The sequence below is a fragment of the Mesorhizobium sp. M0590 genome (assembly GCF_040320905.1).
GTDB lineage: Bacteria > Pseudomonadota > Alphaproteobacteria > Rhizobiales > Rhizobiaceae > Mesorhizobium.
The window spans coordinates 1-115,343 of the sequence record NZ_JAMYQN010000002.1; the positions used below are offsets into that span (position 1 = coordinate 1).

General features: G+C 63.4%; 92 protein-coding genes, 1 tRNA gene and 3 pseudogenes (1 of these 96 running past the window's edge). 46 read left to right on the forward strand and 50 right to left on the reverse strand.

Translation table 11 applies throughout. The annotated features are described in order from the left end of the window. Positions 1-178 precede the first annotated feature (178 nt). Entirely contained in the window at positions 179-1,453 is a 1,275-nt protein-coding gene (locus tag NKI52_RS03785; protein ID WP_352469954.1) for an amidohydrolase family protein, read from the forward strand. 219 nt (positions 1,454-1,672) lie between these two features. Next, positions 1,673-2,593: a DMT family transporter gene (locus NKI52_RS03790; protein WP_023676358.1), complete on the forward strand. Its 921-nt coding sequence runs from the start codon at positions 1,673-1,675 to the stop codon at positions 2,591-2,593. Here the strand turns inward: NKI52_RS03790 and NKI52_RS03795 are convergent. Then, complete coding sequence (locus tag NKI52_RS03795; protein WP_352697091.1) at positions 2,590-3,492, reverse strand: phosphotransferase; 903 nt, start codon at positions 3,490-3,492, stop codon at positions 2,590-2,592. The two genes, NKI52_RS03790 and NKI52_RS03795, sit on opposite strands and share 4 nt — an antisense overlap. 103 nt (positions 3,493-3,595) lie before the next feature. Between NKI52_RS03795 and NKI52_RS03800 the strand changes: the two genes are divergently transcribed. Continuing rightward, complete coding sequence (locus NKI52_RS03800; protein ID WP_352697093.1) at positions 3,596-4,228, forward strand: class I SAM-dependent DNA methyltransferase; 633 nt, start codon at positions 3,596-3,598, stop codon at positions 4,226-4,228. 18 nt (positions 4,229-4,246) lie between these two features. On the opposite strand, the gene NKI52_RS03805 is transcribed toward NKI52_RS03800, so the two are convergent. Next, complete coding sequence (locus NKI52_RS03805; RefSeq protein WP_352697095.1) at positions 4,247-6,700, reverse strand: GcvT family protein; 2,454 nt, start codon at positions 6,698-6,700, stop codon at positions 4,247-4,249. Further along, on the reverse strand, positions 6,697-7,581 hold the full coding sequence (locus NKI52_RS03810; protein WP_023676353.1) for a phosphotransferase family protein: 885 nt from the start codon (positions 7,579-7,581) through the stop codon (positions 6,697-6,699). The genes NKI52_RS03805 and NKI52_RS03810 overlap by 4 nt, the downstream gene beginning before the upstream one ends. A gap of 435 nt (positions 7,582-8,016) precedes the next feature. Here NKI52_RS03810 and NKI52_RS03815 point away from each other — a divergent pair, with 435 nt between their 5' ends. From NKI52_RS03815 to NKI52_RS03845, 7 genes are all read left to right on the forward strand, one after another. Beyond that, entirely contained in the window at positions 8,017-8,793 is a 777-nt protein-coding gene (locus tag NKI52_RS03815) for a DeoR/GlpR family DNA-binding transcription regulator (RefSeq protein ID WP_352568329.1), read from the forward strand. A 78-nt stretch (positions 8,794-8,871) separates the two neighbouring features. Further along, the gene (locus tag NKI52_RS03820) at positions 8,872-9,798 is read left to right on the forward strand and encodes a LysR family transcriptional regulator (RefSeq protein ID WP_023676350.1); all 927 of its coding nucleotides are present in this window, start codon (positions 8,872-8,874) and stop codon (positions 9,796-9,798) included. Positions 9,799-10,102: 304 nt separating this feature from the next. Beyond that, positions 10,103-11,257, forward strand: a complete 1,155-nt coding sequence (locus NKI52_RS03825) for an ABC transporter substrate-binding protein (RefSeq protein ID WP_023676348.1) — start codon at positions 10,103-10,105, stop codon at positions 11,255-11,257. Positions 11,258-11,445: 188 nt separating this feature from the next. Next, a complete protein-coding gene (locus NKI52_RS03830) occupies positions 11,446-12,441 on the forward strand; it encodes an ABC transporter ATP-binding protein (protein WP_352568330.1) in 996 nt (331 codons plus the stop codon). 14 nt (positions 12,442-12,455) lie between these two features. Next, a complete protein-coding gene (locus NKI52_RS03835; protein ID WP_023676346.1) occupies positions 12,456-13,406 on the forward strand; it encodes an ABC transporter permease in 951 nt (316 codons plus the stop codon). After that, positions 13,396-14,211, forward strand: a complete 816-nt coding sequence (locus NKI52_RS03840) for an ABC transporter permease (RefSeq protein ID WP_023676345.1) — start codon at positions 13,396-13,398, stop codon at positions 14,209-14,211. The genes NKI52_RS03835 and NKI52_RS03840 overlap by 11 nt, the downstream gene beginning before the upstream one ends. Positions 14,212-14,236: 25 nt before the next feature. Beyond that, a complete protein-coding gene (locus NKI52_RS03845) occupies positions 14,237-15,664 on the forward strand; it encodes a gamma-aminobutyraldehyde dehydrogenase (RefSeq protein ID WP_352568331.1) in 1,428 nt (475 codons plus the stop codon). Between the two features lie 17 nt (positions 15,665-15,681). Here the strand turns inward: NKI52_RS03845 and nhaA are convergent, their stop codons facing one another. From nhaA to NKI52_RS03870, 5 genes are all read right to left on the reverse strand, one after another. After that, positions 15,682-16,875, reverse strand: coding sequence for a Na+/H+ antiporter NhaA (nhaA, locus tag NKI52_RS03850; RefSeq protein WP_352568332.1), 1,194 nt, complete (start codon positions 16,873-16,875; stop codon positions 15,682-15,684). 91 nt (positions 16,876-16,966) lie between these two features. After that, on the reverse strand, positions 16,967-17,530 hold the full coding sequence (locus tag NKI52_RS03855) for an ActR/PrrA/RegA family redox response regulator transcription factor (protein ID WP_023676342.1): 564 nt from the start codon (positions 17,528-17,530) through the stop codon (positions 16,967-16,969). Positions 17,531-17,593: 63 nt separating this feature from the next. Next, positions 17,594-18,919: an ActS/PrrB/RegB family redox-sensitive histidine kinase gene (locus tag NKI52_RS03860; RefSeq protein ID WP_352448476.1), complete on the reverse strand. Its 1,326-nt coding sequence runs from the start codon at positions 18,917-18,919 to the stop codon at positions 17,594-17,596. Between the two features lie 89 nt (positions 18,920-19,008). Then, positions 19,009-21,627: an ATP-dependent helicase HrpB gene (hrpB, locus tag NKI52_RS03865; RefSeq protein WP_352697097.1), complete on the reverse strand. Its 2,619-nt coding sequence runs from the start codon at positions 21,625-21,627 to the stop codon at positions 19,009-19,011. 75 nt (positions 21,628-21,702) lie between these two features. Continuing rightward, entirely contained in the window at positions 21,703-22,593 is an 891-nt protein-coding gene (locus NKI52_RS03870) for a DMT family transporter (RefSeq protein ID WP_352681360.1), read from the reverse strand. Positions 22,594-22,620: 27 nt separating this feature from the next. On the opposite strand from NKI52_RS03870, the gene NKI52_RS03875 reads away from it, so the two are divergent. From NKI52_RS03875 to dhaK, 14 genes are all read left to right on the forward strand, one after another. Beyond that, positions 22,621-23,310 carry a PIG-L deacetylase family protein gene (locus tag NKI52_RS03875; protein WP_352697099.1) on the forward strand — a complete coding sequence of 230 codons (690 nt, stop codon included), beginning with the start codon at positions 22,621-22,623 and terminating at the stop codon, positions 23,308-23,310. Positions 23,311-23,522: 212 nt separating this feature from the next. Then, positions 23,523-24,854: an ABC transporter substrate-binding protein gene (locus NKI52_RS03880; RefSeq protein ID WP_352697101.1), complete on the forward strand. Its 1,332-nt coding sequence runs from the start codon at positions 23,523-23,525 to the stop codon at positions 24,852-24,854. A gap of 112 nt (positions 24,855-24,966) precedes the next feature. After that, positions 24,967-25,914, forward strand: coding sequence for a carbohydrate ABC transporter permease (locus tag NKI52_RS03885; RefSeq protein WP_352697423.1), 948 nt, complete (start codon positions 24,967-24,969; stop codon positions 25,912-25,914). After that, entirely contained in the window at positions 25,911-26,861 is a 951-nt protein-coding gene (locus NKI52_RS03890) for a carbohydrate ABC transporter permease (protein WP_352522595.1), read from the forward strand. Before NKI52_RS03885 ends, NKI52_RS03890 begins: the two co-directional genes overlap by 4 nt. Further along, complete coding sequence (locus tag NKI52_RS03895) at positions 26,858-27,058, forward strand: hypothetical protein (RefSeq protein WP_352697102.1); 201 nt, start codon at positions 26,858-26,860, stop codon at positions 27,056-27,058. The genes NKI52_RS03890 and NKI52_RS03895 overlap by 4 nt, the downstream gene beginning before the upstream one ends. Positions 27,059-27,061: 3 nt before the next feature. Further along, positions 27,062-28,174, forward strand: a complete 1,113-nt coding sequence (locus tag NKI52_RS03900; protein ID WP_352697103.1) for an ABC transporter ATP-binding protein — start codon at positions 27,062-27,064, stop codon at positions 28,172-28,174. Further along, positions 28,167-29,180 (forward strand): ABC transporter ATP-binding protein, encoded by a 1,014-nt coding sequence (locus tag NKI52_RS03905; RefSeq protein WP_352697105.1) that lies wholly within the window; start codon positions 28,167-28,169, stop codon positions 29,178-29,180. Before NKI52_RS03900 ends, NKI52_RS03905 begins: the two co-directional genes overlap by 8 nt. A gap of 66 nt (positions 29,181-29,246) precedes the next feature. After that, positions 29,247-30,890: a dihydroxyacetone kinase subunit DhaK gene (locus tag NKI52_RS03910; protein ID WP_352697107.1), complete on the forward strand. Its 1,644-nt coding sequence runs from the start codon at positions 29,247-29,249 to the stop codon at positions 30,888-30,890. A gap of 81 nt (positions 30,891-30,971) precedes the next feature. Beyond that, positions 30,972-31,574 (forward strand): dihydroxyacetone kinase subunit DhaL, encoded by a 603-nt coding sequence (gene dhaL / locus NKI52_RS03915; RefSeq protein ID WP_352623304.1) that lies wholly within the window; start codon positions 30,972-30,974, stop codon positions 31,572-31,574. Then, positions 31,571-31,960: a dihydroxyacetone kinase phosphoryl donor subunit DhaM gene (dhaM, locus tag NKI52_RS03920; RefSeq protein WP_352448466.1), complete on the forward strand. Its 390-nt coding sequence runs from the start codon at positions 31,571-31,573 to the stop codon at positions 31,958-31,960. The genes dhaL and dhaM overlap by 4 nt, the downstream gene beginning before the upstream one ends. Positions 31,961-31,982: 22 nt before the next feature. Continuing rightward, positions 31,983-32,285 (forward strand): HPr family phosphocarrier protein, encoded by a 303-nt coding sequence (locus tag NKI52_RS03925; protein ID WP_023676329.1) that lies wholly within the window; start codon positions 31,983-31,985, stop codon positions 32,283-32,285. Beyond that, entirely contained in the window at positions 32,269-33,885 is a 1,617-nt protein-coding gene (gene ptsP / locus NKI52_RS03930; RefSeq protein WP_023676328.1) for a phosphoenolpyruvate--protein phosphotransferase, read from the forward strand. Before NKI52_RS03925 ends, ptsP begins: the two co-directional genes overlap by 17 nt. Before the next feature lie 8 nt (positions 33,886-33,893). Next, positions 33,894-34,316, forward strand: a complete 423-nt coding sequence (locus tag NKI52_RS03935) for a hypothetical protein (RefSeq protein ID WP_023676327.1) — start codon at positions 33,894-33,896, stop codon at positions 34,314-34,316. Between the two features lie 26 nt (positions 34,317-34,342). Beyond that, positions 34,343-35,329, forward strand: coding sequence for a dihydroxyacetone kinase subunit DhaK (dhaK, locus tag NKI52_RS03940; protein WP_023676326.1), 987 nt, complete (start codon positions 34,343-34,345; stop codon positions 35,327-35,329). Between the two features lie 284 nt (positions 35,330-35,613). On the opposite strand, the gene NKI52_RS03945 is transcribed toward dhaK, so the two are convergent. Beyond that, a complete protein-coding gene (locus tag NKI52_RS03945; protein ID WP_352697109.1) occupies positions 35,614-36,405 on the reverse strand; it encodes a DUF2259 domain-containing protein in 792 nt (263 codons plus the stop codon). A gap of 170 nt (positions 36,406-36,575) precedes the next feature. On the opposite strand from NKI52_RS03945, the gene NKI52_RS03950 reads away from it, so the two are divergent. Continuing rightward, positions 36,576-38,483 (forward strand): propionyl-CoA synthetase, encoded by a 1,908-nt coding sequence (locus tag NKI52_RS03950; RefSeq protein ID WP_352568341.1) that lies wholly within the window; start codon positions 36,576-36,578, stop codon positions 38,481-38,483. 193 nt (positions 38,484-38,676) lie between these two features. Next, complete coding sequence (locus NKI52_RS03955) at positions 38,677-39,378, forward strand: metallophosphoesterase family protein (protein WP_352697111.1); 702 nt, start codon at positions 38,677-38,679, stop codon at positions 39,376-39,378. A 15-nt stretch (positions 39,379-39,393) separates the two neighbouring features. On the opposite strand, the gene NKI52_RS03960 is transcribed toward NKI52_RS03955, so the two are convergent. The 6 genes from NKI52_RS03960 to NKI52_RS03985 all read right to left on the reverse strand — a co-directional run bounded on the left by NKI52_RS03960 (position 39,394) and on the right by NKI52_RS03985 (position 47,002). Then, on the reverse strand, positions 39,394-41,814 hold the full coding sequence (locus NKI52_RS03960; protein WP_352697113.1) for a polysaccharide biosynthesis tyrosine autokinase: 2,421 nt from the start codon (positions 41,812-41,814) through the stop codon (positions 39,394-39,396). 149 nt (positions 41,815-41,963) lie between these two features. After that, positions 41,964-42,860 (reverse strand): UTP--glucose-1-phosphate uridylyltransferase GalU, encoded by an 897-nt coding sequence (gene galU, locus NKI52_RS03965; protein ID WP_352568344.1) that lies wholly within the window; start codon positions 42,858-42,860, stop codon positions 41,964-41,966. A 75-nt stretch (positions 42,861-42,935) separates the two neighbouring features. After that, positions 42,936-43,886: a glycosyltransferase family 2 protein gene (locus NKI52_RS03970; protein WP_352681431.1), complete on the reverse strand. Its 951-nt coding sequence runs from the start codon at positions 43,884-43,886 to the stop codon at positions 42,936-42,938. Further along, positions 43,876-44,826, reverse strand: coding sequence for a glycosyltransferase family 2 protein (locus NKI52_RS03975; protein WP_352577813.1), 951 nt, complete (start codon positions 44,824-44,826; stop codon positions 43,876-43,878). The genes NKI52_RS03970 and NKI52_RS03975 overlap by 11 nt, the downstream gene beginning before the upstream one ends. After that, entirely contained in the window at positions 44,826-45,818 is a 993-nt protein-coding gene (locus tag NKI52_RS03980; RefSeq protein WP_023676317.1) for a glycosyltransferase family 2 protein, read from the reverse strand. Before NKI52_RS03980 ends, NKI52_RS03975 begins: the two co-directional genes overlap by 1 nt. Positions 45,819-45,829: 11 nt before the next feature. Then, entirely contained in the window at positions 45,830-47,002 is a 1,173-nt protein-coding gene (locus NKI52_RS03985; protein WP_352645380.1) for a glycosyltransferase family protein, read from the reverse strand. A 301-nt stretch (positions 47,003-47,303) separates the two neighbouring features. Here NKI52_RS03985 and NKI52_RS03990 point away from each other — a divergent pair. Next, positions 47,304-48,356 (forward strand): annotated as a pseudogene (locus NKI52_RS03990) (polysaccharide pyruvyl transferase family protein); the annotation flags it as partial. Positions 48,357-48,578: 222 nt separating this feature from the next. Here the strand turns inward: NKI52_RS03990 and NKI52_RS03995 are convergent. The 8 genes from NKI52_RS03995 to NKI52_RS04030 form a co-directional block, all read right to left on the reverse strand. Then, positions 48,579-50,042, reverse strand: coding sequence for a lipopolysaccharide biosynthesis protein (locus tag NKI52_RS03995; protein ID WP_352697114.1), 1,464 nt, complete (start codon positions 50,040-50,042; stop codon positions 48,579-48,581). Then, positions 50,039-51,325: a glycosyltransferase gene (locus NKI52_RS04000; protein WP_352634978.1), complete on the reverse strand. Its 1,287-nt coding sequence runs from the start codon at positions 51,323-51,325 to the stop codon at positions 50,039-50,041. Before NKI52_RS04000 ends, NKI52_RS03995 begins: the two co-directional genes overlap by 4 nt. A 70-nt stretch (positions 51,326-51,395) precedes the next feature. After that, positions 51,396-52,475 carry a glycosyltransferase gene (locus NKI52_RS04005; protein WP_352697115.1) on the reverse strand — a complete coding sequence of 360 codons (1,080 nt, stop codon included), beginning with the start codon at positions 52,473-52,475 and terminating at the stop codon, positions 51,396-51,398. A gap of 31 nt (positions 52,476-52,506) precedes the next feature. Next, positions 52,507-53,838 carry a UDP-glucose dehydrogenase family protein gene (locus NKI52_RS04010; protein ID WP_023676312.1) on the reverse strand — a complete coding sequence of 444 codons (1,332 nt, stop codon included), beginning with the start codon at positions 53,836-53,838 and terminating at the stop codon, positions 52,507-52,509. Between the two features lie 85 nt (positions 53,839-53,923). Further along, positions 53,924-54,790, reverse strand: a complete 867-nt coding sequence (exoK, locus tag NKI52_RS04015) for an endo-1,3-1,4-beta-glycanase ExoK (protein ID WP_502897739.1) — start codon at positions 54,788-54,790, stop codon at positions 53,924-53,926. 132 nt (positions 54,791-54,922) lie between these two features. Then, positions 54,923-55,324: a hypothetical protein gene (locus NKI52_RS04020; RefSeq protein ID WP_023676310.1), complete on the reverse strand. Its 402-nt coding sequence runs from the start codon at positions 55,322-55,324 to the stop codon at positions 54,923-54,925. Between the two features lie 270 nt (positions 55,325-55,594). Then, the gene (locus NKI52_RS04025) at positions 55,595-56,617 is read right to left on the reverse strand and encodes a glycosyltransferase family 2 protein (protein ID WP_023676309.1); all 1,023 of its coding nucleotides are present in this window, start codon (positions 56,615-56,617) and stop codon (positions 55,595-55,597) included. 455 nt (positions 56,618-57,072) lie between these two features. Then, positions 57,073-57,393, reverse strand: coding sequence for an exopolysaccharide production repressor protein (locus tag NKI52_RS04030; RefSeq protein ID WP_352454700.1), 321 nt, complete (start codon positions 57,391-57,393; stop codon positions 57,073-57,075). A gap of 558 nt (positions 57,394-57,951) precedes the next feature. Here NKI52_RS04030 and NKI52_RS04035 point away from each other — a divergent pair. Then, positions 57,952-58,629 (forward strand): sugar transferase, encoded by a 678-nt coding sequence (locus tag NKI52_RS04035; protein WP_023676307.1) that lies wholly within the window; start codon positions 57,952-57,954, stop codon positions 58,627-58,629. 171 nt (positions 58,630-58,800) lie between these two features. Next, positions 58,801-60,048 (forward strand): polysaccharide biosynthesis/export family protein, encoded by a 1,248-nt coding sequence (locus NKI52_RS04040; RefSeq protein WP_502897741.1) that lies wholly within the window; start codon positions 58,801-58,803, stop codon positions 60,046-60,048. Between the two features lie 125 nt (positions 60,049-60,173). On the opposite strand, the gene NKI52_RS04045 is transcribed toward NKI52_RS04040, so the two are convergent. Next, positions 60,174-61,445: an O-antigen ligase family protein gene (locus tag NKI52_RS04045; protein ID WP_352697117.1), complete on the reverse strand. Its 1,272-nt coding sequence runs from the start codon at positions 61,443-61,445 to the stop codon at positions 60,174-60,176. Positions 61,446-61,773: 328 nt separating this feature from the next. On the opposite strand from NKI52_RS04045, the gene NKI52_RS04050 reads away from it, so the two are divergent. After that, positions 61,774-62,526, forward strand: a complete 753-nt coding sequence (locus tag NKI52_RS04050; protein WP_023676304.1) for an SDR family NAD(P)-dependent oxidoreductase — start codon at positions 61,774-61,776, stop codon at positions 62,524-62,526. 41 nt (positions 62,527-62,567) lie between these two features. Here the strand turns inward: NKI52_RS04050 and NKI52_RS04055 are convergent, their stop codons facing one another. Continuing rightward, a complete protein-coding gene (locus NKI52_RS04055) occupies positions 62,568-63,149 on the reverse strand; it encodes a DUF1349 domain-containing protein (protein ID WP_023676303.1) in 582 nt (193 codons plus the stop codon). Between the two features lie 37 nt (positions 63,150-63,186). Further along, positions 63,187-64,623 carry an aldehyde dehydrogenase family protein gene (locus NKI52_RS04060; RefSeq protein WP_031211677.1) on the reverse strand — a complete coding sequence of 479 codons (1,437 nt, stop codon included), beginning with the start codon at positions 64,621-64,623 and terminating at the stop codon, positions 63,187-63,189. A gap of 177 nt (positions 64,624-64,800) precedes the next feature. Between NKI52_RS04060 and NKI52_RS04065 the strand changes: the two genes are divergently transcribed. Continuing rightward, positions 64,801-65,832: a hydroxyacid dehydrogenase gene (locus NKI52_RS04065; RefSeq protein ID WP_352623309.1), complete on the forward strand. Its 1,032-nt coding sequence runs from the start codon at positions 64,801-64,803 to the stop codon at positions 65,830-65,832. 25 nt (positions 65,833-65,857) lie between these two features. On the opposite strand, the gene NKI52_RS04070 is transcribed toward NKI52_RS04065, so the two are convergent. The 11 genes from NKI52_RS04070 to NKI52_RS04120 all read right to left on the reverse strand — a co-directional run bounded on the left by NKI52_RS04070 (position 65,858) and on the right by NKI52_RS04120 (position 79,403). Continuing rightward, on the reverse strand, positions 65,858-66,343 hold the full coding sequence (locus NKI52_RS04070; RefSeq protein ID WP_023676299.1) for a hypothetical protein: 486 nt from the start codon (positions 66,341-66,343) through the stop codon (positions 65,858-65,860). A gap of 103 nt (positions 66,344-66,446) precedes the next feature. After that, positions 66,447-69,278, reverse strand: coding sequence for a nitrate reductase (locus NKI52_RS04075; RefSeq protein WP_352697119.1), 2,832 nt, complete (start codon positions 69,276-69,278; stop codon positions 66,447-66,449). A gap of 3 nt (positions 69,279-69,281) precedes the next feature. Beyond that, a complete protein-coding gene (nirD, locus tag NKI52_RS04080; protein ID WP_023676297.1) occupies positions 69,282-69,611 on the reverse strand; it encodes a nitrite reductase small subunit NirD in 330 nt (109 codons plus the stop codon). 65 nt (positions 69,612-69,676) lie between these two features. Beyond that, positions 69,677-72,127, reverse strand: a complete 2,451-nt coding sequence (gene nirB / locus NKI52_RS04085; protein ID WP_023676296.1) for a nitrite reductase large subunit NirB — start codon at positions 72,125-72,127, stop codon at positions 69,677-69,679. A 19-nt stretch (positions 72,128-72,146) separates the two neighbouring features. Further along, the gene (locus NKI52_RS04090; RefSeq protein WP_352568357.1) at positions 72,147-73,448 is read right to left on the reverse strand and encodes an MFS transporter; all 1,302 of its coding nucleotides are present in this window, start codon (positions 73,446-73,448) and stop codon (positions 72,147-72,149) included. A 58-nt stretch (positions 73,449-73,506) separates the two neighbouring features. Next, a complete protein-coding gene (locus tag NKI52_RS04095) occupies positions 73,507-73,845 on the reverse strand; it encodes a hypothetical protein (protein ID WP_352568359.1) in 339 nt (112 codons plus the stop codon). A gap of 252 nt (positions 73,846-74,097) precedes the next feature. After that, complete coding sequence (locus NKI52_RS04100; RefSeq protein ID WP_352577823.1) at positions 74,098-74,895, reverse strand: ABC transporter ATP-binding protein; 798 nt, start codon at positions 74,893-74,895, stop codon at positions 74,098-74,100. 11 nt (positions 74,896-74,906) lie between these two features. Then, complete coding sequence (ntrB, locus tag NKI52_RS04105; protein ID WP_352577824.1) at positions 74,907-75,803, reverse strand: nitrate ABC transporter permease; 897 nt, start codon at positions 75,801-75,803, stop codon at positions 74,907-74,909. Positions 75,804-75,887: 84 nt separating this feature from the next. Beyond that, positions 75,888-77,204, reverse strand: a complete 1,317-nt coding sequence (locus NKI52_RS04110) for a CmpA/NrtA family ABC transporter substrate-binding protein (protein ID WP_352623312.1) — start codon at positions 77,202-77,204, stop codon at positions 75,888-75,890. Between the two features lie 358 nt (positions 77,205-77,562). Next, positions 77,563-78,801, reverse strand: a complete 1,239-nt coding sequence (locus tag NKI52_RS04115; RefSeq protein ID WP_352591068.1) for a CmpA/NrtA family ABC transporter substrate-binding protein — start codon at positions 78,799-78,801, stop codon at positions 77,563-77,565. A 2-nt stretch (positions 78,802-78,803) separates the two neighbouring features. After that, positions 78,804-79,403, reverse strand: coding sequence for an ANTAR domain-containing response regulator (locus tag NKI52_RS04120; RefSeq protein ID WP_023676288.1), 600 nt, complete (start codon positions 79,401-79,403; stop codon positions 78,804-78,806). A gap of 117 nt (positions 79,404-79,520) precedes the next feature. Here NKI52_RS04120 and NKI52_RS04125 point away from each other — a divergent pair. From NKI52_RS04125 to NKI52_RS04135, 3 genes and pseudogenes are all read left to right on the forward strand, one after another. Further along, positions 79,521-79,826 (forward strand): annotated as a pseudogene (locus NKI52_RS04125) (ABC transporter permease); the annotation flags it as partial. Between the two features lie 294 nt (positions 79,827-80,120). After that, complete coding sequence (locus NKI52_RS04130) at positions 80,121-81,215, forward strand: branched-chain amino acid ABC transporter substrate-binding protein (RefSeq protein WP_352697121.1); 1,095 nt, start codon at positions 80,121-80,123, stop codon at positions 81,213-81,215. Positions 81,216-81,257: 42 nt separating this feature from the next. Beyond that, the gene (locus NKI52_RS04135) at positions 81,258-83,762 is read left to right on the forward strand and encodes an adenylate/guanylate cyclase domain-containing protein (protein WP_352454712.1); all 2,505 of its coding nucleotides are present in this window, start codon (positions 81,258-81,260) and stop codon (positions 83,760-83,762) included. A 247-nt stretch (positions 83,763-84,009) separates the two neighbouring features. On the opposite strand, the pseudogene NKI52_RS04140 reads toward NKI52_RS04135, so the two are convergent. The 6 genes and pseudogenes from NKI52_RS04140 to NKI52_RS04165 all read right to left on the reverse strand — a co-directional run. Further along, positions 84,010-84,902: pseudogene (locus NKI52_RS04140) on the reverse strand (ATP-binding protein); the annotation flags it as partial. 143 nt (positions 84,903-85,045) lie between these two features. Beyond that, positions 85,046-85,348, reverse strand: coding sequence for a hypothetical protein (locus NKI52_RS04145; RefSeq protein ID WP_156937525.1), 303 nt, complete (start codon positions 85,346-85,348; stop codon positions 85,046-85,048). Between the two features lie 191 nt (positions 85,349-85,539). Next, complete coding sequence (locus tag NKI52_RS04150) at positions 85,540-86,166, reverse strand: hypothetical protein (protein WP_352645387.1); 627 nt, start codon at positions 86,164-86,166, stop codon at positions 85,540-85,542. A gap of 239 nt (positions 86,167-86,405) precedes the next feature. After that, positions 86,406-87,905 carry a helicase HerA domain-containing protein gene (locus NKI52_RS04155; RefSeq protein ID WP_352697123.1) on the reverse strand — a complete coding sequence of 500 codons (1,500 nt, stop codon included), beginning with the start codon at positions 87,903-87,905 and terminating at the stop codon, positions 86,406-86,408. A gap of 150 nt (positions 87,906-88,055) precedes the next feature. Beyond that, complete coding sequence (locus NKI52_RS04160; protein ID WP_502896637.1) at positions 88,056-90,164, reverse strand: PAS domain-containing hybrid sensor histidine kinase/response regulator; 2,109 nt, start codon at positions 90,162-90,164, stop codon at positions 88,056-88,058. 10 nt (positions 90,165-90,174) lie between these two features. Beyond that, positions 90,175-95,886, reverse strand: coding sequence for a HAMP domain-containing protein (locus tag NKI52_RS04165; protein WP_352697427.1), 5,712 nt, complete (start codon positions 95,884-95,886; stop codon positions 90,175-90,177). Positions 95,887-96,173: 287 nt separating this feature from the next. On the opposite strand from NKI52_RS04165, the gene NKI52_RS04170 reads away from it, so the two are divergent. Continuing rightward, on the forward strand, positions 96,174-96,479 hold the full coding sequence (locus NKI52_RS04170) for a hypothetical protein (RefSeq protein ID WP_352697124.1): 306 nt from the start codon (positions 96,174-96,176) through the stop codon (positions 96,477-96,479). A gap of 223 nt (positions 96,480-96,702) precedes the next feature. Here NKI52_RS04170 and NKI52_RS04175 read toward each other — a convergent pair. Both NKI52_RS04175 and NKI52_RS04180 read right to left on the reverse strand, forming a co-directional pair. Then, a tRNA-Ala gene (locus NKI52_RS04175) sits at positions 96,703-96,778 on the reverse strand. Positions 96,779-96,941: 163 nt separating this feature from the next. Next, on the reverse strand, positions 96,942-97,331 hold the full coding sequence (locus tag NKI52_RS04180; protein ID WP_023676282.1) for a TIGR02300 family protein: 390 nt from the start codon (positions 97,329-97,331) through the stop codon (positions 96,942-96,944). A gap of 194 nt (positions 97,332-97,525) precedes the next feature. On the opposite strand from NKI52_RS04180, the gene aroA reads away from it, so the two are divergent. From aroA to rpsA, 3 genes are all read left to right on the forward strand, one after another. Beyond that, on the forward strand, positions 97,526-98,884 hold the full coding sequence (gene aroA / locus NKI52_RS04185; protein ID WP_352578583.1) for a 3-phosphoshikimate 1-carboxyvinyltransferase: 1,359 nt from the start codon (positions 97,526-97,528) through the stop codon (positions 98,882-98,884). A gap of 273 nt (positions 98,885-99,157) precedes the next feature. After that, positions 99,158-99,808 carry a (d)CMP kinase gene (cmk, locus tag NKI52_RS04190; RefSeq protein ID WP_352578582.1) on the forward strand — a complete coding sequence of 217 codons (651 nt, stop codon included), beginning with the start codon at positions 99,158-99,160 and terminating at the stop codon, positions 99,806-99,808. Between the two features lie 205 nt (positions 99,809-100,013). Next, positions 100,014-101,711: a 30S ribosomal protein S1 gene (rpsA, locus tag NKI52_RS04195; RefSeq protein ID WP_023676278.1), complete on the forward strand. Its 1,698-nt coding sequence runs from the start codon at positions 100,014-100,016 to the stop codon at positions 101,709-101,711. A 107-nt stretch (positions 101,712-101,818) separates the two neighbouring features. On the opposite strand, the gene NKI52_RS04200 is transcribed toward rpsA, so the two are convergent. From NKI52_RS04200 to NKI52_RS04210, 3 genes are read right to left on the reverse strand one after another with little or no spacing between them, the layout of a single operon-like run. Further along, positions 101,819-102,526 carry an SDR family NAD(P)-dependent oxidoreductase gene (locus NKI52_RS04200; RefSeq protein WP_023676277.1) on the reverse strand — a complete coding sequence of 236 codons (708 nt, stop codon included), beginning with the start codon at positions 102,524-102,526 and terminating at the stop codon, positions 101,819-101,821. A gap of 57 nt (positions 102,527-102,583) precedes the next feature. After that, on the reverse strand, positions 102,584-104,164 hold the full coding sequence (locus NKI52_RS04205) for a 5-guanidino-2-oxopentanoate decarboxylase (protein ID WP_352578581.1): 1,581 nt from the start codon (positions 104,162-104,164) through the stop codon (positions 102,584-102,586). Beyond that, positions 104,161-105,009, reverse strand: a complete 849-nt coding sequence (locus tag NKI52_RS04210) for a dimethylarginine dimethylaminohydrolase family protein (RefSeq protein WP_352697428.1) — start codon at positions 105,007-105,009, stop codon at positions 104,161-104,163. The genes NKI52_RS04205 and NKI52_RS04210 overlap by 4 nt, the downstream gene beginning before the upstream one ends. 217 nt (positions 105,010-105,226) lie before the next feature. Here NKI52_RS04210 and NKI52_RS04215 point away from each other — a divergent pair, with 217 nt between their 5' ends. The 5 genes from NKI52_RS04215 to NKI52_RS04235 all read left to right on the forward strand — a co-directional run bounded on the left by NKI52_RS04215 (position 105,227) and on the right by NKI52_RS04235 (position 109,701). Then, on the forward strand, positions 105,227-106,036 hold the full coding sequence (locus NKI52_RS04215) for an ABC transporter ATP-binding protein (protein ID WP_023676274.1): 810 nt from the start codon (positions 105,227-105,229) through the stop codon (positions 106,034-106,036). Positions 106,037-106,087: 51 nt separating this feature from the next. Then, positions 106,088-106,882, forward strand: coding sequence for a transporter substrate-binding domain-containing protein (locus tag NKI52_RS04220; RefSeq protein WP_352568373.1), 795 nt, complete (start codon positions 106,088-106,090; stop codon positions 106,880-106,882). 212 nt (positions 106,883-107,094) lie between these two features. Further along, complete coding sequence (locus NKI52_RS04225) at positions 107,095-107,760, forward strand: ABC transporter permease (protein ID WP_031211669.1); 666 nt, start codon at positions 107,095-107,097, stop codon at positions 107,758-107,760. Between the two features lie 14 nt (positions 107,761-107,774). Continuing rightward, positions 107,775-108,581: an ABC transporter permease gene (locus tag NKI52_RS04230; protein WP_023676271.1), complete on the forward strand. Its 807-nt coding sequence runs from the start codon at positions 107,775-107,777 to the stop codon at positions 108,579-108,581. Between the two features lie 118 nt (positions 108,582-108,699). Then, entirely contained in the window at positions 108,700-109,701 is a 1,002-nt protein-coding gene (locus NKI52_RS04235) for an Ldh family oxidoreductase (protein WP_352568374.1), read from the forward strand. Between the two features lie 57 nt (positions 109,702-109,758). Here the strand turns inward: NKI52_RS04235 and NKI52_RS04240 are convergent, their stop codons facing one another. After that, entirely contained in the window at positions 109,759-110,031 is a 273-nt protein-coding gene (locus NKI52_RS04240) for a hypothetical protein (RefSeq protein ID WP_352454720.1), read from the reverse strand. A 243-nt stretch (positions 110,032-110,274) separates the two neighbouring features. Here NKI52_RS04240 and NKI52_RS04245 point away from each other — a divergent pair, with 243 nt between their 5' ends. Next, positions 110,275-111,249: a complex I NDUFA9 subunit family protein gene (locus tag NKI52_RS04245; protein WP_352501121.1), complete on the forward strand. Its 975-nt coding sequence runs from the start codon at positions 110,275-110,277 to the stop codon at positions 111,247-111,249. A 21-nt stretch (positions 111,250-111,270) separates the two neighbouring features. On the opposite strand, the gene NKI52_RS04250 is transcribed toward NKI52_RS04245, so the two are convergent. Beyond that, on the reverse strand, positions 111,271-112,644 hold the full coding sequence (locus NKI52_RS04250) for a cytochrome P450 (protein ID WP_352697126.1): 1,374 nt from the start codon (positions 112,642-112,644) through the stop codon (positions 111,271-111,273). 184 nt (positions 112,645-112,828) lie between these two features. Here NKI52_RS04250 and NKI52_RS04255 point away from each other — a divergent pair, with 184 nt between their 5' ends. Next, complete coding sequence (locus NKI52_RS04255) at positions 112,829-113,398, forward strand: NADPH-dependent FMN reductase (RefSeq protein ID WP_023676267.1); 570 nt, start codon at positions 112,829-112,831, stop codon at positions 113,396-113,398. Between the two features lie 58 nt (positions 113,399-113,456). Then, positions 113,457-115,343, forward strand: partial view of a caspase family protein gene (locus NKI52_RS04260; protein ID WP_352697128.1) — the 5' portion only. 780 nt of this gene lie beyond the right edge of the window; only the first 1,887 of its 2,667 coding nucleotides appear in the window; the start codon lies at positions 113,457-113,459; its stop codon lies beyond the right edge, outside the window.

Sequence of the window (115,343 nt, forward strand, 5' to 3'; positions counted from 1 at the left end):
TCGACCTCAATGTCCTGGCGCGATAGCATGCAAAACTGTTCGCGATGTCCTCGCACATCTGTTCGCGATGTCCCCAGTCCAAACAAAGGGGAGAAGGGAAGGGCCGCGCCTGAAGGTTCCGCCTTGCGGCAGCACGCTGCATGGAAAGAAACGGCTTTTTTGAACGAGGTGGCGCTAGATGGATTTTGACCTTGTGGTGCGCGGCGGGACGCTGCCCGACGGCAGGATCGCGGATATCGGCATCGTCGGCGAAACGATCGCAGCGATAGAGCCCGAGCTGAACGTCAGCGCCGGCACGGCGATCGATGCCCATGGCAATCTGGTCTCGCCGCCCTTCGTCGATCCGCATTTCCATATGGACGCCACGCTTTCGCTCGGCATTCCGCGCATCAATGTCTCGGGCACGCTGCTCGAAGGCATCTCGCTTTGGGGCGAGTTGAAGCCGCTTCTGACCCACGAAGCGGTGCGCGACCGTGCGCTCGCCTATTGCGACTGGGCGGTGTCGATGGGCCTGCTCGCCATCCGCACCCATGTCGATGTTTGCGACGACCGCCTGCTGGCGGTCGAGGCGCTGCTCGACGTGAAGAAGACGGTTGGCCCCTATATCGACCTGCAGCTGGTCGCCTTCCCGCAAGACGGGTTTTACCGCTCGCCGACGGCGCGCGACAACACCATCCGGGCGCTCGACATAGGCGTCGATGTCGTCGGCGGCATTCCGCATTTCGAGCGCACAATGGCCGACGGCACGCGCTCCGTCACCGAGCTCTGCGAAATCGCGGCGAAGCGCGGCCTGATGGTCGACTTGCATTGCGACGAGACCGACGATCCGCTGTCGCGCCACATCGAGCAGCTTGCCTATGAGACGCAGCGGCTCGGGTTGCAGGGCAGAGTGGCCGGCTCGCACCTGACATCGATGCATTCGATGGATAATTACTACGTTTCGAAGCTATTGCCGCTGATTGCCGAGGCCGGCGTTTCGGCGATCCCCAATCCGCTGATCAACATCATGCTGCAGGGCCGCCACGACACCTTTCCCAAGCGCCGCGGACTGACGCGGGTCAAGGAGATGCTGGCGCAAGGCATCCGCGTCGGCTGGGGCCAGGATTGCGTGCTCGACCCCTGGTATTCGCTGGGCACCGCAGACATGCTCGACGTCGCCTTCATGGGCCTGCATGTCGCGCAGATGTCGAGCCCGGCCGAGATGGCGCGCTGCTTCGACATGGTCACCAACGTCAATGCCGCCATCATGGGCCTCGACCACCTTGGCCTGGCGGTCGGCAAGCGCGCCAGCCTGGTCGTTCTCGATGCCGGCAACCCAGTCGAGGCGCTGCGCCTGCGCCCAGAGCGTCTCTGCGTCATCGCCAGGGGCAAGGTGGTGGCCGAGCGCAGCCGGCAGGACACGCGGCTTTCGATCGCCGGAAGGCCGGGCACGGTGAACCGGCGCCACGCTTAAAGCGCGTCGCGTTTGAACGGACCCACGCGACGCGCTTTAAGGTCTTGTTTTTAAGCGTGTCGTTATCGCAAAACCGCTGCACACTTTTGCGCGACATGCATTAGTCCAGCCGATTTCCGGCGCTGGTCTTACCGAATTCTCGATTTTCGCCTCGTCATGGCCGCAGCTTGCGACTACGACGCGGGTCACCGTACCCCACGGCGAGGAACCGGTAACGGAATGGCGCGGCCCGCAGCCCAGTACTCAACGATCATGAACGTGCTGCTGGCCGGCATCCTGCTGATGCTCGCCGGCGACTTCCTGTTTGCGCTGAACGACGCGATGGGCAAGTGGCTGGTCGCCAGTTTTTCCGTCGGCCAGGTCGTGCTGATCCGCTCGATCGGCGCGTTTTTCATACTCGGGCCGATGATTGCACATCAGGGTGCGGCCAAGCTGTTTCGCATGGAGCGGCCGGAGCTGCAGCTGCTGCGCGTGGTGATGACGACGCTCGACACGGCGCTGTTCTACGCGGCGGTCGTCTATCTGCCGCTCGCCGATGTGATGAGTTTTTACATGGCCGGGCCGATCTATGTCGCGGCGCTGTCGCACTTCCTGCTCGGCGAAAGGGTCGGCTGGCGCCGCTGGGCGGCTATCCTGGTCGGTTTCTGCGGCGTGCTGATCATGCTGAAGCCGTCGTCGGCCGCGTTCTCGCTGTCGTCGATGTTCGCGCTCGCCGGCAGCATTTCATTTGCCTTCGCCATCATCCTCAATCGGCGGCTGCGCGGCACCAGCGACACCTCGCTGGTTACCTGGCAAACCATCGGCACGCTGCTGGTCGGCGCTGCGTTGACCATAGGCAGTTGGAAGACGCCGTCATCGCTCGATTTCGGCGCCATGCTGCTTCTCGGCGTCGTCTCCTGCGGCGCGCACCTGATGATCACCCGGGCGTTGAAGCTTGCCCCTGCCTCGACCTTGGCGCCGCTGCATTACAGCCTGCTGTTGTGGGCAGTGGTCTTCGGCCTGGCCTTCTTCGGCGATGTGCCTGGGCCGCGCATCCTGGTCGGCTCGGCCATCGTCGTGCTGGCCGGCCTGTTCATCTTCCACCGCCAGAAGGTGGTCGACACCGTGCCGCCGGAAAACGTGCCGAAGGGTGTGAATTAACCCCGGCGCACCGCTGCGAGATGCCGCGAAAATTCCGGCATCTCCATCAGTGCCTTGCAGCGCGCAAACCGGCCGTCGGCATAGGCGCGAAAGTCGTCGGCCGGATTTTTGTTGGCAAGCTGGATCAGTCCCCACAGCGTCCACAGCAGGTCGCACATCGCCTTGTAGATGACGACGCGGGCGCGCTCCGCCGGTCTCGGCTCGCCGCCGAAATAGGCCAGCGTCATCTCCTCGTCCTGCGCGGCGTCGAATTGCCCTTCGACGCTGAGGTCGCCGAGATCCCAGAGCGGATCGTTCATGCCGGAATATTCCCAGTCGACGATCCACATCCTGTCGCCCGTATCGAGAAAGTTTTCGCAGAGCGGGTCGCAGTGGCAGGCGACGATCGGCAGAGGTTGAGCCGCAAGTGCTGAGCGCACTGCCTCCGCCTCGCGGACCACATCGTGGTAGCCGGCAGGCAGGGCGACGTCCTTGGTTGACAGCACTTTCAGATAATCGTCGATCATCGCAAACAGCTCGAAGCGGAAGGGGAACACCGCGCCGGATGTGTGCAGTTTGCGAAAGGCCTTGCCGGCGCGTGCCGGGCTGCCCGGCCGAGTCTTGAACTTTTCCGGTGACATCGTCTCGGCACCGGCAACGAAGCGGGTCACCAACACGCCGGTCTCGGCATCGACATGCAGCACTTCGGGACTGACGCCGGCCTTCGCCGCTTCCCGCGCCGCCACTGCCTCGTTGGCGCGGTTGATGTATTCCTCGGTGCCCTTGCCGGGGATACGCAGGCAGAAATCCTTACCCCTAAAGACGAGGTTGGTGAGACCGCCGAGCCGTTCCAGAGGGCCGTCATAGCCGGCCAGCATCGGAATGGCCGCAAGTGCGGCGCGCGCCCGGTCGTCCGCCATGGATTTCGCTCCTTTCCCCGTGTTATTGGGACGACGACGGTTCCACAGTTTTCGCCGTTTGGCTATGATCGCGTTGCGGATCGATACCAGGCGACGGAAAGCGATGACGGACAGCAATCAGCAGAGCGCACTCGCCGCAGCCTATGCGGCGAAGCGGCCGGAAGACGTCGCGGCGCTCTACGACAGTTGGGCAGGCACCTATGACGCCGACATGTCGGCGGCTGGCTATCGCCATCCCACCATCTGCCTTGCCTTACTGGCCCGCCATCTGGCGCGCGGCGCCGCTCCTCTGCTCGATGCCGGCGCCGGCACCGGGCTCATCGGCGAATGGCTTGCCATTACCGGTTATCCGCAGGTCGAGGCGCTCGACATCTCGGAAGGCATGCTGGCGCAAGCCGCGCGCAAGGGCGTCTATTCAGCGCTGCACTGCCTGGCGCTTGGCGGACCGCTGCCCTTCGTGGACGACGCCTATGCCGGGATCATCTCAGCCGGCGTCTTCACGTCCGGCCATGTCGGGGCCGAGGGTCTGGACGAGCTGATCCGCATCTGCCGGCCGGGCGGGGTGATCGTGCTGACAGTGAAGAACACGCTGTGGGATGCCGGGTTTGCCGCGCGGATCGCCGAGCTCGAGGCGCAAGCCACCGTCACGCGCGCCGAAGAGACGCTGCCCTATGTTTCGATGCCAGGCGAGGCCGATACCGTGCCGAGCCGGGGGCTGGTGCTCATCGTGAACTGAGGCTGAAACCGGAAGGCTCTACGCCTTCACCTTTGCTCCTGCCGGATCGTAAAGCGGCTCGAGGTGTATCTTAGCCGGCGTCCGTTCCATTGCCACCACCAGCTCGTAGTTGCCGGAAGTGAGGAAATCATCGTTGACGCCATCGGCATTGCGCACATAGCCGTAGCCGATGTTCTTGCCGATGGTGTAGCCATAGCCGCCGCTGGTGAGATAACCGACCGCCTCGCCGTTGCGCAGGATGGTCTCGCGCCCGAGCAGGACGATGTCCGGATCGTCGACCGTGAAGCCGGCAAAACGTTTCCTGGGCGGCGAACCGTCGACCTTCTCCAAGGCCCGCCGGCCGAGGAAATCGGTGTTTTTTCTGAGCTTCACCGCCCAGCCGAGGCCGGCCTCCTGCGGCGTGTCGTTGGGCGTGATGTCGGAGCCCCAGGCGCGGTAGCCTTTTTCCAGCCGCAGTGATTCCAGCGCCCGGTAGCCGACCGGGCGGATGTCGTAGGTCTCGCCCGCCGCCATCAGCGCATCGAAAACCTCGCCCGTCGCCGCGATCGGCGCATGCAATTCCCAGCCGAGCTCACCGACATAGGTGACGCGCAGTGCCCGCACGATGTGGCCGGCAATGGCGATCTCGCGAACATGGCCGAACGGGAAAGCTGTATTCGACACATCCGCGTCGGTCACATCGGACAGCACGTCGCGGGCGCGCGGCCCCATCAGCGACAGCGTGCCAAAATCCTCCGTGACGTCGGTCAGCGTCACGTCGAACTCCCTGCCGATATGATCGGCAATCCAGGAGAAATCATGCGTGCGGAACCCGGTGCCGGTGACGATGTAGAATTTCTCCTCACCGAGCCGCGCCACGGTCAAATCGGCCGCGATGCCGCCGCGCGTGTTGAGGAGCTGCGTGTAGGTCAGCCGGCCGACCGGTTTGGCGACGTCATTGGCGCAGATCCAGTCCAGCGCCTTCAGCGCGTCGGCTCCGGTCATTTCGTATTTGGCGAAAGACGACTGGTCGAAAATACCGATCTTTTCGCGCACGTGGCGGTGCTCGTCGCCAACCGCCGGGAACCAGTTCTGCCGGCCCATCGAATAGACGTCCTTCGGCTCGATGCCTTCCGGCGCGAACCAGTTCGGCCGCTCCCAGCCAAGTTTCGAGCCGAACACGGCGCGATGTTTTTGCAGCCGCTCGTACAAAGGCGAGACGATGCGCGGCCGGCCGCTGACATATTCCTCATGCGGGAAGCCGATCGTGTAGTGCTTGCCATAGGCTTCCAGCGTGCGGTCGCGGACCCATTGCCGGTCGCGGTGGAGATCGGAGAAGCGGCGGATGTCGACCACCCACAGATCGAGCGGCGCCTCGCCGTCGACGACCCATTGCGCCAGCACCCAGCCGGCGCCGCCGCCGGACGCGATGCCGAAGGCATTGAAGCCGGCGCCGACGAACATATTGGCGCATTCCGGCGCCACACCGAGGATGAAATTGCCATCCGGCGTAAAGCTCTCCGGCCCGTTGATCATCTGCTTGACGCCGGCATTGGCGAGCGCCGGGACACGCTCGATCGCCTGGCTCATATGCTGCTCGAAATGACCGTAATCATCGTCGAACAGCCGAAACTCCCAATCGTCCGGCACATCGCCGCCCGGCAGACCGGTCGTCCACGCCTGCGGGTTCGGCTCGTAGCCGCCCATCACCAACCCGCCGACCTCCTCCTTGAAATAGGTGCGGCGATCGGGGTCGCGAATTGTCGGCGCGTCGGTCGCCAAGCCGACGATCCTCTCGGTGATGATGTACTGGTGCTTCACCGGCTGCAGCGGCACGTTTATGCCGGCGAGCGCACCCACCTGCCGCGCCCATTGCCCGGCGCAGTTCACCACCTTGTCGCAGGCGATATCGCCCCTGTTCGTCCTAACCTTGACGATCCGGCCGTTGGTCATTTCAAAGCCGGTGACCCGCACCTCCTCGAACACTTTTGCGCCATGCATGCGCGCACCCTTGGCCAGCGACTGGGTGATGTCGGAAGGGCTTGCCTGACCGTCGGTCGGCAGCCAGGACGCGCCGACGAGGTCGCCGGCTTCCAGCAGCGGCCACATTTCCTTGACCTCGGCCGGCGACAGCAGATGCATGTCCATGCCGAAGCTCTTAGCCGTCGTTGCCAGCCGCTTATACTCGGTCCAGCGGTCGGCATTGGTGGCGAGGCGCAGGCAGCCAGTCATCTTCCAGCCGGTGGCGAGGCCGGTTTCGGCTTCCAGCCCCTTGTAGAGATCGACCGAATATTTGAGCACGCGCGTGATCGACGCCGACGAGCGTAGCTGGCCGACCAGCCCGGCAGCATGCCAGGTCGAACCCGAGGTCAGTTTGCCCTGTTCGAGCAGCACGATTTCGGCCTTGTGGTCGCGCGCCAGATGATAGGCCGTCGAACAGCCGATGATGCCACCGCCGATGACGACGATCCCGGCCTGGGCGGGCAAGGTCATGTCCGCGTCCCGTATTTTGTCCTGTAGTTTTCCAGGGCGGCTTCGAGCCGCGCCAGGTTTTCGTCGGCGTAGGCGGCGTAGTCGACACCGGGCGCGTCGAGGTAAAGCTCGGAAACCATGCCCCACATCGCCTCACGCAGCAGCGACGCGCATTGCATGGCGGCGTGCGAGCGCCGTATCGCCGGGTCCGGCTCCTTCATGAAATAGGCGGTGAGGAAGGCGAAGGACTCCTCGTCGCTCATGCCTGCATTCGACGCCGCGCCGGCAAGGTCGAACATCGCGGTGTTGAAGCCTGCATATTCGAAATCGATGAGCCACAGCCTGTGACCGTCGTCGATTATGTTAGCCGGCAAGAGGTCATTATGGCCGAAGACGATCGGCAGCAGCTTTTGCGCGCGCTCGAGCTCGTCCGCCAGCGTCAGCAGGCGCGGCAGTTCGCCCAGCTTGCGGCTGCGGCCTTCCTCCAGCGTGCGCGCATAGTCGCGAATGACATGGAATACCCAGAACATGAAGCCGGCGCCGGAGACATGACCGGGCATCTCCCGGTGGAAACCGCGCAGCAACGCGGCAACGCGGCCGAGATCGGCGCGCACGTCCTGCGCGACATAGGCCTTGGCGCCGAGATACTCCGTCACCATGACGCCGGGTCCAGTGTAGTGGACGGCCGGAGCGAAGCCTGCCGCGTGCGCTGCCCGCGCCGTCATCATCTCGCGCTCGCGAAAGACATGGTGGAACGGATAGTCCTGGCCGAGCCGCACGACGTGCCGCCCGGCCGCGTCCTTGACCAGATAATTGGCATTGCTCAGCCCGCCCGGCAGCGGCGCGATGTCGATGCTGCCCGTCCAGCAAGGCAGCGCACGGATGCGGTCTTCGACAGTCACGATCTCGTCCAACATTGGGTCAATCTTCCACGCATGTCACGGCTGGCCAGCGATGACAATCGGACGGAGGAATGGAGGCAACGCGAAGATCTCGTCGGTGCAGATCTCGGGATCGGTATCCCGCACCGCACCGACGAGCCCCTTTGTGCCGGGTTCTTCGACGCCGGCATCCGCCCCCGCGGATCCTGAATTTCGGTACCCTTGCACCCGACGATCTCCCGGGCGTTCGGGCAAGCGATTTTTCGTGCGGCTCAGCCGTCGTCCTCCGTTCCGAGCCTGTCACAGCGATAATGTCGCGCCACGCTGGAGGCGTTGTCAACGCGAAATTGTGGTATTTTCTGGTTTTTTGCCCGAATTTTGCTAAATTCCTTGGAGTTAGTGGCATTTATGCCGTAGAAGCGGTCAGCGGTGCAACAATCCGACCGGATGGAACCGATGGTCCACTCGAAGCGGCATGGCGAAATCCTGCGCCTCCTCAGGGAGGAAGGCACCGTGACCATTGCGAGCCTGGCCGACCGGCTGGGCGTCTCGCTGGAGACAGTACGCCGCGACGTCAAGCCACTGACCAGCGACGGTTCCATCCTCAAGATGCACGGCGCCGTCGGCCTGCCGTCGATTGCCGGCGAAGCGCCGTTCGAGCGGCGCATGCGCGAGAACGCCGATGCCAAGCGGGCAATAGCGCGCATGGTCGCCGCCACCATCCGCGACGGCGAATCGATCATGCTCGACACCGGCACCACCACGTCTTTCCTGGCCCGGGAACTGCTCGGCCACCGGCGGCTGACGGTCGTCACCAACTCCTCCGACATCGCCCGCACATTGGCCACCGTCAACGGCAATAAGGTCTACATGGCCGGCGGCGAGCTGCGCAGCGATTCCGGTGCTGCCTTTGGCGTCTCTGCCATCGAATTCGTCAGCCGCTTTTCCGTCAGCCATGCAGTGATATCGACCGGTGCGGTCGATGCCGTCACCGGCGTCATGGACTATGATCTGGAAGAGGCCGAATTCGCCCGCATGGTGCTGTCGCGCGGCCAGCGTTCGCTTGTCGTCACCGACCATAGCAAATTCGGCCGCCAGGGCCTTGTTCAGGTCTGCGGCTTCGGCGGCTTTTCCGAACTCGCGACCGACCGTCCGCCGCCGCACGACATCGCCGCCGCCCTTGCCCAGGCCGGCGCACGGCTCAGCATTGCCGATGGCGGAAGCGAGGGCTGAGCTCTATCGTGAGCTCTATCGGGAGATCTGCGCCAGCACCCACTTCCCAGCGCCGCCTCTGCCGTGTTTAGTCCGGCCATGGCTTTCACCATCCGCCAATTGCAGTTCTTCATCGCCGTCGCCGAGCAGGGCACAGTGTCGGGCGCCGCCCAGAACCTGTCGATCTCGCAATCCTCGGTCACCGAGGCGATCAAGGAGCTGGAGCACGATCTCGGCGTCGAGCTGTTCGAGCGCCACCCGCGCGGCTTGAACATCACCCACAAAGGCCACCAGTTCCTGCGCCATGCGAGAAAGATCCTGGCCGACGTTTCCGATGCGCGCCGCGCCTTCTTCGGCGAACAGGCCGCGGCAAGCGGGCGGCTGCAACTTGGCGTCACCTCGCTGGTCGCCGGCTATGTGCTTTCCGATCTTCTTGCCCGCTACCGCCGCGCCTATCCGGGTGTCGAGGTCTCGGCGATCGAGGACAATGGCGACTATCTCGAGCACCTGTTAATTGGCGGCAAGCTCGACATTGCCGTCATGGTCACCTCGAACCTGCGCGACCGCACGGCACTGCAGTCCGAAATCCTCGAAGTCTCGGCCTACCGGCTATGGCTGCCGCTCGGCCATCCCTTGGCCGGTGCCGACATCATCGGCATCGGCGACATCGCCTCGGAACCGCTGATCATGCTGACCGTCGACGAGATCGAGGAGAATACCGGAAAGCTGCTGACGGCAATCGGCGCCAAGCCGCATGTCGCCTTCCGCACCCGCTCGGTCGAAGCGGTGCGCAGCCTCGTCGCTACCGGCGCCGGCGTGGCGCTGCTGCCCGACCTCGTCTACCGGCCATGGTCGCTGGAAGGCGACCGCATCGAATCTCGCGATATTTCGGGGTCGTTACCAGTCGTCCAGGTCGGCATGGTCTGGCGGCGCGGCTCCGGCCTGCCGCAGGCGGCTCGTGACTTCATCGGACTTGCCCAGTCGCAGCGCATGGTGCGCCAACGGCCTGAGAAGATCGGCCGCTGATATATCGGAAAAACCGATATCGGCTTTCTGATAAATGAATTTGCGAAACCGGAAATTTCGCAGCACTTTTCGGTCAGGGAACAAAGCTGCCGTTAGAGCGACGTGCGTCCAATTGGACGCACATAGTACGCTCTAAGACTTTTAGTTTTCGCATCGGACTTTCCGAAAATCGATTCCGATTTTCGGGCCGATGCGAGGAGCACGGCCCTTCAGAGCCGCGCATCCAACGTTTTGGAACGGGCGCATGATCTTCTTCCGAAACCCGAAACCGGTTTCGAGGTCATGCAAAAATGGGAGATCGACGATGAATTCATTGCTGAAATCATGCACTGCCTTGACGGTCGCGCTGAGCTTCTCCGGCCAGGCCATCGCCCAGGTCAAGGAGCTCGGCAAAGGCGAAGGCGAGGTCACTATCGTCGCCTGGCCGGGCTATATCGAGCGCGGCGAAACCGACAAGGGCTATGATTGGGTCACGTCCTTCGAGAAGGAAACCGGCTGCAAGGTCAACGTCAAGACCGCCAACACCTCCGACGAGATGGTCTCGCTGATGAACGAGGGCGGTTTCGACCTGGTCACCGCCTCGGGCGATGCCTCGCTGCGTCTGGTCGCCGGCAAGCGCGTCCAGCCGATCAACACCGACCTCATCCCGAGCTGGAAGACGGTCGACGACCGGCTGAAGGATGCGCCCTGGTTCACCGTCGGCGGAGTCCATTACGGCGTCCCCTATCAGTGGGGGCCGAACGTGCTGATGTACAACACCGAAGTGTTCAAGGAGGCGCCGAAGAGCTGGAACGTGGTCTTCGAGGAATTGAAGCTTCCCGACGGCAAGTCGAACAAGGGCCGCGTCCAGGCCTATGACGGGCCGATCCACATCGCCGACGCCGCCAATTACCTGATGGCTCACAAGCCGGAGCTCGGCATCAAGGATCCGTACGAACTGACCGAGGATCAGTACAAGGCGGCGCTCGACCTGTTGCGGGTCCAGCGTACGCTGGTCGGACGCTATTGGCACGACGCCGCCATCCAGGTCGACGATTTCCAGAACGAAGGCGTCGTCGCCTCCGGTTCTTGGCCCTACCAGGTCAACACGCTGATCGCGGCCAAGAAGCCGGTCGCCTCGACTATCCCCGAGGAGGGCGTCACCGGCTGGGCCGATACCACGATGATGGAGGCCGATGCTGCCCACCCGAACTGCGCCTACATGTGGATGGAGCATTCGCTGTCGCCAAAAGTGCAGGGCGACGTCTCCGCCTGGTTCGGCTCGCTGCCGGTGGTGCCCGCCGCCTGCAAGGGCAACGAACTGCTCGGCGAAGAAGGCTGCAAGACCAACGGGTACGACAATTTCGACAAGATCAAGTTCTGGAAGACGCCGGTCTCGAAATGCGCCACCCAGAACGACCAGTGCGTGCCCTATTACCGCTGGGTGTCGGACTATATCGGCGTCATCGGCGGGCGGTGAGTTCGCCTCACCTACGAAGCTCGGCGCTGCCCCTCACCCTTACCCTCTCCCCGTGAAGAACGGGGGTCGCCAGCGTTGGAGCGCCTCCCTTCTCCCCGTCCACTATACGAGGAGAAGGTGCCGGCAGGCGGATGAGAGGCAGCGCTACCGCCTGAAATTTGATGAGCCTGACAGATCAGGACAGCCCCATGACCTCCGCCGTTTCCTTCCAAAACGTCTCTCGCCATTTCGGCAGCGTGCGTGCCGTCGACGCGGTCGATCTCGACATCGTGCCGGGCGAGTTCTTCGCTATGCTCGGGCCTTCCGGCTCGGGCAAGACGACGTGCCTGCGCCTCATCGCCGGTTTCGAGCAGCCGACGGCGGGCTCGATCGCGATCTTCGGCGAACGCGCCGAGGGCGTGCCGCCCTACCGCCGCAACGTCAACACCGTGTTCCAGGATTATGCGCTGTTCCCGCATCTCAACGTGCTCGACAACGTCGCCTATGGGCTGATGGTCAAGGGCGTCGGCAGACCGGAGCGGCAAAAGGCGGCGGAAGAAGCGCTGGCGCTGGTGCGGCTTCCCGGCTACGGCGCCCGTCGCCCTGGCCAGCTTTCCGGCGGCCAGCGCCAGCGCGTCGCGCTCGCCCGTGCGCTGGTCAACCAGCCCAAGGTGCTGTTGCTCGACGAGCCGCTCGGCGCCCTCGACCTCAAGCTTCGCGAAAACATGCAGGAGGAGTTGAAATCGCTGCAGAAGGCGCTCGGCATCACCTTCGTGTTCGTCACCCACGACCAGGGCGAAGCGCTGTCGATGGCCGACCGCGTCGCCGTCTTCAATGACGGCAAGATTATGCAGATCGGCACGCCGGAAGACATCTACCAGCGTCCCAAGACCCGCTTCGTCGCCGATTTCGTCGGCTCGTCCAACGTGCTGCCGCCGGATTTCGTCCAGCGCTATGCCGGCCAGCATCGCTGGGGCAGCCTGCGGCCCGAATCCATCCGTATTGGCCGGGCCAACGGCGAAGGGGTTGCCGCCCGCCTGGTCTCGACCAACTATCTCGGCGCCACGACAAGACTGGCGCTCGATGCAGAGGGCTTGCGGCTGCATGCCATCGTGCCGGCGGGTGCTGCCTTGCCCCGGGAAGGCGAGGCGGTGGTGCTCACCTTCAACCGCGAGCATTTGCATCTGATGGACGAGCTAGGATGAGCCTGGACGCTGCCATGCCGCGGGCCACGGCCCCCGCCATCCTGCCGGGTAGTGGCGGCGTACGCGGCGGGCTCTCCGATCTCTTCTGGCGCCGGCCGCAATTCTTGCTGCTCCTGATGCTGCTACCCCCGGTTCTTTGGCTCGGCATCGTCTATATCGGCTCGCTGTTTGCGCTGCTTTTGCAGAGCTTCTTTTCGATCGATGAGTTCTCCGGCCTCATTAACCGCGAGTTCACGCTGAAGACTTATGGCGACCTGCTGCAGGCCGCCAATCTCGACATCATCCTGCGCACGGTGACGATGGCGGCGCTGGTGACGCTGGCTGCGGCGATCATCGCCTTTCCCATCGCCTATTACGCGGCGCGCTATGCGCGCGGCCGTTGGAAGGCGCTGTTTTATCTCGGCGTCATGCTGCCGCTGTGGTCGAGCTACCTGGTCAAGATCTATGCCTGGAAGCTGATCCTGGCCAAGGAAGGCATCCTGACATGGCTGCTGGCCAAATTGCATCTTCTCTGGCTGCTTGATGCCTGGCTATCGCTGCCGATCGTCGGCGGCAACTCATTGTCGGTCTCCTCAACCGGCACCTTCATCGTCTTCGTCTATGTCTGGCTGCCATTCATGATCCTGCCGGTGCAGGCCGCACTCGAGCGCGTGCCGGGCAATTTGGTCGAGGCTTCGTCCGATCTCGGCGCCTCGCCCGGCCAGACCTTCGGCAACGTGCTGTTCCCACTGGCGCTGCCCGGCATCGTTGCCGGCTCGATCTTCACCTTCTCGCTGACGCTCGGCGACTACATCATTCCTCAGATCATCGGCACCTCGCGGCTGTTCATCGGCCAGGCCGTCTATTCGCAGCAAGGCACCGCCGGCAACATCCCGCTCGCCGCCGCCTTTACCGTGGTGCCCATCGTTATCATGGGCTTCTATCTCTGGGGCGCCAAGCGCATGGGGGCTTTCGATGCGCTCTGACCGTGGCCCATCCGCGCCGATCGGCCTGAAGCTCGCTGCCACCGGCGGCCTGCTCTTTCTGCACCTGCCGATCCTGCTGATCTTCGTCTATGCCTTCACCACCGAGGAGAAGAGCTTCGTCTGGCCGCCGCCGGGCTTGACCACGCAATGGTTCGCCGTCACCTGGAACCGCCCCGACGTCTGGCAGGCGCTGTCATTGTCTGTGCGGGTCGCGGCGATCTCGACTGCCATCGCTCTGATCCTCGGCACGCTATGCGCAGCCGCCGTGTCCCGCACAAAATTCTTCGGCCGCGAAACCATCTCGCTGCTGGTCATCCTGCCGATCGCGCTGCCCGGCATCATCACCGGCATCGCGCTGCGCTCGGCCTTCGCGCTGGCCGAAATCCCGTTCTCGTTCTGGACGATCGTGCTCGGCCACGCCACTTTCTGCGTGGTCGTCGTCTACAACAATGCGGTCGCCCGTTTCCGCCGCACGTCCGGCTCGATGATCGAGGCGTCGATGGATCTCGGCGCCGATGGTTTCCAGACCTTTCGGCATGTCGTGCTGCCCAACATCGCAACCGCGCTGCTGGCCGGCGGCATGCTTGCCTTTGCGCTGTCATTCGACGAGGTCATCGTCACCACCTTCACCGCCGGCCAGCAGCAGACGGTGCCGATCTGGATGCTCGAAGAATTGATCCGTCCGCGCCAGCGTCCGGTCACCAATGTCGTGGCGATGGTGGTAGTGCTGGTGACGCTGCTCCCCATCCTCGCTGCCTATTACCTGACCCGCGACGGCGACCAGATCGCCGGTTCGGGCAAATGATCTCGTTCATAAGGGAGAGACTTCCATGGACACGCAGATGCTGATCGGCTCGAAATTCGAAAAAGGCACCGAGACCGAGGAGCCGATCCTCAACCCGAAGACCGGGGCGACCATCCTCAATCTGCCTGAGGCCAGCCCAGCGCAGATCGAGGCGGCCGTGCTTGCTGCCGAAAAAGCCTTCGTCACCTGGTCCCGCACAACACCGGCGCAGCGCGCCGGCTATCTCCTGAAGATCGCCGATCGCATCGAGGCTGCTGCACAGGATTTCGCGGCGCTCGAGGCGCTGAACTGTGGCAAGCCGATCAATGCCGTGCTCAATGACGAGATCCCGGCGATCGTCGACTGCTACCGCTTCTTTGCCGGCGCGGTCCGCTCGATGCCCGGCCAGGTCGCAGGCGAATACATTCCCGGCCACACCTCGATGGTCCGCCGCGACGCCATCGGCGTTGTCGCGTCGATCGCGCCGTGGAACTATCCGCTGATGATGATGGCCTGGAAGCTGGCGCCGGCGATTGCCGGCGGCAACACCGTCGTCTTCAAGCCGTCGGAACAGACGCCGCTGACCGCGCTGAAGCTGGCGAAAATCCTTGCCGAGATCCTGCCGGAAGGCGTCGTCAACGTCGTGCTCGGTCGCGGCGACAGCGTCGGCAACACGCTGATCAACCACCCGAAGGTCAACATGATCTCGATCACCGGCGACGTCGCCACCGGCAAGAAGGTGCTGCAGGCTGCCGCCAAATCGGTCAAGCGCACGCATCTCGAGCTCGGCGGCAAGGCGCCGGTCATCGTCTTCGACGACGCCGATCTCGGCGCGGTGGTCAACGGCCTGCGCGCCTTCGGCTATTACAATGCCGGCCAGGACTGCACCGCCGCCTGCCGCATCTACGCTGGCAAGAAGATCTACGACAAGCTCGTCGCCGACCTCTCCGCTGCCGTCTCGACCATCAAGTATGATCGTCCTGACGATACCGAAAACGAGATCGGCCCGCTGATCTCGCGTCGCCAGCGCGACCGCGTCTCGAGCTTCGTCGAGCGCGCCTCTGAGCTCAAGCACATCGAGATCACCACGGGCGGCAAGCCGGGCGAGGGCTCCGGCTTCTTCTACCAGCCGACCGTCGTCGCCGGCGCGCTGCAGGAGGACGAGATCGTGCGCCGCGAAGTGTTCGGTCCGGTGGTCTCGGTCACCCGCTTTTCCGAAGTCGACGAAGCGGTGGACTGGGCCAATGACTCTGACTATGGCCTGGCGTCGTCGGTGTGGACCAAGGATGTTTCGCGCGCCATGGCGACGGCGGCCCGGCTGCAATATGGCTGCACCTGGATCAATACCCATTTCATGCTGACCAACGAGATGCCGCATGGCGGGTTGAAACAATCCGGCTACGGCAAGGACATGTCGCTCTACGCGCTGGAGGACTATACGGCCGTCCGCCACGTCATGGTCGCTCACGGGTAGCGCCCGCGAGGAGACGCCTATTCTTCCGCCTCCTCCGCCTCGCCTCCGGCCGGCGCCACCAGCAGCACAGCGGCGCCTAGGAGCGCGGCGATAAAGGAGCCAGCGAGGATGCCGACCTTGACCGCGTCCTGCAGGGCGGCGTCGCTGGCGAAGGCGAGCAGGCCGATGAACAGGCTCATGGTAAAACCGATGCCACAGAGCAGCGAAATGCCGACCATGTGCAGCCAGCCGGCATTGGCCGGCAGATCGGCGAAGCCAAGCCGGATGGCAAGCGCGGAAGACCCGAACACGCCGACCAGCTTGCCCAAGACGAGGCCGGCGGCGACGCCGAGCGTCAGCGGCTCGGCCAGGGCGGCAGCGCTGAGACCGGCGAGCGAGACGCCGGCGTTGGCAAAGCCGAAAATCGGGATGACGAAAAAGGCGACGACTTTGTGCAGGCCGTGTTCGAGCCGGTGCAGCGGCGAATGGTCGAGATCATGGCCGCTGCCCGGCGATATCTTCAGCGGTATGGTGAGGGCCAGCGCGACGCCGGCGAGCGTCGCATGGACGCCCGATTTGAGCACCAAAACCCACAGAACGATGCCGAGCAAGATGTACGGCAGCAGCGTCAGCACCCGCATGCGGTTGAGCACCACCAGCAGCGCGATCACGGCGAAGGCGGCGCCGAGATAGGCGAGCGAGAGGCCGCTGGTATAGAACACCGCGATGATGAGCACCGCGCCGAGATCGTCGATGATGGCGAGCGCGGTGAGGAATATCTTCAGCGAGCCCGGGACGCGCCTGCCGAGCAGCGACAGCACGCCGAGCGCAAAGGCGATATCGGTGGCGGTTGGGATCGCCCAGCCAGACAGAGCGGCTGGATTGTTGTGGTTGATGGCGACGTAGACCAGTGCCGGCGCTGCCATGCCGCCGGCGGCGGCGATGCCGGGCAGCACGCGGCGCGGCCAGGTCGACAGCTGGCCGTCAAGCATTTCGCGCTTGATCTCGAGGCCGACCAGCAGGAAGAACACCGCCATCAGGCCGTCATTGATCCAGTGCGAGACGCTGAGCGGTCCGAGATAGGCATGGAGGGCGGAGAAATAAGCCTCGCCCAGCGGCGAATTGGCGACGATCAGGGCCAAGGCCGCCGCAGCCATCAGGACGAGGCCGCCGGCCGCCTCGCTGTCGAGGAATTCGCGCAGCATGGAGACCAGCCGCTTTTCGTCCTGCATGTCGCCTCCGTCGTATCAGTAGCAAGGTCCGACACCGCCAAGCGATGATGCGCAAACAGCGCTGGCCGGGCAAGCCTGTAATGAGAGCCCTTTAGCGCGGCGCGCGCTTGGCGAGGATGCGTTGCAGCGTGCGGCGATGCATGTTCAGGCGGCGTGCGGTTTCCGAGACGTTGCGGTCGCACATTTCGTAGACGCGCTGGATGTGTTCCCAGCGCACGCGATCGGCCGACATCGGATTTTCTGGCGGCGCTGCGCGTTCGCCCGCGGTGCGGGTCAGGGCGGCAAAAATATCGTCGGCATCGGCCGGCTTCGACAGATAGTCGATGGCGCCGAGCTTTACCGCCGTCACCGCAGTGGCGATGTTGCCGTAGCCGGTGAGGATGATGGCGCGGGCATCGTCGCGCTTCTCGCGAATCGCGGCGACGACGTCGAGGCCGTTGCCGTCGGCCAGCCGCATGTCGACCACCGCATAGGCCGGCGGATTGGCGCGCGCTTTGGCAACCGCCTCCTCGACGCTCTCCGCCGTCTCGACCACGAAACCCCTGGTTTCCATGGCGCGGGCAAGCCGCGTCAGGAACGGCTTGTCGTCGTCTACGATCAGCAGCGAGGTATCCTCGCCTTCGACCATTGCGCCAATCGTTTCGTCAGTACTCATCGTGCTGAAAATCCTGCTGCCTGATTTTTACGCAAATATAGTTTCGCAACGCTATTGTCCAATTTAGGCCGTGTCGAACATGGTGGCCGAAGCCTGCTCGGGATTGAGGAAGACGCTGCGCGGCCACGATATCTGCACGATAGCGCCCTCGCCGGGCTCGCTTGAATTGCGGAAATCGAGCGTCGCGCCGGAGCGTTCGAGCAAGGTCTTGGCGATGAATAGGCCGAGGCCGAGGCCGCCGCCGGCTTCGGTGCCTTGTCGTGTCGACATATAGGGTTCGCCGATACGGTCGATGATCTCCGGTGGAAAGCCCGGCCCGTCGTCGATGATCGAGAAGCTGACGGCGGCTTCATTCCAGTTCCAGCGCACTGTCACGCTGTTGCGGGCGAAGTCGACCGCGTTCTCGACCAGATTGCCGAGGCCGTAAATGACGCCGGGATTGCGCCGGCCCACCGGTTCCGGGCCGATGCGCTCGCCCGGCCGAAGCTTGATCGAAATGCCGAAATCGCGGTGCGGCGCCGTCACCTCCTCGACCAGCGAGGTCAGCGGCAGGCGCGAGAGGTGCACCTCGCTCTCGGAGGACAGGCTGGTCAGGCGCTTCAGGATTTCGCGGCAGCGCTCGCTCTGCGAACGCAGCAGCTTCACGTCCTCGCCGTATTTCGGATCTTCGCCAAGCGCCTTCTCCATTTCCTTGGCGACCAGTGTGATGGTGGCGAGCGGTGTGCCGAGCTCGTGCGCGGCGGCCGCGGCGAGGCCGTCGAGGGCAGAGAGATGCTGCTCTCGCTGCAACACCAATTCCGTGGCGGCAAGCGCGTTGGCAAGCAGCCGCGCCTCCTCGGCCACCCGGAAGGCATAGATCGCGGTAAAGGCGATGGAGCAGAACACCGCCATCCACATGCCTGCGACATAGATGAACGGCATCGCCAATGGCGCGCCCTCATGCCATGGCAGCGGCAGGTGGTAAAAGACCAGCAGCGTCGCCGCCACGATCACCAGCGCGCCGAGCATGGCGGTCAGCCGCAGCGGCAGCGACGTCGCCGAGACGACGACGGGCACGGTCATCAGCAGCGAAAACGGATTGGTGAGTCCGCCGGTCATGTAGAGCAGGCCGGCAAGCTGCAGGCTGTCGAAGGTCAGGATGGCGAAGGCCGAGAACGGGGTAAGCCGATGCGCCGCCGGATAGCGGAAGGTCAGCAAAAGGTTCATCCAGGCCGAACAGGCGATCAGCGCAAAACACATGCTGACCGGCAGCGGAAATTTCAGCCCGTAAGCGACGACAAGCACGGTCAGGCTCTGGCCGACGATGGCAAGCCAGCGCAACCTGATCAGCGTGTTGAGGCGCAGCCGCTGGCTTTGCTGGAAGTCGGGTGCGTGCAGGATGTTTATCATGGCCAGTGATTATAGAGGGGAAACAGCCGGAGGTCTTTTCCGAAAACCGCCGAAGCCGGCCCTCGGTTCGGGATGACAGTCTGGAAGCATCAGGTACCGCGCGGCTTGGCGCGGCTGGTGGCGGCGGCGAGAAGCGGGTTCTCCGGCCAGACATGCCTGGGATAGCGGCCGCGCATCTCTGCCCGCACATCGGCCCAGGAGCCGCGCCAGAAGCCGGGCAGGTCGCGCGTCGTCTGGATCGGCCGGTGAGCCGGCGACAGCAATTCGAGCGTCAGCGGCACAGTGCCGTTGGCGATCGCCGGATGCCGGTCGAAGCCGAACAGTTCCTGCACGCGGATCGCCAGCACCGGCCATTCGCCGTCATAGCGGATCGGCAGCCGGCTGCCCGACGGCGCGTCGAAATGGGTCGGCGCCAATGTGTCGATCTTGCGCTGCAATTCGTGCGGCACCAGCGTCATCAGGCCTTGCGAGAGCACGCTGGGATGGATTGCCGCAAAGGATGCCGCGCCGGAAAGGAATGGCAGCAGCCAGTCGTCGAGGCGCTCGACGAGCGCGGCATCGGAGACATCGGGCCATGGCGCGCCGAGGCCGCGATGCAGCCAGCCGAGCCGCTGCCGCAACGTCTCCGCCTCCCTGTTCCACGGCAACAGGGACAGGCCGTGTTCGCGCAAGGCGTCGAGGATGGCGCGATCCGCGTCGGCACCGGTCGGCGCCGGCAGCATGCGTTCGGACAGCGTGATGGCGCCGAGGCGAACCGTTTCGCGCACCCGCACCGCGCGCCTGTCGCGGTCGAAGCTCACCTCGCGGCGGGTCTCGATCTTTTCCGCCAGGGCAGTGCGGATGTCGGCCTCATCGATGGCTGCCGCTGTGGTGATGCGGGCGTTCTGCGCCTTGCCCTGCAGATCGGCGACGACGAGCCAGGTCTCGCCGGCCAGCGGATCGGAGGGGTCGAGCATGGCGCCCGAGCCGTTGGCAAGCACGAAGCGGCCACGCTCGCCGCGCGCTTTGGCGACCCGATCCGGCCAGGCATGGATGAGGAGAGCGCCGGCTGTGCTGCCCTCCCCCTTGAGGGGGTCGGAAGGACGGGCGAGACCCGTGGCTCGCTCCGGCGCGTCGATCCGCGTGGCGGATCGGGGTGGGGTCGGTTCGGGCACGCCATCGACGACCCCGCCCCGTCTCCCTCGTCTCGCTGCGCTCGGCTCGCTCGCCGACCCTCCCCTCAAGGGGGAGGGTGAAGCCTGCTTTGCCAGCCTCTCAGCCAGCTGCCGGGCGGCGGTGGCGCGCGGCGATCTTTCGGCGCGAAAGCGCAGCAGCCGCCGTTCGAGATCGGCACCATCGCCGCCAAGGCCACGCTCGGTCAATAATACGGCGAGCATCGCCGCCTCGAGCGCCTCTCCGGTCCTTGCCGCCTCGGCGACCATGTGGGCGAGCCGCACCGGTAGCGCCAGCCTGCGCATCGCGGCACCGGCATCCGTCAGGCGTCCTGCCGCATCGACAGCATCGAGCGCACGTAGCAGTACCCTCGCCTCGGTGAGCGCCGAAGCCGGCGGGGGGTCGAGGAAGGACAGGCTGGTCGGATCGGCGACGCCGAACGCCGCGCTATCGAGCAACAGGCCGGAAAGATCGGCCTCGAGGATTTCCGGCGGCGTGAAGGCCGGCAGGGCCGCCGTCTGCTCGGCCCGCCACAACCGGATGGCGACGCCCGGCTGCGTGCGCCCGGCACGGCCGGCGCGCTGGTCGGCGGAAGCGCGGGAAGCACGTACCGTCTCCAGCCGCGTCAGGCCGCTCGCTGGCTCATAGCGCGGCAGCCGCGACAGGCCGGAATCGATGACGACGCGCACGCCGTCGATGGTGATGGAGGTTTCGGCGATCGACGTCGCCAGCACGACCTTGCGGCGGCCGAACGGCGCCGGCTTGATCGCCGCGTCCTGCGCCTTGTTGTCGAGCATACCATAGAGCGGCACGATGTCGGTATCGGCGCCGACCTTGCCCGCCAGCCGCTCGGCGGTGCGCTCGATCTCGCGCTGGCCGGGCAGGAAAGCGAGCACGCTGCCCTCCTCCCCGGCAAGCGCCGAGCGGATCGCCTTGGCCATGGCGTCCTCGATGGTGACGCCGGCCGGCCGCTCGTCATAGCGGATGTCGACCGGGAAGGCGCGGCCTGCGCTCTCGATCACCGGCGCGCCGGACAGCAATTTTGCGACACGCGCGCCGTCGAGCGTTGCCGACATCACCAGCAATCTGAGTTCGGGCCTCAGCGCACCCTGCACGTCGAGCGCCAGCGCCAACCCGAAATCGCCGTCGAGCGAGCGTTCGTGGAACTCGTCGAATAGCACCGCCGCGACACCAGGCAGTTCCGGGTCGTCGAGGATCATGCGGGACAGCACGCCTTCGGTGACGACGAGAATCCTGGTCTTTGCGGAACTGCGGTTTTCCATGCGCATGGCATAGCCGACGGTTTCGCCGGGCTCTTGGCCGAGCAATTCGGCCATGCGGCGGGCGGCAGCGCGGGCGGCGAGGCGGCGCGGCTCGAGCAGGATGATCTTTCCGGCGCCGAGCCATTCAGCGTCGAGCAGCGCCAGTGGAACCAGCGTCGTCTTGCCGGCACCGGGCGGCGCCACCAGCACGGCGCTGTTACCATGGCTCAGCGTTTCATTGAGCGCCGGCAAGACAACGGAGACCGGCAGGTCCGGCAAGGGTTTTGTCGTCATTGTGCTATGCTGTGCAGCCAGTTGGCAACGACCGCATATCAGCGGTGGCGGTCGCGGCGCAACCTCGGCGCCGACTCAAAGCCTGGTCCGCGAAAACGGGTTCCAGCGCACCGTGCCGAGCCGCACCTCCTCGCGCACCATCGTCAGCAGGCCGGAACCGCCGACCACGGCCAAGCCGACCAGCGACAGAAAATCCGGATATTCCCTGAAGAACAGCGCACCTAGAACCACCGCCCAGACGATCTGCGAGTAATGCGTCGGCGCGATGCGGTTGGCCGGCGCGTATTTGACCGCCAGCAGATGCAGCAGCTGGCCGCCGGCGGTAAAGGCGCCGGCCAGCACCAGCCAGGCCCATTGCCTGCCATCCGGCAGCGAGAACGAGGTAGCCGCCGCACCGACGCCGTTGAAGAGCAGGCCGTAGCCGATCAGCACGCCGAGCATCGTTGTGCGCTTTTCCTGCGCGGCGAGCGAACGCATCAGGATGACATTGGTGGCGGCCAGGAAGGCGATGATGAACGCCGCCAGATGGCCAAGCTGCAACTCGCGAAAACCAGGCCTGACGACCAGCATGACCCCGGCAAAGCCGGCGACGACCGCCAGCCATCGCCATGGGCCGACCTTTTCCTTGAGGACCAGCGTGGCCAGGATAGTGACGAACAGCGGCGCCAGAAAGATGAGCGCATAGACTTCCGCCAGCGGGATGGTGGTGAAGGCATAGACGCTCAGCACGCCCGAGGCGATGCCGGCCCAGGCCCGGGCCTGTACCGCCCAGGGCCGGTTGGTGCGCCAGAAATCGAGCCAGCGCTCGCCTGCCGGCCTGGCAAAGAGCAGAAAGCAGCCGGCAAACAATGTCGAGAAGAAGCCGATCTCGAAGACGTTGAACTGCCCGCCCAGGCTTTTGACAACCGCGTCGCTGCACGAATAGCTTGCATAGGCGATGAGCGCGAGCAGAATTCCGTTGGGCACGTTTTTCCATTTCCGGGAGAGATGAGAGTGAAGATATTGGCGCTTGGCGCGCATTCGGACGACATCGAGATCTTCATGTTCGGTACGATGGCGGCCTATGCCGCGCAAGGCGCAGAACTCTTTTTTGCCATAGCCACGGATGGCACCAGGGGCGGCTACGGCGATCCGTCAGCGCTGGCCCGCACGCGCCGCAAGGAGGCGACGGCGGCGGCCGGCCTGCTTGGCGTGACGCCGCGCTTCCTCGACTTTCCCGATGGCGGGCTGGTCGCGGATGCCGCGCTGATCGGGGCGCTCAAAGCACTGATCGGCGAGATAGGGCCGGATCTGGTGATAACGCATGCGCCGAACGACTATCATGGCGACCACCGCGCGCTGTCGGATGGCGTGCGCATCGCAGCGTCATTCTCGGTGCCGGTGCTACATGCCGACACGTTCGGCGGCACCGGGTTTTCGCCAACGCACTACGTCGATACCTCCAGGCATTTCGATCTCAAGGCGGAGGCGATCCGGGCGCACCAGTCGCAGGATCCCGAGCGTTTCGTCGACGCGGCGCGCACGCAGAACGCCTTTCGCGCCGGCCAGTGCAACGGCCCAGCCGGATCGTTCGCCGAGGCCTTCCGCTTCGAGCCGGTCTTCCCCTTCGCCGATATCCGCGCGCTGCTGCCGCCGGCCCCAGTGATCCGTCCGGTGGCCATCAGCAACAAGACGGTGACCTAGCCAGGACGCCGCAACTTCTCACGTTGCTTTCCTATCCAGCATGCTGCGATGCAGCAACGAATTCGCTTGCCTTGTTTAGTAAAAATTGCATCACTAAACAAATTACTAAACATCCGGTGCGCCGCCGCGTCGTTGTGTTTGGGCCCCAGAGGAGGGGTTTAGCGGGCTCTTGAAACCGTCATCCGGACGCGTTTCGCAAATGGGAGGAAGGCATGAAATCGACCTTGAAATTGGCGTTGGGACTGGCATCGACACTCTTTGCGTCGACAGCCGTTTCGAATGTCGCGCAGGCAGAAGATCTGACGCTTTGCTGGGCAGCCTGGGACCCGGCCAACGCGCTTGTGGAATTGTCCAAGGACTTCACCAAGGAAACCGGCATCGGCATGAAATTCGAATTTGTGCCGTGGACCAACTATGCCGATCGCTTTCTCAACGAGCTGAATTCGCACGGCAAGCTGTGCGACCTCATCATCGGCGACAGCCAGTGGATCGGCGGTGCCGCCGAGAACGGCCATTACGTCAAGCTGAACGACTTCTTCGACAAGGAGAAGATCAGCATGGACGATTTCGTGCCGGCGACCGTCGTCGGCTATTCGGAATGGCCGAAGAACTCGCCGAATTACTGGGCGCTGCCGGCCATGGGCGACGTCGTCGGCTGGACCTATCGCAAGGACTGGTTCTCCAAGCCTGAGCTACAGAAGGAATTCAAAGAGAAATACGGTTGGGATCTCGGCCCGCCGACGACCTTCGACCAGCTGAAGCAGATTGCCGAATTCTTCCAGAAGCGCGAGATCGACGGCAAGACCGTCTATGGCGCCTCGATCTATACCGAGCGGGGCTCCGAAGGCATCACCATGGGCGCCATGGACGTGCTCTACAGCTTCGGCTTCCAGTACGAGAACCCGAAAAAGCCCTACGAGATGGAAGGCTTCGTCAACTCCGAGAAATCGGTGAAGGGGCTGGAGTTCTACAAGGCGCTCTATGATTGCTGCACCCCTCCGGGCGCTTCGAACAGCTACATGGGTGAAGGCGTCGATGCCTTCAAATCCGGCCAGGTGGCGATGCATATGAACTTCGCCTTCACCTGGCCAGGCTTGCAGAAGGACGAGAATGTCGGCGGCGAGAAGATCGGCTACTTCGTCAATCCCAAGGGTCCGGACGGCGACCAGTTCGCCCAGCTCGGCGGCCAAGGCATCTCGGTGGTCTCCTATTCCGACAAGCAGGAAGCCGCGCTCAAATACATCAAATGGTTCGCCAACAAGGACGTGCAGTCCAAATGGTGGTCGCTCGGCGGCTATTCCTGCCTGAATGCAGTCGTCAAGGACCCGGGCTTCCCGGCCAGCCAGCCCTACGCGCAGACCTTCCTCGACTCTATGGCCATCGTGAAGGACTTCTGGGCCGAGCCAAGCTATGCCCCGCTGTTGCAGGCATCGCAGAAGCGCTTCCACGACTATGTCGTTGCCGGCCAGGGCTCGGCCAAGGACGCGCTCGACGGCCTGGTCAAGGACTGGACCGAGGTGTTCCAGGACGACGGCAAAATGTAACCGGCTCCTCCCGAGCCCATGACCGAACCGTCCCGTGCCGCCCTTGGCACGGGACACAGTTCAGATAAATTCCATTGTCGAGACGATCGAAGTGACCGAAGCAGGACTGACCATGCTCAATCGGACTGCGGACAGCGTTGCCCGGGCTACGCCCGAGCCGTTGGCCCGCAAGGTCCGGGGCATCAGCGACAAGGGCCTCGCCTGGCTGTTCATCTCGCCGACGATCCTGTTGCTTTTAGCCATCAACATCTTCCCGCTGTTCTGGGCAATCTATCTGTCCTTCACCAATTTTCGCGCCAATCGTCCCAATGAGGTGGTGAAGAACCTCGGGCTGGCCAACTACAAGCGCATCCTCGCCGACCAGGATATCTGGATCGCCATGCAGACGACGGCGCATTTCGTGTTCTGGACCATCCTGCTGCAGACGCTGATCGGCTTTACGCTGGCCTGGCTGATCGACCGCAAGTTCCGCGGCCACGCGTTCTGGACGACCCTCATCCTGGTGCCGATGATGCTGTCGCCGGCGGTGGTCGGCAATTTCTGGCGCTTTCTCTACGAGCCGCAGATCGGGCTGTTCGCCTATGCCGTCTCGTTCGTCACCGGCATTCCGGCAACCGAGATCAGCATGCTCTCCAACGTGTCGCTCGCGCCATGGTCGATCATCATCGTCGATACCTGGATGTGGACGCCTTACGTGATGCTGATCTGCCTCGCCGGCCTGCGCTCGATCCCCGAATACATCTATGAGGCGGCCGAGGTCGACCGCGCCTCCAATTGGCGGCAGTTCTGGTCGATCACGCTGCCGATGGCGCTGCCCTTCATCATGCTGGCGGTGCTGTTTCGCGGCATCGAGAACTTCAAGATGTTTGACATGGTCAATCTGCTCACCGGCGGCGGGCCGGGATCGACCACCGAAGTGGCCTCGATCACGCTGAAGCGGCAGGCCTTCGAAAGCTGGCGGACGGGCTATTCCTCGGCCTTCGCTATCATCCTGTTCGTCGCGGTGTTCGGCCTTGCCAACATCTACGTCAAAGCGCTCAACAAGGTGAAGCAGAGATGAGCCTGACGTCAGCCCATTCTGTCGTAGCACCCTCGGCCACGTCGAAGCGCGTCGCCGGCACGATCATCGTGCTTTATGCGCTGATCTCGATCGTGCCCCTGCTGTGGATCTTCGCCACCAGCTTCAAGACGCCACCGGATTCGATCGCCTATCCACCAAAGATCCTGTTCCAGCCTAGCCTCGAAGGCTACTGCAACCTGTTCACGACGCGGACCAGGCAAACGCCGGAATACATCAACTCGCTGGGGCCGGCGACGGGCCTGTGCGACGAGACGGTGCGCAAGCGCAACATGGTGATCGCCGGCCCGTCGAACTTCATGCCGCGCTTCCTCAATTCGCTGATCATCGCCTTCGGCTCAACCTTCTGCGCGGTGTTCCTCGGCACGCTGTCGGCCTATGGTTTTTCGCGCTTCAAGGTGCCGCTTGCCGACGATCTTTTGTTCTTCATCCTGTCGACGCGCATGATGCCGCCGATCGCGGTCGCCATTCCGATCTACCTGATGTACCGAGAGCTTGGCCTGTCGGACACGGCGCTCGGCATGATCCTGCTCTATACGGCGGTCAACGTGTCGCTGGCAGTCTGGCTGCTGAAAGGCTTTATCGACGAGATCCCGCGCGAATATGAAGAGGCGGCGATGATCGACGGCTACACCAGGCTGCAGGCGTTCTGGCGCACCGTGCTGCCGCAGGCGACCACCGGCATTGCCGCGACCGCCATCTTCTGCCTGATCTTTGCCTGGAACGAATATGCCTTCGCCGCGCTGCTGACCTCGGGTACGGCGCAGACTGCGCCACCCTTCATCCCGACCATCATCGGCGAAGGCGGCCAGGACTGGCCGGCGGTCGCGGCCGGCACGACGATCTTCCTGGTGCCGATCCTGGTCTTCACCATCCTGCTTCGCAAGCAATTGCTGCGCGGCATCACCTTCGGCGCGGTGCGCAAATGAGCCGGACCGCAAAACGCAAATCGCGCTGGCCTGTCTGGGCGAGGCGCGGGCTGATGGAAAACGTCGCCACGGCGATCATCGCCATCGGCTTCCTGATGCTGTTCCAACCCTTCGCGCTGGCGCTTTACACCTATTCCTTCATCACCATGCTGGCCGGCACGGCGATGTTCATCATCGTCTCGAAATTTCCGGAGTAGACGATGGCCGAGATCAGGGTTGAACATCTGAGGAAGGCATTCGGCGATTTCGTCGCCGTGCAGGATTCCAACTTCGTCGTCGAGGACGGCGAGTTCTTCGTAATGCTGGGCCCATCGGGCTGCGGCAAGACGACGACGTTGCGCATGATCGCCGGGCTCGAACTGCCGACCGGCGGCAAGATCCTGCTTGGCGGCGAAGACGTCACTATGCGGCGCGCCCGCGAGCGCGACATCGCCTTCGTGTTCCAGCTGTTTGCGCTCTATCCGCACATGAATGTGAGGAAGAACATCGGTTTTCCGCTGCTGGCGCAACGCATGCCAGGCGCCGAAATCCGGACCCGGGTGGGAGAGACGGCGAAGCTTTTGCGGATTGACCATCTGCTCAACAAATCCGTCTCCGGCCTTGCCGGCGGCGATCGCCAGCGCGTGGCACTCGGCCGCGCCATCGTGCGGCGGCCAAAATGCTTCCTGATGGACGAGCCGCTCGGCACGCTCGACACAGAATTCCGCGACCTGATGGTCCATGAGCTGCGCGAGCTGCATAACCGCATCCACGCGACCACCGTCTATGTCACGCATGACCAGATGGAAGCGATGTCGATGGCCGACAAGATCGCGGTGATGAACCATGGCGTCATCGAGCAGTTCGGCACGCCGCGTGAGATCTACGACCGGCCGGCAACGATGTTCGTCGCCGACTTCATCGGCTCGCCGCCGATGAATTTCCTCGGCTTCGGCGGCGGGCTTTCAAAGGGCGCCAAGGAGATCGTGGTGCAGGGCGCCAAGGTGGCTGTGCCGGAGGTCCGCGAGGATATCGCGCCGGCCGAGATGGCGCTTGGCATCCGGCCGGAGCACATCCGCTTCGATGATACTTCGAAGCTGCGTGGCGCCATTTATGGCACGGAATATCTCGGCACCACGCAGATCGTGGCGGTGGAGACGGCGGACGGCATCATCAAGGCCAGGGTGCCAGCCGAAATCCGGCTCAATCCGGGCGATCATGTCGGCTTGGCGCTGAGCAGCGCGCGGCTGTCGCTGTTCGAACAAGGATCCGGCCGTGCGGTGCGCACCGAAATCCATGACGCGGCCTCTCAGGGAAGAGCGCATCATGGCTGACGTTCACATCAAAGGCGTGACCAAGGCTTTTGGCGAGCATATCGCCGTCGACAATCTCGACCTGCATATTGCCGACGGGGAATTCGTCGTGCTGCTCGGGCCGACCGGCGCCGGCAAGACGACAACGCTCAGGCTGATCGCCGGGCTGGAGCGGCCGGAGGCGGGCTCGATCCATATTGCCGGGCACGACACGACGACGCTGTCGCCGGCCGAGCGCGACACCGCTTTCGTCTTCCAGCAATATTCGCTCTATCCGCATCTGTCGGTCTACGACAATCTCGCCTTTCCGCTGCGCTCGCCGGCGCGGAAAATGCCGGAGGACCAGATCCGCCGCCACGTCGAGGACGTGGCCAAGATGGTGCGTATCCACCACAAGCTCTCCAATCGCTCGACCAAACTCTCCGGCGGCGAGATGCAGCGCGTCGCCATCGGCCGCGCGCTGGTGCGCAAACCTTCGATCTACCTAATGGACGAGCCGCTGTCGTCGCTCGACGCCAAGCTGCGTGCCGATCTCAGGCTCGAGCTGAAGCGCATCCAGGCCGAGCTCGGCGCCACAATGCTTTACGTCACGCACGACCAGATCGAAGCGATGACCATGGCCGACCGCATCGGCATCCTCGCCGACGGCGTGCTGGTGCAGATCGGTTCGCCGCGCATGATCTATTCTGAGCCGGCAAACCTTCACGTCGCGGCAAGGCTCGGGCAACCGGCAATCAACTTGTTACCGGTAGGGCTGCTGCCGGATGGCGGCGCGCCGGCGGGAACGAAGACCATCGGAGCGCGCACCGAACACCTCTCGATCGCGAAGGCCGCGAACGGCCAAGCCGACGGTGTCGTCGACTGGGTCGAGCATCTCGGCGACCAGAACCATCTGCACGTGACGGTGGGGACCAGGAAGCTGGTGACGCTGACCGACCCCGACACCGATCTGGCGCGGGGCGACAAGATCATGATCCGCTATCGCTCGCCGCTGTATTTCGGCGCCGACGGGCGAAGGCTGACGTGAGCGGTTTTTTCCTAGCATGCTTGCAATTCCGACTGACGATTTCGGGCACAGAACTGGACGAATTCGATGAAGCATTTTTTCAATCGCAGGGACACGATCGTCACCGAAGCCCTGGACGGCTTTCTCGGCACGACCGGCGTCGGCGATCTCGATCGCCTCGATAGCTATCCCGATATCAAAGTCGTCCTCCGTGCGGACTGGGACAAGAGCAGAGTGAGCATCGTCTCAGGCGGCGGGGCCGGGCACGAACCCGCCCATGCAGGCTTTGTCGGCATGGGCATGCTGACGGCGGCGGTTTCGGGCGAGATCTTTGCTTCGCCGAGCGTGGAAGCGGTGTTGGCGGCGATCCGCGCCGTGACCGGTCCCGCCGGGTGCCTGCTGATCGTCAAGAACTACACGGGCGATCGCCTCAACTTCGGGCTGGCCGCCGAGAAGGCGCGCGCCGAAGGCTTTCGCGTCGAGATGGTGATTGTCGCCGACGACATCGCCCTCCCGGATATTGCCCAGCCGCGCGGCGTTGCCGGCACCTTGTTCGTGCACAAGATCGCCGGCCACCTGTCGGAAGCCGGCATTGACCTGGCGGCGGTTGCCGCGGCGGCGCGGGCAGCGGCGGCGGATATCGTTTCGCTCGGCATATCGCTGTCATCCTGCTCGATCCCCGGTCAGAGCCATGAAGAAAGATTCGGGGCGGACGATGCCGAACTCGGCCTCGGCATCCATGGCGAACCGGGCGTTGAGCGGATTGCGGTGCAAAGTGCCGAAAGGCTGGTTGCGATCATGTCGGAGCGCCTTGCCGCGCGGCTCGATCCGGTCAGCGACTACGCCTTGCTGATCAATAATCTCGGTTCGGTGCCACCGCTGGAAATGTTGCTTGTCGCCAATGCGGTACTGGCTTCACCGCTGGCACAAAAGGTGACGCTGACAATCGGGCCCGGGCAGCTTATGACCGCGCTCAACATGAACGGCTTTTCCCTGTCGCTGATCCGGCTCGATGCATCGCGCGAAGCGGCGTTGCGGGCGCCGGTAGGCCCTCACGCCTGGCTGCCGGCAAGAGCCGTTCGCCAAGCCAGCGTCGTGCCGATGGCCAAAGCCGCCGGCCCGAACAACGCGTCGAAAGCCAGCCAGGACGCACGCACCGACCGGTTGGTTGTCGCGGTCTGCGACCGGCTGATCTCGCTTGAAGGCGCGTTGAACGGACTGGATGCCAAGGCGGGAGACGGTGACACCGGATCGACTGTGGCGGCCGGTGCGCGCAGCGTGCTTGGCCGCATTGCGACACTGCCGCTCGCTGACCCTGCCGCAACGCTCGCCGCCGTCGGCGATATCCTGAGCGCCAGCATGGGCGGCTCTAGCGGCGTGCTGTTGTCGATCTTCTTCACCGCCGCCGCGCTGGCGCTGGAGTCTGGCGAAACGCTTCCCAAGGCGCTTCTCGCCGGCCTCGATCGGATGTCCTTCTATGGTGGAGCGAGGGTCGGCGATCGCACGATGATCGATGCCCTGGAACCCGCCTTGAGGGCGCTGGATAGGGGGAGTCTGGAAGATGCGGCGGTCGCGGCGCAACGCGGAGCCGAGGCCACCGCTGCCATGCGCAGGGCCAAGGCCGGGCGGTCCGCCTATATTGGCAGCCAGCTCGACGGCGTGGTCGACCCCGGCGCCTTTGCCGTCGCCGAGGTCTTCACTGCCCTCGCTGCGTTGCTCGAACCCGCTTGACTGGGGAAAAGAATGCTTCAATTGCCGGATATGCAATTTTCTCGTACTGCCGGCAGCGCAGGGGCCAGGAGCATGGGTGATATGGCGGCAGCGGATATTTCCAGGCTGATCGAGGCGGCGGCAAACACGATCGCCGCACATGCCGAAGAGCTGACCAGTCTCGACCAGGCCATCGGCGACGGCGACCATGGGCTCAACATGAAACGCGGCTTCGAGGCAGTGCGGGCCGAGGCCGGCGCGTTTGCGGCAAAGCCGTTGCCCGAGGCGCTGAAGGCGATCGGCACCAAACTGGTGATGACCGTCGGCGGAGCTTCCGGTCCCTTGTTCGGCACGCTGTTCATGGCGCTCGGCAAGGAGATTTCCGCCGCGCCGGGTCGCGCCGACCTGGCGGCGGCCTTCGGCAAGGCGATCGAAGCGGTTGCCGCCAGAGGCAAGTCGCAGGCCGGGCAAAAAACCATGCTCGACGTGCTGCAGCCGGTGCATGAGGCCCTGCTGCAGGGAAAGACGGCAGCGGACATCGTCAAGATCGCCGACAACGCGGCCGACGCGACCGTGCCGATGAAGGCGCTGCGTGGGCGCGCCTCATTCCTTGGCGACCGTTCGATCGGTCATATGGATGCCGGCGCACGCTCGACTGCGCTTCTGGTGCGAGCCGTAGCCGAGGCAATCGAGAGGCGCGCATGAGCAATGTCGGCATCGTCATCGTATCGCATTCGCCGCTGGTCGCCGAAGGCACCGCCGACATGGTGCGGCAGATGGTCGGCAACGAAGTGCCGCTTGCATGGTGCGGCGGAAACGGCCATGGCGGGCTGGGAACCAATGTCGAGGCGATCATGGGCGCCATCGACAAGGCCTGGTCGGAGGCGGGTGTCGCGATCCTCGTCGATCTCGGCGGTGCCGAGACCAATAGCGAGATGGCGGTCGAGATGATCGGCGAACCACGCGCCCAGAAGATCATCGTCTGCAATGCGCCGATCGTCGAAGGCGCGGTGATGGCGGCGACCGAGGCTTCCGGCGGCGCCTCGCTCAGGGAAGTGGTGGCGACGGCGCACGAATTGTCGCCGTCGTGAACGAACGGGAATTTTGACAAGCATGTCCGCAGCAGCCGAAGCCAGCGTCCTGATCACCCATGAGGTGGGACTGCATGCGCGTCCTTCGGTGAAGTTCACCAAGCTTGCCAAGACGTTTTCGGCCGACGTCGAGATTGCGCTCGCCGCCAACGGGCCATGGTTCGACGCCAAGAGCATCGTCAAGGTGATGGCGGCGAAAGCGCCGAAAGGCACTGTCCTGCATATCAGAGCCAAAGGGGACGGCGCCGGCGAGGCGGTCGGCGCACTGGTCGAGCTGGTGCGGCGCGATTTCGACGAAGGCAAGGACCATGCCCGAACCGCTTAGGCTGCAGGGCATTTCGGCATCGGCCGGCTATGCCGAGGGGCCGCTGTTCGATCTGGGCCAGGCTGCTGTGCGTTATGTCCGCAAGGCGACTGCCGCGGACGAGAAGGCGGCGCTTGAGGCCGCCATCTCCATTGCCGCAGGCCGGCTCGCGACATTGATCGAAACCAGCGACAGCGAGGCGGCCGGGATCCTCGAATTCCAGCTCGCCATGCTGGAGGACGACGCGCTGACCGGCCCGGCCTTTGCGCGAATTGCCGAGGGCATGGCTGCTGATGTGGCTTGGCGAAAAGCGCTCGACGCCGAGATAGCCGGCTATGAAACATCCGAGCAGGACTATTTCCGGGCGCGCGCGGCCGACATGCGCGACATACGCGACCAGGTGCTACGCGCGCTTGCCGGGGGCGGCGACATTGCCGCGCCGGCAGGTGCGATCTTCTACGGCGAGGATATCGCACCGACGCGCTTCCTCGAAACCGACTGGAGTGCCGGCGGCGGCATAGCACTTACGGCCGGAAGTGCCGCAAGTCATGTCGCAATGCTGGCACGCTCACGCGGCGTGCCAATGGTGGTGGGGTTGGGGCTCGTAGCGCGTGGGGTAGCCGGGCCCGGTGCTTCGCCGGCTCAGCTTGTCGGAATCGCACTGCTCGATGCCGAACATGGCGGCATCGTGTTGGCGCCTTCGAAAGCGGAGATCGAGGCATTCCGGCGATCGTCGTCGTCTTTCGCGGCGCATCGCGACAATGCGGTAGCCTATTTGACAAGGCCGGCAGCAACGAAGACCGGCATAGCGGTCCACGTGCAGGTGAATATTGCCGATCCGTCCGATGTCGACCGCATCGATGCTGCGGCGTGCGACGGTGTCGGGCTGATGCGGACCGAATTCCTGTTCGGCAAGACGCTGCCGGACGAGGAGACGCAATATCGCGCCTACCGTAGAGTGCTGGAATGGGCAGGCGACAGGCCGGTGACGATCCGTACTGTCGATGCGGGCGGCGATAAACCTGTGCCGGGCCTGACCGTCGAGGAAGGTAATCCATTCCTTGGCCTGCGCGGGATCAGGCTGTCACTGATGCGTCCGGCGGTCTTTCGTGTGCAGATCCGCGCTTTGCTACGTGCTGCCATGCACGGCAATCTGAAGGTGATGTTCCCGATGATCGCCGTTCCGGAAGAGTATGAACACGCCACCGCGCTGTTCGCTGAGGAGCAGGCTGACCTTTTGGCGCGCGGCATCGCGCACAAAATGCCGCCGCTTGGCATCATGGTCGAGGTGCCGTCGGTGGCCATCGCACCGGAGGCATTCGCCAAGGCCGCCTTCTTCTCGATCGGCTCGAATGATTTGACCCAATACGTGATGGCCGCCGCGCGCGACAATGCGTCGGTCGCACATCTGAATTCCGTCAGGCACCCAGCCGTGCTCCGGCTGATCGCCTCGGTTGCCGCCTTCGGCCGCGAGCATAATATCCCGGTCAGCCTGTGTGGCGATGCCGGCGGCGACCCCGCCTCGATCCCGGCGCTGCTCGAAACCGGCCTGCGTGACCTCTCCGTCGCTCCCGCCCAACTCGCGATGGCCAAGGCGGCCATCGCGGACGTTTCGATCTAGGCCCCGGTATGGCAGACAAGGCGTCGCAATCCGGCCCCGAAGAGGCGATCCGCGCCTACAAGACGATCCTGTCGCAGGTGATCGACCAGCGCCCGTCCGGCATGCGCCAGCGCCTCGCTGATGCGCTGGGCAAGCATCGCAGCTTCGTCACGCAGATTTCCAGCCCGGCCTATTCGACGCCGATCCCGTCGAAGCATTTGCCGGCTATCTTCTCCGTCTGCCATTTCAGCCCGGCCGAACGCGATCATTTCCTTGAGGCCTACCATCGGGCGCATCCGGGAAAGATGTCGCTGGCCGCAGGCTTGCGCAAGACACGCCATGTCTCGCTGATCGTTCCCGATTTCGGCGACGACAAGCAGAACGCGGCGCTCGACCGGGCGGTCAACGATTTCATCCAGAAGATCACCAGCATCGCCGGCAAGGGCAGCTGACGCTGGGCTATTTCGGGAGGACGGCCATGAAGAAATTTTTGAATTCGGTCGATACGGTGCTGACCGAGAGCCTCGACGGCTTCGTTGCCGCGCATGCCGATATCCTGGCGCTTGGCGAGGAACACAAATTTGTCCGCCGCAAGCTGCTCACACCGGGCAAGGTGGCGCTGATCTCCGGCGGCGGCTCGGGTCACGAGCCGCTACATGGCGGGTTCGTCGGGCACGGCATGCTGGATGCGGCCTGCCCCGGCCAGGTATTCACCTCGCCAACGCCTGACCAGATGATGGCGGCGGCCGAAGTCGTCAATACGGGCGCCGGCTGCCTGTTCATCGTCAAGAACTACGAGGGCGACGTGATGAATTTCGACATGGCCGCTGAAATGTCGGAAGGCGTGATGCAAATCGTGACCAATGACGACGTTGCGGTCGAAAACTCGTCCTACACCACCGGCCGGCGCGGCGTCGCCGGCACGCTGGTGGTCGAGAAAATCGTCGGCGCGGCGGCCGAACAAGGCATGGCACTGGAGCCGTTGAAGGCGCTCGGCGAGCGCGTCAACGGCGCGACGCGCTCGATGGGCGTGGCGCTGACCAGTTGCACCGTGCCGGCGGCGGGCAAGCCGACCTTCAATATCGGCGATGGCGAGATGGAGTTCGGGGTCGGCATCCACGGCGAGCCTGGGAGGCGGCGCGACACATTGAAAAGCGCCGATGCTATCGCCGAGGAGATCTGTACCGCAATCCTGGGTGACCTGGGCGACGGTGCCAGAGGCCAGGCGCTACTCTTCGTCAACGGCTTTGGCGGCACACCGTTGATGGAGCTTTATCTGATGTACAACAGCGCCCGCAAAATCTTCGAGAAGCACGGCGTGACGGTGACCCGGTCGCTGGTCGGGTCCTATGTGACCTCGCTCGACATGGCCGGCTGTTCGATCACGCTGAGCATGCTCGACGACGAGGCGGCTGTTTGGTGGGATGCACCGGTACATACGGCCGCGCTGCGCTGGGGCATGTAGCGGCGGAGAATGCCCCAGAAATAGTCGGTGACAAGACCGGTATCGGCAACGCCGCGCATCGCCAGACAGTTGCCCTCCTCACCCGGCGTAAGATAAAGAATCTGCGGGTTTGGGGAGTTCGAGCATGCGTTACAATTGGGATCGGGCGCCGACGGGTTTCGAGCGCCATGGAAAGGTGCTGACAGCCGCCTTGCTGATCGTCGGCGGGGTCGGACTTATGCTCGCTGCCCTCCCGCTTTAGGGACAACAAACTCGGGTAGCGGACTACGTCTCAGCGCGTGGCCTCAGTGCGCCTGGCCAGTCACGGCGATGAAACGGCGGTCGCGCCCTTCAAATCCCTGGCTGAAGCGCTGCACGAGCACCGCAAGCACGCCCGGTTTTCCATCCGGGGTGAATGCGTAAGATTCCGACAGGCTGTAGGAAGTCGGGCAATTCCTCGAACCGGGCACCGCCTTGTCCTCATGCAGCAGCTTGATCGGCTTGCCGTCCTGACCCTGCAGCGTCAGGCGAAAGCCGAGCGCCTTGCCGGTCGTTTCGCCTTGCTGCGTCGCGTCGAAACTCGCTGAACAATCCGCCGTGCTGTCGGCACGGATCTGCTCGAGCTGGATGGTGCCAAGCTCGTCATAGGCCGGCGAAAGCCATTTTTGCGAAACCTGCTCGAGGCGCGCAATGTCGTTGTAGGCGACCATGTCGTTGGGAAAGGTGAACCTGTCCAAGGCAGTCCGCTCGCCGCGCGGCGCGATGGCATATTTGGCCAGCAAGGGCGCCGCCAGTTCGGCGGCCTGTGCCCTCGCCTGCGCAAGCGTCAATGTCGAATCCTCCGTCTCGTCGGCGATGACGATCGGCTTGCCGCCGACGAACTCATCGGTCCGCGTGTCGATGATGTCGATCTCCGACCAGCCCGAATCCGAAGCACCGGCATCGAGCGTGCCGTACTGTTCGAAGGCGAAGTAGTTGCCGTCTGGCGAAAAGCCGATGACGCGCCGGGCCGCCGCGTCGCCTGCCTGAGCAGCTGAAGCGAGCACCACCGCCAGCGTCGCAACCGCGGCAAACCCAAGTTCATATCGCAATTTCATCGCGCCCTGCCCCTAATGCCGAAAATTCGAACGATACCGGCCCCCGGACCACCATGACCCGCACTTGCGGCCAAGTTGGAACGACAGCAAACGAAACGCACAAATACATGGTTACACAAACCAGCATACGCTATTTCAAGGACAGCAAACATTCCTGGGGAGGAAGCTGGATGGCGTCACGCTACCATGAGGTCTATGACGGCTGGAAACGCGACCCGGAAAAATTCTGGGCTGATGCTGCCGGCGCAATCGACTGGTTCTCGCCCTTCGAGACGGTGTTCGACGCCAATGCCGGCGTCTATGGCAGGTGGTTCGTTGGCGCCTCGTGCAACACCTGCTTCAATGCCGTCGATCGTCATGTGGCGGGCGGCCGTGCCGACCAGATCGCGTTGATCCATGACAGCGCGATTTCGGGCACAATCAGGAAATTCACGTATGCCGAGTTGAAGCGCGAGGTGGTCGCGCTGACCTCGGTGCTCAAGAATCGTGGCATCCAAAAAGGCGATCGCGTCATCATCTACATGCCGATGGTACCGGAAGCAGCCTTCGCAATGCTTGCCTGTGCGCGGATCGGCGCCGTGCATTCGGTGGTCTTCGGCGGCTTTGCCTCGCATGAGCTCGCCACCCGCATCGACGACGCCAAGCCGAAGCTGATCATCTCCGCTTCCTGCGGCCTGGAGCCAGGGCGCGTCGTTGCCTATAAGCCGCTGCTCGACAAGGCGATCGAGATGTCGCGGCACAAGCCGGAAAGCTGCCTTATCCTGCAGCGCGACCAACTGCGCTGCGAACTCAGGGAAAACCACGATATCGACTATGCCGACGCCGTGGCGCGGGAGCGGGCCGCGGGTGCCAATGTCGACTGTGTTCCGGTGCTTGCCACCGATCCGCTCTACATCATCTACACGTCGGGCACGACCGGCCAGCCGAAGGGAATCGTGCGCGACAATGGCGGCCATATGGTCGCGCTGAAATGGTCGATGGAAAACGAGTTCGGCGTCAAGCCGGGCGAAGTGTTCTGGGCGGCTTCCGATGTCGGCTGGGTGGTCGGCCATTCCTATATCGTCTACGGCCCGCTGCTGCATGGCTGCACAACGATCCTGTTCGAGGGCAAGCCGGTCGGCACGCCCGATGCCGGCACCTATTGGCGTGTGATCGCCGAGCATGGCGTCGTCGCGCTGTTCACCGCGCCAACCGCCTTTCGCGCCATCAAGGGACAGGACCCGAGGGGCGAATTCGTCCCGAAATACGACCTGTCCAAATTCCGGACGCTGTTCCTCGCCGGCGAGCGCGCCGATCCGGAAACCATCAAATGGGCGGAGCAGAAATTGACCGTGCCGGTGATCGACCATTGGTGGCAGACCGAGACCGGCTCGCCGATGACCATCAACCCCGCCGGACTGGGCCTGCTGCCGGTCAAATACGGCTCGCCCGGCGTGCCGATGCCCGGTTATGACATCCGCGTGCTCGACGATGCCGGGCATGAGGTCAAGCGTGGCACGCTTGGCAACGTCGTGGTCAAATTGCCGTTGCCCCCCGGCTGCCTGCCGACGCTGTGGAATGCCGACGAGCGGTTTCGCCAAGCCTATCTCGACGAGTTCCCCGGCTTCTACAAAACCGCGGATGCCGGCATGATGGACGAGGACGGCTATCTCTATGTCATGGCTCGCACCGACGACATCATCAATGTCGCCGGCCACCGGCTATCGACCGGCGCCATGGAGGAGGTTCTGGCCGCGCATCCCGACGTCGCCGAATGCGCCGTCGTCGGTATTGCCGATGCTATGAAAGGCCAGGTTCCACTCGGCTTCGTCGTGCTGAATGCCGGCGTCGACCGCGACGCCGGCATCATCGAAAACGAGGTTGTCACCCTGGTGCGCGAACGGATCGGCCCGGTCGCTGCCTTCAAGACGGTGGTGACGATCAAGCGCCTGCCGAAGACGCGCTCCGGCAAGATCCTGCGCGGCACCATGCAGAAGATCGCCGACAAGGAGGAATGGGCCATGCCGGCAACGATCGACGACCCGGCCATCCTCGACGAGATCACCGCCGCGCTGAACCGCCGCGGCATCGGCCTGTAAGGGGCGCCGAAGCCGAGTTGCGTCCGAAGCTCCGGTATGGAACGACCGGCGCCGGACGTGGTATCCACGCGCGGTGTCGTCATGTTGTTTCGGAATCGAGACGCACCCACAGCCATGCGAGACGCCATACGTGACCCTGTTCCAGCGATCGAGAAAGCCCCAGGCCGCGGCACGCCAGCGGCTGGAGATCGATATGCGGGGCGCAGTCGTCTATGCGATCGGCGACGTGCATGGCTGCTACAAGGAACTCCGCGCCCTGGAGCAGAAGATCCTGCTCGATTCGGCGCCCTTCGAAGGGCGCAAGCTCATAATCATGCTTGGCGACTACGTCGATCGTGGCCCCCAGTCGGCGCGCGTGCTCGATCATCTGCTGGCGCCGCCACTCCAAGGCTTCCAGCGCATCTGCCTTGCCGGTAACCACGAAGTCGTGATGCTGAACTATCTCGACGGGATCATTTCGAGAGAGTCGTGGCTGGCAATAGGCGGCCTGCAAACGCTGTTTTCCTACGGCGTCGACCCGGAGCGCATGGCCGATCTCTACGGTTCAAACGAGGAGGTCGACAGGCGCATTCGGGAGATCATCCCCGCCGACCACGTCAGTTTCATGCGTGCGCTGCCGGTCATGGTCTGTTCGGCGAAATTCGTATTCGTTCATGCCGGCATCAGGCCGGGCATCGACCTAGCCGCACAAGACGAGGACGACCTGCTCAACATCCGCTCGGAGTTCTTCGAAGCAGCGCATCTTCTCGACCGCTATGTCGTGCACGGACATACGCCGGTCGACACTCCGAAGCTCGAGGGACGCCGGCTTGGCATAGACACCGGCGCCTTCCAAACCGGCCAGCTGACCGCCCTCAGGATCGTCGACAACCGCGCCAGGTTGATATTTTCCTGAGCGCGATGTCGTCGCTCAGGCGGCTGCCTTGGTGCGCGCTTCCGATTTTTCCAGATAGTAGCTCGAATATTTGTCGAAGAATTTTTCCGAGCCGCCGATCGCGCCATATTTGGCCAGCTTCTTCAGTTCGACCTTGTTCAGCACCGCGCCAATGATCTTCTTGGCGATGTAGGGCTCCGAGCTGAGCATGGATTGCACCATCGCACGCGGCGTGCGTCCCCACTCGGTGACCAGCACGAAGCCGTCGACAAGCGGAGCGAAGGCCTTGGCGTCGACGACAGGCCCGAGCGGCGGCAGATCGACGATGATGTATTCGAAGGTTTCCTTGGCGTTATCGATGAAACGCCGCATGCCGGCTGAAGACAGAAGCTCGCTGGTATGCGAAAACTGGCCACGCAGGACGGCCGGGATGATAGCCAGCTTGGTCTGCCGGTCGATCTTGCCGACCGACTGCCATGTCTGCCCGCTCACCACAGCTTCCATCAGGCCCTGCTCGGCCTCCATACCGAGGCTGCGGCTGAGGCCGGGATTGCGCAGGTCGCCATCGATCAGCAGCGTTTTCGATCCGTTGACGGCAAGCAGCCCGGCAAGATTGGCCGCCACGGTCGACTTGCCCTCGCCGGGAAGCACCGAGACCACGCCGATGACCCGGCTGCCCTGGCCTTCCATCACGACGTCGAAGGCGATCTTGGCGTTGCGCAGCGTCTCGGAGAACATCGATGCCGGGGCATCGACGGTTACCCGCATCCGCGCACGTTTTTCGGCTGCCGACAATGTTCTGGAGGGCTGGGATTTGGAGGACTTGGCGGTCTTGGATTCAACGACTTTGACGTCAGGCTGACCGCCATTGCGCTGGTCATCCTTGCCAGCCTTGCCGATGACCGGCAGGTAGCCGAGGAATTTGAGGCCCACACGGTCGCGGACATCCTCGCCGGTCCTGAAGAAGCGTTCCCTGAATTCATTCAGGCCACCAACCCCTGCCCCCAGCATCATGCCAAGCGCCAGCGAAAGCCCCAGCACGATGGCTGTGCGCGGGGTTGCGGCCGACTGCGGCATCGTCGCGTCCGAGATGACCCGGATCTTGCCGACCGGGAAGGATTGCTGCTGGGCGGCCTCCTCATAGCGGTTCAGGAACGTCTGGTAGAGCGTCGACAGCGCCGTCGCCTTTTGGTCCAGCTCACGCAGCTTGACCTGCGACTGGTTGTCGATGGAGCTCTTGCCAGCCGCCAAGGCGACATTTGCGCGGAGCGCGGTTTCGCGCGCCAGAGCGACCTCGTATTCGTTGCGGTAGCTTTCGGTCAGTTGCTTCAGCTCGCCGAAAATCTGCGCCGATATGTCGGCCTTCTCCTTGGCGAGCGCGACGGCCTGCGGATGTTGCGGGCCGAAATTGGCTTCGACATCCTGCTGCCGCTTGGATACGGTGAGATAGCGGTTCTTCAGCGTCGTGATGACCGAGCTGCTCGGTTGGTCGTTCGATATCGCAGCGTCCTTGAACGCATTGTCCGAGCCGCTTTCGACGATCGACTTGTACTGCTGATAGCGGGCGCCGGCACGTGCGGTATCGGCCTGCGCGACGATCAGCTGGGTGTTGAGATCGGACAATTGCTTGTCGCTGATCAGCTGGCCGTCATTGACGGCCAATCCGTGTTCGGCCCTGAACTTTTCGACCGCCAGTGCAGCCGCCTGGGAGCTCTCACGAAGCTCGGTCAGCCGGCCTTGCAGCCAGACCGCCGCCCGCTCGGTCGCGTCGAAGCTGGCATCAAGTTGATCGGCTAGATAGGCATCGGCATAGGCCTTGGTGATGGCGGTCGCAAGCGCCGGATCGGTCGCCTGAAAGGAGATGCTGATGACAAAGCTCCGGCCGATCCGCTCGGCATCGAGTTGGGTCTGCAGTTTGAAGATTGCGTAGTCACGGGGCGATGAGGATGCGGTGATCGCGTCACGCGTCGCAGCATCAAGCTGAGTGACATCGGTTGTGCTAGCGGCGCGCTTGGGGCGGACAGACTGGACGATACCGCGCACAAAGCCAGCAACCTTCGACAGGGCCGATGTCGGAGGGTTCATGAAAGCGTCGTTCTGATCGAGCTTCAGCTTGTCGACGACCACCCCAGCCAGCCTGGCCGACTGTAGTATTTCGATCTGGCTCAGAACGGCGGAGTCGGTCTGCATGCTGACCGACGCCGCCGAAATGTCGTCGACGACCTTGTTCAATCCTTCGTCGATCAGCACGCTGCTCGTCGCCACATAGGTAGGAGGCGTCGTCTGCAAATAGAGCACGCCGAGAAAGAGACCGATGACGGCGCAGGCGGCAACCACTTTCGCCTGCCGCGCGGCCATGCCAAGCAGGCGCTCGATGTCGATGAAATCTTCGGCGTTTGCCGCATTAGAAGCCGGCAATGGCGTCCTCTTGTCGACAGGAAAATTGGCATAGTTCATCTTCGGTCCAATTCTAGTTTGCAGGCGCTACCGCCTCGAAGGTCGGGACATAGGGTGCAAACCTTGCGCCGGACAGTGCGCGTCGCGCGCGGCGCAACGGCCTGTCCTGCGTCATCAGCCGCACCCACAATGCCTCGAAAAAATGGACATTATGCGGCTTCTTCCCGACGCTGATGCGACCGGACGAATTCCTGCAGCATCTCGAAGATCGGGCCCTTCATGTCCTCCCGCGCCAGCGCGAAAGCGACATTGGCCTGAATGAAGCCCTCCTTCGAACCGCAGTCGAACATGCGGCCGTCGAAAGGCTGGGCGAAGAAGGCCTGGGTCTGTGCGAGACGCACCATTGCGTCGGTCAGTTGTATCTCGTTGCCGGCGCCGCGCTGCTGGCTGGCCAGCAACGAGAATATCTCGGGCTGCAGGATGTAGCGGCCGTTGATGTAGAAGTTCGATGGCGCGTTGGCAGGAGCCGGCTTTTCGACCATGGCCGTCACCTCGAAGCCCGTGCCGACATCAGCGCCGCGCCCGACAATGCCGTATTTGCTGGTCTCGGTCGGATCGCAACGCTCGACGGCGATAACGTTTGCGCCAGTCTGCGCATAAAGATCGGCGACCTCGGCGAGACACCCGCGCCCGCCGAAGGACACCATGTCCGGCAAAAGCAATGCGAAGGGCTCGTCACCGATGACTTCGCGCGCGCACCAGACGGCATGGCCGAGGCCTTGCGGCGACTGCTGGCGGATGAAGCTCGTCGCGCCGGCGACGGGAAGCAGGCTTTCAAGCGATTCGAGTTGCGCCTTCTTGCCGCTCTGCTCCAGGGTTCCGGTCAGTTCAGGATGTAGGTCGAAATAGTCCTCGATCACCGCCTTGTTGCGGCCGGTGACGAAGACGATGTGCTCGATGCCGGCCTCGAACGCCTCGTCAACCGCATATTGCACGACAGGCCTGTCGACCACCGGCAGCATTTCCTTCGGCATGGACTTGGTCGCCGGCAGGAACCGCGTTCCGAGCCCCGCCACCGGTATGACTGCCTTCCTGACTTTTTTCATTGCATGTTCCTTCTGAGGAGATCGATTTCAACCCTGTCGCAGGCGGCGAAACTGTCTTCATTCACCTGCAGCCCTTCACCTCCCCGCCACCACGGCAAACTGTGCCGCTACCCTTCGCAGCCGGACGGCGATCGGCATGCTCATATGCCGAACCGCCGCCGGATCGCTGAGCGCCGTCCATATCGCCTTGAGCGGGGATCGCGCCTTGATGTGCTGGACCAGCGACAGGAATGATGCCGCCCGGCGCAGGCTGCGAGCGCGCCTGGCGAACGCCGCCTCGGCCGCAGCATCCATGGAATGGGTCGCGGCGAAGGTGGCATCGGCCCTGCGCATCGCCTCGACGTGATGAAGTTCGAGCACCCGGGAGATGGAGCCGGTGCGAATGTGGTAGATATAGCCCGTCGTCGGCTCGACCACGCATTTGCCCCCCTTGGCCAGAGCACTGGCCAGGAGGATATAGTCTTCGCCAATGATCAGGCTTTCATCGTAACGCAGCCCGTTCTCGTTCAGGAACCGGCGCTGGAAGATCGGCTTGAGGTAGCCGAGATTGAACCTCGATTCGAAGAGGACATTGCCGCCGATGAAATCCGCCAGCGAGATTGAACCGAGCCCTTCCAGATAGTCGGCCGGGAACATCGTCTCTTCGGCAACGCCATCCTCGCGAACGACCTGCAGATTATCGACCGCGATCTCGGCGCCCGCTTTCTCCGCGCGTTCGATCATGGTGCAGATTCGCCCGGGATAGACCGCGTCGTCCGAATCTAGGACCGCGACCCACCTGCCGCGGGCAAGCTCAAGGCCGGCATTCCTGGCGCCGCCGGGGCCACGGTTTTGCTCGAGCGCGACAACGCGTACGATGTCTTCGGGGTAGGATCTCGCCAGGTCGAGCGTCCGGTCGCGCGACTTGTCGTCGACGACGATGACCTCGACGCTGATATTGCGCTGGGCGACGGCGCTGGCAATCGCCCGATCGATGGTCGCCTCGGCATTGTAGGCGGCAATCACGAAGCTCACGTCAGGCTGCACGCTTGCCCCCTTGCTGCGGCGAAGACAGGCCGTATTGGCGGATTTCACGAACCCCGACGAGGCCGCTGACGACGCCGACATGCATAATGCCGCGAAGCAGGCTGCGGTTCCGGCGTACGGGGTCGATGGCGACCGGAATTGCCGACAGGAAACTGTAGGCGGCCTTTGCCGCGGCAATGCCGACCTGCTTGAGCCGGGCAAGGCCGTGTGCGTTGCGCCCCAGAAGATGACCGTGCGTCTGCCCGACGCGGAACCGGCGGCGGCCGAGCCAGTCGAATGCCGCCCTGGCAGGTGGCACCGCTTCGTCGACCCAAGCCTCCGGCGAAAAGGCGATGCGGCCGCCGGCCTTGACCATCTGGTCGAAGAATTCCGTATCTTCGCCGCCGGTCTGGCCACGTGCCAGGCTGAAGCGCCGGCCGCGCAGGCTCTCAGCGCCAATCCTGAGCAGGACGTTGCAGGTGTAGCCGGTGCGGATTTCGCCGCTCACCCAGACCGGCAAGGTCGAGTGGAAATCGCCTTTGCGCATCCAGGCGGGCGCATCCGGCAGGTAACGGGCTTGCACCGGCCCAAGCACCGTCGCAGCACCTGTTGCTTCCGCCGTCGCCACCAGTTCGGCAAGCCAGCCAGCGGTGGCCGTCTCGTCGTCGTCGATAAAGGCGACGAAATCCGCCGCACTGGTATCGAGGCAAGCGTTGCGCGCGATCGAGATGTTGCGGGCCGGGGCGTGCCGGTAGGTCACCGGCAGCTTCAACTCCCCCGCCAGCTTGGCGACCAGCGTTTCGGCCGTCGGCGTATCGTCGTTGTCGGCGATGACGATACCGACGTCGAACCCCGCGGGCATGTCCATGGCCGCTATGGAGCGAAGCGTGTCGGCAAGCTCCGGCCGGCGGAATGTGCAGACGCAGATATCGATGCTTCGATTTTTCCTGACCGGGTCCATCACGCTACCCCGCGCTGCGGTCGCGGTGCGAGCAGTTGCAGCCAGAAACCGACCGACCAGCCGAAATGCATGATCATTGCCGAGACCCCGGCAAGCGCAATGTCGGCTTTGCGCTGGCTGACGGCGGTCCAAAAGCCGTAGCCGAGGCAGACCGACGCCCATAGCAAAAGCGGCACGGCCGCCAGCCAGTGGACGAAGGAAAAGGCGGCGAGAAGAACCACGGGGAACACCAGAAGCGGCACCATCTGCCGGATCTTCGGGATCATGCGGTGCTTGAGAACGTTCTTCGCCCGGCCACGGCCATAGCCGAGATATTGAAAATAGAGGCCCTTCAGCGAGGAGCGCGGGTAGTAGACCATTTGCGTCTTGCCGGTCATCCAGATACGGTAGCCGGCCTGGCGGAGCCGATAGTCGAGTTCGGCATCCTCATTGTGGCTGAAGGTTTCGTCATAGCCGCCGACCGCGGTGAAGGCCGATATCCGTATCAGTGCGTGGTGGCCATGATCGACCCATTCTCCCGCCGAAAGATGCCGGTGCTTGGAGCCGCCGGTGCCGAGCCTGGAGTTCTGCGCCGCTGCCGCTGCTTTCTGAACCATGCCGCTGCCACTGGTCAGCATCGAGACGACGACCGAATCCGCACCGGTGGCCTGCGCTTCTTCGACCAGCCGGTCGCAATAATCCGCAGGATAGCCGCCATGCGCGTCGATGCGAATGAGATAGTCGACGCCTTCCCCGAACCTGGCGACGGCGAGATTGATTGCCGCGCTCTGCAAGCGCTTTTCATTGTGCAGCAGGATCACCCGCTGATCTTTTGCGGCGATGTCCGCGACGATCGTCCTGGTGCCGTCCGTGCTGCCGCCATCGGCAACGATGATCACGGCGTCCAGCCTCTCGGCCGCAGGGCGGAGCTCTCGAAGCAACGCGCCGATATGGGCCGCTTCGTTCAGGCACGGAACCACGATCATGCAGGATGGAATTTCGGTTTGCGTCATCGGCAGTCCTTCTATGCCAATGCTTCGGCAGCATATGGACCGGGAGCCGCAGTCAGCCCGCGGAGCTTTTCGACGAGCGCCCGGCAATCGGCGCGGTCGTAGCTCCAGGTGCGCGGATTGCGGGCGAGAACACGCGCCCTCAATGTCTCGAACCGATGCTGCTCCATCGTGCCGACGGCGGCTTCGAGCGCCTCGGGCGTGGCTTCTGGCAAAAGAACCCCTATGCCTTGCCGGTCGAGGAACCGGCCGGTTTCGGTGGCTCCCATCGAAATCGGCACGGCTCCGAAGCGGCAGCCCTCATAGAGCCGGTTGGGCAGCAGCCATTCGGAGTTCAGGCCCTGCTCAAAAAAGTCGATGGCCCAGGAAAAGTGAACCTCGCGGTAGATCGCCGCCATGTCCTCGGGATTGCGGTAGGGCCCGCCAAACGAGAGCCAGGGTTCCGATTCGACAAAACCGTGGAAATCGGGAAATTCGGACAGCGCCGGGCGGCCCCTGAGGACGATTTCAAAGCGGCCGTCGAGGCGGCGCGAAAATTCGGCCAGAAGCTCCAGGGAACGGCGGCAGCGGAGCGCCCCGAACCAGCCGATCCGCCAAGGCGGCGCTACGGGGTTCTCCGGCGCCGCGCGGTCATCCAGCGAGGCCGCGGCTGGCTCGAAATACTTGTTTTCGAGCAGTTCGACCGGGGCGGCAATCTGTCCGAACGGCTTGAAATAGTTGGCGATGAAGGCCGGAGAGCTGGTCACCAGAAGCTTCACATCCCTGGCCAGGAAGCGTTCTGCGCCGCGCATCGCCCAGCCCAGCGGATCGTCGCGAAGCAGCAGGCGATGGATATCCAGGCACTCGTAGACGATCGGCACCGTTGCCTGGAAAGCCGACCTGGCGCGGCGGGCAAGCGCCAGCATTTCCAGATTGCGCGCGATAATGAGGTCGGGCCGTGGCATTGAGCCCAGCTTCGAGCCGGTCGAGACGACTGCCTTCATGATCGCGGCCAGACGTTGGGCGAATCGGCCATCACGAGTCGGGCCGAGATCGATCGGCTGCAAGCCCTCGACATCAGCAACTGCGCTTGCCGTACGACGAAAGCCCGCCAGCGTAACCTGGGCGCCGCCTGCCTTGAGCATTATGATCCGCCGGCGCACTGCCGGGTCGGAGACGTCGTGTACCAAGTACAAGACATGCAGCATGAAAACTCGACCGCTGTTGGCCCGCCCGCAACAATGCTAGTACAGCTCTTGCTGCATCGCAACATTTTTGGTTGCAGCGTAGCAAAGATCCCCGTTTTTTGTTGCACTGCAAAATCGATGGGTTAATCTCGCTCTGCTTGGGCCACATGGACCGCGCGTTGGCCTGCCATCGGGCTGCGCGCCAATAATCACGACGCGAGGACCATCCTTGGCGTGCAGCATTTTCGGCCAACCCGCCTGCAATCCGCCCTTCGCACCCGTCGATGGAAGCACGGGACTACTCACGAAATGAGGTCATTCCATGAAGATCGCGGTTGAAAACACCGTCTGCCTGAATACCGGGGATGCAGCGATTCTCCTGGCGATCCGCCATGTTTTCAAGACGATCGTGCAAGACGATATCCAGTTCTACGTCTTCGACAGCCAGCCGGAGGTGGCGGCGAGGCTCTACACGAAGAAAGAGTATCCTGATCTCGAATTCCACAAGCTGCTGTCGGAATCGCTGTTCCGCTACAAATACGGCAGCGGGCTGAAGAACCTGTTCAAGCCGATCTACAATCGGCTCGTCCTCAATGCCCTGCGGCGGTTCGGCATCCGCGGCGTTCTCGGGCGTTTGTTCAGCTCAAGCAATCGCCGTGGTCTCGAGATCTACAAAGACGCCGACCTCGTGGTCACGACAGGCGGAACCTATCTTGTCGAGACTTACAATCTGGAACGGCGACTCAATCAATTCCGGATCGACGCGATTTTGGGCAAGGACCCCGTCTTCTTCACGCAATCGCTCGGCCCGTTCAACAAAAGTTACAATCGCCAGGAGTTGAGCCCAATCTTCGATCGGAGCCCGCTCATCCTGCTGCGCGACGAACGTTCGCGAGGCCACATTGTGGACATGGTGAAAGACCCCGGCAAATGCCACGTCGTGGCCGACGCCGTCTTTGCCCTGGCCGACACCGACAGGATCGGAAAAATTCTGGCCTCCGGCCAGTCGGCGACCGTCACCGGCCGCGTCGCCATTTCCGTCCGTCACTGGAACTATGTCAGCGACGGCGAGGGCGGCATGCGCCGCTACATCGACTCGATCCGCGCGATCGCGACCATCCTGGTCAGGGACCACGCCAAGGAGGTCACCTTCGTCTCCACCTGCCAGGGCGTGCCGGAATACGCCCATGATGATTCCAAGACGGCGCGGGCTATCGTTGCCGAACTCGATTCGGAGATCGCCAAGCATGTCAGCGTGGACGCTTCGTTCCACACGCCGGAGCAACTGATGGCACTGGTGAAAGGCTTCGACTTCGTTGTCGCAACGCGCATGCACATGATGATCATGTCGCTCTGCGTCGGCACGCCGGTGCTGCCGATCGCCTATGAATTCAAGACCAAGGAACTTGCCAAGCGGATCGGCGTCGCCGACCTGCTGCTCGACATCGACACGGTGACGCCCGAGGAAGCGAGCGAGAAGCTCGGCAGACTTACCGCCAATCTCGACCTCTATCGCAGGACGAGCCTTCAGGCAGTGCTTGAGGAGCATGCGTCGGCGATGTCGGCAGGTGAGCTTTTGAGGCCGGTGATTGCCGGCCTAGCGGGCGTTGCGCATGGCGCTGGAAAGCGTGGTGAACAGGGCGCTGCGCGACTGGCGAAGGGCAAGCATGAGGACCAGGCCGATCGAATAATTGAGGGCAACCGCCAGGACCACCGCGAGCAGGTCTGACTGGCCGGTCAGCGATGCCGGCAACTCGCGGTACACGGACCAGGCAAGCAGCGATGACGCGATGAAAAGCCCCTGCATGACCAGGAAGTCGGCTGCGGTCACCGGGCCGACCCGGTGGACAAGAACGGCAAGCACCGGGACGCGCAGCACATAGCCGCTGATCGCGTAGGCCGCCGCGACACCGACGGCGCCCCAGTGCAGGCCGATGATGAAGGCGGCGACCGTCGTCAGCGACGAGTAGATGCCCCAGTGGAACATGGTCTTGGTCTTGCCCTGGCAGATGAAGATCCAGCCGGTGGTGCTCGAGACGGACTGGATCAGGCTGGCGATGCCCAGCCAGGCGAAGATCGGCGCCACCGCTGTCCAGCGCTCGCCGAAGAGAAGCCCGACGACCTGGTCCGACGTCAGCGTCAGCGCCGCGATGCCGGGCATAGTGATGGCCGCCAGCATCCAATTGGTTCGCACATAGATGTCGCGAAACCGCGCCTTGTCCTCATGGATGCGGCTCAGCAGCGGCACCATCACGCGTGTCAGCGGCTGGTTGATGTTCTGCAGCGGAAACAGCAGGAGCTTGTAGGCGCGGTCATAATAGCCGAGCTCGATCGCGCCCGAATATTTTCCGATCAGGATGTTGTCGAGATTGCGCGAGAAGAAGTTGGCCAGATTGAAGCCGGTCAGATTGGCGCCGAAGGACAATATGTCGGTATCGACCTTCAGGTCCGGCCGCGACGGCGTCCAGCGCGCCACCTGCCATGCCGCGGCCAGCGCGACAACAGCCGATACTGCAGGGCCAATGACCAGCGACCAGTAGCCCAGCCCCGCATAGGCGGCGATTGCGGTAGTCGCAAGTCCGGCAGCAGCGGTTATCACGTCGTTCAGCGCGAGCTGGCCAAAGCGCAAGTGACGGTTCATCAGCGCCAGCGGCACCGCCGCGAGGCTGCCAAGCAGCAGCGGCAAGGCAGAGCCGATGGTGATCCCCACCATGCGTTGATCGCCATAGAAAGCAGCGATGGCGGGCGCCAGGCATGCAACCACCACGGCACTGCCCATCCCCACCAGCGCACTGATCCAGAATACCTGGTTGAGCTGCTCGGTGCTGATATCCTTGCGCTGGACCACAGCCTGTTGCAGGCCAAGATTTTGAAGCAGCCCGACAAAGGCCACGATCGGCCCGACGGAAGCCACCAAGCCGAAATCCTCGGGCACGAGCAGACGGGCAAGCACGATGACCGAGAGAAACTGGATCGCCATCTTGAAGCCTTGCGCGCCGATCGTCACCATGCCGCCGCGCAGGGCGACGCGACCGAACTGGGGGGGCGGGTTGGCGTTCATGCCGGCTGCCTGGCTTCGGCCAGTTGAGCAACGATCTGCGCAAAACGTTCGTTGAGTACGTCCGCGTTGAAATCCTGCTCGATCTTGCGGCGCGCCGCACGTGCGATGCGCTCGCATTTGTCCGGGTTCTCGGCCACCCAGACAAGCTTGCGGGCCAACTCGGCAACGTCTCGCTCCGGTGCGAGGAAGCCTGTCTCCTGATCCTCGATCAGTTCGGGAATGCCCGAGTGATAGGTGCTGACGACGATCAGCCCGGCGGCCATAGCCTCCATCAGCGCCACCGGAATACCCTCGAGATCGCCGTCTCGCGCGGCAACGCTAGGCAGCAGGAATACGTGGGCATTGCGCAGGCGCTGCTTGACCTCGGCGTGCGGACGCGGCCCGAGGAAAGTCACCCGGTCGGCAACGCCGAGATTTGCGGCGAGCTTCTTCAACTCTTCCAGCAATTCGCCGCCGCCAATCACCGAATAGACCCAGTCGCGCCGCGGCAGGCTGGCGAGCGCCCGAAGGGCGAATTCGATGCCCTTCTTTTCGGTCAGCCGGCAGACCGAGATGAAGGACAGCGTGTCCCGGTCCCAGGAACGCCAATGGTAGCCGATCTCACCGGGCCGCACGCCCATATGGTGAACCATGACTTGCGCCGGGGGTGCGCCGACGCCGATCAGGGCGTCGCGGAAAAACGCGTTCACCGGGAGCTGGAGAACGCCCTTGTCGAAGACAACCTTGTAGCGCGTGAGCGTGTTGTCATGCAGCGGTTCGCCGACATCGCGGCCGTGGAATATGGTCACCAGCGGAGCGGAAATCCGCCCTCGTTTCATGGCGCGGGCGACGCGCATGCCGTTATTGCCGAAATGCGCGACGATCACATCGGCGTTCTGCAATTTGCGCGCAAAAGCGATGTCGACAGCGGTCGAGAGCTTATCCCAGAACCTGCCCGACCATCTCCTGAGCGTCGGGCGAAAGCGCCCCAGCCCGCCCCACCAGCAGACGACCTTGCCAGGGAGAGCCTGCCAGCGGCGATCGTCGATGTTGCTGTCCTTGCCGAAGGACGTCTCGTTGCAGACGACGCCGACTTGCATGCCGCGCTCGAGGCACCCTTCTATCTGGTCGAGGACGAAGGTCTCCGACAAAGAGGGGAACTTATCAACTACGAAGCAAATCTTCATCGGATGGACGATCTTTCGAGGCCGGTCGGCGATCTGCTCGCGCGGATGAGGGCTGACGCCCGTCGCCACCGTGCGAGGCGCCTCAAGCGTCTGGTGTTGTGCGTGTCTTTGTCCCAAGGCAGCTCCCACCCCGGTCAGGCGCGAGAGCCGGCTTTTGGGCAACGTGCATGGTTTTGGACGAAATGCATCAGGCGGCACGCTCCAGCGCGCCTTGCCTGGCGCGGTCGAGAACGCCGAGAAAAGTCGCGAACTGGCCGTCGGGGTTCATTTGCGGCCGCTCCGAAAACAGCTGCGCCGCCGCCGACAGCCGATCGTACTCGGCCTTGTCGCTCCATAGTCGCCTGACCGCGGCGACCCAGTCGTCGAGCGGTGCGTCATAGTCGAGCACCACGCCGCCGGCGCCAATCGCTTCCGGCAGGCCGCCGCGACGGGACCCGACGACTGGAATGCCGCTGCAATGGGCCTCGGATGCCACCCGCCCCCAAGCCTCTTCCCATTTGCTGGGCGCCACCAGAATCTTGGTGCGGCCATAGACGGTCTTCATGTCGCTGGTGCGGCTTTCCAGCCTGACGTTGCGCAGCGGGGCGATGATCTGTTCGATCTGCGCCCGATGGTCGTCGTCGAGCTTCCAGCTTTCGACGAACAGGAACGGAATTTCTGGGCATTGGCCGGCGATGCGCACGGCGAGTTCGAACCCTTTTTCATTGTAAGGATTGATCAGCGTGACGAACTCACCGGTGGTCGGCGTGCTGTAGAGCCCGGGATTGATGGTCGGCGGGATCACGGTCGAATCGATGCCGAACCTTTCCTTATAGGTGCGCGCAGTGAATTCGGAGTTGGCGATATAAAGCGCCGAATGCAATTCGCGCAGGTCGCCGGCCAGTTCGTGGAATTCGACGTTTCGCAGATAGACCACCAGCGGCACGCCGAGCGCCTGCAGCGCCTTTCCGATCGGCACCGATTTGTGGCACTGCACGACGGCGACATCGGGATCGAGCCGTTCGACCGCGAAGCGCGCCGCCTCCCAGGGAAACCATGCCCGCACGACCGGATAGCCGGGATAGCTGTCGATGACCGCTCGCTGACGAAGCAGCTTCATCTTGGCGCGCGCCTTGAAGCCGAACATGCCGTCACCGAACAGCGCCGCCAGAACCGAGGCGTCATGACCGTGCTCGCGCAGCTGCTCGACCAGATGATGCGTGCTCGACTGAACGCCACCGCTGAACTGCGGCGTGTAGCCGTTGCCGCCTGCAAACAGAACTTTCATGGACCTGGCTCCTTGCTGGACCGCCCTATCGTCACGCAGCCATTCTGCCGATGCTGTGGTATTCGATGCCGTGGCGGGCGATGACCTTGGGGTCGTAGAGATTGCGTCCGTCGAAGATGACGGGCGTGGTCAGCGCGTTCTTCAACGCATCGAAGGACGGCGCGCTGAAGCTCTTCCACTCGGTCACGATCAAGAGCGCGTCGGCGCCTCGCAGCGCGGCCTCCTTGGTGCCGCACAGTTGCAGGTCGTCGCGCAGCCCGTAGATTGCCTGGCATTCCTGCATCGCCTCGGGATCGTAGGCCTGGACATTGGCACCGGCGGCCCAGAGCGCTTCCATCAGCGTGCGGGCCGGGGCCTCGCGCATGTCGTCGGTATTGGGTTTGAAGGCCAAGCCCCACAGCGCAAATGTCTTGCCTTTGAGATTGCCCTTGAAATAGCGGTCCACCTTCTCGAACAGGACCGACTTCTGCTGGTTGTTGCGCTCCTCGACGGCACGCAGCAGCTTGGCGTCGAACTTGACGGCCTCGGCGGTCTTGATCAGGGCACGCACATCCTTCGGGAAGCACGAGCCGCCATAGCCGAGGCCCGGATAGATGAAGTGGTAGCCGATCCGCGGGTCGCTGCCGATGCCCTTGCGGACCTCCTCGATGTCGGCGCCCAGTTGCTCGGCCAGGTTGGCCATTTCATTCATGAAGCTGATTTTGGTCGCCAGCATGCAATTGGCCGCGTATTTGGTGAATTCGGCACTGCGCACATCCATCACGATCATCTTCTCGTGGTTGCGGTTGAACGGCGCGTAGAGCTCGCGCATCACCGCCTCGGTGTCCTCGTTGCTGGTGCCGACGATGATCCGGTCGGGCTTCATGCAGTCGCTCACAGCGGACCCTTCCTTGAGGAATTCCGGATTGGAGGCGACGTCGAAAGCCAGATCCTCGCGCCCGCGCGCCTTCAGCGTTGCGGCGATCCTGGCCTTTATCCTTTCGCAGGTGCCGACGGGCACGGTCGACTTGCCGACGACGATCTTGGGCTCGTCCATCTCACGACCGATGGCCTCGGCGACGGCCAGCACATATTTGAGGTCGGCCGAACCATCCTCGCCCGGCGGCGTGCCGACGGCGATCATCTGGATCTGGCCATGCTTGATCGCCGCGGCGGCGTCGGTGGTGAACTTGATGCGGCCGGCGGCATGGTTCTCCTTGACCATGCTTTCGAGCCCAGGCTCGAAGATCGGGACATGACCCTGGTTGAGCCGCTCGACCTTTTTTGCATCGATGTCGACGCAGACCACCTGATGGCCGACTTCGGCAAGCACCGCCGCCTGTACAAGACCGACATAGCCGATTCCAAAGACAGTCAAATTCATTCGGTTTCATTCCTGTTCAAGGTTTCGGGCCTGTTCAAGCTTCGGTTTTCCGACCACCTTCGGCCCGGCCGGTTCAGATGCGCTTCTAGTTTGTCTTGCATGCCAGCGATTCGGGGAATTGGCAGGGCTGGCCAAGTGCGGTGAATGCAACGCGATCCACCTGCATGGTGAGCTTGCGGCCGGGATCGGAGAACGGCCCCATCCAGCCCTTCATTGTATCGCTGCCCCACAGGCTGAAATAGATCCTTTGCGAATGGGTGGGCAGCTTCGCCGGATCGGTGATCTCGTGGACAAGCTTGCCGTTGACATACCAGCGCAGCCGGTCCTTTTCCCAGACGAAGGCGTAGTCGTTGAAGGCCTTGTCGGTGCCGCCAGCGACGTCGACCAGTTTCTCGTTCTTGCCTTTGCCGGCTATGTAGGCGTTGACCTGAACCTTGGACGTGTCCTTGGTCAGCACCTCGAAGTCGATTTCATCATGCGGCTGCTTGTCGGCATCGCCGACGAAGCTGAAGAATGCCGCGTTGACGCCGGAGCCCGTGTCGGTCTTCATCCGCGCCTCGTAAGTGCCGTAGCCGAAGCGCTGCTTGGTCTGGATCTCGGCGCAGGCGAATTCGCGATCCTTCAGCTTGCGCTTCTCGAAACCGAGCGTCAGCATGCCGTCGGAAAGCCCGATCAGGCTTTTGGACCAGGTGCAGTTCTGATGCTTGCCGTTCGTCCAGCCGTCGGAAATGTACCAGCGCGCGCGACTGAGGCTGGTGAAATCATCGACAAAGGACGGCGCGGTTGGGAGATCCTGGGCGCGCACGGGGACCAGGCCCGCAACCATGCTGCCGAGAACGACCAGCAGAAACGCGCCGTCTGAACGGAGCCGCCGCAGCTTGCCTGGGATCGGGCGCGTGAACGGGGTGCCTCGGGTTGCCGGGGCGGGCGTGCTTTTAGGATCTGCGTTCATATCAAACTCACCTTGTGCTGTGCGCCCCCAAAGCGATCGTTCGAACCGTGACGAAACAACCTGATCTTGACCTCTGTCGCTCCCAAGCTCCGTGTTGTGCCTAAAACCATTGCGCCGACTCGGGGTGTTCGCTCAGCCTGTGCCGGAATCGGCGGGCTTCACAAAATCGGTCCTTATGTCGGGGCCGTTCTGCCGATTCTCATCGAAGATTTCATCCAGCGAATGACGGAGATCCTTCATCATCTGCTTCTGGCGCGAGAGCGCCGCGATGCGTCGCTCGCAATTCAGGATCGACCTGGTCAGTTCGCCGACTTCGGAGGACTTGCGGGAGGAGACCGCTCCGTTCTCCATGGCCTCGACCAGGAAGGCGGCATTGGTAGCCGTTGTCCTGTAGCGGTTCTCAAGCCCGTTCTTCTCTGCCTCGACCTCGGCCGAGATCTGGTCCAGCAGCTTTGCCAAGCGATCGAGGCGCGAGGTGTCGGTCTGCGTGTCGCGCGCCGGATCTCTCGATCGGAAGCGAAAGATCGAGGCCATGCAGTCAGCGCCCCATCATCGTCGAGCTGGTGACCGGCCTTGGCGCCCGTCCGCGTTCAAAAGACATTTCTTGCATCGTCCAGCTCCTCTGACAGGGGGATATCTTGGGCCAGTTCGGTTGGCCGTCCAAAATTGCTGCACCGCAACATAGATTGCCATTCCCTGCGCGGATAGGCAACCACCTAGATCGTAAACTCATGAATCTCGTTGAAACCGTCCGAGCCGACCGAAGGGTAAGGGAGTAGCTACCGCCGTCGCACGTTGACGGGCCTAGCTTTCGCTGGCCGTGCTGGTTCCGGCCATGAGGAAGCGCAGCGGCGGCACATGCTGACGCTTCGCGGCGAGGCCGGCGCGGCGAAACAGCGCATCCAGCTTATCGGAGGCGACGCCGCGGACGACGGCTGTGAGGTTGGACGAGCCGGCCAAGGCGTAGGCCGCGGCCGGCGCCAGCCCGCGCTCAGCCTTCACGTCTAAAAACTTCCGCAACCGGTATTTGTCGCGGATGTGCCGCTCGTGCCTTCTCAGCGCAGCCTTCGATGCCTCCGGCAAACTGTCGATCGCAAGCAGTGCCAGGTCGGCATCGGCCAGATGCTTCAGGTCCTGGGTCTTGTGCCGTCCGCTCAGCGAATCGGCGCGCACGATCGCGCCGTAGCCACAGGATTTGATGACCTTGAAGCGCGCGCCATGGGCAACCGCGCGCGCATAGAGTTCATAGTCTTCACCCAGGCGCAGCTTCTCGTCGTAGCGCAGCCCATGCCGATCGAGAAAGGCGCGGCTGATCACTGGCTTGAGGAAGCCCAGTTCCCCGCGTTGCACACGGCGCCTGGAGATGTTGGCGTCGATGAAACCCTCGAAATCGAGGAATTCCGGCTCGGGCGAGAACGGTGGAGCAACGATTTTCGAAACGTCGGTTGCCGCGTCATCCCTGACAAGCATGATATTGTCTGCGGCGAAATCCCAATCGGTGCTGGCGAACAGTCTGTGAAACCTGCCTTCGAAAAAGAAATCATCAGCGTCCAGAATGCTGATGAACGGCGACCTGGAACCGGCTATCGCGGCGTTGCGTGCAAAGGATGGGCCGCGATTGACGTCGAAGCGGATGACGGAAAGGCGGCCCGTGCCGTCGCCGGCCGCGTGGGCGACTTTCGCGGTATCGTCGGTGGACGCGTCGTCGACGACGACAACTTCCGCAACCTCAGGCTCGCGTAATGCCGATGCAATGGCAGCCGGGATTGTCCGCGCCGCATTGCGGGCGGCGATGATCACGCAGACCTGGAATGATGTCATGGACATGCCTCTCGATTGCAGAAGTCGTTGCGGATTTCCTCGCCCCGTCCGCTCAATGCCCCACCGCCCATTCTGAAATGCATCGGCCCAAACGCCTATGCTGCAAGTGCGAAGCAAGCATCGCCAAAATCATCGGCGCCGTCCAGTTTTTCATTTTGCTGGGTGTCATGGCCCGGTTGGGCAGGCGGCGAGCCTCAATCGGGATGGCTCCAGAAATGCGCCGCTTTGGCAGAGCCGTTCCTACACGCTCTATAGAGCGCTCGACTGGCAGAAACCAGTTGCTGATCCTCGCCGACCGGACGGCGGCGGGGCGGAGCGAGCGCGTCGAGGCCCGCAGTGTCAAGGAATTGAAAGAACAGGAATGCCGACTGCCGGTGTTGTTGAGGCGAGCAATTCGTCAGAGGACCGGCGAGCTTAACCACAGGTCATATGGACATCGCAGACCGCGGCCAGGCCCGAAATCAGTGAAGGCCTCTCCTGGCGCTGAGTTTCTCGCCTTCGGCCGCTTCGTTCGAACTCAGCTTTCGTTCAGCGTCGCGAATTTTGTCGGCCGGGGTCGGGGCATTTCTGGCGACCATGGCAAAGACCAGCAGAAAATAACCCAGTTGGATGACTATGGCACAGCCGATGACGCGAAACAGCGTCGTACCGAGCGAGGCGCCGCCCAAATAGGACCAGACGATCACGATCGCCAGCGCAAAACACATTCCGATAATGAACTTTGGCAGTGACATACCCGATAGCCCATCAACCGGCTCGGGAAAAAATGTCGACAAGCCCACCCCGAGCACCTCCCTTAAACTCTGCGAGCTTATTTAGGTTGCCCGCGTCTGGCCGGTTGCTTCCGGCCTAGCCCAATCTGTCCATAGTCCGACAGAAACAATTTACAACTCTATTGAGCCGCGCAATAGGCGGCAAGGGCAGCTGCGGAATAAATTTTAAACGAATCCTCGGGATCGACTCTGCCATGGTGCAACGCACACGTCGGCATCACCACTGATTGCCGGATATCGACTCGCTCCAGTATGATTCATAATATTGAATAGTATTTTATCATAACATCAGTCATTATCTTGAAATTCTAAATGACGGCAAAGCTCCACAGGAGGGTATAAAGAGCGATTCGCCTAAAATCAGCCCAAAAATTGGACTAGCTTTTCCAAAATTGCCCATAATCTGTCTCTTTTGCGACATAAATGGGAAATTTTGTGCAGGACGAGTTTATTATTTAGTCAGTTCATGACGCGACTATTACAGCCGTCTGAGAAATTGTGTGTTGCGCTGCAACATTTTTTTGGTATCGTGCGGTAAACCATCCGTTCAACGTATGGAGTTTACGCATGAGGGACGTAGCCAAGCCGGCCGATGCGGATTTTTCGCAGGCCGGCGTCGATTTTCCGCCACCGATTGGCGGCCTGCTCAAACGCAGCTTCGATATTGTCGGTTCGCTGATCGGCCTGGTCGCTCTCAGCCCGCTGTTCGTAATGATAGCGCTGCTTGTCAGGTTTTCCGATGGCGGGCCGATTTTCTATGGTCACAGCCGAATCGGCCGCGGAGGACGGATTTTTCCGTGCCTCAAGTTCCGCACCATGGTTCCAGACGGCGAGCGGGTGCTTGCTGCCTATCTCGCCGCGAATCCGGAGGCCAACGCCGAATGGATAGCGACCCGCAAGTTGAAGAACGACCCGCGGATCACGCGCGTCGGAGCGGTGCTGAGGAAGCTCAGCCTCGATGAGTTGCCGCAGATCATCAACATCCTGCAGGGGGATATGAGCCTGGTCGGGCCTCGTCCCGTGGTGCGCGATGAGCTGGAGATATATGGCAATTCGGCCGTCTATTACCTGAAATCGCGCCCCGGCCTCACCGGGCTTTGGCAGGTCAGCGGACGCAACGATGTTTCGTATGACAGCCGCGTCGCATTCGACAGGCACTATGTCGAGAACTGGTCGATGTTCGAAGACATTCGCATCATCATCAAGACCGTACCTGCGGTCTGGATGTCGCGAGGCTGCTACTGACGGCCGCTTGCTGGCCGTGCATCGAGGAGCGACTGTCCAGAATTCGGGCCCAGAACTCAGGCCCCTAACTCAGGCATCGGCAGCTCATCGGGCGGGGCAAACCAGATCGGAAACGCTCAGTTGAAAGCAGATATAATCGATATCTTTTGCACCGGCATTCTCTCCAGACGCATGCGGCGAGTACGGCTTTTGACGACTTGCCTTACAATGGCGACCGGCCTGACGCTGTCGCTAGCCCTGCCACAGTTTGCCTTCGCCGACGACTATCGCCTAGGAGCACAGGACAAGCTGACCATCCGCGTGGCGGAATGGCAGACCGTCGAAGGCACGTTCCGTGACTGGTCGGCCATCAATGGAGAATACACGGTCGGCCCCGCTGGAACCTTGTCGGTTCCCTTCGTCGGCGAGATGCCCGCATCCGGCAAGACGACTTCGGAGATCGCGGCATCGCTCGGTGAGGCGCTGCAGCGCAAGCTCGCTCTGGCCGACAAGCCGGAGGCTTCCGTCGAAATGGCGCAGTACCGGCCATTCTACATCTCTGGCGAGGTGCAATCGCCCGGCCAGTATCCTTGTGTGCCTGGGTTGTCCGTGCTGAAAGCGATGAGCATTGCCGGCGGAGCCCGGCGGAACCCGGAGAGCGGACAGCGCTACGACCGCGACCTGATCAATGCCAAGGGCAATTTCGACGTACTACAAGACCAATTGGTCAGGCTGACCGTCAAGCGCGCCCGCATCGAAGCGGAACTAGCGGACAAGCCGACATTCGCGGTGCCGAAAGAGGTGGCCGACGATCCGAAGCTGCCCAGCATCGTTGCCGATGAGACGGCGATCCTGGCGGCCGACCAGAAGAAACTCAAGCTGCGCTTGCAGGCGCTCGACGATTTGAAGGCACTGCTGCAAAGCGAGATCGATTCGCTGCAGAAAAAGATCGTCAACCAGCAGAAGCAGGTTGATCTGGCGAAGGAGCAGCTCAACGGCATCGGCTCGCTGGCGCAAAAGGGGCTGGTCGTCAACACGCGGGTTTTGAACTCGCAGCAAACCATCGCCGACCTCGAGGGCCAGATCCTGGATTACGAAACGGCGATTCTCACGGCCAAGCAGTCGATCAGCAAGGCCACCCAGGACGCCATCGATCTCGAGAACACCCAGAACTCCAGCCTCGCGACCGACCGGCAACAGACGGAAGCCGATCTCAACGAGGCGACGCTGAAGCTGAATATGGAAAAGGCTTTGATGTCCGAAGCCTTGTCGGGCAGCCCCATGCCGCAATTCTACGGCAGCAACCAACCAGCGGCCTTGTCATTTTCCCTGGTGCGGGTGGTCGACGGCAAGACCAGCGAAATCACCGCCGATGAAGACACGCCGGTGCTGCCAGGGGACGTGATCAAGGTCAAACCGGCGCCCCTGGCCATCCAGTAGCTTCTTTCCACCGGAGCAAAGCACCAACCCCGCAGGCAGCGGTCTGCGGGTTTTTTGCGTTTGGGATCTTATGGTTCAGAAAACAAGGCGGCCTTCGGGCAACGAACCGCCTGGATCCGCCCGCTCTAGCCTCCCACCGCGTCCGGCTCCTCGAGATGGTTCACGGCGCTCCACCGGGAAGGAGCGACGGCCGGCACCCTCACCAGCTTGAAGTAGCTGTAGTACAGCAGGAACGATCCCATGATGTAGGGATTGAGGGTCTCGACCTCGACGAAGGATCGGATGAACAGAAGCACCATGACACCGGCAAGAATCACGGAGTCGGCTTGCCATGTCCTGAATATCAGCGCCGAGACGTGACCCCAGAGCGTGCGCACGATGATCAGCGAAAGCAGTGTCGCGCCGACGAAGCCGAGTTCCACCAAGGTCTCGATGTAGGTGTTGTGGAAGTGGAAGCCGCTTCGCGCGGCGATATAGAATTCGTTCCACAGCCGCTCGGCCTCGGAGAAGCCCTGCACCCAATAAGCCGCGTAGCCGACGCCGAGGATGGGCGATTGCTGCGCGGCATTCCAGCCCTGTTGCCAGAGGTAGGTTCGTCCGGTGAGCGTCGAATCCTTGCCGAAAAGGCCAAGGACAAAGTCCATCAGCCCGAGATTCAGCGCAATCACGGTGCAGGCGACCAGCCCGCCCGCACCGATCATGAAAATCACCCGGCGATGGCGGAGCGAAAGCAGCTTGCCGATGGAAAGCAGGGCGACCAGAGCGAGAACCGCGGGGGTAGATGCCATCGAAGTGGCGGAATGCGACACCACCAGCAGATAGCCCGATAGAAGGACAATCGGTACGATCAACAAACAGCTTATCCGGCCGCGCCTGAGAAAGGCGAGGTAGACAACGCAGAAATAGATGCCAAGCGATGCGACAAAGCCGATCTGGTTCTTGGAGCTGAACGCGCCGACGAAATTATACGTCCCATCGAGAACGTCGTAGGAATAGCTCGCGACCTTGAGCGAGTAGAGCAGGACGACGAAGATCCCGATCAGGGCGCCTATGGTCAAGGTCCGGACGCTGATGGTGCGCGCGGCAATGTAGGCGCAGGCGATATGGGAGCAATATTGGACGGCCGTCCTTGCCGTTGTGCCGGGAGCTGCCGACCAGAACACCGAGAAGCAGACATAGGTTGCAAAGGCCAGCGGAAGCCAGGCGCTGGAAGCGTGCCTTAATATCTTGCGGTAGTCGACCAGGATGAGCGGCAGCCAGACTGCATAGTAGGCCAGGATCATGGCCTGGCCGAAAATGGTCGAGTAGGAGAACGCCCAGATCGAGACGGCAACGGCAAAGCTGCCATAGACCGTGTTCTTGTCCGGATCGATCAACAGAGATTTTGGAATCTTCATCTCGATAGCGGTTTTCCGTCCTTGCAGCTCAATGCCGATTTCATGGGCCGCTCGTGGGCCGATTCGTCGGATCGATGGGAGCCTCGCCTGCAGGCGCTCGCATTGTGCAGTGCAATATAACCCATCCGGCGCCGCCTGTCACCCGGATGCCAACCGGGCGCGTCGTTCCAGCCGTTCTCTCCATACCGGGCGAGACGATTTGGCCAGAAGGCAGTGCCGTACAATTGACCGGTGCTGGCCCATCATAAGCTGTTCTGAGGTTGCAAGTCCGCGCTTGAACTTGTCCGCCGTTGACTTCACATTCGCCGCCCATTGGGAGGAAGACCACATGCCGATGAGTTTCGCGGGACGATTTGCCGGACGATCTGCTGTTATCACCGGCGGCGCCTCAGGCATCGGCCTGGCCGTCGCGCAAAGGATCACTGACGAAGGCGGGCGTGTTTCGGTCTGGGATCGCGATGCCGCCCAGATCGAGCAGGCCAAGGCCATTGTTCCAGGCCTGCACAGCGTCACCTTAGACGTCGCCGACCCCATAGCGGTCGAAGCCGCCGCCGGAGAGACGATCGAAGCGCTTGGCGCGGTCGATGTCCTTGTCACCAGTGCTGCCATCACCGGGCCGAACATGACGACCTGGGAGTATTCGGTGGAGGATTGGCGCCGGGTCACCGACATCAACATCAACGGCGTCTTCTTCTGCAACAAGGCGCTGGTCCCGCATATGCTCGAACGCAATTACGGCAGGATCATCAACATCGCCTCGATTGCCGGCAAGGAAGGTAACCCGAACGCCTCGGCCTACAGCACCTCCAAGGCGGCGGTGATCGGCATGACCAAATCGCTCGGCAAGGAACTGGCCAAGACCAAAGTAACGGTGAACTGCGTCACGCCGGCGGCCGTGCGCACCGCGATCTTCCAGCAGATGAGCCAGCAACACATCGACTTCATGCTGTCCAAAATACCGATGGCGCGGTTCGGCGAGGTCGAGGAGGTGGCGGCGCTGATTTGCTGGATCGCGTCCGAGGAATGCTCGTTCACGACGGCGGCCGTCTTCGACGTCTCCGGCGGCCGGGCGACCTACTGAGGCGGGGCCGGACGCAAACCGCCCGACCGGATCGCGGCGCCTCAGTCGTGAAGCTCCCGCGAGATCGGCGGGCCGATCGAAAAATCGCTGAATGTCACTTCGAAGCCCTCGCGCTGCGGCGAACAGCACATCATGCCGACATCGACCGTTTTCGACGGCGGGAAATAGGCAAGCCGCACCGGTTTCCAGTGCTTGTCAGATGCGTCGCGATACTGGACGCGGATCGTCTCGGCATGGCGGGTCATGCGGATCCTGACCCCGTCCGGATCGGCCGGAATGCTGGCCAGCGACCAGTCGGAGGCATCGTTGGTGACGACGACGGAAAAATACATCAGCCCGTCGGTGTATTCGATGCCGGCCTTGATCCAGTGCGTCTCGCTCAGGCGGACCATAAGCCCGGCCTGATCGTAAAGCACCTCATAGTGCCCCTTGACCGTGACTTCGGCGCTGAAATCGCCCTCGACCTCACGATAGAGGAAATGGCCATTGTCGCGCCAGAAGCCGTAGAACGTCTCGCGCCAGAAGTCGGTCTCCTCACCGGTCCGTACATGCACCGTATTGTTGCCGAAGGCGTGGTGCGGCGGCGGATTGAGCCAGGTCAGGTCCGTATTCTCAGATGCCATCGACTTGCTCGCTGCCTGGCTGGTCTGCCGCCTTTTCTTAGCCGGCAAACGTGTAAGCGGTCTTCACCGTGGTGTAGAACTCTGCGGCATAGCGGCCCTGCTCGCGCGGGCCGTAGCTCGATCCCTTGCGCCCGCCGAAAGGCACATGGAAGTCGACGCCGGCCGTCGGCAGATTGACCATGACCATGCCGGCTTCCGAATTGCGCTTGAAGTGCGTGGCATGCTTGAGGCTCGAGGTGCAGATGCCGGACGTCAGCCCGAACGGCGTGTCGTTGGCCACCGCCAGCGCCTCGTCATAATCCTTGACGCGGATGACGTTGGCGACCGGGCCGAAAATCTCCTCGCGCGAGATGCGCATGGCGTTGGTGGTTTCGGTGAACAGCGCAGGCTGCAAATAGAAGCCGCGGGTTTCGCGATCGAGCCGCTCGCCGCCGAAGGCGAGATCGGCACCTTCCTGACGTCCGATGGCGATATAGTCCTCGTCCTGTTTGAGCTGGCTCTGGTCGACAACCGGCCCGATCTGCGTCTTGGCATCGAGAGCGTCGCCGACGATCAGCTTGGCCATGCGGTCCTTGAGCACCTCGACGAAGCGGTCGTGGATGCCGTCCGTCACCACCAGCCGGGACGACGCCGTGCAGCGCTGGCCGGTCGAGAAGTAGGCACCGTTGATGGCGCAGTCGACGGCGACGGCAAGGTCGGCATCGTCGAGCACCACAAGCGGGTTCTTGCCGCCCATTTCGAGCTGGAACTTGCGCATGTGCTCGACGCTGGCGGCGGCGACGCGCTTGCCGGTGCCGACCGAGCCGGTGAAGGTGATGGCGTTGAGGTCAGGACTGTCGAGCATGGCCTGGCCGACCACCGAACCTTTGCCCATCACCAGGTTGAGCACACCCTTGGGCAGCCCGGCGCGGTGCAGGATGTCGACAATGGTCCAGGCGCTCTCCGGAACGAGTTCCGCCGGCTTGAAGACGATGGTGTTGCCGTAGGCCAGCGCCGGAGCGATTTTCCAAGCCGGAATGGCGATCGGGAAATTCCACGGCGTGATGATGCCGACGACGCCGACCGCTTCGCGGGTGATCTCGACGCCGACGCCGGGCCGCACGCTTGGCACCAGCTCGCCCGACAGGCGCAACGCCTCGCCGGCGAAAAAATCGAATATCTGGGCGGCCCGCACAGTCTCGCCGATGCCCTCGACCAGTGTCTTGCCTTCTTCGCGCGCCAACGCCCGGCCTATTTCATCTTTCCGCGCGGTGATCTCGTCCGACGTCTTCCTCAGCACCGCATGGCGTGCCAGCAGGCCCGATCGGGACCATGCCGGAAATGCCGCTTTCGCCGCGGCGATGGCCTGCCGAGCATGCTCCGCGCCCCCCGATGCATATTCGCCGACCACGTCGTCGAGATTGGACGGGTTGATGTTGCGGGAGCCGGCATCGCCTACCCACTCGCCATCGATGAGGTTCTTTCGAAACGGGATCATGTTGCTGTCTTCCTTGTCGTCCTTCGATCGCCGTCTATCTGGACCACCGACCGCCGCACCGCAAGGCCGAAGAAGGCAAACTTCTCCTTCTCGACAGGCATGTGATAGGTGTCGGGGGCGGGAAAAGACGATTCTTGTGTGGTGCGACGCGGATCGCACGGGAGGTAAAGTATCATGTCCGACAGCGCCTTGCCGCTGGTGATCAGCGCACCCGAACCGCGCACGCTCGACCTGATCTTCACGCCGGCTGCGCTGGCGAAATTTCGATCGAAATACCGCATCGTCGAAACATCGCCTGAAGGTGTCGCGGCGCTGCCGGCCGATATCCTTGGCGAGGCGCGCTACATTGTCGGCCAGCCGCCGATCACGCCGGAGACGCTGGAGAAAATGAAGGCGCTGCGCTGCGTCTTCAATGTCGAGAGCAACCTTATCGACAACATGCCGTACGAGGCGCTGTTTTCGCGCGGCATCCATGTCGTCACCACCGGGCTGGTGTTTGCAGAGCCGGTGGCCGAGCTCGGCCTTGCCATGGCGCTCAACCTCGCCCGCGGAATCGTCGACGCCGATCTCGCATTTCGTCAGGGCAAGGAGCTGTGGGGCGGCGACGGCAACCGGACGGCGCGGCTTCTTTCCGGCGCGGATGTCGGCATTATCGGCTTCGGCGATCTTGGCCGTGCGCTCAACCGGCTGCTGTCAGGCTTTCGCACGCGGACAAAAGTCTTCGACCCGTGGCTGCCGCCGTCGATCCTGATCGAAAACGGCGTCGAGCCGGCCTCTCTTGACGACGTTCTGTCGAACAGCGATTTCGTCTTCGTCGTCGCTTCGGTGACCAGCGAAAACCAGGGCTTCCTCGGCGCCGAGGCGTTTGCCAGGATGCGCAAGGGAGCCGCTTTCATCCTGCTCAGCCGAGCCGGCGTGGTCGATTTCCCGGCACTGATGGACGTCGTCCGCAGCGGCCATATCGTCGCCGCCAGCGATGTTTTTCCTGAGGAGCCTCTGGCCCAGGATCACCCGGTCCGTACGTTGCCGGGGTTCCTGCGCTCCGCCCACCGGGCCGGCGCGCTTGACATCGCCTTCAAGCGGATGGGCGACATGGTGCTGGAAGACATGGACCTGATCGACCGCGGCCTGCCGCCGATGCGTTCGAAGCGGGCCGAGCGTGAGACCGTTTCGCGAATGCGTTCGAAGCCGGTCGACAAGAATTAAGCCGCCTGCCGACGGTCGCACATGCTCAGACGGTGAAGGACCAAAACAGGCAGGCCAGTGTCGCTGCGGCGAAGATGACGAAGAACAGGCTTCTCAACAAGATGTTGCGGCGCAGCTCGTTGATGAACAGATGGCATCCGACGACGCCTGCGACAAACAGGAAGCGCCAGTTCAGGAGTGCGGAGAGCACATCGCGCTGACCGAAAGCAAATCTCGCGGCGAGACATCCAACGATGAGCGCAAACAACACGATGACCGTCCAGAAGATCGCATCGGCGGCATGTGTCAGGACGATGCCAGCGAGCCTGATCGGCAGAACCATCATCAGCAGTGCGCTGAAAAAATAGATCGCCGCGAGCGGAATGAACGTCCCCGCATCGGCGACGTCGCTCAAGCGCTTGGCGCCGATCGCGCCATAGGGATAGCCATGCCTGGCCACCGCCAGGCTGAGCGCCATCAGCAAGGCCGTCAGCACGGCGGCAAGCGCGAATGAGGTCAGGGCTTTGCTCATGAGGCTCCCGTTCCGAGCGAATCGAAGTCAGAACGTTGGTAGCCCATGGTTTGTAAATTGCTAGTAAGCATCATGCAGCGGCGCGGCAGAGTTCCTCGGCGCATCACTCCGCAGCTTGCAGACGCCGCCCGTCGATAATGGTCTTGATCTCGGCGCGGCAAGAGCCGCAATTGGTGCCGGCGTGAAGGGCGGCGCCGATTGCCGCGACGCTGGTACAGCCGCCGCGTACCGCTTCCGCGATCTGGTTGGCACCGACCCCGAAACAGGCGCAGACGATGGCACCGCGGTCGACGCTGTTGCCGCCCGGCCGCCCGGCGACAATCGCCAGCCGCGCCTGCCGATCGGCATGGTCAGCACCAAGTTGTTCGACCGCCCAGCCGCGCGACACCGCTACCGGGGTAGGCGCAAGATAGAACGCGCCGACCAGCCGATTGCCCGCGAAACGGGCGAAGCGATGGTGCCCGCCGGCGATGTCGTGATAGGCGAGCGTCTCGCCTTCGAGGCCGAACAGCGAGGCGGCAAACCCGGTCCAGTCACGGCCGGACTGCAGCGCAATTTCAAGGCGCCAGCCGGCGGGGCAGCGGGCGAGGCTCCAGTAATCGGCGTCGATCGATGCGGGTCGTTCGGCAAGCACGGCGAAGCCGAAGGCAGTGGCGGCGAACCGCTGGATGCGGGCGGCAACGTTCTTCGAGGCCGGCTGACCTGAAATCGCATCGGTCGTCGGCGGGACCAGTGCATCGACACGCGCGCGGGCGGAGATCTGATCGGTCCAGTGCATCGGAACGAATACAGAGCCTTGGCGTTGGCGCACCGTCACCAGCGCGCGGACCAGCACCTCGCCATGGCCAGTCGAGACGCGCACGATGTCGGCATCGCCGATACCATAGTGCTGCGCATCCGCCGGGTGGATTTCGACGAACGGTTCGGCCATGTGCTGCGACAGGCGCGGGCTCTTGCCGGTCCGCGTCATGGTGTGCCAATGGTCGCGGACGCGCCCGGTGTTGAGGACGAGCGGGTAGTCCGGGTTGGTGCGGGTTTGTGCGGCTGGGCGGATGGCAATGAAGCGCGCCTTGCCGTCGGGCGTGTAGAAATTGCCGTTGGCGAAGAAGCGGGTGCTGGCTGAGCTATGTCCAGCCTGAACACCCCCCTCTGGCCTGCCGGCCATCTCCCCCTCAAGGGGGGAGATTGGCGGCTTTGCCGGCACCGCCTTTTCAGCAATGGCAACGATTGGCGAAACCGGTGGCGACATCCAATCTCTCCCCTTGAGGGGGAGATGGCCGGCAGGCCAGAGGGGGGTGCCTTGGCTCGGCGCTGGCCATTGGAATGGCGCCAACTCCTCATACGTCCGTGCATCAATCCCGGCGTACGCGCCTATATCAAAATCGCGAACGCCATCATTCTCGAAGCCCGACAGCGCCGCGTGCTCGGCGAAGATGTCGGCCGGCGACACATGCGAAAAAGCCTCGCCGAAGCCCATCCGCTTGGCGACTTCAGCGATGATCCACCAATCTGGCCTTGCCTCGCCGGGCCTGGCCAAAAAAGCCCGCTGGCGCGAGATGCGGCGCTCCGAATTGGTGACGGTGCCATCCTTTTCGCCCCATGCGGTGGCCGGCAGCCGGACATGGGCGTGGCGGACCGTGTCGGTCTCGCCCAGCACGTCCGAGACCACAACAAACGGGCAGGCCCTGATCGCCGCCTCGACGGCATCGGCGTCCGGCATCGAATCGACCGGGTTGGTGGCCATGATCCACAGCGCCTTGATGCGTCCGTCGGCCACCGCTTGGAACATCTCGACCGCTTTCAGGCCGGGTTTTTCGGCGACGGTTGGGGCATTCCAGAAGCGCTGCACGCGTTCGCGGTGCTCGGGGTTTTCGATCTCCATGTGGGCGGCCAGCATGTTGGCCATGCCGCCGACCTCACGGCCGCCCATGGCGTTGGGCTGGCCGGTCACCGAGAACGGCCCGGCGCCGGGCTTGCCTATGCGGCCGGTGGCTAGATGGCAGTTGATGATGGCGTTGACCTTGTCGGTGCCCGAAGACGACTGGTTCACGCCCTGGCTGTAGACGGTCACCGTCTTCGCCGTCGCGGCAAACAGGCTGTAGAAGCGGGCCAGTTCGTCCTCACTGAGACCCGTGGCAGCCGCGATGCCGGCAAGATCGAGCGCCGAGGCGGCGAAAAGCGCTTGCCCGAAGCCGGTCGTGTGCGCCGTGATATAGGTGCGGTCCAGCGCGTTGTGCTGGCCGAGATAGGCGAGCAGCCCGGTGAACAAAGCGACGTCGCCATCGGGCGCGATCGCCAGATGCATGTCGGCGATGTCTGAGGTCATCGTGCGGCGAGGGTCGATCAGCACCACCTTCATCTCGGGCCGCTTTTCCCGGGCAGCGGCAATGCGCTGGTAGAGTACCGGATGGCACCAGGCGAGATTGGAGCCGACCAGCACGATCAGGTCGGCAAGTTCCAGATCCTCGTAATTTCCCGGAACGGTGTCCGAGCCAAAGGCGCGGCGGTGGCCGGCGACCGACGAGGCCATGCACAGGCGCGAATTGGTGTCGATATTGGCCGAGCCGATAAAGCCTTTCATCAGCTTGTTGGCGACGTAATAGTCCTCGGTCAGCAACTGGCCGGAAACATAAAAGGCGACCGAACCGGGGCCGTGTTCGGCAATGGTTTGCGAGAAGGTCGAAGCGACAAGGTCGAGCGCTTCGTCCCAGTCGGTGCGGCGACCGCGGATCTCCGGGTATAGCAACCTGCCGTCGAGGTCGATGGTCTCAGCCAGCGCCGAGCCTTTGGAGCAGAGCCGGCCGAAATTCGCCGGGTGGTCCGGGTCGCCACGAACGGTTAGTTCACCGTCCGCGGCGACCTTCGCCAGCACGCCGCAACCCACCCCGCAATAGGGGCAGGTGGTCCTCACCTCGCGCGCTTCATCAATCTGCATGGTTCACGCCGCGCGGCTGGCCAGCGCTTCCAGCGCAATGAACAGCCGCTCGCCGTCGATCCGCACCGCAATGGTGCGCACCGCGCCCTCGTCCGCGCCGAGCGCCTTGCCTGTCTCCAGCGAGATCACCCAATTGTGCAAGGGACAGGTCACCGCCGTGCCATGGACGATGCCCTGGCTGAGCGGCCCACCTTTGTGCGGGCAATGGTCGTCGATGGCGAAGACTTGATCGTCGGCCGTGCGGAAGACGGCGATCTTGCCTTCGGGCGTGGCGACGCAGCGCGCGCCGCGACGCGGAATGTCCGAGAGCGTGCCTATCGATACCCAGTTCATGTGGCTATTCCTCTTTTGCGCGTGTTCTTGTCCGAAAACGCATTCCACTTTTCGGGAACACGCGCCTACTCCGCCGCCTGGGCAAAGCCGACCGAAGCCATCGGCCGGAATTCATGCTTGTCCTTGCCGGAAGCACGTTCCGACCATGGGTCGACCTGGGCGAATTTCTGCGAAAAGACGAAGCGGTCGAAATAGGCTTTGCGCTTCTCGCCATCGTCCATGATCTGACGCTTGATCTCAGCTATGCCGACGCGCTTGGCCCATTTGTAGATACGCTCGAGATAGCGGCCCTGCTCGCGATACATCTGCGTCAACGCCACGATATGCTCCAGCGCCTCGTCCTCGGTCTTGACCAGGCCGAGCACTTCGGTGCCCTTGATGTCGAGACCGGCGGCGCCGGCGAAATGGATCTCGTAGCCGCTATCGACGCAGATCACGCCGACATCCTTGCAGGTCGCCTCGGCACAGTTTCGCGGGCAGCCCGACACCGCCATCTTGACCTTGGCCGGGGTCCACGAGCCCCACATGAATTTTTCGATACGGATGCCCAAGCCGGTCGAATCCTGCGTGCCGAAGCGGCACCAGTCCGAGCCGACGCAGGTCTTCACCGTGCGCAGTCCCTTGGCGTAGGCGTGGCCGGAGACGAAGCCAGCCTGGCCGAGATCGGCCCATACCGCCGGCAGGTCTTCCTTGCGGATGCCGAGCATGTCGATGCGCTGGCCGCCGGTGACCTTGACCATCGGGATCTCGAACTTGTCGACGACGTCGGCGATCGCGCGCAATTCGGCGGCGTTGGTGACGCCACCCCACATGCGCGGCACTACCGAATAGGTGCCGTCCTTTTGGATGTTGGCGTGGACGCGCTCGTTGATGAAGCGCGACTGGTAATCGTCGGCGTATTCGTCGGGCCAGTCGCAGACGAGATAATAGTTGAGCGCCGGCCGGCATTTGGCGCAGCCGCAGGAGGTCTTCCACTCCAGTTCCTGCATGACGGCGGGAATGGTCTTCAAGCCCTTGGCCTTGATCAGCCGGCGGACCTCGTCATGGCCAAGCGCGGTGCAGCTGCACATCGGCTGGACCGCCGCGGGGTTGTATTTGTCGCCGATGGTCAGCACCATCAGCTTTTCGACCAGCCCGGTGCAGGAGCCGCAGGACGCCGACGCCTTGGTGTGGGCGCGCACGTCGTCGAGCGAGGTCAAGCCCCTGGCCGTGATCGCGCCGGTGATCTTTCCCTTGCATACGCCGTTGCAACCGCAGATTTCCGCATCATCCGGCAAGGCTGCAACGGCCGCCATAGGGTCCAGTGGGGCGCCTCCCTGGTAGGACTGGCCGAAGATGAGCGTATCGCGCATCTCGGATATGTCGGTCTGCTTCTTCTTGAGGTCGTTGAACCAGGCGCCGTCCGCCGTCTCGCCATAGAGCACGGTGCCGATGATGCGGTCGTCCTTGAGTACCAGGCGCTTGTAGACGCCGGCCGCGGCATCGCGCAGCACGATCTCCTGGCGGTCATCGCCCTCGGCGAAGTCGCCGAGCGAGAACAGCTCGATGCCGGTGACCTTGAGCTTGGTCGGCGTGTCCATGTGGACGAAAGCCGCCGCCTCATTGCCGGCCAGATGGCTGGCGGCGACGCGCGCCATCTCGTAAAGCGGCGCGACCAGCCCGTAGACCTGGCCGTTGACCTCGGCGCATTCGCCGATTGCGTAGATATCGGGATCGTTGCTGCGCATGCCGGCGTCGACGACGATGCCGCGATTGACCGCAATGCCGGCTTCCTTCGCCAGCGCCGCATTCGGCCTGATGCCCACCGCCATGACGACGAGCGTTGCGGGAATGACTGTGCCGTCGGCAAGCTCCACCCGCTCCACCTTGCCGTTGCCGGTGATCGCCTGGGTGTTGGCCTTGGTGATGACCTTGATGCCGCGCTGCTCGACGGCGCGCTGCAGGAGATATCCGGCGGCCGGATCGAGCTGACGCTCCATCAGCGTCGGCATGACGTGCAGCACGGTGACGTCCATCCCTTGCGCGTTCAGACCCGCAGCCGCTTCCAGGCCGAGCAGGCCGCCGCCGATGACCACCGCCTTGGCCCGCGACTGGGCGGCAAGCATCATCGCCCGGACGTCATCGAGATCGCGATACGTGAGCACGCCGGGCAGATCATGGCCTGGCACCGGAATGATAAACGGCACCGAGCCGGTGGCGATGACGAGCTTGTCGTAGGGCTCGGTCACGCCATGATCGGAGGTGACGGTCTTTGCCTGCCGGTCGATGGCGACGATCTTGTGGCCCTTGTAGAGGGTGATGCCGTGCTTGATGTACCAGCCGTCGCCATGGATGATGATCTCCTCATAGGCCTTTTCGCCCGACAGAACCGGCGAGAGCATGATGCGGTCGTAGTTCACGCGCGGCTCGGCGTTGAAGATGGTGACCTGGTAGCGCCCAGGCGCCTTTTCCAGGAGGTGCTCCAGCATGCGCCCGGGGGCCATGCCGTTGCCAATGATAACGAGTTTCTCGGTCATGTCCTGATCCACTCCGGTCTCACTCAGCCGCGTAGGAAAGGCCTGAAGCTTCGTCAGACGCCGTGCGCTCCATCCGCCGGATGGAAGAATGCATCCAGGCAAAGCAGGTGGCGACGATGACGAAGAGCAGCATGAAGCAGCTCGACCAGACGCCGGTGAGGTCGTTGAGCACGCCGAAGGCGATTGGCAGGATAAAGCCGCCGAGCCCGCCAATCATGCCGACAACGCCGCCGACCGCGCCGACACTCTGCGGATAGTAAGCCGGGATGTGCTTGTAGACGGCGGCCTTGCCGAGGCTCATGAAGAAGCCGAGCACACAGGCAACGGCTATGAAGGCCAGCGGGCCGATCTCGAAATGGAAGGCGATCGGCCCGCTGATACCGCGCACGACGTAGTCTGCCGAGGGGAGAGACAGAACGAGAGTCGCGACGGCACTGACAGCGAAGGTGCAGTAGAGCACGGTCCGGGCGCCGATCCGGTCGGAAAGCACGCCGCCATAGGCGCGGAAAATACTTGCCGGAATTGAATAGGCCGCCCCGATCATGCCGGCGGTCGCAAGCCCGAAGCCGTAGACGCCGATCAGGTAGCGGGGCAGCCACAGCGAGAGCGCCACGAATGCACCGAAGGCGAAGAAATAATAGAAGGCGAAGCGCCAGACCTGCAGGTTCTTGAGCGGCGCGAATTCCTGCAAGAAGCTTCTCGCGGGCGCTGCCTTGCCGGCGCGGCGCTCGCGGATGACTGGATCGTCGCCGGTCGTGAACCAGAAGACGGCGGCCATGACGACGAGTGCTGCCGCCCAGATCAGCGCGACCGACTGCCAGCCCCAGGAGAGAAGCACGAACGGTGCCAGGAACTTGGTGACCGCGGCGCCGACATTGCCGACACCGAAAATGCCAAGCGCCGTACCCTGCTTGCCGGCCGGGAAGAAGCGCGAGACATAGGCGACACCGACGGCGAAGGAACCGCCGGCGAGCCCAACGCCTAGTGCGGCGACCAGCATCTGCCCGTAGGTGTGCGCAAAAGCGAGCAGAAAGGTCGCGACCGCCGCCGCAAGCATGGTCGCGGTGTATACCAGCCGTCCGCCAAAACGGTCGGTCCAGACACCGAGCACCATACGGACGAGCGAGCCGGTGAGGATCGGCGTGCCGACGAGCAGGCCGAACTCCGTCTCGTTCAGCCCCAGCTCCTGCTTTATGCGCACGCCGATGATTGAAAAGATCGTCCACACCGCGAAGCAGACGGTGAAGGCGATGGTGGACATGGCAAGCGCCTGCCGGGGAGCGCTGTCCTGGCTGGGCGCGGCTGGGAGATTTGCGGTCATTTTCTGGCTCCGGTTTGCGGCGTGGGAGGCACCGCCCTTGTCTGTTCGTTCGCGACTGTCAGCGGCGCAGCATCGGCGAACTGGTTGAAACCGACCTTTGCGCGGTCACTTCGAGACCCTTGCCGTCAGTCTTGGCGCCGGCGGGAAAGAGGAGGAGCGCGGCGGTGAACAGCGCCGCCGTCAGCGCGCTGACGGCCAGAAAATCGCGGCGCGTGAAGTCCGCGAGGGAAGCGCCAGTTCCAATCCGTTTCGTCATCGTCGTCTCCGGTTGGGCGCCGCTTGGGACCAGCGCCGTCGATTGCGTCAAAACAAAAAAGCCGCCGGCCAGGTCTTCGCGTCCGGGGTTCCGGGAGCGCGTGTGGACCTGAGCGGCAGCTTTGCCTGTGGCGCCCGCCATTGGACGCCGTTTCACTTGGCCCTTGCGGACCCTACATTTTGGAAAGCAGGAAGCGTGCCAATTCGACAGCGCTCTTAATTATCGAATGAAATCAATATGAACCGCAGCCGCGCGACTTTTGACCAAGCTCGGCAGCGGATCAAAGATTAGTCAAAATGCCTTGCACAGCAGCATAATATTTGTGCAATGCGGTAGATTGCCCATTGCCGATGCAGATTGCCAATGATGATGACGAGTTTTCCCGCTATGGCCTTACTCCGCGGCTTCGACGAAGCGGTGGCGTTCGTAGAGGAATTTCAGCACCGCCTCGCGGCAGCGCAGGAAGGTGCGGTCGGAGGAAAGCTCGATGCGCCGGCGCGGCCGGGCCAGCGGCACGGCAAGAACCTCGCCGATGGTGGCCGCCGGGCCGTTGGTCATCATGACGATGCGGTCGGACAACAGCACCGCCTCGTCGACATCATGGGTGATCATGATCGTCGTCGAGCCGAGCCTCGAATGGATATCCATCACCGCGTCCTGCAGATGCGCGCGCGTCAGCGCGTCGAGCGCCCCGAACGGCTCGTCGAGCAGCAGGATCTTCGGCTCCATGGCCAGCGCCCGGGCGATGCCGACGCGCTGCTTCATGCCGCCCGAAATCTCGGCCGGACGTTTGTCCTTGGCATGCGCCATCTGAACGAGATCGAGATTGCGGATGATCCATTCATGCCGCTCGGCCCGGCTCTTGCTCCGGCCAAAGACCTTCGTGACTGCCAAATTGATGTTTTCGTAGACGGTGAGCCATGGCAGCAGGCTGTGGTTCTGGAACACCACGGCGCGTTCCGGGCCGGGACTATCGACCTCCTTGTCATCCAACAGAACCGCGCCGGCCGAGACCTTGGTCAGGCCGGCGATCAGGTTGAGCAAGGTCGACTTGCCGCAGCCGGAATGGCCGATGATCGAGACGAATTCGCCTTTGTCGATGGTCAGCCGGATGTCCTTCAGCACGTCGCTGACCTGGCTGCCGCGGGCGAAGGATTTGTCGATATGGTCGAGTTTCAGATAGGCCGTCATCGTCCCTCTCCTCACTTTGCCGTTGTGCCGCGGGTGACGAAGGCGCCGACCGCCGCGACCAGGCGGTCGAGGCAGAAACCGGTGACGCCGATATAGGCGAGCGCGACAATGATGTCGGGCAGCCGCGACGAGTTCCAGGCATCCCAGATGAAGAAGCCGATGCCGACGCCGCCGGTCAGCATTTCGGCGGCGACGATGGCCAGCCACGACAGGCCGATGCCGATGCGCAGGCCGGTGAAGATGTAAGGTGCCGCGGCCGGCACCATGATCTTCACGAAGAATTCGAGCTGGTTGAGCCTGAGGATGCGGGAGACGTTGCGATAGTCCTCTGGAATGTTACGGACGCCGACGGCGGTGTTGATGATCACCGGCCAGATCGAGGTGATGAAGATGACGAAGATCGCCGACGGGCTGGAATCGCGGAACGCCGCCAGCGACAGCGGCAGCCAGGCGAGCGGCGGTACCGTGCGCAGGATCTGGAACACCGGATCGAGACCGCGCATCGCCCAGATCGACTGGCCAACCAGCGCGCCGAGCGCGACGCCGACGACAGCCGCAAGGCCAAAGCCGATGGCGACGCGCTGCAGCGAGATCAGCACCCGCCAGGCGAGTCCAATGTCCTGCGGGCCATTGTTGAAGAACGGATGGGCGATCAGGTCATAGGCCTCGTTCCAAACTTGGCTTGGCGGTGGCAGGCTGGCTGTGGGCGACGAACAGGCGACCTGCCAGACGACGAGCATAATGGTGATGACGATGACCGGCGGCACCAGCGTGCTGGCCAGCTTGCCTGCGATCGCGGCCGGGTCGAAGCGGCGCCGCGCCCTGGCGGTGAAGGCGATGATTTCGGCGGGCTTGGCAGGCGCGGGGAACGGCTTCACCTTGCGGTCCTCGATGGCTTGGATAGACATTTCTCGAACGTTCCTTTGGCATTTGGCGACAAGCGGCGCCGTTGCGCTTGTGGCGACAAACGGCGCGAGCGCCGTTTGCACCGTTCAGGCCGATGCCTTGATCTTCAGGCTGTCGAGATAGGCGGACGGGTTCTCCGGATCGAAGACCTTGCCGTCGAAGAAGGTCTCGACGCCGCGCGATGAAGACGCCGGGATATCGGCCGCGGCGACACCAAGATCCTTGGCCGCTTCTCGCCACAGATCCTCGCGATTGACCTGGGCGACCAGCGCCTTGATGTCGGTGGTCGGCGCGAACTTGCCCCAGCGGATGTTTTCGGCGAGGAACCAGCTGTCGTGGCTCTTGAAGGGATAGGACACGCCGCCCTGCCAGAACTTCATGTAGAGATCGGTGCCGTTGGCGACGCGGCCATTGCCGTAATTGATGTCGCCCTTGAGGCGGCCGATGATGTCGGCAGTCGGCACGTTCATCCATTGCCGCTTGCCGATGATGGCGGCCATCTCGTCCTTGTTTTCCTTGGCTTCGCACCATTGCTGGGCTTCCATGACGGCCATCAGGATCGCCTTGGTGGAGTTCGGGTACTTGTCGATGAAGGCGGCGCGCAGGCCGAGCGCCTTTTCCGGATGGCCCTTCCACAGTTCGCCGGTGGTGGCGGCGGTGAAGCCGACGCCCTGGTGGACGAGCTGCTCGTTCCACGGCTCGCCGACACAGAACACGTCCATGTTGCCGACCTTCATGTTGGCGACCATCTGCGGCGGCGGCACGACGATGGTCGAGACGTCCTTGTCGGGATCGATGCCGCCGGCAGCCAGCCAGTAGCGCAGCCAAAGATCGTGCGTGCCGCCCGGGAAGGTCATGGCGGCCTTCACCTCCTTGCCTGCGGCCTTTTTCGCAGCGAAGGCGTCCTTCAGCTTGGAGGCGTCGAGGCCGACACCGGTGCCGGCATATTCCTGGGCGACAGAAATGCCCTGGCAGTCGTAGTTGAGCCGGGCCACGATCGCCATCGGCAGCGGCTGCTTGTTTTGAGTCACCTTGCCGGTGTGCATCAGATAAGGCATCGGCGTCAGGATATGGGCGCCGTCAATGCCGTTGGCTTCGCCGCCGAGCACCAGATTATCGCGCGTCGCCCCCCAGGAGGCCTGCTTGAGCACCTCGACGTCGGGCATGCCGAATTTCTCGAACAGGCCTTTCTCCTTGGCAATCATCAGCGGCGCCGCATCGGTCAGCGCTATGAAGCCGAGCTTGGCGCCGGTGACTTCCGGCGCGGCGGGCGCCGCATAGGCGCCGGAGGGCAGCAGCGCACGCGCCGCGGCCAGCGTTGCCGCGGTGGCCGCGCTGATCCTCAGGAAATCGCGGCGGCTGATCGCCGTTTGGGCGGAATGGCTATTGGTGCTTTTCGTCATCGTCATCTCCGGTTGGGCGCGGCTTGGGATCGGCGCCGTCGATTGCGTGTTCGACCAAAACAAAAAAGCCGCCGGCCAGGCCGCGCGCGTCCGTCCATCCGGGATCGCGTGTTGACCTGAGCGGCAGCGTTGCCTGTAGCGCCCGCCATTGGACGCCTATTCCGTGACCCGAGAAGAGTCTGCCTATTGCAACGCAGGAACCGTGCCAGTTTCGGAATGGATGACAAACATCAACGAGATCAACGACATGCCAAAATCGTCGGCGCGCCGGCCCGCTGGGCGAGCAAGCCAAAGATTGTTCATTAGCGCAGTTGCACGCACATTTTTTGTGCAGCGCACAAGAATGCCGCCGAAATGATCAGACTTCGGCGCGCGCCAATTTCTGGCCGGCAATGTAGGCGTCGATCTCGTCGGGATCGAAGATCTGGCCATCGAAGAAACCATCGGGACCGAGCACCAGGCTTGCCCCCGCCGAACCGACCGGAGTCGCGGCCTTCAGCGCGCCCTCGACCTTGGCATTGGCACCGGGAAGCGCTACGCCAAGCGGCTTCAACGCCGAGCGGTAGAGATCGGGGCGGTAGCAGTCGCGGGCAATAGCGAGGTTTTCCGGCGTGTGCGCGACATGCCCCCAGCGCACCATCTGCGTGTAGAACCACAGCGCATGGCTCTTCCACGGGAAGTTCGCCGCCTTGTTGAAGGGCAGAAAGAAGTCGCCGACACTCAGTTCGGCGCCGCCGCCGAGCGCCAGATGCCCGCTGAGGATCGGCATCTGCAGCGCCGGCGCAAGCCCGAGGAAGGCCGGCTGCGCCATAAGGGCCGCGAGTTCGTCACGGTTTGCCGGATCCTGGCACCAGCGCGCCGCGTGATGAAGCGCACGCAGCAGGGCTGAAAGCGCGTCCGGCTCTCTTTCCGCCCATGCCTTGCGCACGCCGACGACTTTCTCGGGGCTGGTCTTCCAGATGGCCGCCTTGACCGTGGCGATATGGCCGGTGCCCGCGACGACCGAGGCGCTGTTCCAGGGTTCGCCGACGCAGTAGCCGTCGATCCTGCCGGCGGCGAGTGCGTCGGCCATGAAGGGGGGCGGCACGATGACGATCTCGATTTCACGCGACGGGTCGATGCCGCAGGCGGCGAGCCAGTAGCGCAATTCGTAATTGTGCCCGGAATGCGGATGGACGACGGCGAAGCGCAGCGGATCGCCGCCGCCATTCGCCCGTTCGCGAATCAGCGCTCGCAATGCCTTGCCGGCCCGCGCCGGATCGAGATCGGGTTGGGCGCCGTGCGCGGCCATGCCGGCCCAGACCTCGTTCGAAACCGTCACGCAATTGCCGCCGAGGCCGAGCGAGAACGGCACGACCGTATCGGAGGCGAGCGGCGTCAGCCCCAGATTGCAGGCGATCGGCATCGGCCCCAGCATATGCGCCAGGTCGAAATGGCCGATGGCGATGCGGTCGCGGATGTTGGCCCAGGATGTTTCCCGGTTGAGCGTCAGGTCGATGCCTTCACGCAGGGCGAAGCCGATTTCCTTCGCCGCGACTAGGACAGCGCTGTCGAAGAGCGGCATGAAGCCAGCATTGATCCGGTGCTCGGCCGCCATTCTCAACTCTCCTCGGGATCCAGCAGGCCTGCCGCCGTTACCAGGCTCTGGGCGATCTCGGCGATCTTGCGGTTCTGGTTCATGGCGGTCTTGCGCAGCAGCGTATACGCCGCGTCCTCCGACAGGCCGCGCGACTTCATCAGGATGCCCTTGGCTCGATCGATCACCTTGCGGCTTTCCAATTCGCTGCGGGCTTCTTCCAGTTCGCGCGCCATGCGCGAAAACGCATTGAAGCGGCTGATTGCCATGTCGAGGATCGGCTTGACCCGCTCCTGACGCAGGCCGTCGACGACATAGGCCGACACTCCGGCTTCCACCGCTGCTTCGATCGAAGCCTGATCGGAGCGGTCGACGAACATGGCGATCGGCCGCTTCACCACGCGCGAAAGCTGGAACATGTTTTCGAGCATGTCGCGGTTGGGATTTTCGAGATCGATGACGATCACGTCGGGTTCGATCTCGGCGATCCGCCGCGCTATGCCGGCGACGTCATGGATGACCGTGACCTGCTGATGCCCGGCCTCCCGCAATCCCGCTTCGATTATCGAAGCGCGGATGTGGTTCTCATCGATCACCAGGACAGTGAGGGATTTGCGGATCATGCCGCATTTTGCGCAGGCGAGACGATTGTGCAATGCGGCATCGCGAGATTCACGGAAACAAAGCCGGCGTCCAGGCGCCGCCTGAGGAATTGGACGCGACGGCCAGCGTCGCGGGCGGCGGTCGGCGACAACGAACGGGCAACGCGCCTGTCCGGCGTCCGCTGCTGGCAGGTGATCACGGCGCTCTACGTTATCTCGAGCGTGCTCGTCGGCACTGCACTACATCGGCCTGATCAAGGCCGTCGCTCGCCGACCCGCTGGTGCTGCCTTGGGTGGCCGCCGCCGTCGTCGGCGGCACCTCGATCTTCGGCGGCCGCGGCGGCTGCACCGGCACAATCAACGGCGCTGATCCCCACCGCGCTGACGACGCTGCTGACGATTTTGCAGATGCCGGAAGGGGCGTGGTGGATATTGTTTGGGTAAATCGTGCTGTTTGTGACGGCGGCTTATTTGCGGATTGTGGAGGAGAGATAGGGGGAAGCTGAGGCGGGGGGCTGCTTTGACCCAATCACGACGCTCACTCCGGTCAGTGGTAACGTCCGGATTTGGCGCGCGATTCCGACCTCAGCGAACGAGTTATGACACGCCATTCCAGTGTATGATTGCTTCGCCAAATTGGGGTGTGCGCTGCAATAGCAGCCCGAGACAGCCGCGCTTGCGGAAGGGGCTGTCGGCTCTGACGGGATTGGCGTAAGCTGCAGTTAAGGGGGTGCACACATGCACCGCATCATCGCCATAGCGATCTTAGTTCTCGCGGCCGCGTTCAGCTCAGCGCGGGCGGAGGTGCTGATCGGTGTCTCGGCTGCGATGACGGGACGGCTCGCCTGGATCGGCGAGCAGGGACAGCGCGGCGCGGAGATGGCAGTGGCCGACGTCAACACGGCGGGCGGCGTGCTCGGCCAGAAGGTGAGGCTCATCTCGGTCGACGACTTCTGCGATCCCGAGCAAGCTGTGGCGGCCGCCAAGAAGCTGGTGGCTGACGGGGTCGTGCTCGTCGTCGGGCATTATTGCTCCGGGGCCTCGATCCCCGCATCAAAAGTGTACGAGGAGGCGGGCGTCGTTGAGATATCCCCAGGCTCGACCAATCCGCAGCTGACCGAACAGGGCCGTGCCAATGTCTTTCGCACCATTGGCCGCGACGACGCGCAAGGTTTCATCGCCGGCAACTACCTTGCCGATCGCTGGGGCAACAAGAAGATTGCGATCCTCCACGACAATTCGACCTATGGGAAGGGTCTCGCTGACGAGACCAGGAAGCAGCTGAACAAGCGGGGCGTGACTGAGGCCGTTTACGACGCATACATTCCCGGGAAGGACGACTATTCGGCCGAGGTCGCTACGTTGCAGACCGCCGGCGTCTCCGCCTTATATGTGGGTGGGTATCATGCCGAGGTTGCGCTGATTGCTCGCGCTGCACACGACAGTGGCTACACGGTTCAGCTCATATCCGGAGATGCTTTGGCGACCGAGGAATTTGCCCTGATCGCCGGCCCCGCGGCGGAGGGGACCCTCTTCACGTTCCCGGCGGACCCGAGGCGAAGCGCCGAAGCGGCCGCGGTCGTTGAGCAGTTCCGTGCGGAGAATTTCGAACCCGCGGGCTACACGCTGTTGAGCTACTGCGCGGTCCAGGTTTGGGCCCAGGCAGTCTCGAAGGCAGGTTCGCTGGAGCAGAAGGCCATCATTGCGGCACTGCACGAACAGGAATTCGACACCGTCATCGGCCGGGTCGATTTCGACGACAAGGGCGACCTCACGAAGCAGAGTTGGGTTTGGTACGTCTGGCGCGGCGGAGAGTACGTGCCGGTTGAATAGGGTTCGCTGATCGCCGGCGTGCCGGCTGAGATGTCTAGTCTGATGCAGACCAGTGTGGCCGGACTGTTCCGACTCGCCGAGCTTGAACGCCTCGGCATACGCGGCCGGCTGTTGCTCGCCTTTTTCGGGATCAGCGCCCTTGCGGTGCTGGCAACCGCTGCGGCGCTTTATGCCTTCCTCCAGGTTGGCGACGTCGTGGACCGAATTACCACGGATCGAGTGCCGTCGGCGCTCGCCTCCCTCCAGCTGTCGCGCCAGGCCGAACGGGTCGCTGCTGCCGCGCCATCGGTGCTGGCAGCGACAAGCAGGGCTCAGCACAGCGAGGTCTCGGCTGCCGTCGCGCTCGAGATGTCCCGCCTCGAGGCCCTGCGCACGGACCTCCGGGATGCCACGTTGGGCACAGTGCCTTTGGCCGAGATCGAGGAAGCCGCGATTGTTCTGAGGCGCAACCTGAAGGAGCTCGACTCTCTTGTTGTCGCCCGGCTCGACGTGGTCGCCCGCAAGGAGGAGCTCCTGAACCGCCTCGCCGCGACGACGACCGGAAGCCAGCGCCTTGTGGCCACCGGCATCCTAGTAATGGATTCCAGGCTCCCGCAATGGCGGGCGGTCGCGGCCGACACGTCGCTGTCGCCCGATCGACGCGCAGCGGCGATGGCCGACCTGGTCCAGGCGATTGCGGCTTACATTCCCCAGCAGAAGGCGCAGCTGGAGATCTCGGCGGTCAACGACGCGCTGGTGAAGGTCGCGAACGCGCCGACGCCGGGCGACCTGGCGTTGATCCTTTTTCCGCTACGCCGTTCGCTCACTGCTCTTGAAAAGGTTTCCACGGAGATCGACGAAAAGCTGCGGACCCGCTTCCGGCAGCGTGTTGACGAGTTCAGGGGTTTGACCGACGGCGAGGACAGCATCCCCAAGGTGCGGGAGGACGAGTTTGCTGTCCTGGCACAGGGCGAAAGGCTTCTGGCCGAGAACAATCGACTGTCGCGCAATCTCACCGCTGGCGTCGATCGCCTGGTCGCCACGGCAGATCAGGAGATCGCTGCGTCCGGTCGCGAAGCCGCGCTCGTCCAGCGCTACGGCACCGCGGTTGTACTCGGCTCCGCCTTTCTCAGCCTCCTGAGTTCGGTTCTGGTTGTCTGGCTCTATGTCGACCGCAGCCTCCTCGCCCGACTGGGGGCCGTGAGCCAAGGCATGCTCGCGATTGCGGGGGGCAATCTTCGTGCGCCGCTGCCAGCCGCGGGCAGCGACGAAATCGGGCGCATGGCCGAAGCGCTGAGACTCTTCCGGGATACTGCTGTCGAGGTCGAGGAAAAGAACCTGCGCGACGTTGCGGAAGCTCGTCAGCGGCTCATCGATGCCATCGAAAGCATCTCCGAAGGATTCGCTCTGTACGACTGGGAGGACCGGCTCGTCCTCAGCAACAGCCGCTACCGCGAATTGCTCTACACCGGTCTGGAGACCGAACTGACGCCCGGCACGACATTCGAGCAAATCATTCGCCGATCCGCTGAGCGCGGCTACATCAGGGACGCCGAGGGGCGGGTCGAGGAGTGGGTCGCCGAGCGCCTCTCGCGGCACCGCAACCCTGGCGAACCTTGGGTGCAGAGGCGAGGCGACGGGCGATGGGTCATGGTCAGCGAGCGGCGGATCAGCGCCGGCGGCACGGTCGCCGTCTATTCGGACATCACTGAGCTGAAGCAAAGGGAGGAGAACCTCGCCGAGAAATCCGTGGTTCTGGAGGCGCTTTCCAGCAAGCTGGCGAAGTATCTGGCGCCCCAGGTGTATCGCTCGATATTCACCGGCCGCCAGGAGGTCAGGATCGCCAGCCAGCGGAAGAAACTGACAATATGCTTCTCCGATATCGCCGGCTTTACCGAGACCACTGACAAAATGGAATCCGAGGATCTCACCCAACTCCTCAATCACTATCTGACGGAAATGTCGAAAATTGCTTCGGATCACGGCGCGACGATCGACAAATATGTCGGCGACGCGATCCTGATGTTTTTCGGCGATCCCGAGACTCGCGGCGTCAAGGAGGACGCGCTGGCTTGCGCGCAGATGGCACTTGCAATGCAAAAGCGGATTAGCGAGCTTGCCGAAGTCTGGCGGGACATGGGGATCGAAACACCGCTGCGCTGTCGCATCGGCATCCATACCGACTACTGCACCGTCGGTAACTTCGGCAGCGAGGACCGGATGGACTACACGATAATCGGCGGCGCCGTGAATCTCGCCTCGCGCCTGGAGCAGGAGGCGCCGCCGGGGGCCATCCTCATTTCCTACGAGACGTTTGCGCAAGTGAAGGACGCAATCGACTGTGAGGAACTGGGGCAAGTCCAGGTCAAGGGGATCGCCTATCCCGTCGCCACCTACCGCGTCATCGATCTGAAGGCCAATTTGGCGGCCGCTCGTCGTGCTGTTCGAACGGAGCTGCCGCACTTCAGGTTGGAACTTGAACCGGAGCTGATGTCCCCTGACGAGCGTGGCGATGCCGCCAATGCACTTCGAGACGCGCTGGATCGGCTTCGTCACAAGCCTGGGTAGTAGGGCTTGGTCCACAACGACCCCTCCCAATGGACACAAGGAGTGGGATGTGGGACGCCGCTCATTGGCGCTATCGATGCGAAGGCCGCAGAACGGTCGCGGTCAGTCTTCGAACTCGGGCGGAACGTCCGCATCGGAGCCGAGACTTAACATTCACGGCATCACTGGCAAGGCCGGATATGGCGCAAAACAAACTTAGCCCCCTGCATGATAAGCGGTGCTTTCCCAGAGTGAGTTCGTTCCCCCTTCACACCAAACTCCTCTGCTCCGCCTCCTCCGCATTGGGATCCCCCGGCGCAGTCGCCCAGGCGAGTTCAACCAGCGTCACCGTCCGCCTTCCAGTGCTATCAAGCTGGCAGACGATGAGGCCTTGCTCCTCGATATAGGTCAGCAGGCGCCGGGCGCGGCGCAGCGAGTGCGAGCCGTAGGCGCGGGCGATTGCCGCGTCGCTCGGGCAGGGCCAGCCCTCCTTGGCGGCGCGAGCGATCATCATGAACACGCCTTGCATGTCCTCGGGCAGCAGCGAGGCGCGCGCCGAAACGTCCTGCCAGGCGTCGTCGCCTGCCATGTCGGAGCCGAGGCCGGCGCGGGCGCGGGTCAGCATGCGGCGGAACTCGGGCAGGTCCGGCACGACGGAGGCGAGGCCCTCGATGCGGCAGCGGACGACGAACTCCTGATAGAGCACGCCGATGACGCGGAAGCCGGCGTCGGGTTGCGCCAGCACGGCGCGCAGAACCCGGTCGACGCGCTCGCGCCGCTCCGCCAGATCCTCGGCGCTGATCGGCGGCTCCACCGGTCCGGGGCGGATTTCCAGCGCCGCCGATTTTGCTGCCATCAGCTGATCGAGCAGGTCGGCGACGAGCGGCGCTGCGGCCGCACGGTTTCCGGCGGCGGCGCCGCCAGGATGATCGCGCGGGCATCCTCCAACGCCGCTTCCGGCAGCGGCATCAGGCGCGGGGTCGCGTTGCGCGGACTCGTTTCGGTCGGGCCGATGCGCAAGCCGAGCGGACGGCGCGACAGCGCCGGGCCGAGCGCCATGAACTGCCCGCGCTCGAGGTCGCGAAAGGCCTCGGCCTGGCGGCGCTCCATGCCGAGAAGGTCGGCGGCACGCGCCATGTCGATATCGAGAAAAGTCCGGCCATCGGGGCTCTGCTTGGCTTGCCGGTCACACAAACACGATAGGGTTTTTCTCGCGCCGTGCCATGCGGATCAATTCCGATAGTCCATCGGCAAATTCCCGAACCCATGCGTCGGTGCTTGATTCGATCAGCCGCAATTCGCGCTCAAGCTCGACAAAGCTCGGCTCCTCGATGACGTCTCCGACACTGCAGGCTGAAAAAAAGGACAATCCGTTCCAAGGCCGAGCCTTCGCCGAGAAGGCCGGCAATCGCCTCTCTAAGCGCGGCGACGTGGGCGATGTTTCCGACACACCAGTCGCACACCGTGACCACGTCCCAGGTGAGATTTACGCCCTCGGGATGGATCACCTCGCATTCGCCCGTTGTCGGTTCCCGCTGAAAGCGATAGCCGGGGAATTCCCGCTCCATGGTCGAAGCGCTTTTGAAAACTGCAACGTCGAGACCCATTCCGATCCTCCGGCTAGCCCCAAGCCAAAGCAGGCGCGCAGCACTACTCCGGCAGCCCCGCCACCCGCATGGCGTCGGTCACGATTCCTTGCGGGTGCTGCCGCCACGAATCGATCATAAATGGCCTCGCGCCATCAGGCGAAACACATCTAGGTTAGCGCCTACCAAGAAAACACTTGGCGTGAGCGGACTTAGCGATCGGGTAACTCAGCCCAAAGCTTCTTCGCGAAGCCCCGTTCGTCGAGTTCCCACAAGTCGTCTGCTATCTCAGCTTGGCCGTTGCGGCATCGATAGGAATAAACGGTATCGTGACCCGTCGCGACGGCTGGAACGTCTTTCGCGTTTGGATTCTGCCGACAGAACTCATCCGCACCAGGATTGTCGCGTGCCGCATTCATCTTGGTGCAGGGCAGGTTGGCGCCGACGAAGCAGACCATGACCTTGCCGTCCATGCAGCGATATTGGGCCTGTGCCCGCAGTTCGGAATCGTCCGGCGCAATTTGAGCGTCCGGAGCGAGCGCCTTGAACGCCTGGACCGTCTCGTCATGAAGCGCGGGCGAATAGTCCTGGATCGTGTCGTCGTTGTGCACCTGGCGGCACAATTGGTGCATGTCGGCAGCCTCCGCTTTCGTGACGCCGAGCGCGGCAAGGCTGAGCAGGGCTCCAACCAGCCATGCCGCAGCGCCGGTGTTTGAAAAACGGGACATTTTCATCGCAAAACCTCCTTCGAAAAATGCGCATGAAACCGCTCGCGACTTGGCGCCGCAGAGCAGACACTTGAGCAAGAGTGTCAGGATAGCGCGCAATTTGACCGCCACCAGCCAGTAGACAGTCCCACCGACGGCGGCGCAGAATAGCCACCATCAGGATTTTCTCCGCCCGGGAGACGGCATGGATGCCATCAGAGCGCATGTACCCGATCATCACTGCGACCGCCCCGGCAATCTAGAGCCGTAGCGGCTTTCTGCCGATCAGCCGCCGCGGGACCTCGATCCCGATCGCGAAGATCAGCATAGCGTACAGCGCAGCCAATGCGCCGAGCAGCGTGGCGCCAGTCTCATACAGCCAAACTCCCCTGCTCCGCCTCCTCCGCATTGGGATCCCCCGGTGCCGTTGCCCAGGCGAGCTCCACCAGCGTCACCGTCCGCCTTCCAGTGCTATCAAGCTGGCAGACGATGAGGCCTTGCTCCTCGATATAGGTCAGCAGGCGCCGGGCGCGGCGCAGCGAGTGCGAGCCGTAGGCGCGGGCGATTGCCGCGTCGCTCGGGCAGGGCCAGCCCTCCTTGGCGGCGCGAGCGATCATCATGAACACGCCTTGCATGTCCTCGGGCAGCAGCGAGGCGCGCGCCGAGACGTCCTGCCAGGCGTCGTCGCCCGCCATGTCGGAGCCGAGGCCGGCGCGGGCGCGGGTCAGCATGCGGCGGAACTCGGGCAGGTCCGGCACGACCGAGGCGAGGCCCTCGATGCGGCAGCGGACGACGAACTCCTGATAGAGCACGCCGATGACGCGGAAGCCGGCGTCGGGTTGCGCCAGCACGGCGCGCAGCACCCGGTCGACGCGCTCGCGCCGCTCCGCCAAATCCTCGGCGCTGATTTGCGCCTCCGCTGCTTCCGGGCGGATTTCCAGCGCCGCCGACTTCGCCGCCATCAGCTGATCGAGCAGATCCGGCGACGAGCGGCGCTGCGGCCGGACGGTTTCCGGCGGCGGGGCCGCCAGGATGATCGCACGGGCATCCTCCAACGCCGCTTCCGGCAGCGGCATCAGGCGCGGGGTCGCGTTGCGCGGACTCGTTTCGGTCGGGCCGATGCGCAAGCCGAGCGGACGGCGCGACAGCGCCGGGCCGAGCGCCATGAACTGCCCGCGCTCGAGGTCGCGAAAGGCCTCGGCCTGGCGGCGCTCCATGCCGAGAAGGTCGGCGGCACGCGCCATGTCGATATCGAGAAAAGTCCGGCCCATGAGGAAATTGGAAGCCTCGGCGGCGACGTTCTTGGCAAGCTTGGCCAGCCGCTGGGTGGCGATGATCCCGGCCAGCCCGCGTTTGCGGCCACGGCACATCAGATTGGTCATGGCGCCGAGCGAGAGCTTGCGCGCCTCGTCCGAAACCTCGCCGGCGACGGCCGGCGCGAACAGCTGCGCCTCGTCCACCACCACCAGCATCGGGTACCAGTGGTCGCGGGCGACCTCGAAAAGCCCGCCGAGGAAGGCGGCGGCGCGCCGCATCTGGTTCTCGGCGTCGAGCCCCTCGAGATTGAGCACCGTGGAGACGCGGTGGATGCGCGCCCGCTCGCCGGCGCTCTGCAGGCCGCGCTCGGTATGCTCCTCGGCGTCGATCACCAGATGGCCAAAACGGTCGCCCAGCGTCACGAAGTCGCCTTCGGGGTCGATGATGGTCTGCTGCACCCAGGGCGCGCTCTGCTCCAAGAGCCGGCGCAGCAGGTGGGACTTGCCGGAGCCCGAATTGCCCTGCACCAGAAGCCGCGTCGCCAGCAGTTCCTCAAGATCCAGCGCCGCCGGGGCGCCTGCGCTCGTCTGGCCCATCTCGATCGCAACGGTCATGTCTCGACTCTCCTTGCGGAGAGGGCTTATCAACCGCATCACAGCCCGTCGAGCGCGCCATGGCCGGCGCTCCGTGTTGCGCACAGGCTGGATGTCGCGGACGATCGAGGATACGGAACGTACCGTTTCGATTCGATAAGGCTTGTCTCTTCAGGTCGAAAACCGGTACCCGCCTTTCACCGGCTGGGCCTGCCTGGCTTTCTGCGAGCCGGCGCGCGCGGCCGCCGCAAGAATGCTCTCCATCAGGTCCTTTTCGCGCAGCGGTTTGCCGAGCAGCGGCACGTCGGGGGGCCGGTCGGCGATCGCGTCGGCATCGGCATATCCCGTTATCATCACCGCCGGCCAATCGGACCGCAGATTCCGGGCGAACCGAATGACCTCCAGGCCCGAGACGAGCGGCATGGCAAAATCGGTGACGATGACATCGAAATCGTACGGCGCCCGCTCGATCATCGCCAGCGCTTCGGCACCGCCCCCGGCACAGGTAACCGCAAAGCCGTGTTGGCGAAGCGATTGCGCCGTCAGTTCCCGTAGTACATTGCTGTCGTCGATCAGCAGGACCGATGGATAGTCCTCGCCGGCATTCCCGACGCTGTCGTCGGCATCGGACTTCTCGGCGATTTCCACCGGGCGCTCGATTGAACGCGGCAGCCAGAGCTGGACGGATGTTCCACTGCCGACGGTGCTTTCAATGCGAAGCGTGCCGCCCGATTGCTTGACGAAACCATGCACCGTGCTCAGACCGAGGCCAGTGCCTTTGCCGACCGGTTTTGTGGTGAAGAACGGTTCTACGACCTTGGCGAGAATGTCAGCCGGTATGCCCGACCCCGTGTCCTTGACCGTGACCACGACATAGTCGCCCGCCGAAATATCCTCGGCTGCACTGCCTAGCGTTCGATTTTGCGCCTCCACGATTATCGTGCCGCCGGACGGCATGGCATCGCGCGCGTTGAAGACCAGGTTCATCAGCGCGAGCTCCAGCTGGCTGGCATCGACATGCGCCGGCCACACAGTGTCGTCGACAAGCCAATCGAAACGGATCAGGCCGCCCAGGACCGGGGCCACCAACCCGTTCATTGTATCGCCGAGCGCGGCGAGGCGCACGGCCTGCGGCCGCAGCGTCTGGCGGCGCGAGAAGGCAAGCATGCGGTTGACGAGCTCGGCGCCTTGTTTTGCCGACCGGCGTGTCAGTTCCAGAACCTGCCTGGTCTGTCCGTCGAACTCGGCATGGCGCTCGAGCAATCCCAATCCGCTGAGAATTGCGGCAAGCAGATTGTTGAAATCATGCGCCAGGCCGCCGGTAAGCTTGCCGATCGCGTCGAGGCGCTGCGACTGCAGCAGCTGGTCCTCAAGCTCGCGCCGCTCGGTAACGTCCAGCAATGTGCCGAGGATCTCGGGGTTCCGGCCGTCGGAGCCATTCGACAGGACGCCCTGGTCGAGAAAAATCCGGTAATTGCCGTCGGCGCATTGCCAGCGGAATTCGCAGGTGTAGGAGCCGGTGGCCTTGGCTGCGAGCAGGACCTCCCTCACTCTCGGCAGATCGTCGGGATGAACGCGGCTCAGGCCGAAGCCTGGATCGGCGGTCAGCCGTTCCGCAGGAAAGCCGGTCAGGCGTTCGACCCCTTCGGTGACAAAGCTGGCGCCGAACGGCGGCTCCGCCGCCCTTGCGTGGAAGCAGACCGGAAGAGAGCTCAAAATGGCATGCTGCCGCTCCTGTGCGCTGCGCAGCGCCCGCTCGGCCTCGAGCTTTTCCTTCTGCGCCTGCAGTGCCTGGGCCAGCAGCCGTTGCTCGGCAGCCGCCTTTTGCTGGATTTCGAGCGTCTTCTCATGAAGTTCGACGAACACGGCAACCTTGGAACGCAGCATGGCCGGGTCGAAAGGCTTGAACACGTAATCCACCGCGCCGGCGTCGTAGCCGCGCAGCATGTGCGCGTCTTCCTTGTTGATGGCGGTGAGAAAAATTATCGGCGTTCGCCTGGATTGCTCGCGCTGGCGGATCAATCCCGCGGTCTCGTAGCCATCCAGCCGGGGCATCAGCACGTCCAGCAGGATGACTGCGAAATCCTCCTTCAGCAGTGCGCGCAACGCCTCTTCGCCCGACTGCACGCAGACGACTTCACCGATAGGGGCCAGAACCTCGCCGATCGCCAGCAGATTGCGCTCGTCGTCATCCACGGCCAGGATGCGCGCCTTTGCCGGCCCCGCTGCCGGCGCCATGACCTCCAGCTTCCTTGCTCCGTTTCTCGACAGCTTCTGCATCGAGCGGCCGTCAGTTCACTGCCATGAGCGTCTTTTCCGGACCATGGACACGGGATCGCGAACGGCCGATCCAGACACGCAGCAATGCCAACAGCAGATCGAGGTCGACAGGCTTGGCGATGTAGTCGGAGGCGCCGGCGTCGAGGCACTTCTGCCGGTCGCCCTTCATTGCCTTGGCTGTGACCGAGATCAACGGGATATGGGCGATCGCCGGCATGCTGCGGATCTGCCGCATCGTCTCGTAGCCATCCATTTCCGGCATCATGATATCGATCAGTGCCGCATCGATATCCGGGCTCTGCTCCAGAAGCGCGATACCTTCCCGGCCGCGCTCCGCATGCAGCACCTGGATGTCATAGGTCTCGAGAACGCTGGTAAGCGAATAGATGTTGCGGATGTCGTCGTCGACGATGAGGACCTTTGCGCCGGCGAGGTCGAATTTGTCCGGCTGTTCGGCTGCCGCACCATCGTTTTCGTGGCCTCGCCCGGGGAGTGTTGCCGACATCAGGAGAGCCAGCTGCGCGAAATTCTCCGCCCGCGGAACATCCGCCAATGCCGGATGCAAGGCGAGCGACTGTTGCAGCGCTTCCGGATGAGGCGCAAAGAACAGCAGTCGCGACACCGACTGCCCGAACAGGATGGCAATCTCATCCAGCATCTGGGCGTTGTCCTTGGCCGAGCGGCCAAAGCCGAGCACAACGGCATCATAGTTGGCGATGCCGATTTCGTCCGCATTCGCTGCGACGCGGCCGATCGCCGTAACCGAGGTGACGCCGTCGCGGATCGCCTCGATCAGCGAAAGGCGGCGCTCGGGATCGGGATCGGCGATCAGGACGCGGCTCTGGACGCGGAGCTTTCTGGAATGAATATCCTGGAAGACCTTCATCAGTTCGTCCGACGATACGGGCTTGGTTGAAATGCTGGATGCACCCTTGCGGGCAAGCACCTCGATGTCTTCGGCGCCCGAGATGACATGAACGGGAATGTCCTTGGTTTTCGGGTCATGGCGAAGCAGATCGAACAACACCCAGCCGTCGATATCCGATAGTCCGAGATCGAGCGTAATCGCGTCGGGAACCAGCTTGCGTGCCAAAGCCAGCGTGCCGGAGCCTGCGGTCGACAGGACGCCTTTCAGCCCGGCCGAACGTGCAAGGCCGAGCAGCAAACCGCCGAAGGTCGGGTCGTCCTCGACGATCAGCACGACCCGATCTTCCGACGAGATCGTGTCGCGGTCATCGAGCAATTCGGAGGACGGCGGGCTCGGCTGCGCTGTCGTCGCGGCCACCTCCATCGCCGGCAGCAACGCCGCTTGCGGGGCCAAGGCCATCCGGGGTCCGTCGAATGGAATGACCAGAGTGAACGTCGAACCCTTGCCCGGCGTGCTCTCGACCCGCAATTCGCCGCCGAGCAGCCGGGCAATCTCCCGGCTGATCGAGAGCCCAAGCCCGGTGCCGCCATATTTGCGGCTTGTGGTGCCGTCGGCCTGCTGGAAGGCCTCGAAAATTAGCTTCTGCTTGTCTTGCGGAATACCGATGCCGGTATCGCTGACCACGATCGCGAGCGCCTCCATCGGTTGCGCCGAACCGTTGTGACGGCCCGTCTTTTCGGCCCGGAAATTCAAGCGGACCTCGCCTTGCGAGGTGAACTTGAAGGCGTTCGACAAAAGGTTGAGCACGATCTGCTGCAAGCGCTTCTCGTCGGTGCGGACGGTCTCCGGCAGCTCGGGGTCGACATTGATGGTGAAGCCAAGTCCCTTGTCGGTCGCCAGCTGCCGGAAGGTTCGCTCCATATGCTGGCGAAGATGCACCACGGGCATATCGTTGATATCGATCGAGACGGTGCCCGATTCGATCTTCGACAGGTCGAGGATGTCGTTGATGAGGCTCAAGAGGTCGGTGCCGGCCGAATTGATGGTGCGCGCGAACTCGACCTGCTTGTCGTTGAGATTGCCCTGCTGGTTGGTTGCGAGCAGGTTTGAAAGGATGAGCAGCGAGTTCAGCGGCGTGCGCAGTTCGTGGCTCATATTGGCGAGGAATTCCGACTTGTATTTCGAGGTAAGCGCCAGCTGCTCGGCCTTCTCCTCCAGCGCCCGCCGCGCCATCTCGATTTCCAGGTTCTTGTTCTCCACCTGCTTCTTTTCGTTCTCGAGCAGCTGCGCCTTTTCCTGCAGCTCCTCATTGGTGGCGTGCAGCTCCTCCTGCTTCTTGGTCAGTTCGGTCTGACGCGCCTGCAATTCCGAGGTCAGCAGCTGCGACTGCTTGAGCAGGCCTTCGGTGCGCATGGTGGCGGCGATGGTGTTGAGAACGATGCCGACGGATTCCATCAGCTGGTTGAGGAACGACTGGTGCGTGTCGCGGAATTCGCTGAACGAGGCGAGTTCGATGACGGCCTTCACCTCGTCTTCGAACAGAGCCGGAAGAATGATCACGTTCGCCGGCGCGGCATTGCCAAGGCCGGAGGTAACGCGCAGGAAATTCGGCGGCACATTGTCCAGCATGATGGCGCGCTTGTCGGCGGCACTCTGCCCGACAAGCCCTTCACGCAGATCGAGGCGTTGCTTGATTTCCGCCTTGCTTTCGGCGCCATAGGAGGCGGCGAGCTCCAGATAGAATTCATCCTCGTCGCGGTTGGTCACATAGAACACGCCATATTGCGCATTCACCAGCGGGGCGAGTTCGGACATGATGAGGCGCGAGATCGTGGCCAGGTCGCGCTCGCCCTGCAGCATGCGCGAGAAGCGGGCGAGATTGGTCTTCAGCCAGTCCTGCTCGGCATTCTTCAGCGTCTGGTCCTTCAAATTGCGGATCATCTCGTTGATGTTGTCTTTCAGCGCCGCCACCTCGCCGGAGGCCTGGACGCTGATCGAGCGGGTCAGATCGCCCTTGGTCACCGCCGTCGACACCTCGGCGATGGCGCGCACCTGGGTGGTCAGGTTGGCCGCGAGCTGATTGACATTGTCGGTCAGGTCGCGCCAAAGGCCGGCAGCGCCGGGCACCCGGGCCTGGCCGCCGAGCTTGCCTTCGATGCCCACTTCGCGGGCGACGTTGGTCACCTGGTCGGCGAAGGTCGCCAGCGTCTCGATCATGCCGTTGATGGTGTCGGCGAGCGAGGCGATCTCGCCCTTGGCATCGACCGTCAGCTTGCGCTTGAGATTGCCTTGCGCGACCGCGGTCACGACATCGGCGATGCCGCGCACCTGGTTGGTCAGGTTCGTCGCCATCAGGTTGACGTTGTCGGTCAGGTCCTTCCAGGTGCCGGCAACGCCCTCGACCCGCGCCTGGCCGCCGAGCTTGCCCTCGGTGCCGACCTCGCGGGCGACACGCGTCACTTCGCCGGCAAAGGAGTTCAGCTGGTCGACCATGGTGTTGATCGTCGATTTCAGCTCCAGGATCTCGCCCTTGACGTCGACGGTGATCTTCTTCGACAGGTCGCCGCGCGCCACTGCGGTGGTCACCTCGGCGATGTTGCGGACCTGGCCGGTCAGGTTCTCGGCCATCGAATTCACATTGTCGGTCAGATCCTTCCAGGTGCCGGCAACGCCGCGCACCTGCGCCTGGCCGCCGAGCTTGCCTTCGGTGCCGACCTCGCGCGCAACGCGCGTCACCTCCGAGGCAAAGGAATTCAGCTGGTCGACCATCGTATTGATGGTGTCCTTGAGCTCGAGGATCTCGCCGCGCACATCGACCGTGATCTTCTTCGACAGGTCGCCCAGCGCCACTGCCGTCGTCACCTCGGCGATGTTGCGCACCTGGCCGGTCAGGTTGGCAGCCATCGCATTGACATTGTCGGTCAAGTCCTTCCAGGTGCCGGCAACGCCGCGCACCTGCGCCTGGCCGCCGAGCTTGCCGTCCGAACCGACCTCGCGCGCCACGCGCGTCACCTCGGAGGCGAAGGAATTCAGCTGGTCGACCATCGTATTGATGACGTCCTTGATCTGCAGGATCTCGCCCAGCGCATCGACGGTGATCTTCTGGGTCAAATCGCCGGTCGCAATTGCCGTCGCCACCTTGGAGACGTCGCGCAACTGCACGGTCAGATTGCCGGCCATGGCGTTGACGTTGTCGGTCAGGTCCTTCCAGGTGCCGCCGACACCCTCGACATGCGCCTGGCCGCCGAGCTTGCCTTCCGAACCCACTTCGCGCGCCACACGCGTCACTTCGGAGGCGAAGGAGTTCAGCTGGTCGACCATCGTGTTGACGGTGTCCTTGAGCTCCAGGATTTCGCCCTTGACGTCGACGGTGATCTTTTTCGACAGGTCGCCGCGGGCGACGGCGGTCGTCACCTCGGCGATGTTGCGGACCTGGCCGGTCAGGTTGGCGGCCATCAGATTGACGTTGTCGGTCAGGTCCTTCCAGGTGCCGCCGACGCCCTTCACTTCGGCCTGGCCGCCGAGCTTGCCCTCGGTGCCGACCTCGCGGGCGACGCGCGTCACTTCGGAGGCGAAGGAGTTCAATTGATCGACCATCGTGTTGATGGTGTCCTTGAGCTCGAGGATTTCGCCCTGCACGGCGACGGTGATCTTCTTCGACAAGTCGCCCGAAGCGACCGCAGTCGTCACCTCGGCGATGTTGCGCACCTGGCCGGTCAGGTTCTCGGCCATCGAATTGACGTTGTCGGTCAGGTCCTTCCAGGTGCCGGCGACGCCGCGCACCTGAGCCTGGCCGCCGAGCTTGCCCTCGGTGCCGACCTCGCGGGCGACGCGCGTCACCTCGCCGGCAAATGAATTCAGCTGGTCGACCATGGTGTTGATAGTCGATTTCAGCTCGAGGATCTCGCCCTTGACGTCGACGGTGATCTTCTTCGACAGGTCGCCCAGCGCCACAGCCGTCGTCACCTCGGCTATATTGCGCACCTGGCCGGTCAGGTTCTCGGCCATCAGGTTGACGTTGTCGGTCAGGTCCTTCCAGGTGCCGCCGACACCTTCGACGCGCGCCTGGCCGCCGAGCTTGCCTTCTGTACCGACTTCGCGCGCGACGCGCGTCACTTCCGAGGCGAAGGAATTGAGCTGGTCGACCATCGTGTTGATGGTGTTCTTGAGTTCGAGGATTTCGCCTTTCACGTCGACGGTAATCTTCTTCGACAGGTCGCCGGAAGCGACGGCGGTCGTCACCTCGGCGATGTTGCGCACCTGCCCGGTCAGGTTCGTCGCCATCGCGTTGACGTTGTCGGTCAGGTCCTTCCAGGTCCCGGCCACACCTTTCACGCGGGCCTGGCCGCCGAGCTTGCCTTCGGTGCCGACCTCGCGCGCCACGCGCGTCACTTCCGAGGCGAAGGAGGCCAGTTGCCCGACCATGGTGTTGACGATCTTGCCGATGCGCAGGAATTCGCCGCGCAGCTGCCGGCCGTCGATTTCGACCATCATCGTCTGCGACAGGTCACCCTTGGCCACCGCGCCGATGACGCGCGCCACTTCGGCCGTCGGCTGAACCATGTCCTCGATCAGATCGTTGACGGAACGGACGCTCGATTCCCAACTGCCGGTGGCGTTGCGGACACGGCCGCGTTCGCCGATCCGGCCATCCTTGCCGACGACCTTGCTGAGGCGCTCAAACTCGCGCGTGACCTGATCGTTGAGCTCGACGATTTCGTTGAAGGTGTCGGCGATCTCCGAATCGAGGCCAGAATAGATATTGTCGATGCGAACGGAGAAGTCACCGCTCCGAAAAGCCTTCAGCGCGTTCAGTATTTGACGGTGGTCCAATTGCCTTGTGGATGCAAGCACGCTCACAGCGCCCCTCCCAGCTCACGGATTTCTTGAATGTCCTGGTGAAACTGTCCCCTGCGGCCGACACAACTCCCCGCAAGCGCAAGAACGCGGCATGCTCGATTTGGTTCCAGACGAAATTGCCGCTATGCGGCAGGAATTTCGCAGTCGCATTCACGAAATGACGAGCAACAAAGATCCATAATGATTGTATCGATCAATATTTCTGCCCAACGGAACATCTCGAAAAAACTCTCGTTGGTATAGATCGCGATAGAGCGATGCAACTCTATGGAGACACTAAGATGATGAAAATTCTCTCTGCATCCCTACTTGCTATCGGCCTGGCCACATCTGCCATGGCACAATCCATGGGCTCCGGGACCGGTAGCGCCGATGGCAATACCGGCGTCAACACAGGCACTTCCGCCGGCAACACCGGGACCGGCAGCGCAACTACCCCGAACACGATCGATCCGAACGCAACGAACTCTACCACGCCGCAGACAAACGGTATGGAGGACCGCTGCAAGGATACGGCGGGCATCGATACCGACAACAACACCCCCAGCGGCGCTATGACGTCGGATATGCAGAACTGCAACAAGTAACGGAGTTTTGCGCAGCGATCATTTCAGCCCGCTGCCTGGTCGAGTCCCGGTGCTCGCGGTTCAAACCACAGCCAGAAAAATGCACAGACCGGGCACGGGCTCACTACTTCTGAATGGATCGGCGAGCCCAAGTAGGGCGGCCGATTACAGTAGTCTCAGCTAGGTTCTGCGACGGCCAGCCCGGACGGGCGGGCGGGCGTTCTGCTGATTTCGCGGAGAGAACTGGTGGAGCCAATCGGAATCGAACCGACGACCTCTTGAATGCCATTCAAGCGCTCTCCCAACTGAGCTATGGCCCCACTCCGGCAGTTCACCGGCGCCGTTTCCGGCGAAGAGATCCGGCGCGGGTTCTAGACCGCGCCGTTAGTGAAGGCGGCTTCTAACCCCGCCTTCAGTCAATATCAAGCCTTCAAGAACCGCTTTTTCTAGGCAGCGCCGCGAAAGCCGGCGAATGCGGTTCGCTCAGACCTCGTCGTCGTCTTCGCCGACGCCGATCATGTCGGCAACGTCGTCGTCTTCTTCCTCCTCGTCGGCGAGGAACGTGTCATCCTCGTCATCGCCAAGGTCAACGTCGTCTTCGTCATCGCCGAGATCGGGAAGCTCGTCGGCCTTCGCGTCCTCGTCCGCCTCTTCGAGCGAGACGACCTCGACGCCCTCTTCCTCCTCGGCGTCCACTTCCTTCTCGGCAACTTCCTCTTCCTCCTCGAGAGCGGCGATCTTGCCTTCTTCGAAATAGGAGCGCGGATAGCTCTTGCCCGTGTAAGGCGAGACGATCGGGTCCTTGTTCAAGTCATAGAATTTTCGACCCGTCTCCGGGTCGATGCGTTTGGTGCCAAGTTCGGGTTTTGCCACAGCAAGCCTCGTCGATGAAAGTTTGGTCCCCTTAACCAGAGTTTACGGCGCTGTCAAAGCGAAAAGCCGGCGTCCCAAAAAGCTTGAATTCGAAGGCCTTCATACCAAGGGGATGACCATTTCGGTACGCCATGATAGGAGACCCCGCAAACCAGCAGAAAATGGCCGGCCGCCGGCGTTTCCAGGAAAGAACCATGTCGCACACTGCCGCCCCGAAGCAGGCCACCGCCCGCAAATCATCTGGCCTTTCAGGCGCGGCACGGGTGCCGGGCGACAAGTCGATCTCGCACCGCTCGTTCATGTTCGGTGGCCTGGCCTCCGGCGAAACCCGCATCACCGGGCTGCTGGAAGGCGAGGACGTGATGCGTACGGGCGCTGCCATGAAGGCCATGGGCGCCCATATCGAGAAGCATGGCGCTGAGTGGGTGATCCGCGGTACCGGCAACGGCGCGCTGCTGCAGCCGGTAGGCCCGCTCGATTTCGGCAATGCCGGCACGGGCTCACGCCTCACCATGGGCCTGGTCGGCACCTATGACATGGAAACCACCTTCATCGGCGACGCCTCGCTGTCGGGCCGGCCGATGGGCCGGGTGCTCGAACCGCTCCGCCAGATGGGCGTGCAGGTGCTGAAGGCGACGCCCGGCGACCGCATGCCGATCACGCTGCACGGGCCCAAGCACGCCGCGCCGATCACCTACCGCGTGCCTATGGCATCGGCGCAGGTCAAGTCGGCGGTGCTGCTGGCTGGGCTGAACACGCCGGGCATCACCACCGTCATCGAGCCGGTTATGACGCGCGACCACACCGAAAAGATGCTCAAGGGGTTCGGCGCCAATCTGTCGGTCGAGACCGACGAGCGCGGCGTGCGCCACATTTTCATCGAAGGCCAGGGCAAGCTCACGGGGCAGACGATCGCGGTGCCTGGCGACCCCTCCTCGGCCGGCTTTCCGCTGGTGGCGGCGCTGATCGTGCCGGGTTCGGACATTATCATCGAAAACGTGCTGATGAACCCGACCCGCACAGGCCTTCTGCTGACGCTGCAGGAAATGGGCGCCCGGATCGACATTCTCGACCGCCGCAATGAAGGCGGCGAAGAGGTCGCCGACCTGCGCGTGCGTTACTCCGAGCTGAAAGGCGTCACCGTACCGCCCGAACGGGCGCCGACGATGATCGACGAGTATCCGGTGCTTGCCGTGGCGGCCAGCTTCGCCGAGGGCGAAACGCTGATGCTCGGGCTGGAAGAGCTGCGCGTGAAGGAATCCGACCGGCTGTCGGCAGTGGCCGAAGGGCTGAAGCTCAACGGCGTCGATTGCAGCGAAGGCGAGGCCTCGCTTGTCGTGCGCGGAAAACCCGGCGGCAAGGGCCTCGGCCAACACCCCAACGGACAGGGCACCATCGTCCAGACCCATCTCGACCACCGCATAGCCATGAGCTTCCTGGTGATGGGGCTGGCGACGGAAAAACCGGTGACCATCGACGATCAGGCGATGATCGCAACGAGCTTTCCGGAATTCATGGGACTGATGAAGGGGCTGGGCGCGGAGATCGAGTAGCTTGATGGCAATCAATAGCCTTGGGGGTTGGGGCCAAACTGCAACGTCGGCGGGACAGCGCCCCCCTCTGTCCTGCCGGACATCTCCCCCACAAGGAGAGAGATTGGCAGCTTCGGCGCTCCGCTCAATCCTGCGACGTAGACAATTGGCGAAAGCCGCGATGGCCGCCGATCTCCCCCCAAGTGGGGGAGATGTCCGGCAGGACAGAGGGGGGCGCGAAGGATCGCCACGCCTATCTGGATCATTGCGCTTTTCGATTCCGGTGGGCGGCCAATGACCTCAACTTTCACCATCGCCATCGACGGACCTGCCGGTGCCGGCAAAGGCACCCTTGCCCGGCGGCTGGCCGATCACTACCGGCTGAACCTGCTCGACACCGGTCTTACCTATCGCGCGGTGGCGCATTCGCTGCTCCGGCTCGGCCTGCCGCTCGACAATGTCTCGGCCGCTGAAACCGCGGCTCGCCAGGTCGATCTGGCAAAGCTCGACCGCGCCGTGCTGGCGGCACACGCGGTCGGCGAGGCGGCTTCGAAAGTGGCTGTCATCCCGTCGGTCCGGCGCATACTGGTCGACAAGCAGCGCGACTTTGCAAAAACCCCGCCGGGTGCGGTGCTCGACGGCCGCGACATCGGCACCGTCGTCTGTCCCGATGCCGACGTAAAACTCTATGTCACGGCCAGCGCCGAGGTGCGGGCAAAGCGGCGGCTGGATGAAATCGAGAGCATCGGCGGCACTGCCAATTTCGATGAAATCCTTGCCGATATCGTGCGCCGCGACGAGCGCGACATGGGCCGCATGGACTCGCCCTTGAAGCCCGCCGCCGATGCGCACTTGCTCGACACGTCGGAAATGGCTATAGAGGCCGCGTTTCTGGCAGCTCAGGCGATCATCGACGATGTCCTGGCCAAGAGAAACGAAGCCTGAGCCGGGTTTTCCTGCCGCCGCCGATTGCCGGCGACAAAAAGACTTCCCATATCGGGTATGAACCAGCCTGCTAGCATTCTTCATGCGCCGGAATTGCCGCTCAAGGGCGGCCAAGGGCTTTTTGCCCGGAACGCCGGCAGGCCAACGCAACGCTAACCCACGGCGCCCGCCCCGCGACAGATTGCGGGGCATTCCAGGAGAAACTATGTCAGTTGCAAATCCCACTCGCGATGATTTCGCGAGCCTGCTCGAAGAATCATTTTCCGCCGGCCATTCCGGCGAAGGCCAGGTCGTCAAGGGCATCATCACAGCCATTGAAAAGGACATGGCCATCATCGACGTCGGCCTCAAGGTCGAAGGCCGCGTGCCGCTGAAGGAATTCGGCGTCAAGGGCAAGGACACGACGCTCAAGGTCGGCGACACGGTCGAGGTCTATGTCGAGCGCATCGAGAACGCGCTTGGCGAAGCCATGCTGTCGCGTGAAAAGGCCCGCCGCGAAGAGAGCTGGGTCCGTCTCGAGGAGAAATTCACCAAGGGCGAACGCGTCGAAGGCGTCATCTTCAACCAGGTCAAGGGCGGCTTTACCGTCGACCTCGACGGTGCCGTTGCCTTCCTGCCGCGCAGCCAGGTCGATATCCGCCCGATCCGCGACGTCTCGCCGCTGATGCACAACCCGCAGCCCTTCGAGATCCTCAAGATGGATCGCCGCCGCGGCAACATCGTGGTGTCGCGCCGCACCGTGCTCGAGGAAAGCCGCGCCGAACAGCGTTCGGAAATCGTGCAGAACCTCGAAGAGGGCCAGGTGGTCGAAGGCGTCGTCAAGAACATCACCGACTATGGTGCGTTCGTCGACCTCGGCGGCATCGACGGCTTGCTGCACGTCACCGACATGGCATGGCGCCGCGTCAACCATCCGACCGAAATCCTCAATATCGGCCAGACGGTCAAGGTGCAGATCATCCGCATCAACCAGGAAACCCACCGCATCTCGCTCGGCATGAAGCAGCTCGAGAGCGATCCGTGGTCCGAGATCGGCACCAAGTTCCCGATCGGCAAGAAGATCAAGGGTACCGTCACCAACATCACCGACTACGGCGCGTTCGTCGAGCTGGAGCCGGGCATCGAAGGCCTCATCCACGTTTCGGAAATGTCGTGGACCAAGAAGAACGTGCATCCCGGCAAGATCCTGTCGACGACGCAGGAAGTCGACGTGGTGGTGCTCGAAGTCGATCCGGCCAAGCGCCGCATCTCGCTCGGCCTCAAGCAGACGCTGGAGAACCCGTGGGAGGCCTTCGCGCGCAGCCACCCGGTCGGCAGCCAGGTCGAGGGCGAGGTCAAGAACAAGACCGAGTTCGGCCTGTTCATCGGCCTCGAAGGCGACGTCGACGGCATGGTCCACCTTTCCGACCTCGACTGGACCCGTCCTGGCGAGCAGGTGATCGAGGAGTACAATCGCGGCGACATGGTCAAGGCGCAGGTGCTCGACGTCGACATCGACAAGGAACGCATCTCGCTCGGCATCAAGCAGCTGGCCAAGGATACGGTCGGCGAAGCAGCGACGTCAGGCGAACTGCGCAAGAACGCAGTCGTCACCTGCGAGGTTATCGGCGTGAAGGATGGCGGTCTGGAAGTGCGGCTGGTCGACAGCGGCATCGAGACCTTCATCAAGCGCTCCGACCTCAGCCGTGACCGCGACGAGCAGCGCCCCGAGCGCTTCACCGTCGGCCAGAAAGTCGACGCCCGCGTCATCGCCTTCGACAAGAAGACCCGCAAGCTGCAGGTCTCGATCAAGGCGCTGGAAATCGCCGAAGAGAAGGAAGCGGTCGCTCAGTACGGCTCAACCGATTCCGGCGCTTCGCTGGGCGATATTTTGGGTGCCGCGCTGAAGAAGCAGGGCAGCTAAGCCAACACCGCGCCTCGCGCGGGTTATAAACGAAACAAAAAAAGCCCCGCCGGAACGATCCGGCGGGGCTTTTGCTTGTGACCTTTCGCTTGTGACGAGCCGCAGGCTTAGGCCCTGCCGTAGAGCGGCACCAGCGTGCCGCTGATCGCCATGTTGGCCGGCGAGGCGAGATAGGCAATGGCCTCGGCGGCCGCTTCAAGGCTGACCCATCTGCTGAAATCTGCGTTCGGCATGTCAGCCCGGTTGGCCGGCGTGTCGAGCGTCGAAGGCGCCACGGCGTTGACCAGGATGCCGTTGCCCTTCAGCTCTTCGGCTATCGCCACGGTCATCGCGGCGACTGCCGCCTTGGCGGCGGCGTAGGCCACCTTGCCGGAGCCGCGCCGCGGATCGAGCCCGGCTCGCGCGGTGACATTGACGATGCGACCCGGCACGGAAGATCCCAGCATCGAGCGTATCGCCGCGCGGCAGCACAGAAAGGTGGTGCGGGCATTGGTGTCCATCATCTCGGCGAAGGAGGCGGGTTCGATCTTCTCGACCGGCGCCGCGGTGAAGCCGCCGGCAAGATGCACCGATGCCCATAAATCTGGAACGCTGGCATAGAAGGCGTCGACCTTGGCAGGGTCGGCAAGGTCGACATTGTGCGCCAGCCTGACGCGGTCATGCGCCGGAAAGGGAAAATGCGCAGGCGCGGCAGCGTGGGCATTGGGCACATGGCAGATCGCGCCCTGCTCCAGCAGTTTTCCTACGACCGCGCCGCCAAGGGCACCGGTGCCGCCGGTCACCACGATATGTCTGCCGTCCAGTGTTTCCGTCATATTCGACCGCTCCGTCATTGCGCGCCGCCGATGCGGAAGGTCGCGCCTTTCGCGCGATCACTCAACCGAAATCTCGATGACGTAAGGTCGTCCAGTCGCCCGCGCGCGCCCAAGCGCGTCCGCCAAGCCGCCGGTGCCGGAAATCCGCTCGGCGGCAATGCCGTAGGCTTCGGCCAATTTGCAGAAATCCGGCGGTGCCGGGGAGACGCCGACCGGCTCGACGCCGACGTCGAGCATCGAGGTTTCGATCTCGCGGTAGCCACGATTGTTCCAGACTGTGAAGATCACCGGCGCCGCCGCGTCGAGCGCGGCGCCCAGTTCCGGCAGGGTGAACTGGAAGCCGCCGTCGCCGGTGAGGCAAACGACCGGCGCCTCAGGCCTGGCAAGGACGGCACCGATCGCCGCCGGCGGGCCATAGCCGAGCGCGCCGAAGCCGGTGGCGGCGTTGAACCAGCCGCCCGGCCGGTCATGATCGTAATAGAGGTTGGCGGCGTAGACCGGCTGGGTCGAATCGCCGACGATGATCGCGCCAGGCAGCGCATCGCGGATCGTCTCGACGGCGCGCAGTTGCGCCTGCATGGCCGGGCCAATCTCGGCAAAGGCCGCCTGCCGCGTCGCGGCGGCGCGGGCTGAACCATCATCCAATGGCGTCTCGTGCGTGCCGATTTCGGCAAGCAGCGCCTTGAGCGCCGCTCCGCAATCGGCCTGGATCGAAATCCGCGCAGGCCGGCGGGCAAGCTGGTCGGCGCCGATGTCGATGCGGATCAGGTTGGCGGGCAGGACAAAACCGCCGTCGCCATAGCCATCATAGTCGGTCGGACCGAATTCGGTGCCGGCGGCAATGACCAGATCGGCGCCGGCCATCAGCGCACGCACCGCCTTCAGGCTGGGGCTGGCCGGCACGCCAAGCGGATGACGATAGAGCAGGCCGCGCGCATTGGCGGTCTGGACGACCGGCGCTCCCAACCTCTCGGCCAGGCGCTGCAACGGCGCTTCGGCCGCTTTGGCGCCGCCACCGGCGAGGATAAGCGGCAGGCTGGCAGACGCGCACAGCCTTGCCGCCTCTGCAATCGCCGCCACATCCGGCCCGGGCGGCGCTGAATTCCGCAGCAGCGGCACGATGCCGTCTGCCGGCATGGTCATGACATCGGTCGGGATCTCAATATGCACCGGACCCGGACGCGAGGATGAGAACAGCGCAAAGGCGCGGGCGAGCACGCCGGGCAGTTCGCCGGCCTCGGTGACACGGTGCGAAAACAGCGCCACCTTCTCCATCATGCCGCGCTGGTCCGGCAGTTCATGCAGGTGGCCAAGGCCTTTGCCCAGCGTCGGTGTGGCGTTGACGCCCGAGATTACCAGCATGGGTACCGAATCGGCGCGCGCCTGACCCATGGCGGTGATGGTGTTGGTCAGCCCCGGCCCGGTGATGACGAAGGCGATACCCGGCCTGCCGCTGGCGCGCGCATAGCCGTCAGCCATGAAGCCGGCGCCCTGCTCGTGGCGCGGCGTGACGTGACGGATCTTCGATCGCGCAAGCCCGCGATAGAGCTCGACCGTGTGTACGCCGGGAATGCCGAAGACGGTGTCGACGCCGTGCGCTTCGAGCAAGGTGATGAGCGCTTCGCCGATGGTCGTCATTGTCTTAGCACCGGGCGCGTGAGGCAGGTAGGGCCGCCCTCGCAGGCAATGCACAGCGCATCGGCCTCGAATGTCGAGACCGTACAGCCGGCGGCTTGCATGGCAGCCGCCGTCTTCGGAAAACCGGCAACGGCGATAACCTGGCGCGGCGCGGTCGGCAGCACGTTCAGGCTGAGCCCATTCGAGACGAAGAATTCGTCGGCGTCGCCCTCGACCAGCCGAATGCCGCGTTCGCGCAGCATCTGGTGGAAGGCGACCGGCAGGAGGGGCGCATAGACCAGCGCCAGATCGTCTGCGAGCGGGCTGATCACCGACATCAGATGCAGGCAGGCCTCCTCGCCCTGCCAGAGCGGGAGGTCGAAGCCATAGACCTGGATGCCCTTGGGTGAAAGCAGGTTGGAGAGCTGCTGGATGCCGTGCTGATTGGTGCGCACGCCGCGGCCGACGGCCAGCGTGTTTGCATCCACCCACACGCAGTCGCCGCCCTCGACCTGGCCGGGAGCCTCGATACGGCCGAGGACGGGGATGCCCATGCGCCCGTAGGCTGCCTCGTGCAGGCCGGGCTCTCGCCGGCGCAGCGCCTTGCCCATGGCAAGGATGACCGCGCCATGGTCGGTCATCAGCGACGGATCGTGGGTAAAGACCGAATCGGCAAGCCCGTCATCGGCGTCGCTCAGCCATTCGATTTCGGCGCCTGAGACAGAAATCAGCCTGGCCAGTGCATCATGCTGGGCTGCCGCTTTTTGTGGATCGAAGCCGGGGCCATAGTGCCACTCCAGCGCTTCGGCCCGACGCATGGCGCTGGCGGCGGAGCGCATCAGCACGCGCTGCAGCGGCCCGGCCATCGACTGCGACCCGTATGCTTTGCCCACTAAGTTCTCCTGAAACGCGCCCCTCCTGCCAATAGCCACTCGGCAGGCCGTGATCAATGGTCCAAAAACTGCGGTTGACGGAGGCAAGCGGAACGGTCCATCTTGAGAATCGGAACGCTGTCCAGTGACGGGTAATGGGTAAAAAATTCCAGCAAGCACTGCCTCGGCTGCTCCGCGGGGCGCCGCGACGATGACAGCGCCGGCCACCGCCCTGAAGCATACGGCGCAGAACGGCGCTGCCGAAGCCATCCACGTCGAGAACCTGCACAAGAATTTCGGCAAGCTGCATGTATTGAAGGGCGTTTCGCTGTCGGCGCGCGATGGCGAGGTGATCGCCATCATCGGCGGCAGCGGCTCGGGCAAATCGACGCTGCTGCGCTGCATCAACTGCCTGGAGAACCCGACCAGCGGCATCATCCGGGTCAATGGCGAAGAGATAAAGCTGAAGGCCGACAGCTACGGCCACACCGTGCCCGCCGACCGCAAGCAGATCGAACGCATCCGCTCCAAGCTCGGCATGGTCTTCCAGAACTTCAATCTGTGGAGCCACATGACGTTGATCGAGAACGTCATCGAGGTTCCCGTGCATGTGCTCGGCGTCAAGCGCGATGTGGCGATCGGCGAGGCGGAAAAATTGCTCGCCCGCGTCGGCCTGGCCGAAAAACGCGACGTCTATCCCGCCTATCTGTCGGGCGGCCAACAGCAGCGCGCCGCGATTGCCAGGGCGTTGGCCATCAACCCGCGCGTCATGCTGTTCGACGAGCCGACCTCGGCGCTCGATCCGGAGCTGGTCGGCGAGGTGCTGAAGGTGATCGGCGACCTGGCGCGCGAAGGCCGCACTATGGTGCTGGTCACCCATGAGATGAAGTTTGCCCGCGAGGTCGCGACGCATGTCGTCTACCTCCACAACGGGCTGGTCGAGGAAGAAGGGCCGCCGGAACAGATCTTCGGCGCGCCGAAATCCGAAAGGCTGAAGCAGTTCATCCGCAACATCAGTTAAACTGTGGGCGGACGAAAACCGGGAACAACAACAAAACTGGGAGTCATGACGATGAAGATTATTCTCAAGACCTTTGCCGCAGCGCTGCTGCTCGGCGTTGCCGCGATGGGCGTGGCCAAGGCCGATCCGGTCAAGATCGGCGTCGCCGCCGAACCCTATCCGCCCTTCGCCTCGCCGGACGCTTCCGGCAAATGGGTCGGCTGGGAGATCGAATTCATCGATGCCGTCTGCGCCGAGGAGAAGCTCGACTGCGTCATCACCCCCGTCGCCTGGGACGGCATCATTCCGGCGCTGACGACCAAGAAGATCGATCTTATCGCCGCCTCGATGTCGATCACCGCCGAGCGCGAGAAGACGATCGCCTTCTCGGACAAATATTACAACACCCCGACTGCGATCATCGGGCCGAAGGACCAGAAGTTCGGCTCAACACCGGAGGACCTCAAGGGCAAGATCATCGGCGTCCAAGTCTCGACCGTACACGCCGACTACGCCAAGAAGCACTTCGCCGACGCGGCGGAAATCAAGGAATACCAGACCCAGGACGAGGCCAACCAGGATCTTGCCGCCGGCCGGGTCGACGCGGTGCAGGCCGATTCCATTGCCCTCGACGCCTTCCTAAAATCGGACCAGGGCAAGCAATGCTGCGATCTGAAGGGCATGGTCGCGCCGGATCTGGCCATTCTCGGGCCCGGCGTCGGCGCCGGCGTCCGCAAGGAAGACTCCGAGTTGAAGGAAAAGATCAACGCCGGCATCAAGGCCATCCGCGCCAACGGCAAATATGACGAGATTTCGAAGAAGTACTTCGACTTCGACATTTACGGTGCCGACACGCAGTCGAACTGACTGCCTCATCCATGAGCGATTAACCACGCGGCCCCGATAGAGCCGCGTGGTTCGTCGAAATCCATCGACGCGAGCTTCCGCGGGCGGAGATCGCCGGCGGTTTTAGCGCCAGCAATTCGAGGGCGACGCTGATCGACGCATTTGTTCCGGCTTGGGCCGCCTCTGCCATCGCGCTTCTCTCGCCCGTGCCGCCGGGCTGGGGTGGAACGCTCATCGTCGGGCTGCTCCATACGATCGAGATCGCGGTCGGCGCCACCGGTCTCGGCCTTTTGATCGGCATCGGCGGCGCCTCCGGCAAGCTGTATGGTGGTCCGGTGGTGCGCGATCTCCTGGCAGTCTATACGACCGTCGTGCGCGCCGTGCCGGAGCTGGTGCTGATCCTTCTGCTCTATTACGCCGGCACCGACCTGATCAATCAGATGCTGACGGCAATGGGCTATCAGCGCATGGACATTAGCGGGCTGGCGGCCGGCATTGCCGTGCTCGGCTTCGTCCAGGGCGCCTATTCGACCGAGGTGATCCGCGGCGCGATCCTTGCCATTCCGCAGGGCCAGATCGAAGCCGCGCGCGCCTATGGCATGTCTCCCGGCCTGCTGCTGCGGCGCATCACGCTGCCGGCGATGCTGCCGTTCGCCATACCCGGCCTTGCCAATCTCTGGCTGATCGCCACCAAGGACACCGCCCTGCTGGCGGTCGTCGGCTTTTTCGAGCTGACATTGGCGACACGGCAGGCGGCCGGCGTCACCAAAGCCTATCTGACATTCTTTGTCGCCGCCGGCGCGATCTACCTTCTGTTGACGCTGGTTTCCAACCTGATCATCGGCCGCATCGAGAGCTGGGCCCGCCGCGGCATGCCGTCGCTCAAGGAGGCCCGTTGATGGCTGGCCCGGTGATGACTGGCGAAGCGGCCGTCGAGATAGCCGCACGCGCTTCGCTGTGGCTGAAGCCGCATCGTATCGTGCTGATCCTGATCGCGCTGGGGCTGGTTTTGGCGGCGGCCGTCTTCATGCGCTGGGACTGGCTGCCTAAATATTACGGGATAGGACTGCTCGGCATCTGGCGCGCGCTGTGGATTCTTGCCGTCACTTGCACGCTGGGTTTCCTGCTCGCCGTGCCGCTCGGGCTGGCGCAGGCTGCGGGCTCGTTCTGGTTCGCGGCACCCGCCAAGGTCTTCTGCACCGTCATCAGAGGGACGCCGCTGCTGCTGCAGCTCTGGTTGCTCTATTACGGGCTGGGCTCGCTGTTTCCACAATATCCATGGATTCGCGAGTCTTGGATGTGGCCCTATCTGAGGCAGGCATGGCCCTATGGCGTCCTCGGGCTGACGCTGTCCTTCGCCGGTTATGAGGGCGAGGTGATGCGAGGCGCTTTCGCCGGCGTGCCGAAAGGCCAATTGGAAGCCGCCCGCGCCTTCGGCATGAGCCGCTGGAGGATTTTCCAGCGAATCTGGCTGCCGCAGGCCTTCTACCGCGCGCTGCCGACACTGACGGGCGAAACCGTGCTGCAGCTGAAATCGACGCCGCTGGTGGCGACCATCAGCGTGATCGACATATTCGCCGTCTCTTCAAAGGTGCGTCAGGATACCTACCTCACCTATGAACCCTTGCTGCTCCTGGCGTTGATCTATATGGCGATCACCGGCATCCTCGTCTTCACCCTGGGCAAGATCGAGGCGCGGATTCCGAACAAGGTTGGTTAGGTGAATAGTGAATGGTGAATAGTCAGTAGTGAGTAGCCCGTAGTGTTACCGGCTAAGTCCCACTCACCATTCACTATTCACCATTCACCCATTCCCTCAGATATCCATGGCAATCACAATGCAACTCAGTCTCGACCAGGCGACAGGGCTGTGCCGGATGGCCGCACTTGGCGCTGGCGCCAACGAAGAGGCGGCGCAGTCGCTGGCTGCCTCGATCGTCGCGGCCGAGGCGGAAGGACTGTCGACCGTTGGGCTGTCGCACTTCATCGATTATCTCGAAGCGCTGGAAGCCGGCCGCATCGACGGCAACGCCGATCCGGTGATCACCAGGCCGGCGCTCGCGGTCTATCTCTCCGATGCGCGCGGCGGACTGGCGCATACCGGTTTCGACCGCACGATCGATGAACTCGCCAACGCGGCGCGGCTGTTCGGCGTCGCGATTTTTTCGCAGAAGAATGCCTATACGTGCGGCGCGCTCGGCTATTTCACCGGAAGGCTGGCCGCGCAGGGATTGGTGTCGTTCGCCGCCACCAACGGCCCGGCCGTGCTTGCCGGCTCGGGCTCGGTCAAGCCGGTCTACTGCACCAACCCGATGTCCTTTGCGGCACCCGCCGCGGACGGGGCGGCGCTGGTCATCGACCAATCGTCGAGCGCCACCGCCTTCGTCAACATCCGCAAGGCGGCCGAGGACGGCAAGAAGATACCCGAAGGCTGGGCACTGGATGCGAGCGGCAATCCGACCACGGACCCGGCAGCTGCAATGAAGGGCGCCATGCTTGCCTTCGGCGGCCAGCGCGGCGCCAACATCGCGCTGATGGTCGAGGTGCTGGCTGCGGGCCTGTCGGGCGCCAACTGGTCGCTCGATGCGCCATGGTTCAGCGGCGGGCCGGACAGTCCGGGGACCGGCCTGTTCGTGCTTGCCGTCGAGCCCAAGCTGCTCGATCCGGACTTCGAAAAGCGGATGAAGGATCAACTCGACCGGCTGCGGCGGCGCTATGGCGTGCATGTGCCGGGGCGTGCCCGGGCCGAGGCCGCGGAGAAGGCGGCGGCGCGCGGCATAAGCGCGCCGAAAGCCGTGGTGCAGCGCATTTCCGAATTCGCCGCCCGCTATTCGTCCTGAAGAAATTCGTTTGTCCGATGAGCGGCTGAGAACGCCTGCCGATCCGGCAGCGCGAGCCTACTTCCCGCAATAATGATCGTTGATGACGTTCGCCGCATTCGCGTCCGGCCCTACCCTGTTGTAGGAGCAGGGTTCGGCGGCCGTCGTGAACAGGTGGTTGTCATAGTAGCGCGGGCCACCGAACAGAATGTCGATGATGTTGCCGTTGGCCGGAACGTAGCGTTCGGGTTGAGCTTGGTGGTGATGCCGGTTTGCCGCGAATGCCGAGGCACCAATGCTGCAGCCTGTTGCGAAAGCCAGAGCGAAGATCGCAACGCGTTTTGTCGTCATCGGCAATATCCTCCATTCGGAATCAAACCATACATCCTAAAATCGCCGGCCGGAACAAAGGTTCCTGTCCCGAATGGAGTTACCCTAAAGCCCGGCGTCGGCGGGTTTTCTGCCGTTTCCAACGGATACTGGAAATCATGCTTCAACAATGCCGGGCGACCGATGGTCGCCCTTTGCCTTTGGCGCGAAACCGACTATGAAACGGCTTCAACCAAGCCATCTGGATAGCCGCCGGAGCCAGCCATGACCGAAATCCTGCAGACCCCAAAGCTCGTGGTCGTGTTCGGCGGCTCCGGCTTTGTCGGTCGTCATGTCGTGCGGGCGCTGGCCAAGCGCGGCTACCGCATCCGGGTCGCCTGCCGCCGGCCCGATCTCGCCGGCCACCTGCAGCCGCTCGGCAATGTCGGGCAGATCCAGCCGGTGCAAGCCAATGTCCGGGTGCGCTGGTCGGTCGACCGCGCCGTGCAAGGCGCGGACCATGTCGTCAATCTGGTGGCGATCGCGCATGAGGCCGGCCGGCAGAAATTCACTGCCGTCCACGAGTTCGGCGCGCGGGCTGTCGCTGAAGCGGCGCGCGCCGTCGGCGCCGGCCTCACCCACATCTCGGCTCTGGGAGCGGATCTCCACGCGCAATCGGACTACGCGCGTACCAAGGCGCTCGGCGAAAAGGCCGTTCTGGAGACGGTCCAAGACGCCGTGATCTTGCGGCCATCGATCAATTTCGGGCCAGAGGACGGTTTCTTCAACCGCTTTGCCAACATGGCCCGCTTTTCCCCGGTGCTGCCGCTGATCGGCGGCGGGCAGACGAAATTCCAGCCGGTCTATGTCGGCGACGTCGCCGAAGCGGTGGCGCATTCGGTCGACGGCAAGGTCCAGGGCGGCCGGATATATGAACTCGGCGGGCCGCAAGTGCTTACCTTCAAGGAATGCATGCAACAACTGCTTATCATCATCGAACGCAAGCGGTTTTTGCTGCCCGTGCCATGGTGGCTGGCGAACCTTCAGGCATCAATTCTCGGGCTGTTGCCCAATCCGTTGTTGACCAAGGACCAGGTCCTGCTGTTGCGCCAGCACAATGTCGTGTCGGAAGCCGCCGTCAAGGACAACCGGACGCTCGCCGGCCTCGGGATCCAGCCACGGTCGATCGGAACCATCCTGCCCAGCTATCTCTGGCGCTACCGCGCCGCCGGCCAGTTCCAACGCAAGTCCGCCGCATAATACGAACGGACGTCCGGTTGCCTACGAGGCGAGCCGGGTGACCTGCATCGGCAGGCCGCCTTGCGGCTGCGTCGTCAGCTTCTGCACCGGCCAGGGGCGGGTTTCCGCGGTGGCGTCGAAACGGTAGCGCGACAGCATGATCGCCAACGCGATGATTGCCTCCTGCATGGCGAAGCTGGCGCCGATGCAGACGCGGGGGCCGGCGCCGAACGGCAAATACTGGAAACGATCGATCTTTTCGCGGTTTCCCGGATGGAAGCGTTCCGGCATGAAAGCGTCCGGCCGGTCCCACAATTTCCGATGGCGGTGGACGACCCACGGCATCACCAGCACCGCAGCACGTCGCGGTATGTAGAGGCCGTTCCAGGTTTCGGGCTCGATCGGTTCGCGGTTGATCGACGGCGCCGGCGGATAGAGCCTGAGCGCCTCGTCGAAGGCGGCGCGGGTGAGCGGCATGGCGTCGAGCCATTTCGTCGGGTCGGGCTCACGCGCCAACACCGCATCGATCTCGTGCTCGATCTTTTCGCGCTCCCACGGCGCTTCGGCAAGGCAGTAGAGCGTCCAGCCGAGCGCCCTGGCCGTAGTCTCGTGGCCGGCACCGATGAAGGTGATGATGTTGTCCTCGACCTCGGCCCGGGTCAGCCCGCCCGGTCCCTCCGCCTTCAACAGCAGCGTGAGAAAATCCTGCGGCACGGTGTCCGGAGCGCGCCTCAGCCGCGCCTCGCGCATCTGCACCGTGTCGGTAACGATCTTGCGGAAGTAGGCCATGGTCCTGCGGCCGCGGATGCGGGTCAGGCGCGGCAGCCAGTCGGGCGCACGCAAAAGGTCGAGCGGATCGACCCGGCCCATGGTCTCGAACAGGCGATCGATCTCCTTGGCGAAGCTACCGGGCTCGCCCGATATCTCGCCCGAAAACAGCGTCTCGGCCAGGATATCGAAGGTGAGCAGCGTCATGTCGTGGGCGATATCCGACGTGCCACCTTGCTCGTAACGGGTGACGAATTCGAGCGTGCGTTTCAGCATCGGCTCGGCGAAGCCGAAGATGTGGCGCGGCGTGAACACCGGCGCCATCGCCTTGCGCGAACGCCGCCACACTTCGCCTTCGGCGGTAAGCAGGCCGTCGCGCAGGATTGGCCGCAATATCTTCTGACGCACCGTCGCCATCTTGTAGTTCTTGGCGTTATCGACGAGCACATGGCGGATGAGGCCGGGATCGTTGGCGATGACCAGCGGCCCGCCGACGCCGGTCACCGAAATCCAGGGCTCGTTATAGGTCGGCTCGCCCCACAGTTCGAGCGGATTGCGGTAGACGATGCGGATCATCTCCAGCGTCGAGGGCGGCGCTGTGCGCGGCTTCGGCGCCGGCGGGACGAAGGGAACGGGCTGACTGTCCATGGCTTGCTCCGCTGACACCTCAATGTAGTGGCGGGCAAGGCAGGCGTCCATGTGACCGGACGACAAGGCGAAGCATCCGCTCTCTGGAATGTGACCGGGGCACCGGAAAGTGCCTGCTTGCTGTGTCCGGCTGCGTGTCTTAGGTGGCAGCACCACAGATGCCACTAACCGGCGGGAGCCTGCCTTGAAGCACCAGTTGAACGTCATCATCGGCAGCACGCGGCCGGGCCGCGCCGGGCCGGTTTTCGCAAATTGGCTGGAGAGCTTTGCGCGCGAGCACGGCAAATTCGAGCCGGTGCTCACCGACATCGCGGCCTTCAACCTGCCGGTGCTGGACGAGCCGCATCATCCGAGACTGGGCAAATACGAAAACAGCCACACGAAAGCCTGGTCGAAGGCAATCGACGCCGCCGACGCATTCGTCTTCGTGGCGCCGGAATACAATTATTTCGCCGCCCCCGCGATCGTCAACGCGGTCGACTACCTGCTCAGGGAATGGCGATACAAGCCGGCCGCCATCCTCAGCTACGGCGGTGTCTCCGGCGGCCTGCGGGCGGCGCAGGCGGTCAAACCGTTGCTGACCTCCGTCGGCGTCATGCCGATCCCGGAAGGCGTGGCGCTGCCGATGTACCAGAAGCTGCTCGACGAGACCGGCGCCTTCTTGCCCAGCGAGCAGGTGCTCGGCGGGGCCAGGACCATGCTGGACGAGTTGTTCCGCTGGAGCGAAGCGCTGAAGCCGATGCGGGTCGGCTGACAACGCGAACGGCCGAGCTTGCCGATGCCGTAACTTGCTCATGCCATAAAGAGATGGAATGCTCCGGCAAATGACCGGGCCGGGGCGGTTCGATTTGCGTTTTCTGTTTGCCTTGCTGCTGATCCTCTCGACGGCCTCCGCTGCCGTGGCGGAGCGGCGCGTTGCGCTGGTCATCGCCGAGAACGACTATCGGCTGATCCGGCCGCTCGCCAATCCCGTCAATGACGGTGAGGTCATGGAGACGGTGCTGAGGAAGCTTGGTTTCGAGGTCTTCCTCGAAACCAACCGCGACCTGCGGCGCATGCGCCGGGCGCTCGACGATTTCCGCGAGGATGCCAAAGGCGCCGACGTGGCGCTGGTGTTCTTCTCCGGCCACGGCGTCGAGATCGCCGGCGAGAATCGGCTCCTGCCGGTCGATGCAGACGCGTCGTCGCTCGCTACGCTGGAAAGGACCAGCCTGCCGCTGGAGGAGATCCGCGCGACCGTCGCCGCCACCAGCAAGGTCGGACTGATCGTGCTCGACGCCTGCCGTAGCGATCCGTTCGCGGCTACGGGCGGCGAAGGCCGCGGCGCGACGGCGCTGGCAAAAGACGTCAGCGACAAGGTCCGGCCGGGCCTTGGCCGCATCGGGCGGGCAGAAAACATCCTGTTTGCCTTTTCGGCGGCGCCCGGCGAGACCGCCGCGGATGGGACGGGCCAGAATTCGCCGTTTACCGCGGCGCTGACGAAATACCTCGGCACCGAAGGTCTCGAGATCCGCTCCGTGCTGACGCTCGTGCAGCAGGAGGTCTACGACCTCTCGCGCGGTAAGCAATTGCCCTATGTCGAGAGCGGCCTGCCGCAGCTGTTCTTTGCCGCCTCGGCCAAGGAGAAATTGCCGGAGCGCGAACGCTTGTTGCTGGCCATGGCCGAGGTGACGCCCGCGATGCGCGGCGAGGTGGAAAAGATCGCCAGCGACGCCGATATGCCGCTGGCGCCGCTCTATGGCGCGTTGATCAGTTCCGATGCCGGCCATCTCTCCGCAGACAGTCTGAACACCAGGCTGCGTGAGGCAGCCGACGCCTTCGTCAAGGTGCGGAGCGAAATGCAGACGCTTGGATCCGACGATCTGCGGGTGGCAGCGTTGCGCCGGCAGGCCGAAGAGCAGCTTTCGCTGGGAGCGTTCGATGCCGCGCGTAAAAAGCTCGCCGAGGCAGCCGAGATCGACAATGTCTCGCGCAACGCGCTGAAGGCCAATTTCGTCAGCCGCACGCTCTCCGAAGCCGCGACGCGCTATCTGTCCGGCGGGGCCGCGCGCGCCGACCTCGACTACGCCACAGCCATCAGGGACTATGAGTCCGTGCTCGCGCTTTATGACGAAGCCGGACAGGTGGTGCTGTCGCTCGACGACGCCGACCGCTTGATTCGCACGCTGGACGAGCTCGGCAAGCTCTATACCACGGTCGGCAATATCGATGCGGCTGGCCGTGCCTTCGAGGCGCTGCAAGCCGATCTCGAGCGGCGGTCGCATCATGAAACCGATCCCAACGTGAAGCGCGACTTCGCCGTCAGCCACGTCAAGCTCGGCAACGTGCGGATGGCGCAAGGCAATCTGCCGTCAGCGCTGCAGAATTATGAGACCGCCAAGACCATTCTGCAGGGCCTGACCGAGGCAGAACCGGACAATCTGGAGTGGTTCGGCGACCTCGCCATGGCCGACGACAAGATCGGCAACGTATTGGCGACGCAAGGCGATCTGGCCGGCGCCGCAGAGGTCTACCAGGAAAGCCTGTCGATCAAGAAGCAGCTCGCCGCCGGAGAGCCCGACCGTGCCGAACTGCAGCGCGACCTGACCATCACCTACGATGAGATCGGTCACCTTGCCCATATCGCAGGCCAACTGGACAACGCACAGGCGGCCTATGAAGAGAGCCTGAAGGTGCGGCTGGCGCTGGCGGCGGACAAA

Coding starts and splice junctions, on each gene's coding strand:
- NKI52_RS04120 (WP_023676288.1), bottom strand. CDS start 79,403: ATGATCCGCAAATCCCTCACTGTCCTGGTGATCGATGAGAACCACATC.
- NKI52_RS03855 (WP_023676342.1), bottom strand. CDS start 17,530: ATGAGTACTGACGAAACGATTGGCGCAATGGTCGAAGGCGAGGATACC.
- NKI52_RS04115 (WP_352591068.1), bottom strand. CDS start 78,801: ATGGCGGCCGAGCACCGGATCAATGCTGGCTTCATGCCGCTCTTCGAC.
- NKI52_RS04050 (WP_023676304.1), top strand. CDS start 61,774: ATGCCGATGAGTTTCGCGGGACGATTTGCCGGACGATCTGCTGTTATC.
- NKI52_RS04160 (WP_502896637.1), bottom strand. CDS start 90,164: ATGCAGAAGCTGTCGAGAAACGGAGCAAGGAAGCTGGAGGTCATGGCG.
- NKI52_RS04040 (WP_502897741.1), top strand. CDS start 58,801: ATGCGGCGAGTACGGCTTTTGACGACTTGCCTTACAATGGCGACCGGC.
- NKI52_RS03830 (WP_352568330.1), top strand. CDS start 11,446: ATGACCTCCGCCGTTTCCTTCCAAAACGTCTCTCGCCATTTCGGCAGC.
- NKI52_RS04240 (WP_352454720.1), bottom strand. CDS start 110,031: ATGACGACAAAACGCGTTGCGATCTTCGCTCTGGCTTTCGCAACAGGC.
- NKI52_RS04025 (WP_023676309.1), bottom strand. CDS start 56,617: ATGTCCATGACATCATTCCAGGTCTGCGTGATCATCGCCGCCCGCAAT.
- NKI52_RS04145 (WP_156937525.1), bottom strand. CDS start 85,348: ATGGGTCTCGACGTTGCAGTTTTCAAAAGCGCTTCGACCATGGAGCGG.
- NKI52_RS03800 (WP_352697093.1), top strand. CDS start 3,596: ATGACGGACAGCAATCAGCAGAGCGCACTCGCCGCAGCCTATGCGGCG.
- NKI52_RS03900 (WP_352697103.1), top strand. CDS start 27,062: ATGGCCGAGATCAGGGTTGAACATCTGAGGAAGGCATTCGGCGATTTC.
- NKI52_RS03890 (WP_352522595.1), top strand. CDS start 25,911: ATGAGCCTGACGTCAGCCCATTCTGTCGTAGCACCCTCGGCCACGTCG.
- NKI52_RS03910 (WP_352697107.1), top strand. CDS start 29,247: ATGAAGCATTTTTTCAATCGCAGGGACACGATCGTCACCGAAGCCCTG.
- NKI52_RS03985 (WP_352645380.1), bottom strand. CDS start 47,002: ATGCTGCATGTCTTGTACTTGGTACACGACGTCTCCGACCCGGCAGTG.
- NKI52_RS03840 (WP_023676345.1), top strand. CDS start 13,396: ATGCGCTCTGACCGTGGCCCATCCGCGCCGATCGGCCTGAAGCTCGCT.
- ntrB (WP_352577824.1), bottom strand. CDS start 75,803: ATGTCTATCCAAGCCATCGAGGACCGCAAGGTGAAGCCGTTCCCCGCG.
- NKI52_RS04135 (WP_352454712.1), top strand. CDS start 81,258: ATGCAGACCAGTGTGGCCGGACTGTTCCGACTCGCCGAGCTTGAACGC.
- NKI52_RS04045 (WP_352697117.1), bottom strand. CDS start 61,445: ATGAAGATTCCAAAATCTCTGTTGATCGATCCGGACAAGAACACGGTC.
- cmk (WP_352578582.1), top strand. CDS start 99,158: ATGACCTCAACTTTCACCATCGCCATCGACGGACCTGCCGGTGCCGGC.
- dhaM (WP_352448466.1), top strand. CDS start 31,571: ATGAGCAATGTCGGCATCGTCATCGTATCGCATTCGCCGCTGGTCGCC.
- NKI52_RS04100 (WP_352577823.1), bottom strand. CDS start 74,895: ATGACGGCCTATCTGAAACTCGACCATATCGACAAATCCTTCGCCCGC.
- NKI52_RS03820 (WP_023676350.1), top strand. CDS start 8,872: ATGGCTTTCACCATCCGCCAATTGCAGTTCTTCATCGCCGTCGCCGAG.
- NKI52_RS04070 (WP_023676299.1), bottom strand. CDS start 66,343: ATGAGCAAAGCCCTGACCTCATTCGCGCTTGCCGCCGTGCTGACGGCC.
- NKI52_RS03975 (WP_352577813.1), bottom strand. CDS start 44,826: ATGGACCCGGTCAGGAAAAATCGAAGCATCGATATCTGCGTCTGCACA.
- rpsA (WP_023676278.1), top strand. CDS start 100,014: ATGTCAGTTGCAAATCCCACTCGCGATGATTTCGCGAGCCTGCTCGAA.
- NKI52_RS04110 (WP_352623312.1), bottom strand. CDS start 77,204: ATGACGAAAAGCACCAATAGCCATTCCGCCCAAACGGCGATCAGCCGC.
- NKI52_RS04095 (WP_352568359.1), bottom strand. CDS start 73,845: ATGGCGGGCGCCACAGGCAAAGCTGCCGCTCAGGTCCACACGCGCTCC.
- NKI52_RS03835 (WP_023676346.1), top strand. CDS start 12,456: ATGCCGCGGGCCACGGCCCCCGCCATCCTGCCGGGTAGTGGCGGCGTA.
- NKI52_RS03950 (WP_352568341.1), top strand. CDS start 36,576: ATGGCGTCACGCTACCATGAGGTCTATGACGGCTGGAAACGCGACCCG.
- NKI52_RS04130 (WP_352697121.1), top strand. CDS start 80,121: ATGCACCGCATCATCGCCATAGCGATCTTAGTTCTCGCGGCCGCGTTC.
- NKI52_RS03925 (WP_023676329.1), top strand. CDS start 31,983: ATGTCCGCAGCAGCCGAAGCCAGCGTCCTGATCACCCATGAGGTGGGA.
- aroA (WP_352578583.1), top strand. CDS start 97,526: ATGTCGCACACTGCCGCCCCGAAGCAGGCCACCGCCCGCAAATCATCT.
- NKI52_RS04220 (WP_352568373.1), top strand. CDS start 106,088: ATGAAGATTATTCTCAAGACCTTTGCCGCAGCGCTGCTGCTCGGCGTT.
- dhaL (WP_352623304.1), top strand. CDS start 30,972: ATGGCGGCAGCGGATATTTCCAGGCTGATCGAGGCGGCGGCAAACACG.
- hrpB (WP_352697097.1), bottom strand. CDS start 21,627: ATGACGACAAAACCCTTGCCGGACCTGCCGGTCTCCGTTGTCTTGCCG.
- NKI52_RS04230 (WP_023676271.1), top strand. CDS start 107,775: ATGACTGGCGAAGCGGCCGTCGAGATAGCCGCACGCGCTTCGCTGTGG.
- NKI52_RS03825 (WP_023676348.1), top strand. CDS start 10,103: ATGAATTCATTGCTGAAATCATGCACTGCCTTGACGGTCGCGCTGAGC.
- NKI52_RS04215 (WP_023676274.1), top strand. CDS start 105,227: ATGACAGCGCCGGCCACCGCCCTGAAGCATACGGCGCAGAACGGCGCT.
- NKI52_RS04170 (WP_352697124.1), top strand. CDS start 96,174: ATGATGAAAATTCTCTCTGCATCCCTACTTGCTATCGGCCTGGCCACA.
- NKI52_RS03995 (WP_352697114.1), bottom strand. CDS start 50,042: ATGAACGCCAACCCGCCCCCCCAGTTCGGTCGCGTCGCCCTGCGCGGC.
- NKI52_RS03980 (WP_023676317.1), bottom strand. CDS start 45,818: ATGACGCAAACCGAAATTCCATCCTGCATGATCGTGGTTCCGTGCCTG.
- NKI52_RS03845 (WP_352568331.1), top strand. CDS start 14,237: ATGGACACGCAGATGCTGATCGGCTCGAAATTCGAAAAAGGCACCGAG.
- NKI52_RS04210 (WP_352697428.1), bottom strand. CDS start 105,009: ATGGCCGGGCCGCTGCAGCGCGTGCTGATGCGCTCCGCCGCCAGCGCC.
- NKI52_RS04155 (WP_352697123.1), bottom strand. CDS start 87,905: ATGACCGTTGCGATCGAGATGGGCCAGACGAGCGCAGGCGCCCCGGCG.
- NKI52_RS03860 (WP_352448476.1), bottom strand. CDS start 18,919: ATGATAAACATCCTGCACGCACCCGACTTCCAGCAAAGCCAGCGGCTG.
- NKI52_RS03885 (WP_352697423.1), top strand. CDS start 24,967: ATGCTCAATCGGACTGCGGACAGCGTTGCCCGGGCTACGCCCGAGCCG.
- NKI52_RS03805 (WP_352697095.1), bottom strand. CDS start 6,700: ATGACCTTGCCCGCCCAGGCCGGGATCGTCGTCATCGGCGGTGGCATC.
- nhaA (WP_352568332.1), bottom strand. CDS start 16,875: ATGCAGGACGAAAAGCGGCTGGTCTCCATGCTGCGCGAATTCCTCGAC.
- NKI52_RS03790 (WP_023676358.1), top strand. CDS start 1,673: ATGGCGCGGCCCGCAGCCCAGTACTCAACGATCATGAACGTGCTGCTG.
- NKI52_RS03935 (WP_023676327.1), top strand. CDS start 33,894: ATGGCAGACAAGGCGTCGCAATCCGGCCCCGAAGAGGCGATCCGCGCC.
- nirD (WP_023676297.1), bottom strand. CDS start 69,611: ATGAACTGGGTATCGATAGGCACGCTCTCGGACATTCCGCGTCGCGGC.
- NKI52_RS04235 (WP_352568374.1), top strand. CDS start 108,700: ATGCAACTCAGTCTCGACCAGGCGACAGGGCTGTGCCGGATGGCCGCA.
- NKI52_RS04020 (WP_023676310.1), bottom strand. CDS start 55,324: ATGGCCTCGATCTTTCGCTTCCGATCGAGAGATCCGGCGCGCGACACG.
- NKI52_RS04090 (WP_352568357.1), bottom strand. CDS start 73,448: ATGACCGCAAATCTCCCAGCCGCGCCCAGCCAGGACAGCGCTCCCCGG.
- NKI52_RS03905 (WP_352697105.1), top strand. CDS start 28,167: ATGGCTGACGTTCACATCAAAGGCGTGACCAAGGCTTTTGGCGAGCAT.
- ptsP (WP_023676328.1), top strand. CDS start 32,269: ATGCCCGAACCGCTTAGGCTGCAGGGCATTTCGGCATCGGCCGGCTAT.
- NKI52_RS04250 (WP_352697126.1), bottom strand. CDS start 112,644: ATGGACAGTCAGCCCGTTCCCTTCGTCCCGCCGGCGCCGAAGCCGCGC.
- galU (WP_352568344.1), bottom strand. CDS start 42,860: ATGAAAAAAGTCAGGAAGGCAGTCATACCGGTGGCGGGGCTCGGAACG.
- NKI52_RS03955 (WP_352697111.1), top strand. CDS start 38,677: ATGCGGGGCGCAGTCGTCTATGCGATCGGCGACGTGCATGGCTGCTAC.
- NKI52_RS04205 (WP_352578581.1), bottom strand. CDS start 104,164: ATGACGACCATCGGCGAAGCGCTCATCACCTTGCTCGAAGCGCACGGC.
- NKI52_RS04005 (WP_352697115.1), bottom strand. CDS start 52,475: ATGAAAGTTCTGTTTGCAGGCGGCAACGGCTACACGCCGCAGTTCAGC.
- NKI52_RS03785 (WP_352469954.1), top strand. CDS start 179: ATGGATTTTGACCTTGTGGTGCGCGGCGGGACGCTGCCCGACGGCAGG.
- NKI52_RS03795 (WP_352697091.1), bottom strand. CDS start 3,492: ATGGCGGACGACCGGGCGCGCGCCGCACTTGCGGCCATTCCGATGCTG.
- NKI52_RS04010 (WP_023676312.1), bottom strand. CDS start 53,838: ATGAATTTGACTGTCTTTGGAATCGGCTATGTCGGTCTTGTACAGGCG.
- NKI52_RS03815 (WP_352568329.1), top strand. CDS start 8,017: ATGGTCCACTCGAAGCGGCATGGCGAAATCCTGCGCCTCCTCAGGGAG.
- NKI52_RS04200 (WP_023676277.1), bottom strand. CDS start 102,526: ATGACGGAAACACTGGACGGCAGACATATCGTGGTGACCGGCGGCACC.
- dhaK (WP_023676326.1), top strand. CDS start 34,343: ATGAAGAAATTTTTGAATTCGGTCGATACGGTGCTGACCGAGAGCCTC.
- NKI52_RS04065 (WP_352623309.1), top strand. CDS start 64,801: ATGTCCGACAGCGCCTTGCCGCTGGTGATCAGCGCACCCGAACCGCGC.
- NKI52_RS04075 (WP_352697119.1), bottom strand. CDS start 69,278: ATGCAGATTGATGAAGCGCGCGAGGTGAGGACCACCTGCCCCTATTGC.
- exoK (WP_502897739.1), bottom strand. CDS start 54,790: ATGAACGCAGATCCTAAAAGCACGCCCGCCCCGGCAACCCGAGGCACC.
- NKI52_RS03880 (WP_352697101.1), top strand. CDS start 23,523: ATGAAATCGACCTTGAAATTGGCGTTGGGACTGGCATCGACACTCTTT.
- NKI52_RS03960 (WP_352697113.1), bottom strand. CDS start 41,814: ATGAACTATGCCAATTTTCCTGTCGACAAGAGGACGCCATTGCCGGCT.
- NKI52_RS04245 (WP_352501121.1), top strand. CDS start 110,275: ATGACCGAAATCCTGCAGACCCCAAAGCTCGTGGTCGTGTTCGGCGGC.
- NKI52_RS04055 (WP_023676303.1), bottom strand. CDS start 63,149: ATGGCATCTGAGAATACGGACCTGACCTGGCTCAATCCGCCGCCGCAC.
- NKI52_RS03895 (WP_352697102.1), top strand. CDS start 26,858: ATGAGCCGGACCGCAAAACGCAAATCGCGCTGGCCTGTCTGGGCGAGG.
- NKI52_RS03945 (WP_352697109.1), bottom strand. CDS start 36,405: ATGAAATTGCGATATGAACTTGGGTTTGCCGCGGTTGCGACGCTGGCG.
- NKI52_RS04035 (WP_023676307.1), top strand. CDS start 57,952: ATGAGGGACGTAGCCAAGCCGGCCGATGCGGATTTTTCGCAGGCCGGC.
- nirB (WP_023676296.1), bottom strand. CDS start 72,127: ATGACCGAGAAACTCGTTATCATTGGCAACGGCATGGCCCCCGGGCGC.